93 protein-coding genes and 4 pseudogenes (1 of these 97 cut by a window edge) are annotated in these 115,343 nt (G+C 68.3%); 51 read left to right on the top strand and 46 right to left on the bottom strand.

Annotated elements, in window-relative coordinates; genetic code table 11:
- Positions 1-167: 167 nt before the first annotated feature.
- Positions 168-1,460: a glycoside hydrolase family 130 protein gene (locus K8P63_RS17155; protein WP_223797217.1), complete on the top strand. Its 1,293-nt coding sequence runs from the start codon at positions 168-170 to the stop codon at positions 1,458-1,460.
- Between the two features lie 70 nt (positions 1,461-1,530).
- On the opposite strand, the gene K8P63_RS17150 is transcribed toward K8P63_RS17155, so the two are convergent.
- Both K8P63_RS17150 and K8P63_RS17145 read right to left on the bottom strand, forming a co-directional pair.
- On the bottom strand, positions 1,531-2,433 hold the full coding sequence (locus K8P63_RS17150) for a fructose bisphosphate aldolase (protein ID WP_223797216.1): 903 nt from the start codon (positions 2,431-2,433) through the stop codon (positions 1,531-1,533).
- 145 nt (positions 2,434-2,578) lie between these two features.
- Complete coding sequence (locus K8P63_RS17145) at positions 2,579-4,807, bottom strand: beta-glucosidase family protein (RefSeq protein ID WP_223797215.1); 2,229 nt, start codon at positions 4,805-4,807, stop codon at positions 2,579-2,581.
- Between the two features lie 149 nt (positions 4,808-4,956).
- Here K8P63_RS17145 and K8P63_RS17140 point away from each other — a divergent pair, with 149 nt between their 5' ends.
- Entirely contained in the window at positions 4,957-6,054 is a 1,098-nt protein-coding gene (locus K8P63_RS17140; protein WP_223797214.1) for an N-acetylmuramoyl-L-alanine amidase, read from the top strand.
- A 54-nt stretch (positions 6,055-6,108) separates the two neighbouring features.
- On the opposite strand, the gene K8P63_RS17135 is transcribed toward K8P63_RS17140, so the two are convergent.
- Positions 6,109-6,687 (bottom strand): PEPxxWA-CTERM sorting domain-containing protein, encoded by a 579-nt coding sequence (locus K8P63_RS17135; RefSeq protein ID WP_223797213.1) that lies wholly within the window; start codon positions 6,685-6,687, stop codon positions 6,109-6,111.
- A 180-nt stretch (positions 6,688-6,867) separates the two neighbouring features.
- Complete coding sequence (locus K8P63_RS17130) at positions 6,868-8,796, bottom strand: mechanosensitive ion channel family protein (protein ID WP_223797212.1); 1,929 nt, start codon at positions 8,794-8,796, stop codon at positions 6,868-6,870.
- A 344-nt stretch (positions 8,797-9,140) separates the two neighbouring features.
- On the opposite strand from K8P63_RS17130, the gene K8P63_RS17125 reads away from it, so the two are divergent.
- Positions 9,141-11,933 carry a PAS domain-containing protein gene (locus K8P63_RS17125; protein WP_223797211.1) on the top strand — a complete coding sequence of 931 codons (2,793 nt, stop codon included), beginning with the start codon at positions 9,141-9,143 and terminating at the stop codon, positions 11,931-11,933.
- A gap of 129 nt (positions 11,934-12,062) precedes the next feature.
- Entirely contained in the window at positions 12,063-13,259 is a 1,197-nt protein-coding gene (locus tag K8P63_RS17120) for a GGDEF domain-containing protein (protein ID WP_223797210.1), read from the top strand.
- Between the two features lie 40 nt (positions 13,260-13,299).
- Here K8P63_RS17120 and K8P63_RS17115 read toward each other — a convergent pair whose 3' ends face one another.
- Positions 13,300-13,962: a TetR/AcrR family transcriptional regulator gene (locus K8P63_RS17115; protein WP_223797209.1), complete on the bottom strand. Its 663-nt coding sequence runs from the start codon at positions 13,960-13,962 to the stop codon at positions 13,300-13,302.
- A 76-nt stretch (positions 13,963-14,038) separates the two neighbouring features.
- On the opposite strand from K8P63_RS17115, the gene K8P63_RS17110 reads away from it, so the two are divergent.
- The 6 genes from K8P63_RS17110 (at position 14,039) to K8P63_RS17085 (ending at position 26,655) form a co-directional block, all read left to right on the top strand.
- Positions 14,039-15,199 carry an efflux RND transporter periplasmic adaptor subunit gene (locus K8P63_RS17110; RefSeq protein WP_223797208.1) on the top strand — a complete coding sequence of 387 codons (1,161 nt, stop codon included), beginning with the start codon at positions 14,039-14,041 and terminating at the stop codon, positions 15,197-15,199.
- Between the two features lie 15 nt (positions 15,200-15,214).
- Positions 15,215-18,379, top strand: a complete 3,165-nt coding sequence (locus tag K8P63_RS17105; RefSeq protein WP_223797207.1) for an efflux RND transporter permease subunit — start codon at positions 15,215-15,217, stop codon at positions 18,377-18,379.
- Positions 18,376-19,875, top strand: a complete 1,500-nt coding sequence (locus K8P63_RS17100; RefSeq protein ID WP_223797206.1) for an efflux transporter outer membrane subunit — start codon at positions 18,376-18,378, stop codon at positions 19,873-19,875. Before K8P63_RS17105 ends, K8P63_RS17100 begins: the two co-directional genes overlap by 4 nt.
- A gap of 97 nt (positions 19,876-19,972) precedes the next feature.
- Complete coding sequence (locus tag K8P63_RS17095; RefSeq protein ID WP_223797205.1) at positions 19,973-20,281, top strand: hypothetical protein; 309 nt, start codon at positions 19,973-19,975, stop codon at positions 20,279-20,281.
- A 443-nt stretch (positions 20,282-20,724) separates the two neighbouring features.
- Positions 20,725-26,250, top strand: a complete 5,526-nt coding sequence (locus K8P63_RS17090; RefSeq protein WP_223797204.1) for a beta strand repeat-containing protein — start codon at positions 20,725-20,727, stop codon at positions 26,248-26,250.
- Positions 26,251-26,319: 69 nt separating this feature from the next.
- Positions 26,320-26,655, top strand: coding sequence for an SDR family NAD(P)-dependent oxidoreductase (locus K8P63_RS17085; RefSeq protein ID WP_223797203.1), 336 nt, complete (start codon positions 26,320-26,322; stop codon positions 26,653-26,655).
- A gap of 28 nt (positions 26,656-26,683) precedes the next feature.
- Here the strand turns inward: K8P63_RS17085 and K8P63_RS17080 are convergent, their stop codons facing one another.
- Entirely contained in the window at positions 26,684-27,454 is a 771-nt protein-coding gene (locus tag K8P63_RS17080) for a LysR substrate-binding domain-containing protein (RefSeq protein WP_263282654.1), read from the bottom strand.
- A gap of 12 nt (positions 27,455-27,466) precedes the next feature.
- Positions 27,467-27,604, bottom strand: a pseudogene (locus K8P63_RS21060) (LysR family transcriptional regulator); the annotation flags it as partial.
- A gap of 127 nt (positions 27,605-27,731) precedes the next feature.
- On the opposite strand from K8P63_RS21060, the gene K8P63_RS17075 reads away from it, so the two are divergent.
- From K8P63_RS17075 to K8P63_RS17065, 3 genes are all read left to right on the top strand, one after another.
- Positions 27,732-28,850 carry an alkene reductase gene (locus K8P63_RS17075; RefSeq protein ID WP_223797201.1) on the top strand — a complete coding sequence of 373 codons (1,119 nt, stop codon included), beginning with the start codon at positions 27,732-27,734 and terminating at the stop codon, positions 28,848-28,850.
- Positions 28,843-29,295, top strand: coding sequence for a nuclear transport factor 2 family protein (locus K8P63_RS17070; RefSeq protein ID WP_223797200.1), 453 nt, complete (start codon positions 28,843-28,845; stop codon positions 29,293-29,295). The genes K8P63_RS17075 and K8P63_RS17070 overlap by 8 nt, the downstream gene beginning before the upstream one ends.
- A 100-nt stretch (positions 29,296-29,395) precedes the next feature.
- Complete coding sequence (locus K8P63_RS17065; protein ID WP_223797199.1) at positions 29,396-30,397, top strand: MsnO8 family LLM class oxidoreductase; 1,002 nt, start codon at positions 29,396-29,398, stop codon at positions 30,395-30,397.
- 157 nt (positions 30,398-30,554) lie between these two features.
- Here K8P63_RS17065 and K8P63_RS17060 read toward each other — a convergent pair.
- From K8P63_RS17060 to K8P63_RS17045, 4 genes and pseudogenes are all read right to left on the bottom strand, one after another.
- Positions 30,555-30,674: pseudogene (locus K8P63_RS17060) on the bottom strand (S-adenosylmethionine:tRNA ribosyltransferase-isomerase); the annotation flags it as partial.
- A 418-nt stretch (positions 30,675-31,092) separates the two neighbouring features.
- The gene (locus K8P63_RS17055) at positions 31,093-32,550 is read right to left on the bottom strand and encodes an RES family NAD+ phosphorylase (RefSeq protein ID WP_223797198.1); all 1,458 of its coding nucleotides are present in this window, start codon (positions 32,548-32,550) and stop codon (positions 31,093-31,095) included.
- 3 nt (positions 32,551-32,553) lie between these two features.
- Positions 32,554-33,798 carry a toll/interleukin-1 receptor domain-containing protein gene (locus K8P63_RS17050; protein WP_223797197.1) on the bottom strand — a complete coding sequence of 415 codons (1,245 nt, stop codon included), beginning with the start codon at positions 33,796-33,798 and terminating at the stop codon, positions 32,554-32,556.
- Positions 33,795-34,316: a hypothetical protein gene (locus K8P63_RS17045; RefSeq protein ID WP_223797196.1), complete on the bottom strand. Its 522-nt coding sequence runs from the start codon at positions 34,314-34,316 to the stop codon at positions 33,795-33,797. The genes K8P63_RS17050 and K8P63_RS17045 overlap by 4 nt, the downstream gene beginning before the upstream one ends.
- A 116-nt stretch (positions 34,317-34,432) precedes the next feature.
- Here K8P63_RS17045 and K8P63_RS17040 point away from each other — a divergent pair.
- Positions 34,433-35,559, top strand: a protein-coding gene (locus K8P63_RS17040; RefSeq protein WP_223796261.1) for an IS3 family transposase whose coding sequence is annotated in 2 segments (ribosomal slippage) — positions 34,433-34,685 and positions 34,685-35,559 — 1,128 coding nt in all. Because the reading frame shifts where the segments join, the coding sequence is not laid out codon by codon here.
- 233 nt (positions 35,560-35,792) lie between these two features.
- On the opposite strand, the gene queA is transcribed toward K8P63_RS17040, so the two are convergent.
- From queA to uvrC, 8 genes are all read right to left on the bottom strand, one after another.
- Positions 35,793-36,818, bottom strand: a complete 1,026-nt coding sequence (gene queA / locus K8P63_RS17035; RefSeq protein WP_223797194.1) for a tRNA preQ1(34) S-adenosylmethionine ribosyltransferase-isomerase QueA — start codon at positions 36,816-36,818, stop codon at positions 35,793-35,795.
- 12 nt (positions 36,819-36,830) lie between these two features.
- Positions 36,831-37,679 carry a peptidylprolyl isomerase gene (locus K8P63_RS17030; protein WP_223797193.1) on the bottom strand — a complete coding sequence of 283 codons (849 nt, stop codon included), beginning with the start codon at positions 37,677-37,679 and terminating at the stop codon, positions 36,831-36,833.
- Between the two features lie 18 nt (positions 37,680-37,697).
- The gene (gene coaD / locus K8P63_RS17025; RefSeq protein ID WP_223797192.1) at positions 37,698-38,177 is read right to left on the bottom strand and encodes a pantetheine-phosphate adenylyltransferase; all 480 of its coding nucleotides are present in this window, start codon (positions 38,175-38,177) and stop codon (positions 37,698-37,700) included.
- Entirely contained in the window at positions 38,174-39,082 is a 909-nt protein-coding gene (locus K8P63_RS17020) for a polyprenyl synthetase family protein (RefSeq protein WP_223797191.1), read from the bottom strand. The genes coaD and K8P63_RS17020 overlap by 4 nt, the downstream gene beginning before the upstream one ends.
- A 3-nt stretch (positions 39,083-39,085) precedes the next feature.
- Positions 39,086-39,331, bottom strand: coding sequence for an exodeoxyribonuclease VII small subunit (locus K8P63_RS17015; RefSeq protein ID WP_223797190.1), 246 nt, complete (start codon positions 39,329-39,331; stop codon positions 39,086-39,088).
- An 85-nt stretch (positions 39,332-39,416) separates the two neighbouring features.
- On the bottom strand, positions 39,417-40,076 hold the full coding sequence (locus tag K8P63_RS17010) for a DUF1013 domain-containing protein (RefSeq protein ID WP_223797189.1): 660 nt from the start codon (positions 40,074-40,076) through the stop codon (positions 39,417-39,419).
- A 111-nt stretch (positions 40,077-40,187) separates the two neighbouring features.
- The gene (gene recO / locus K8P63_RS17005; protein ID WP_223797188.1) at positions 40,188-40,919 is read right to left on the bottom strand and encodes a DNA repair protein RecO; all 732 of its coding nucleotides are present in this window, start codon (positions 40,917-40,919) and stop codon (positions 40,188-40,190) included.
- Between the two features lie 300 nt (positions 40,920-41,219).
- Positions 41,220-43,136: an excinuclease ABC subunit UvrC gene (gene uvrC, locus K8P63_RS17000; protein ID WP_223797187.1), complete on the bottom strand. Its 1,917-nt coding sequence runs from the start codon at positions 43,134-43,136 to the stop codon at positions 41,220-41,222.
- 92 nt (positions 43,137-43,228) lie between these two features.
- Here uvrC and K8P63_RS16995 point away from each other — a divergent pair, with 92 nt between their 5' ends.
- From K8P63_RS16995 to K8P63_RS16985, 3 genes are all read left to right on the top strand, one after another.
- Positions 43,229-44,323, top strand: a complete 1,095-nt coding sequence (locus tag K8P63_RS16995; protein WP_223797186.1) for a catalase family protein — start codon at positions 43,229-43,231, stop codon at positions 44,321-44,323.
- A 407-nt stretch (positions 44,324-44,730) separates the two neighbouring features.
- The gene (locus K8P63_RS16990) at positions 44,731-45,258 is read left to right on the top strand and encodes a sigma-70 family RNA polymerase sigma factor (protein ID WP_223797185.1); all 528 of its coding nucleotides are present in this window, start codon (positions 44,731-44,733) and stop codon (positions 45,256-45,258) included.
- On the top strand, positions 45,255-46,061 hold the full coding sequence (locus K8P63_RS16985) for an anti-sigma factor family protein (protein ID WP_223797184.1): 807 nt from the start codon (positions 45,255-45,257) through the stop codon (positions 46,059-46,061). Before K8P63_RS16990 ends, K8P63_RS16985 begins: the two co-directional genes overlap by 4 nt.
- Position 46,062: 1 nt before the next feature.
- Here K8P63_RS16985 and K8P63_RS16980 read toward each other — a convergent pair whose 3' ends face one another.
- On the bottom strand, positions 46,063-47,403 hold the full coding sequence (locus tag K8P63_RS16980) for an FAD/NAD(P)-binding protein (protein WP_223799863.1): 1,341 nt from the start codon (positions 47,401-47,403) through the stop codon (positions 46,063-46,065).
- A gap of 120 nt (positions 47,404-47,523) precedes the next feature.
- On the opposite strand from K8P63_RS16980, the gene K8P63_RS16975 reads away from it, so the two are divergent.
- On the top strand, positions 47,524-47,772 hold the full coding sequence (locus K8P63_RS16975; protein ID WP_223797183.1) for a hypothetical protein: 249 nt from the start codon (positions 47,524-47,526) through the stop codon (positions 47,770-47,772).
- A 128-nt stretch (positions 47,773-47,900) separates the two neighbouring features.
- Here K8P63_RS16975 and mgrA read toward each other — a convergent pair whose 3' ends face one another.
- On the bottom strand, positions 47,901-48,953 hold the full coding sequence (mgrA, locus tag K8P63_RS16970; RefSeq protein WP_223797182.1) for an L-glyceraldehyde 3-phosphate reductase: 1,053 nt from the start codon (positions 48,951-48,953) through the stop codon (positions 47,901-47,903).
- 208 nt (positions 48,954-49,161) lie between these two features.
- On the opposite strand from mgrA, the gene K8P63_RS16965 reads away from it, so the two are divergent.
- From K8P63_RS16965 to K8P63_RS16940, 6 genes are all read left to right on the top strand, one after another.
- Positions 49,162-50,697, top strand: coding sequence for a cryptochrome/photolyase family protein (locus tag K8P63_RS16965; protein ID WP_223797181.1), 1,536 nt, complete (start codon positions 49,162-49,164; stop codon positions 50,695-50,697).
- Between the two features lie 173 nt (positions 50,698-50,870).
- Positions 50,871-52,049 (top strand): cystathionine beta-lyase, encoded by a 1,179-nt coding sequence (metC, locus tag K8P63_RS16960; protein WP_223797180.1) that lies wholly within the window; start codon positions 50,871-50,873, stop codon positions 52,047-52,049.
- A 249-nt stretch (positions 52,050-52,298) separates the two neighbouring features.
- The gene (locus K8P63_RS16955) at positions 52,299-53,051 is read left to right on the top strand and encodes a TorF family putative porin (protein WP_223797179.1); all 753 of its coding nucleotides are present in this window, start codon (positions 52,299-52,301) and stop codon (positions 53,049-53,051) included.
- Between the two features lie 192 nt (positions 53,052-53,243).
- Positions 53,244-53,831, top strand: coding sequence for a hypothetical protein (locus tag K8P63_RS16950; protein WP_223797178.1), 588 nt, complete (start codon positions 53,244-53,246; stop codon positions 53,829-53,831).
- 81 nt (positions 53,832-53,912) lie between these two features.
- The gene (locus K8P63_RS16945; RefSeq protein WP_223797177.1) at positions 53,913-54,413 is read left to right on the top strand and encodes a DUF2793 domain-containing protein; all 501 of its coding nucleotides are present in this window, start codon (positions 53,913-53,915) and stop codon (positions 54,411-54,413) included.
- Positions 54,414-54,615: 202 nt separating this feature from the next.
- Complete coding sequence (locus tag K8P63_RS16940; protein WP_223799862.1) at positions 54,616-55,740, top strand: OmpA family protein; 1,125 nt, start codon at positions 54,616-54,618, stop codon at positions 55,738-55,740.
- A 98-nt stretch (positions 55,741-55,838) separates the two neighbouring features.
- On the opposite strand, the pseudogene thpR reads toward K8P63_RS16940, so the two are convergent.
- A pseudogene (gene thpR, locus K8P63_RS16935) lies at positions 55,839-56,371 on the bottom strand (RNA 2',3'-cyclic phosphodiesterase).
- 312 nt (positions 56,372-56,683) lie between these two features.
- On the opposite strand from thpR, the gene K8P63_RS16930 reads away from it, so the two are divergent.
- Positions 56,684-57,424 carry a Bax inhibitor-1/YccA family protein gene (locus K8P63_RS16930; RefSeq protein WP_223797176.1) on the top strand — a complete coding sequence of 247 codons (741 nt, stop codon included), beginning with the start codon at positions 56,684-56,686 and terminating at the stop codon, positions 57,422-57,424.
- Positions 57,425-57,585: 161 nt separating this feature from the next.
- On the opposite strand, the gene K8P63_RS16925 is transcribed toward K8P63_RS16930, so the two are convergent.
- From K8P63_RS16925 to K8P63_RS16905, 5 genes are all read right to left on the bottom strand, one after another.
- Positions 57,586-58,209 (bottom strand): glutathione S-transferase family protein, encoded by a 624-nt coding sequence (locus K8P63_RS16925; protein WP_223797175.1) that lies wholly within the window; start codon positions 58,207-58,209, stop codon positions 57,586-57,588.
- Complete coding sequence (locus K8P63_RS16920; protein ID WP_223797174.1) at positions 58,206-59,084, bottom strand: dienelactone hydrolase family protein; 879 nt, start codon at positions 59,082-59,084, stop codon at positions 58,206-58,208. The genes K8P63_RS16925 and K8P63_RS16920 overlap by 4 nt, the downstream gene beginning before the upstream one ends.
- 22 nt (positions 59,085-59,106) lie before the next feature.
- A complete protein-coding gene (locus K8P63_RS16915) occupies positions 59,107-61,173 on the bottom strand; it encodes an alpha/beta hydrolase family protein (RefSeq protein ID WP_223797173.1) in 2,067 nt (688 codons plus the stop codon).
- A gap of 151 nt (positions 61,174-61,324) precedes the next feature.
- Positions 61,325-62,698, bottom strand: a complete 1,374-nt coding sequence (locus K8P63_RS16910; protein ID WP_223797172.1) for a glutamate--cysteine ligase — start codon at positions 62,696-62,698, stop codon at positions 61,325-61,327.
- Between the two features lie 54 nt (positions 62,699-62,752).
- A complete protein-coding gene (locus K8P63_RS16905) occupies positions 62,753-63,493 on the bottom strand; it encodes a 16S rRNA (uracil(1498)-N(3))-methyltransferase (protein WP_223797171.1) in 741 nt (246 codons plus the stop codon).
- Positions 63,494-63,615: 122 nt separating this feature from the next.
- On the opposite strand from K8P63_RS16905, the gene ubiA reads away from it, so the two are divergent.
- From ubiA to K8P63_RS16885, 4 genes are read left to right on the top strand one after another with little or no spacing between them, the layout of a single operon-like run.
- Positions 63,616-64,539: a 4-hydroxybenzoate octaprenyltransferase gene (gene ubiA, locus K8P63_RS16900; protein WP_223797170.1), complete on the top strand. Its 924-nt coding sequence runs from the start codon at positions 63,616-63,618 to the stop codon at positions 64,537-64,539.
- A gap of 39 nt (positions 64,540-64,578) precedes the next feature.
- Complete coding sequence (locus K8P63_RS16895; RefSeq protein WP_223797169.1) at positions 64,579-65,922, top strand: TldD/PmbA family protein; 1,344 nt, start codon at positions 64,579-64,581, stop codon at positions 65,920-65,922.
- Complete coding sequence (locus K8P63_RS16890) at positions 65,915-66,694, top strand: 3'(2'),5'-bisphosphate nucleotidase CysQ (protein ID WP_223797168.1); 780 nt, start codon at positions 65,915-65,917, stop codon at positions 66,692-66,694. Before K8P63_RS16895 ends, K8P63_RS16890 begins: the two co-directional genes overlap by 8 nt.
- Positions 66,675-67,052, top strand: a complete 378-nt coding sequence (locus tag K8P63_RS16885) for a hypothetical protein (RefSeq protein ID WP_223797167.1) — start codon at positions 66,675-66,677, stop codon at positions 67,050-67,052. Before K8P63_RS16890 ends, K8P63_RS16885 begins: the two co-directional genes overlap by 20 nt.
- On the opposite strand, the gene K8P63_RS16880 is transcribed toward K8P63_RS16885, so the two are convergent.
- Positions 66,985-67,413, bottom strand: coding sequence for a CoA-binding protein (locus tag K8P63_RS16880; protein ID WP_223797166.1), 429 nt, complete (start codon positions 67,411-67,413; stop codon positions 66,985-66,987). The two genes, K8P63_RS16885 and K8P63_RS16880, sit on opposite strands and share 68 nt — an antisense overlap.
- Positions 67,414-67,433: 20 nt before the next feature.
- Positions 67,434-68,441: an Mrp/NBP35 family ATP-binding protein gene (locus tag K8P63_RS16875; RefSeq protein ID WP_223797165.1), complete on the bottom strand. Its 1,008-nt coding sequence runs from the start codon at positions 68,439-68,441 to the stop codon at positions 67,434-67,436.
- A 71-nt stretch (positions 68,442-68,512) separates the two neighbouring features.
- Between K8P63_RS16875 and hflK the strand changes: the two genes are divergently transcribed.
- From hflK to K8P63_RS16860, 3 genes are all read left to right on the top strand, one after another.
- Positions 68,513-69,574, top strand: coding sequence for an FtsH protease activity modulator HflK (gene hflK, locus K8P63_RS16870; protein WP_223797164.1), 1,062 nt, complete (start codon positions 68,513-68,515; stop codon positions 69,572-69,574).
- Positions 69,575-69,584: 10 nt separating this feature from the next.
- Complete coding sequence (gene hflC, locus K8P63_RS16865; RefSeq protein WP_398288919.1) at positions 69,585-70,439, top strand: protease modulator HflC; 855 nt, start codon at positions 69,585-69,587, stop codon at positions 70,437-70,439.
- Positions 70,440-70,552: 113 nt separating this feature from the next.
- A complete protein-coding gene (locus K8P63_RS16860; protein WP_223797162.1) occupies positions 70,553-72,142 on the top strand; it encodes a Do family serine endopeptidase in 1,590 nt (529 codons plus the stop codon).
- A gap of 76 nt (positions 72,143-72,218) precedes the next feature.
- Here the strand turns inward: K8P63_RS16860 and K8P63_RS16855 are convergent, their stop codons facing one another.
- From K8P63_RS16855 to K8P63_RS16835, 5 genes and pseudogenes are all read right to left on the bottom strand, one after another.
- Entirely contained in the window at positions 72,219-72,926 is a 708-nt protein-coding gene (locus tag K8P63_RS16855) for a class I SAM-dependent methyltransferase (protein ID WP_223797161.1), read from the bottom strand.
- Positions 72,923-74,050, bottom strand: coding sequence for a peptide chain release factor 2 (prfB, locus tag K8P63_RS16850; RefSeq protein ID WP_223797160.1), 1,128 nt, complete (start codon positions 74,048-74,050; stop codon positions 72,923-72,925). Before prfB ends, K8P63_RS16855 begins: the two co-directional genes overlap by 4 nt.
- Positions 74,051-74,195: 145 nt before the next feature.
- Positions 74,196-76,667, bottom strand: coding sequence for a penicillin-binding protein 1A (locus K8P63_RS16845; RefSeq protein ID WP_398287846.1), 2,472 nt, complete (start codon positions 76,665-76,667; stop codon positions 74,196-74,198).
- 63 nt (positions 76,668-76,730) lie between these two features.
- Positions 76,731-77,471, bottom strand: a complete 741-nt coding sequence (locus K8P63_RS16840; protein ID WP_223797159.1) for a class I SAM-dependent methyltransferase — start codon at positions 77,469-77,471, stop codon at positions 76,731-76,733.
- A pseudogene (locus K8P63_RS16835) lies at positions 77,468-78,286 on the bottom strand (N-acetylmuramoyl-L-alanine amidase family protein); the annotation flags it as partial. The pseudogene K8P63_RS16835 and the gene K8P63_RS16840, both read right to left, overlap by 4 nt.
- A gap of 494 nt (positions 78,287-78,780) precedes the next feature.
- On the opposite strand from K8P63_RS16835, the gene K8P63_RS16830 reads away from it, so the two are divergent.
- The 8 genes from K8P63_RS16830 to K8P63_RS16795 all read left to right on the top strand — a co-directional run bounded on the left by K8P63_RS16830 (position 78,781) and on the right by K8P63_RS16795 (position 86,974).
- Positions 78,781-81,408: an Rne/Rng family ribonuclease gene (locus K8P63_RS16830; protein ID WP_223797157.1), complete on the top strand. Its 2,628-nt coding sequence runs from the start codon at positions 78,781-78,783 to the stop codon at positions 81,406-81,408.
- 86 nt (positions 81,409-81,494) lie between these two features.
- Entirely contained in the window at positions 81,495-82,856 is a 1,362-nt protein-coding gene (locus K8P63_RS16825; protein WP_223797156.1) for a M48 family metalloprotease, read from the top strand.
- Positions 82,853-83,590 carry a DsbA family protein gene (locus K8P63_RS16820; protein ID WP_223797155.1) on the top strand — a complete coding sequence of 246 codons (738 nt, stop codon included), beginning with the start codon at positions 82,853-82,855 and terminating at the stop codon, positions 83,588-83,590. The genes K8P63_RS16825 and K8P63_RS16820 overlap by 4 nt, the downstream gene beginning before the upstream one ends.
- 109 nt (positions 83,591-83,699) lie before the next feature.
- On the top strand, positions 83,700-83,870 hold the full coding sequence (locus K8P63_RS16815) for a hypothetical protein (protein WP_223797154.1): 171 nt from the start codon (positions 83,700-83,702) through the stop codon (positions 83,868-83,870).
- Positions 83,867-84,040, top strand: coding sequence for a hypothetical protein (locus K8P63_RS16810; RefSeq protein WP_223797153.1), 174 nt, complete (start codon positions 83,867-83,869; stop codon positions 84,038-84,040). The genes K8P63_RS16815 and K8P63_RS16810 overlap by 4 nt, the downstream gene beginning before the upstream one ends.
- A 78-nt stretch (positions 84,041-84,118) precedes the next feature.
- Positions 84,119-84,628 (top strand): rRNA maturation RNase YbeY, encoded by a 510-nt coding sequence (gene ybeY, locus K8P63_RS16805; RefSeq protein ID WP_223797152.1) that lies wholly within the window; start codon positions 84,119-84,121, stop codon positions 84,626-84,628.
- Positions 84,629-84,702: 74 nt separating this feature from the next.
- Positions 84,703-85,596, top strand: a complete 894-nt coding sequence (locus K8P63_RS16800) for a hemolysin family protein (RefSeq protein ID WP_223797151.1) — start codon at positions 84,703-84,705, stop codon at positions 85,594-85,596.
- A 34-nt stretch (positions 85,597-85,630) separates the two neighbouring features.
- The gene (locus K8P63_RS16795; protein ID WP_223797150.1) at positions 85,631-86,974 is read left to right on the top strand and encodes a PQQ-dependent sugar dehydrogenase; all 1,344 of its coding nucleotides are present in this window, start codon (positions 85,631-85,633) and stop codon (positions 86,972-86,974) included.
- A 9-nt stretch (positions 86,975-86,983) separates the two neighbouring features.
- On the opposite strand, the gene K8P63_RS16790 is transcribed toward K8P63_RS16795, so the two are convergent.
- Positions 86,984-87,616 carry an RBBP9/YdeN family alpha/beta hydrolase gene (locus K8P63_RS16790; protein ID WP_223797149.1) on the bottom strand — a complete coding sequence of 211 codons (633 nt, stop codon included), beginning with the start codon at positions 87,614-87,616 and terminating at the stop codon, positions 86,984-86,986.
- 209 nt (positions 87,617-87,825) lie between these two features.
- Between K8P63_RS16790 and putA the strand changes: the two genes are divergently transcribed.
- From putA to K8P63_RS16770, 4 genes are all read left to right on the top strand, one after another.
- Positions 87,826-90,927: a bifunctional proline dehydrogenase/L-glutamate gamma-semialdehyde dehydrogenase PutA gene (gene putA, locus K8P63_RS16785; RefSeq protein WP_223797148.1), complete on the top strand. Its 3,102-nt coding sequence runs from the start codon at positions 87,826-87,828 to the stop codon at positions 90,925-90,927.
- Between the two features lie 159 nt (positions 90,928-91,086).
- Entirely contained in the window at positions 91,087-92,712 is a 1,626-nt protein-coding gene (locus K8P63_RS16780) for an NAD(P)/FAD-dependent oxidoreductase (protein WP_223797147.1), read from the top strand.
- A gap of 8 nt (positions 92,713-92,720) precedes the next feature.
- A complete protein-coding gene (locus tag K8P63_RS16775; RefSeq protein ID WP_223797146.1) occupies positions 92,721-92,900 on the top strand; it encodes a hypothetical protein in 180 nt (59 codons plus the stop codon).
- Positions 92,901-93,067: 167 nt separating this feature from the next.
- On the top strand, positions 93,068-94,186 hold the full coding sequence (locus tag K8P63_RS16770; protein ID WP_263282734.1) for a BaiN/RdsA family NAD(P)/FAD-dependent oxidoreductase: 1,119 nt from the start codon (positions 93,068-93,070) through the stop codon (positions 94,184-94,186).
- 43 nt (positions 94,187-94,229) lie between these two features.
- Here K8P63_RS16770 and K8P63_RS16765 read toward each other — a convergent pair whose 3' ends face one another.
- The 4 genes from K8P63_RS16765 to K8P63_RS16750 all read right to left on the bottom strand — a co-directional run bounded on the left by K8P63_RS16765 (position 94,230) and on the right by K8P63_RS16750 (position 104,064).
- Complete coding sequence (locus K8P63_RS16765; RefSeq protein ID WP_223797144.1) at positions 94,230-96,638, bottom strand: GH92 family glycosyl hydrolase; 2,409 nt, start codon at positions 96,636-96,638, stop codon at positions 94,230-94,232.
- Between the two features lie 5 nt (positions 96,639-96,643).
- Positions 96,644-100,804: a translocation/assembly module TamB domain-containing protein gene (locus tag K8P63_RS16760; RefSeq protein ID WP_223797143.1), complete on the bottom strand. Its 4,161-nt coding sequence runs from the start codon at positions 100,802-100,804 to the stop codon at positions 96,644-96,646.
- Entirely contained in the window at positions 100,804-102,792 is a 1,989-nt protein-coding gene (locus K8P63_RS16755; protein WP_223797142.1) for an autotransporter assembly complex protein TamA, read from the bottom strand. The genes K8P63_RS16760 and K8P63_RS16755 overlap by 1 nt, the downstream gene beginning before the upstream one ends.
- Before the next feature lie 141 nt (positions 102,793-102,933).
- Complete coding sequence (locus K8P63_RS16750; protein ID WP_223797141.1) at positions 102,934-104,064, bottom strand: aminotransferase class I/II-fold pyridoxal phosphate-dependent enzyme; 1,131 nt, start codon at positions 104,062-104,064, stop codon at positions 102,934-102,936.
- A gap of 85 nt (positions 104,065-104,149) precedes the next feature.
- Here K8P63_RS16750 and K8P63_RS16745 point away from each other — a divergent pair, with 85 nt between their 5' ends.
- The gene (locus K8P63_RS16745; RefSeq protein WP_223797140.1) at positions 104,150-104,860 is read left to right on the top strand and encodes a CoA transferase subunit A; all 711 of its coding nucleotides are present in this window, start codon (positions 104,150-104,152) and stop codon (positions 104,858-104,860) included.
- Positions 104,860-105,525: a CoA transferase subunit B gene (locus K8P63_RS16740; RefSeq protein ID WP_223797139.1), complete on the top strand. Its 666-nt coding sequence runs from the start codon at positions 104,860-104,862 to the stop codon at positions 105,523-105,525. The genes K8P63_RS16745 and K8P63_RS16740 overlap by 1 nt, the downstream gene beginning before the upstream one ends.
- Before the next feature lie 26 nt (positions 105,526-105,551).
- Here K8P63_RS16740 and K8P63_RS16735 read toward each other — a convergent pair whose 3' ends face one another.
- Positions 105,552-106,190, bottom strand: a complete 639-nt coding sequence (locus K8P63_RS16735) for a PEPxxWA-CTERM sorting domain-containing protein (protein WP_223797138.1) — start codon at positions 106,188-106,190, stop codon at positions 105,552-105,554.
- A 377-nt stretch (positions 106,191-106,567) separates the two neighbouring features.
- On the opposite strand from K8P63_RS16735, the gene K8P63_RS16730 reads away from it, so the two are divergent.
- On the top strand, positions 106,568-107,137 hold the full coding sequence (locus K8P63_RS16730; protein WP_223797137.1) for a hypothetical protein: 570 nt from the start codon (positions 106,568-106,570) through the stop codon (positions 107,135-107,137).
- A gap of 9 nt (positions 107,138-107,146) precedes the next feature.
- On the opposite strand, the gene phoB is transcribed toward K8P63_RS16730, so the two are convergent.
- From phoB to gph, 4 genes are all read right to left on the bottom strand, one after another.
- Entirely contained in the window at positions 107,147-107,845 is a 699-nt protein-coding gene (gene phoB, locus K8P63_RS16725) for a phosphate regulon transcriptional regulator PhoB (protein ID WP_223797136.1), read from the bottom strand.
- Positions 107,845-108,546, bottom strand: a complete 702-nt coding sequence (gene phoU, locus K8P63_RS16720; protein WP_223797135.1) for a phosphate signaling complex protein PhoU — start codon at positions 108,544-108,546, stop codon at positions 107,845-107,847. The genes phoB and phoU overlap by 1 nt, the downstream gene beginning before the upstream one ends.
- A gap of 63 nt (positions 108,547-108,609) precedes the next feature.
- Positions 108,610-109,659, bottom strand: coding sequence for a sensor histidine kinase (locus tag K8P63_RS16715; protein ID WP_223797134.1), 1,050 nt, complete (start codon positions 109,657-109,659; stop codon positions 108,610-108,612).
- Between the two features lies 1 nt (position 109,660).
- On the bottom strand, positions 109,661-110,332 hold the full coding sequence (gene gph, locus K8P63_RS16710) for a phosphoglycolate phosphatase (protein WP_223799860.1): 672 nt from the start codon (positions 110,330-110,332) through the stop codon (positions 109,661-109,663).
- A gap of 58 nt (positions 110,333-110,390) precedes the next feature.
- Here gph and glmU point away from each other — a divergent pair, with 58 nt between their 5' ends.
- Positions 110,391-111,737, top strand: a complete 1,347-nt coding sequence (gene glmU / locus K8P63_RS16705) for a bifunctional UDP-N-acetylglucosamine diphosphorylase/glucosamine-1-phosphate N-acetyltransferase GlmU (RefSeq protein WP_223797133.1) — start codon at positions 110,391-110,393, stop codon at positions 111,735-111,737.
- On the opposite strand, the gene K8P63_RS16700 is transcribed toward glmU, so the two are convergent.
- Positions 111,734-112,657, bottom strand: a complete 924-nt coding sequence (locus tag K8P63_RS16700; protein ID WP_223797132.1) for an arginase family protein — start codon at positions 112,655-112,657, stop codon at positions 111,734-111,736. The genes glmU and K8P63_RS16700 overlap by 4 nt on opposite strands.
- 131 nt (positions 112,658-112,788) lie before the next feature.
- Here K8P63_RS16700 and K8P63_RS16695 point away from each other — a divergent pair, with 131 nt between their 5' ends.
- A complete protein-coding gene (locus K8P63_RS16695) occupies positions 112,789-113,496 on the top strand; it encodes a glycoside hydrolase family 19 protein (RefSeq protein WP_223797131.1) in 708 nt (235 codons plus the stop codon).
- Between the two features lie 3 nt (positions 113,497-113,499).
- Here the strand turns inward: K8P63_RS16695 and K8P63_RS16690 are convergent, their stop codons facing one another.
- A complete protein-coding gene (locus K8P63_RS16690; RefSeq protein WP_223797130.1) occupies positions 113,500-114,498 on the bottom strand; it encodes a ligase-associated DNA damage response exonuclease in 999 nt (332 codons plus the stop codon).
- Positions 114,499-114,581: 83 nt separating this feature from the next.
- Between K8P63_RS16690 and K8P63_RS16685 the strand changes: the two genes are divergently transcribed.
- Together K8P63_RS16685 and K8P63_RS16680 are read left to right on the top strand one after the other, a co-directional pair.
- A complete protein-coding gene (locus K8P63_RS16685; protein ID WP_223797129.1) occupies positions 114,582-114,770 on the top strand; it encodes a hypothetical protein in 189 nt (62 codons plus the stop codon).
- 276 nt (positions 114,771-115,046) lie between these two features.
- A protein-coding gene (locus K8P63_RS16680) for a hypothetical protein (RefSeq protein WP_223797128.1) crosses the window boundary here: on the top strand, positions 115,047-115,343 show its 5' portion. Its footprint extends 153 nt past the window's final position; only the first 297 of its 450 coding nucleotides appear in the window; it begins with the start codon at positions 115,047-115,049; the stop codon falls past the right edge of the window.

The raw sequence follows: 115,343 nt of genomic DNA, 5'->3' as shown, positions 1-115,343 counted from the left end.
GCGCGCCAGCCAGACGTTTCCGCCCATGATATGCGCATCGAAGGCCATGCGGATCGCTCCGGATCGATGAACATCGCGGCGACGGAACATGTGCCGCGCTCGAGACCTTTGCGTGTGTGGGGCCCGCGAACCGAAACGTGGCCGGCCGTCACGAGGAGCCGGCATATATGAGCGATTCCCTGTTCGATTTCTCCGGGCTGCACCTGCGGCCCGATCCCGCGCGAACCGTCATCAAGCCGTTCGGCGTCGATTATCCCGAAAAGTTTCGCGATGCGGCCCACCCGAGGGTGCGTACCGTCATCGACCGCGTGCTTTCGCTCGACGTGGCGACCCGCCACGAGGAGTGCGAAACCGCACTCGCCGCGCTGTCCGAGCGGCATCGCAACGTCGAGACGATGCTCAACCGTCGCTTCGACGAGGTCTGCGGCACGCTCGACGAGGCGTTCGATCCCGCGCCCGAGGAGAAGCTGCTGATCGGCGCCTATCTCAGCGCCGAATATTCCTTCGAGGCGGCTGCTCTTTTCAACCCCAGCATCGTGATGCGGATGAACCAGGACAATGCGCCGGCCGAAGGGATCAACTTCATCCTGTCGCTGCGCGGGATCGGCGAGGGGCACGTCTCCTCGGTGACGTTCCGCACCGGATCATGGTGCGCGACGGGCGGCTTCGTGATCGACGATCCGAGCCCCTGGGTGACCTCGCCGCGCATCGAAGGCCCGGACGAGAGCGGCAAGGAAGGGACGACGCGGATCATCTGCGAGGGCAGCGAGGATCCGTCGGAAAGCGTCCTTTTCCCGGTCATCGCCAGCCAGCGGCAGGGGATCGAGGACATGCGGATGGTCCGGTTCACCGAGGAGGACGGCACGCCCAGCTTCCTCGGCACCTATACCGCCTTCGACGGCCGCGATGCGCGCTGCGAGCTGTTCCGCGGCACCGGCATCAACACGTTCGAGATGACCATCCTCAAGGGCTCGGTGCCCGAGAGCAAGGGCATGGCGCTGTTTCCCCGCCGCGTGGACGGCCGCTATGCGATGATCGGGCGGCAGGACAGCGAGAACCTCTGGCTCATCCTGTCGGACGACATCACCACCTGGAATGGCGGCACCAAGATCGTCGAGCCCAAATATCCATGGGAGTTCATCCAGCTCGGCAATTGCGGATCGCCGATCGAGATCGACGAGGGCTGGCTCCTGCTGACCCACGGCGTGGGCATGATGCGCAATTATTGCATGGGCGCCTGCCTGCTCGACAAGGACGATCCGAGCAAATTGCTGGCGCGCACCGCCGAACCGATCCTGCGGCCCAGCCCGGAGGAGCGCAACGGCTACGTCCCCAACGTGGTCTACAGCTGCGGCGCGATCGTGCATGACCGCACGCTGCTCTTGCCCTTCGGCATCGCCGACAATTTCGCGAGCTTCGCGAGTTGCAGCGTGGACGACCTGCTCAAGCGGATGAGCTGACCGGTTCTCGCGGGCATATAAGGCAGATGTCGCCGCGGCGGTCGAACCGCCGCGGCGACCACCCCGCGCGTCAGGCCTTCTTGGTCGACGCTTCGTAGATTTCGTCGATCGCCGCGCTTAGCGTCTGGTCGAACTCGGTGTCGTTCATGTCGTGGCGCAGTTCGTCGAGCAAGGCGCGCGAGAAGCTCGCGATCATGCCGTGATTCTGCGCCAGCAAGGTGCACGCCTCGGTGCGCGCGAAACCGCCCGACAGCGCCACCACCCGCACCACGCGCGGATCGTCCATCAACGGACGGTAGAGGTCCGCCTCGGTCGGGATGGTGAGCTTGATCATCACCCGCCGATCCTCCGGCATCGCCTTCAGCCCCTTGGCGAGTTCGTCGCGCAGCAGCGCCTCGGCCTCGCCGCGCGCAGGGCTGGTGATGAGCACCTCGGGCTCGAGGATCGGGACCAGCCCCTTGGCGCAGACCTGCTCGGCGATCTCGAACTGCTGCGCGGCGATCGCCGCGATGCCGCTGGGCGAGGCGAGGTTGATGACCGAGCGCTCCTTGGTGCCGAAAATGCCCTTGGCGACCGCACGGTCGAGCAAATCGTCGAGCCCCTTGATCGGCTTCATCATCCGCACGCCGTCGGCCTCGGCCTCCAGCCCCTGGTCGATCTTGAGGAAGGGCACGACGCCGCGCTTCTCCCACAGATAGGTCGGCACCGGCACGCCGTCGGCGTCGCCGTCCATCGTCCGCTCGAACAGGATCGCGCCGATCACCTTGCTGCCGGTGAAGGCAGGGGCGGTGACGACGCGCACGCGCATCGCGTGGATCGCCGCGAACATCGCGGCTTCGTCGGCATAGGCGCTCTCGGGCACGCCATAGGCCTTGAGCGCGCCGGGGGTGGAGCCGCCGCTCTGGTCGAGCGCGGCGATGAAGCCGGGATTGCTGGCCATCTGCGTCATCATGCGGGGATCGGAACCGGCCATCGCAATTATCTTCCTTGAAGGATCGGTGCGGCTGTCACGTGCGTCGGACGACGCGAGGGTGGAAAGGGGTAGGCGCCACGGCCATTTCGCGGAACGGCGCGCCCGTCAATCCGATCCCGCCGAACGGCGCGACATGCGCGACCGCTCAGCGGCTCGCCAGCGCCGCGCCGCGGCCGGCAGGGAGCCAGCGTTCGGGCAGCGTCACCGTTACGCTGCTGCCCGCATCGACGGCCGAGCTTGCCAGCGTCACGCGATACTGGCCCGCGGTGACGTGCCAGCCGTGGCGGCCTTCGTCCCACGTGGCGAGCAGGCGTGGGTCGATCGTGAGCGTCACGGTCTGCTCTGCGCCGGCTGCGAGCATCGCCTTGCCATAACCGCCCAGTCGCTTCGGCCCTTCCCAGCCGCCCGGCACCGGCGCGACATAGATCTGGCCGACCTCCGCGCCGGCGACGCGCCCGGTGTTGCGGATGCGGAAGCTGACGCGCAGATCCTGACCGGCGACATTCGCGGTCAGCCCGGTCTTGGCGAAGCTCGTGTAGCTGAGGCCGTGGCCGAAGGCGAAGAGCGGCGCGGTATTGTTCTTGCCGAGCCACTTATAGCCGACGCTCGCGCCCTCGGTCAGCGTCACCGGGAAGCCCTGACCCTCGGGCAGGCCGAGCCCCGCCGGCTTTGCGCGCGGATAATCTTCGGGCTTCTGCGGGAAGCTGATCGGCAGGTGGCCCGACGGATTGACCGCGCCGGTCAGCACGCGCGCGATCGCCTGGCCGCCATTCGTGCCGGGATACCATGCCTCGACGATGCCCTTGACCTTGCCCGCCCACGGCATCGTCACGGCGGCGCCGGTCTCCAGCACGACGATCGTGTTGGGATTGGCGGCGGCCACCGCCGCGACCAGGCTGTCCTGATCGTCGGGCAAGGTCAGCGGGAAGTCGCGCGATTCCGCGGTCCACTGCGTCACGAACACGATCGCGACGTCGGCTTTCTTCGCGGCCGCGGCCGCGGCGGCGCGGTCGGCTCCGTCCGAATAATGGATCGCCGCGTCGGGCAGGCCGGCCTTGAGGCCGTCGACCGGCGAGGATTTGTAATAGACGATCGGGTGGGGGAAACCCTGCGCCGCATCGGGATCGGGCACGGCGGTGCCGCCCGGCGAATAGACCTGCGCCGATCCGCCGCCCGACAGCACGCCGACGTCGGCATGGCCACCGAACACCGCGATCGTCTTGGCGCGGCCGGCGAGCGGCAGGATGTCGCCCTGATTCTTCAGCAGTACGATGCCCGCCTCGGCGGCGTGCTGGCTGGCGAGTGCGTGCGCGGCGAAATCGATCGGGCCGGGCGCGACCGGGCTGTCGACCGCGCCGCTGGCGATCAGCGCACGCGCGATGCGGCGCACCTTGTCGTCCAGCACCGCCTTCGGCACGCGACCGTCCGCGATCGCCGCCTTCAGTTTCTCCAGCCAGACATGGTAATCGGTCTTGCCGAGCCCGACGCCGGTCTCCTGATCGAGCCCGCCCAGCGCGTCGGCGACGGTATCGTGCTGCGCGCCCCAATCGGACATGACGAAGCCCTGATAGCCCCAGTCGCCCTTCAGCACCTTGTTGAGCAGCCAGTCATTCTGGCAGGCATGCTGGCCGTTGACGAGATTGTACGAGCACATCACCGACCAGGGATTGCCCTGCTCGATCGCGATCTGGAAGGCGAGCAGGTCGGAGGTGCGCGCCGCCGCCTGATCGACCTTCACGTCGACGAAATTCCGGCCGGTCTCCTGATCGTTCATCGCATAATGCTTGATCGTGGTGATGATCGCGTTCGACTGGATGCCCTTGATGAATGCGCCGACCATCGTGCCGGCGAGCCACGGATCCTCGCCGCCATATTCGAAATTGCGGCCGTTGCCGGGATCGCGATCGAGATCGACGCCGCCGGCGAGCTGTTCGTTGAAGCCCGATGCGCGCGCCTCGGCACCGACGACCGCGCCCGCGGCGGTGGCGGCGGCCGGATCCCAGGTCGATGCGGTGAGGATGCCCGACGGCAGAGCGGTACGCTCGAGCGCGGGCGGGGCCGCACCCTGCGTCGCCACGCCGCTGCCCGCATCCGACTGCCATTGCGGGGTGAAGCCGAGCCGCGGAATGCCGGGGACATAGCCCGCCGACTGCGGCCGCGCCTCGGCCCGGCGATAGGCCGGCAGCGCGAATTGCGAGCCGAACAGGCCGGTGACGACCGTGATCTTCTCATCCTCGGTCATCGCCTGGACGAGCAGATCGGCGCGCTGATCAGCGGTGAGCGCGCGATTCTGCCACGCGGTCGGCGCGGGCGCGGCCATCGCGGCGCTCCCCATCGTCGCCAGCGCCACGCTCGTCATCAGCCAGCCGCGCATCACCCATCCTCCTCGATCCAATTCTGGCGGCGTGCATAATGGATCGATCCGGCGAGCGCCATGGCTGGGGGAGTGCCGTGGATCGCGGTTCCGCCGCAGCCCGTCATGCGGTAGTCATGACGTCCGTATCGGTGCTTTTGGGGGAAGGCATGGCGACGCAAAGTCCCGACGACCGAAAGCTTCTGCTCGACGAGCGAAAGCTCGCGCTGGAAGAACAGAAATTCGCCTTCGACAAGACGCGCGAGCGTGGCACCGCATGGAAGAGCCCGCTGCTGATCACCATCCTGACCGCGGCGGCGGCGGCCGGCGGCAATGCGGTCGTGTCGCGTCTGAACGCGGATGGCCAGATGCGCGTCGAGCGGCTCAAGGGCGAGCAGGCGCTCATCACCGAGATGATCAAGACCGGCGGCGACGATGCCAAGACGGCAGCGAACCTGAGCTTCCTGGTCGAGACCGGTCTGATCGAGGATGCGACGCGCCGCGCCCAGCTGAAGGCCTATCTCGATCGCCTCAAGACGCGTCCGGACCTGCTGCCGACGCTGCCCTCGGCCAGCCCGTTGCCGGCATCGACCGCGCAGCGCGCGGCGTTGGTGACCCCGACCGGGGCCTGCCAGTCGCGCGGTGCGAAGGGCGAGCTGTGCGTCGAGCAGGGCATCCTGCTCCAGCCGAACGGCAAGCCGTTCGATGTGGTGGACGCGACGCGCCGTACCGATGCGCTGAAGGAGCCGCCGATCGCGGTGGTGTTGCATTTCAGCGCCGCGGCCGATGGGGGCGGCAAGCGCTTCTTCACCAATCCGATGTCGCCGGGCAGCGCGCACGTCGAGATCAATCGCGACGGCAGCATCACGCAATTGGTGCCGTTCGACATCGCCGCCAATCATGCCGGCGCCAGTGCCTGGAACGGCCACAGCAACCTCAACGGCTCGACCATCGGCATCAGCTTTGCCAATTACGGCCCGCTCTCCGGCGGGCCGGGCAAATGGCGCACCATGACCGGCCAGATTCTGCCCGACGATCGGGTCGTCCTGATCGCGCCGGCCGCAGGCGGTCCCCCGGCAGGGTGGGAGCGCTATACCGAGGCGCAGTTGCGCGCCGGCGAGGAGGTGCTGCGCGCGCTGGTCGCGGCCTATCCGAGCATTCACGCGGTGCTGCCGCATAGCGGCGTGACCGTCCCGGCCGGTCGCAAGGTCGATCCGGGGCCGGCTTTGCCGCTGGCGCGCTTCGCGGCGCTGGTGCCGTCGCAATAAAGAAAGGAACGCCGCCGGCCCGCAGGCCGACGGCGCGTCGGTATCGGGATCGTATCAGGCGAAGCTGACGGCGAGCTTCCTGCGGCTGCGCATCGCCGTGCCGGCGGCACCGAAGCCGACGAGCATCAGCGCCCACGAGGCGGGCTCGGGCACCGCGGCGGTGGTGATCGTGACCGCCGACTTGACCAGCGACGTGCCGTCGCCCGGGACGACGTGGTCGACGGTCGACAGTGTATAGGTGCCCGCGACGGCGAGGCCCTTGAACGCCGACAGAGGCGAGCCCGGCAGGACGATGCCGCTCACCGATCCCGTGGTGGGCGCCGCGACAGTCGCGTCGTCGGAGAAGGTCGCGTTGATACTGCTGCCCGACGTGTCGCCTTTCCCTGCGAAGAAGGTGACGGTCGTCCCCAGATGCGACAGCGACAAAGTGAGATCGTCGGCATAGGGGCCGCCGGTCTGGATGAAGATCGACAGGCTGTCGATCAGGCCGTCATCGGTGACGTCGAAATTGAAGTTCTGCGTCGATGCGCCGTCGATATTGGCGGCCCGTGGGCCGTCATACACGGTGGTCGAAGCCTGAGCGGCTACGGGCGCGGCTAGAAGTGCCAGAACGGCGGCATTAAACTTACGCATACATACCCCTTTGCTCAGAAAGAGAAGCGCGTCTGCTTCCCGTCTCTTCGACAAGGGTGTGGTTGCCAGACTGTTAGTCCTGCTGTCAAATTAATAGAGCGTTAATATAACTACGCAAAATTCATCGATAACTCTGGTTTATACTGAATAGCCAATTACGATTTACTATCGGGCTTGGGGTCAGGAGATGGCAACCTTCATCGCGTGGCCCGCGAAGCCGTCGACCAGCGCGTGGATCAGGTCGCTCCGGATCTCGGCGATCGGATGCCGGGGCTCGGCATAAGCGTGGAGGGTGAAGCCGAAACCCGCGTCGGACGCGTCGGTCAGCAGCAGGCGCGGTGCCGGATGCTCCCGGATGCCGGGCTGATCGTGAAGCATGCCGAGGATGGCGTCGCGCGCCGCGCCGGGGGATGCGCTTCCCACCACCTTGATCGTCAACTCGACCCGGTCGCCGACGCCGGCACCCGAACGGTTCTGGACGTTGGCCGAGATGAACAACGAGTTCGGCACGATCGTGACGCTGCCGTCCGCCGCCGCAAGTTCGGTGGCGCGCACGTTGATCCGCCGCACGCTGCCCTCGGCGCCCGATGCCAGCACCCAGTCGCCGATCTTGATCGGCCGCTCGATCAGCAGGATGACGCCCGAGACGAAATTCTGGATGATCGACTGCAGGCCGAAGCCGATGCCGACCGAAAGCGCGCTGGCGATCAGCGTGATCTTGTCGAGATTGATGCCGAGCGCGTTGGTCGCCGCCAGCAATGCCAGCACGATGCCGGCATAGCTCAGCCCGGTGACGATCGAGCTGCGCACGCCGATGTCGAGCGCGGTCGCGGGCAGGAAGCGCTGTTCGAGCCAGCGCCGCACGATCCGGGTGAGCGTGATGCCCACCACCAGCACCGCGATCGCGGTGGCGACCGCCTTGGGCGCGAAGTGCAGCGTGCGCAGCTCGCCCAGCAGCAGCCCCGGCTGCACCTGATCGACCAGCGACACGCCTTCGCCGCCCAGCGGCGCCACGATCAGCCCGATCGCGAGCAGCCAGATCAGCAAGGTCGCGGCGCCGGTGGCGAGGATGTTGGCCTGGGCGATCCGCTCGGCCCGCAGGCCGACGATGTGCGCCGCGAAATGACCGGCGGCATGGTCGGTGCCGAGCAGCCAGCCGATCAGGCCGGTCGCCAGCCGAATGCACAGGATCGCGACGACCACCACCAACGCCGTCCAGATCAGCTCCTGGAACAGCAGCACGGCGAAATGCGTGTAGCCGAGGACGAAGCCGATCAGCCCGATCAGGATCGCGCTCCACGCCAGAGCGGTCAGGGTCAGCCCGGCCTGGCGCGGCGGCGCGGCCCCGTCGCCGGCCCCGTCGCCGGCGCTGTCGCGACTGCGCCCGACTGCGACGAGGAAGCCGGCGATGAGGATCGCCTCGAAGATGATAAGCAGCCCCTGCGCAATCAGCCACGACGCCGCCGATGCGTGCAGGATAACCGACGTGCGCTCGACGAAACCGGCGAGGCCCAGCGCGACGCCGCCCAGCAGGGGATAGAAACCGAGCGCGTAATCGAGCCCGTCGGGCGCCGGCAGCGGGCGCTTCGCCGGCTCGTCGGGCGATCGGAGCGCGCGACCGATGCCAAGCCCGATCCCGGCCATCACGAGCCCGGCGGCGATCGTGTCGGCCAGCTCGCGCGTGGCCGGCAGCAGGTAAAGCGCGAGATCGAGCGCGCTGCGGACGAGATGGACGGCAAGGCCGATCAGCACCGCCGTCACCACGATCGTGAGCACCGCCTTGGCCGGCGCGTGACAGTGACCGCGCTGATCGAAGCGATGCACCAGCCGCCTGAGCAGGCCGAGCAGCCAGAGGCGCAGCGGCCAGACGATCAGCACCGCGACCACGATCGTCACCAGCAGCGTCAGCAGCGCACCCTGCGAGCGGATCGGTTCGGCCAGCTGCGCCTGAGCCAGCCGATAGGCCGAATGGAGATCGCGGGTGGTCGAGGCCCAGAGCGACAGCTCCGCCGTCGGCGGCGAAGGCAGCGGGGCGGCGGCGATGAGGGTCGCCGCACCGGGCAGCAGGAGCCAGCGGCGTGACGGCGGGATGGGTTGGAACCTTAGCATAGGTTACCGAACGGCAGTCGCCCCGTGATCGATCCCATCGGCAGGGCAGATTGGTGCGATCGGGGGGTGACGGGATGCAGCAGCTTGTAAACGGGGGATTTCCGGCGTGGGCTTTTGCGCCGGCGTCGACTATCCAACTCTCTTCCGGCATCCGCTAGAGAGGGCGTCTTCTGGTTTCCGAGCCCGATCACCTGCCGCCTGCCCTGCGATTCCTCGCCGGCGGCGGCGAGGCGACGCGCCTGATCCGCGCGCGGAACTGGACCGGGCACCCGCTGGGCGCACCAGAGGGCTGGCCCGAGACGCTCAAGATATCGCTCAGCACGATCCTCAACTCGCCCGAATCGATGATCCTGGCGTGGGGCGAGCACGACCTGACCTTCTTCTTCAACGAGACCTATTTTCCGCTGCTGGGGCCGCGCCTGTCGTGGGCGATGGGCGCGCCGTTCGTCGAGGTGTGGGCGGATGCGTGGGATCAGGCCAAGCCGATCATCGACGACGCCTTCGCCGGCCGCAGCACGCGCTTCATCGACCTTCCGTGGACGCTCGCGACCGATCGCGGCGCGGCCGAAACCTGGTGGACCTTTTCCTACTCGCGCATCCTCGCATCCGACGGCGCGGTCGCCGGGCTGTTCATCCTCACCAACGAGACCACCGCCAAGGTGCTGGGCGACCGCAAGCGGGCGGAGGCCGAGGAATTGCTGCACCGGGCGCAGGAGGCCGGCGGCATCGGCCTGTTCGCGGTGACGCCCGACGGCGTCATCCGGCCGACCCCGTCATTCTGCGCTTTGTACGGCGTTCCCGCAGCCGACGAGATGCCGGCGGCGGTGTTCGAGAATCTCGTGCTCGCACCGGATCGCGCCAAGGTTTCGGATCTTGCGTCGCGCGCGGCCGGGCGTGCCCCGCTTGACGTCGAATACCGGATCCGCCGCGTGGATACGGGCGAGACGCGGTGGATCGCGCGCAAGGGGCGGATCGAGCGTGACGCGGACGGCGTCTTCCGCCGCTTCACCGGCTCGGCGCGCGACATCACGGACGAGGTGACGGCGCGCGTCGCGCTCGAGGATCGCGATCGCTTCCAGTCCGCTTTGCTTCGCCTCACCGATCTGACGCGCGATCTGCTGGATCCGCAGGATATCGCGTTCGAGGCGGCCAAACTCCTCGGCACCACGCTGCACGTCGATCTGGTCGGCTATGGCGAGGTCGACGCCGAGCGCGAGACGCTGACCGTGGCGCGCGACTGGACCATGCCGGGAACCGACAGCCTCGTCGGCATGGTGCGGTTCCGCGATTTCGGTTCCTATATCGAAGACCTCAAGCACGGCGCGACGGTGATCGTGGACGATGCCGAGACGGATGGACGCACCGCGTCCTACGCCGCGGCGCTGATCGAACGCTCGGCGCGATCCTTCGTGAACATGCCGCTGTTCGAGCAGGGGCGGTTCGTCGCGCTCCAGTTCGTCAGCCAGCGCGCGCCGCGCGCGTGGACCACGCCCGAACTGGTCTTCATTCGCGAAGTCGCCGAGCGGGTGCGCGTGGCGACCGAACGCGCGCGGCTCGAACGGGCGCGCCAGGATCATGTGCGCGAACTCGCCGCGATCAACGCGTCGCTGGAGGAGGAGGTCGCCCGGCGGACCGAGGATCGGAACCGCCTGTGGCAGCTCTCGACCGACCTCATGCTGGTGGCCGCGTTCGACGGCGGCATCATCGCGACCAACCCGGCGTGGGCCCGCATTCTCGGCTGGCACGAAACGGAACTGGTCGGACGGAGCCTGTTCGACCTGATCCACCCCGACGACCTGGATCACACCGTCGCGGGTGCGCATGGCGTCTCGCGTGGGACGAGCTTTGCGCGGTTCGAGAATCGCTACCGCCATCGCGACGGCAGCTACCGCAATATCGTGTGGACGGCCGGCCCCGGCGAGGGCTTCATCGTCGCGGTCGGCCGCGACGCGACCGAGGACAATGCCCGCGCCGCCGCATTGGCGCTTGCGGAGGAACAGCTTCGCCAGGCGCAGAAGATGGAGGCGGTCGGCCAGCTCACCGGCGGCATCGCGCACGACTTCAACAATATGCTCACCGGCGTGATCGGTTCGCTCGAACTGCTCAAGCGCCATGTCGCGGAGGGGCGTCACGATCGCGTCGATCGCTACATCGATGCGGCATCGACCTCGGCCCTGCGCGCCGCCGGGCTGACCCAGCGGCTGCTCGCCTTTTCGCGCCGGCAGTCGCTCGACGTCGGGCCGGTCGACGTCAACCTGCTGGTGGTCGGCATGGAGGAACTGCTCGCCCGGACGCTGGGCGATCATGTCGAGCTTGAGGTGCATCTGCATGCCGACACATGGGCGGCGCGGACCGACCAGAACCAGCTGGAGAGCGCGCTTCTGAACCTGGCGATCAACGCGCGCGACGCGATGCCGGACGGCGGCCGCCTGACGATCGAGACGGCGAACACGCGGTTGGACGCGAGCTTCACGGCGACGGTGCGCGACCTAGCACCGGGCGACTATGTCGTGATCGGCGTCTCCGACACGGGCACCGGCATGACGCCCGGCGTGATCGACAAGGCGTTCGACCCGTTCTTCACGACCAAGCCGATCGGCGCCGGGACCGGGCTCGGCCTGTCGATGATCTACGGCTTCACCAAGCAGTCCGGCGGCCACGTCCAGATCTATTCGGAGGTCGGCCGGGGCACCACGGTCAAGCTGTACCTTCCCCGCATCATGCGCGCGCCCGATGCCGCCGCGCCGCGCGAGCGGACGAGCATTCCGGCCACGCCCGGTGAACAGGTGCTGCTGGTCGAGGACGATCCGGCGGTCCGCATGCTGGTGCGCGACGTGCTGGCCGAGCTGGGCTACGGCGTCGAGGAGGCCGGCGACGCGGACGCAGCGATTCCGCAATTGCGGGCGATGCCGCGGATCGACCTGCTCGTCACCGATGTCGGCCTGCCCGGCATGAACGGGCGCCAGCTGGCCGAGGTCGCGCGCGATCTCCGCCCCGGGCTCAAGGTGCTCTTCATCACCGGCTATGCCGAGCGCGCGGCGGTACGCGCCGATTTTCTGGCCGAGGGCATGGACATGATCACCAAGCCGTTCGTCATCGACGTCCTGTCGAAGAAGATCCGCGCGATGATCGGCTAGACCCCGGACCACGGATCAAGCGCCGGCCGTTGCGCCGCCCGCCGCCGGGTCGACGACGGTCGGCTGGCCCGCGCGTTAACCTTTGATTAAAACATTTCGGGCTAGCTCCGCACGCGAACGACAGCCCGAATGCACATCGATCTCCCCACGCTCTATCTGCTCGCCGTGGGCACGCTGCTCGTCAGCGCAGGGCTGACGCTGTGGGAGCTTCATGGGCACCCCGAGCGCCGCCAGACATTGGGCGGTTTAGCGGCGGCCTACATCTGTATTGCCGTCGGCTGCCTGCTCGCGACCAGTCATGACCTTGTGCTCGGTGCGTTCAATCGGCCGTGCAGCAACCTGATCATCCTGTCGGGCTATCTGCTCATTCTGGACGCGGTCGCCTCGTTGAGCGGCCGTCATTATCGTCGCCCGTCCATCGCGACCGTCGCCGCGATGGCGGCGCTTTGGGCGTTCGGCGGCGTGCGCGCGCAGAATGCGATCTGGGATTATGCCTCTGCATTCCCGATCGCCGTCGCGTGCGGCGCCACGGCGATCGAGGTTGGCCTGGCCAGGCAGCTGCGCGACATGCGATCGCGTCACGTCGTCGTGGTGGTGAGCGGCTGCCACGCATTGCTTTATGCGGCCAGGGCGCTGATCCTGCCGATCCTGTTCGAGGTCTACGGGCTACCCGCGCTGAAGATCGCGGCGGCGGTGACGATGTATGGCGGTGTCCTGTACTCGGTCGTGCTGCCGATGGCGCTGCTCGCGATGATCCGCGAGGAAGCGCACAACCGGCTCCTGACGCGGTCGCGCACCGATTATCTGACCGGGCTCGGCAATCGCGAATGGTTTTTCGAACAGGGCGCGCGCCTGGTCGATCGCACCGACCGGCCTTTGTCGCTGCTGGCCTTCGACCTGGATCATTTCAAGGCGATCAACGATCGCCACGGCCACGCGATCGGCGACGAGGTGCTCAAGTCGTTCGCGACGGCCGCGCACGGCATCGTGGGTTCCGATACCATCCTGGCGCGCATCGGGGGCGAGGAGTTCGCGGCGCTGCTGCCGGGCTGCGACGGCGGGCAGGCACGAAGGATCGCGCAGGCCATTGCCGAGCGGTTCGCCGCGACGGTGACGCTGACCGGGCACGGCATGCCCGTGCGCACCACCGTCAGCATCGGCGTGGCCGAGCAGGACGGCCGGCGGCCGAGCCTCGCGGCGTTGCTGGCGAACGCGGATATGGCGCTTTATGCGGCGAAGGCGCGCGGACGTAACCGGATCGCGTCGGCGGGCGAAGATCCGCAGGCGGCCCGGATGTCGCACTGCGAGTCGCAGGCGGCGGCCTGAATTGCGCCGCCGCTCAGGCCCCAACGAGGCCTTGGCGAGACTAGGCCGCGAGGTGATCCAGTTCGCGCATCACCATCTCTGAAAAACGCTGCCCGGTCTCGGCAGTGTCGAGCCCGCCGACGGCCAGCAGATGCAGCGGCAGGCCGATCATGAGCGTGAGGATCAGTTCGGCGACGGCGCGGCGCTGATCGGCCTTCGCGTCGCCGGGCGCCAGCGCCATCAACGCGGTATCGAGCCCTTCGCGGATGCAGCGACCGACGCTGCCGACCAAAGCTGCGACCCGATTGTTGCGACCCGCCTCGACGATGATTTCGGGGAGCAGGTAGCGATCCTGCGGATTGAGTTCGTGCCCGACGAAGCCGGCGATCCATGCCCGGATGGCGCCCGGATCGGCGGCGGCGATGGCCAGCGCGAGCGCATCCTGACCGGGAAGGTTCGCGAGATTGCCACGCACGATTTCGGCGACGATCGCGTCCTTGCCATCGAAATCGCGGTAAATTTGCCCGACCTTGATGCCGGACACCTCCGCGATCTGGGCGATGGCGGTGTTGTGAAAGCCATGTTCGCAAAACAGGGTGCGCGCGGCGTCCGTCACGCGACGGCGGCGCTCGATCGCGCGCGACGAAAGCCCGCAGATCAGGTCGGGCGCGGACGCCCCGGCGTCTTCCTGGTCGCTCGCGACGATCGAGCCGAATGACCGCACTGCAACAATTCCACTGGCGATATGAACTGTGAACGACTATTCACACCTTCTGCCGCGATTCAACCGGAAATCCCAGATGCAGTCTCGTCTCGTCCTACTTTCGCTCGTTTTCGCGCTCGGCGCCTGTGCGAAGAAGGCGCCACCGCCGCCTCCGCCGCCGCAGGCGGGCTATGTGACGGTCAAGGAGGCGACGGTGTCGCTGACCACCGAATTGCCCGGCCGCGTCGCCGCATTCGAGACGTCGGACGTGCGTCCGCAGGTCAATGGCCTCATCCTGCGCCGTCTGTTCCGCGAAGGCGACGAGGTCCGGCAGGGGCAGGCGCTCTATCAGATCGATCCGGCGCCCTATGAGGCGGCCGTCGCCAATGCGCGCGCGGCACTCGTCAGGGCGCGGGCGGCGATCAACTCCAGCCGGAACCTGGCGCAACGCTACGGCCAGCTGGTTGCGATCAACGCGATCTCGAAGCAGGATTACGAGAATGCGCAGACCAGCGCCGGCCAGGCCGAGGCCGACGTCGCGGCGCAGACGGCGGCGCTCCGCACCGCGACGATCGATCTCGAACGCACCAAGATCAAGGCGCCGATTTCCGGGCGGATCGGCCGGTCGACCTATACGCCGGGCGCGCTCGTCACCACCGGACAGGCCGACGCGCTGACGACGATCCAGCGGATCGACACCGTCTATGTCGACGTCAACCAGGCGAGCGCCGCGGTGCTGGCGCTCCGCCAGAAGATCCTCGCCGGCAACGTCGCGCGTAACGGCAAGAGCGGCGCGCGCGTCCAGCTGAAGCTGGAAGACGGCAGCACCTACCCGTTTGCCGGCACGCTCCAGTTCGCCGACGTGACCGTCGACGCGACGACCGGATCGCAGACCATTCGTGCGACCTTCCCCAACCCGCAGCGGCTGCTGCTGCCGGGCATGTATGCGCGCGCCGAGCTGGTCGAGGGCACGCAGGCACAGGCACTGCTCGTGCCGCAGCGTGCGGTCTCCCGCGACGAAAAGGGCAATCCCACCGTCATGGTGATCGGCGCCGGCAACAAGGTCGAGCTTCGCCAGCTCACGACGAGCCGGACGTCCGGTGACGACTGGATCGTCAGCGACGGCGTGAAGGCCGGCGACAAGGTGATCGTGGAGGGCGGCATGATGCTGCGCCCCGGCGCGCCCGTGACGCCCGCGCCCTATACGGGCAAGCCGGCCGATGCGCCCGCCGCCGGCCAGCCGGCAGCGGCCAAGTAAGCGAACGGATCGACCATGTCGCGCTTCTTCATCAATCGGCCGATCTTCGCCTTCGTCATCGCCATCGTGCTGATGCTGCTCGGCACGATCGCGATCACGCAGCTGCCGATCTCGCAATATCCGGCGATCGCGCCGCCGACGATCGCGATCAACGCGACCTATCCGGGCGCCGACGCGCAGACGCTTGAAAACACGACGACCCAGATCATCGAGCAGCAGCTGAAGGGCATCGATAACCTTCGCTACTTCTCGTCGAATTCCAGCTCGGCCGGAACGGTCACGATCACGCTGACGTTTGAGCAGGGCACGAATGCCGACATCGCCCAGGTGCAGGTGCAGAACAAGCTGCAGGCGGCGACCCCGCTCCTGCCGCAGGAGGTGCAGCAGCAGGGCATCCGCGTCGTCAAGGCGACGCAGAACTTCCTGATCTTCGTCGGCCTCTATTCCGACAATCCGAAGCTGCACGACAGTGACGACCTGAGCGACTTCGTCGTCTCGAAGATCCAGGATCCGGTCAGCCGCATCAACGGCGTGGGCGATACCCAGGTCTTCGGCAGCCAATATGCGATGCGCATCTGGGTCGATCCCCTGAAGCTGCAGACCTACGGCCTGACGATGACCGACGTGTCATCGGCGGTGACCGCGCAGAACGCCCAGGTCTCCGCCGGGCAGTTGGGCCAGGCGCCGGCGCCGGCCACGCAGATGCTGAACGCGACCGTGACCGTCGCGTCGCGACTGCAGACCGCCGACGAGTTCGGCGCGATCCGGCTCAAGTCCAATGCCGACGGATCGGTGGTGCGCATCCGCGACGTGGCGCGCGTCCATATCGGCGCGGAGACGTTCGGCTTCGAGGGCAAGTGGAACGGCCTGCCGGCCTCCGGCATCGCGATCAAGCCCGCCGCCGGCGCCAACGCGCTCGATACCGTCGCGCTCGTGAAGGCGCGCGTCAACGAGATCGCCAAGCAGTTTCCGCCCGACGTCCACGTAATCTACCCGTACGACACGACGCCGTTCGTGCGGCTGTCGATCCGTCAGGTCGTGGAGACGCTGCTCGAGGCGGTCGTGCTGGTCTTCCTCGTCATGTTCCTGTTCCTGCAGAACTGGCGGGCGACCCTGATCCCGACGATCGCGGTGCCGGTGGTGCTGCTCGGCACCTTCGCGGTGCTCAAGATCGCCGGCTATTCGATCAACGTGCTGACCTTGTTCGGCATGGTGCTGGCGATCGGCCTGCTCGTCGACGACGCCATCGTCGTCGTCGAGAATGTCGAGCGACTGATCGTCACCGAACATCTCTCGCCGCGCGAGGCGGCGCGAAAATCGATGGACGAGATTACCGGCGCGCTCGTCGGTATCGCGCTCGTCCTGTCGGCGGTGTTCCTGCCGATGGCCTTCTTCGGCGGATCGACCGGCGTCATCTATCGACAATTCTCGATCACCATCGTCTCCGCGATGGCGCTGTCGGTGATGGTCGCGCTGATCCTGACGCCCGCGCTGTGCGCGACCATCCTGAAGCCGCACGACCCGACGAAGCACGAGGGCAACGGGCTGCTCGCGCGCTTCTTCAACGGCTTCAATTATTATTTCGACCGCGGCCAGGAGAAGTATGAGCGCGGCGTGCGCTCGACCGCCTCGCGCTGGGGGCGCTCGCTGCTCGCTTATGCGCTGATCGTCGCCGGCATGGTCTTCCTGTTCACGCGCTTGCCGACCGGCTTCCTGCCCGACGAGGATCAGGGCGTCGCGATCGCGCTCGCCCAGCTGCCCGCGGGCGCCACCAAGGCGCGCACCGATGCGGCGCTGGCCACGGCCCGCGACCATTTCCTGAAGACCGAAGCCGGCAACATCCAGGGCGTCTACACGATCAGCGGCTTCTCCTTTTCCGGCCAGGGCCAGAATGCCGGCATCATCTTCATCCCGCTCAAGCGGTGGGAGGAGCGCCCCGGCGCCAAGAACCGCGCGCAGGCGATCGTCGGCCGCGCGATGGGCGTGTTCAGCCAGTGGCATGACGGCATGATCTTCGCGCTGATCCCGCCGGCCGTCCAGGAACTGGGCAACGCGACCGGCTTCGACATGCAGCTCGTCGACGAGACCGGGATCGGCCACCAGAAGCTGCGCGCCGCGCGCAATCAGTTGCTCGGCATGGCCGCGTCCGATCCGCGCGTCGCGGGCGTGCGGCCCAACGATCTCGACGATGCGCCGCAGCTGAAGATCGATGTCGACCAGGACAAGGCCTCCGCGCTCGGCCTGTCGATCGCCGACGTGCACAGCACGATCTCGACCGCGTGGGGCGGCAGCTACATCAACGACTTCATCGATCGCGGCCGCGTGAAGCGCGTCTACGTCCAGGCCGACGAACCCTATCGCATGAAGCCCGAAGACCTCGCCGACTTCTACGTGCGCGGCACGAACGGAAAGATGGCGCCGTATTCGGCCTTTTCGAGCCTGAGCTGGTCGAACGCGCCGGTCGCGCTGACCCGCTATAACGGCCAGCCCGCGATGGAGATTCTCGGCACGCCTGCGCCCGGCCAGAGCTCGGGCACGGCGCTCCGGGCGATGGAGGAGATGCAGGCCAAGCTGCCGGCGGGGACCAGCCTGAGCTGGACCGGCCTGTCGTACGAAGAGCAGTTGTCGGGCGGTCAGGCGCCGTCGCTCTACGCGCTGTCGCTGGTCATCGTGTTCCTGTGTCTCGCGGCGCTCTACGAGAGCTGGTCGGTGCCGATCGCGGTCATGCTCGTCGTGCCGCTGGGTGTCGTCGGCGCCTTGTTCGCGGCGTGGATCACCGGGCTCAACAACGACATCTACCTGCAGGTGGGCCTCATCACGACCATCGGCGTCTCGGCCAAGAATGCCATCCTGATCGTCGAGTTCGCCGAGGAGCGGATGCAGGAGGACGGCATGACGACCTTCGATGCGGCGATCCAGGCGGCCAAGCTGCGCCTGCGCCCGATCCTGATGACCAGCCTCGCCTTCGTGTTCGGCGTCTTTCCGCTCGCGATCGCCACCGGGGCGGGCGCGGGCGGCCAGAATGCGATCGGTCGCGCGGTGGTCGGCGGCATGCTCTCGGCGACGATGTTCGCGATCTTCTTCGTGCCGATGTTCTTCGTGGTGGTCGGCCGCCTGTTCGGCCACGACAAGAAGCGGGCTGCGACGCCGGACGGCCAGATGGCGGAGCAGGGCGCATGAGCGCGCGGCCGACCCGCCTCGCGCTTGCCGCGCTCGCGCCGCTCCTGCTGGCGGGCTGCGATTTCGCGCCCAAGCATGTTCGATCGGCCAATGCCGCGCCGGCGACCCTGCCGAGCGGCGGCACCTATCCGGTCGCCGATGCGGCCGCGCCCGACCCGACCCACATCGGCTGGCAAGATTTCTTCACCGACGATCGCCTCCGCCAGGTGATCGCGCTGGGGCTGGCCAACAACCGCGATCTGCGCGTCGCCGCCGGCAACGTGCTGCAGGCGCGCGCCCAATATCATGTCCAGCGCGCGGACCTTCTGCCGTCGGTGAGCGGGCAGGCCTCGGCCACCTTCACCAACAGCCCCTACGGCATCTCCGGCGTGACCGGCACCGGCACGACCGGCGCGGGCGCGGGCACCACGACCGGCACGGGCACCGGCGTCACCACCGGCACGACCACGGGCAGTGCGACGACCACGTCCGACACGATCAAGATCTATCAGGTCGGGCTGGGTGTCAGCGCGTTCGAGCTCGATCTGTGGGGCCGGGTGCGCAACCTGACGAAGGCCGCGCTCGACCAGTATCTCGCGACCGAAGAGGGGTCGCGCGCCACGCGGATCATGCTGATCGGCGAGATCGCCACCGCTTATGCGACGATGGCGGCCGATCAGGATCAGCTCAAGATCTCCGAGCAGACGCTGAAGACCTATGCCGACACGCTCGAGCTGACCCGTGCGCAGTTCCGCATCGGCACCAGCTCCGAGCTGGAATCGCGGCAGGCCGAAACCAATTACGAAAATGCGCGCAACGATACCGCCGTGCTCCGCTCGCAGATCGCGCAGGATCAGAATGCGCTGAACCTGCTGGTCGGCACCACCGTGCCGACCGAGCTGCTGCCCGCCACGCTGGGCGCGTTCACGATCTCGGATCTGCCCGCCGGTATCTCTTCGACCTTGCTGCAGCAGCGGCCGGACGTGCTGCAGGCCGAGGATCAGCTGAAGGCCCAGAACGCAAATATCGGCGCGGCGCGCGCGGCCTTCTTCCCCACCATCTCGCTCACCGCCTCGATCGGCACGATCGCGCCGCAACTGTCGAGCCTGTTCGACAGCGGGACGAAGGCGTGGACGGTCGCACCCTCGGCCGTTCTGCCGATCTTCGATTACGGGCGTAACCTGGGCAATCTGGCTTACGCCAAGGCCAGCCGCGACGTGGCGGTGGCGACCTACGAGAAGACGCTCCAGACTGCGTTTCGCGAGGTGGCCGATGCGCTCGCGACGCGCGGGACGATCCATGAGCAGATCGACGCGCAGCAGCGCAAGGCGGCGGCAGCGGAGATCGCGGCCAAGCTCGCCACGGCGCGCTATCGCGCGGGGGTCGACTCGTTTCTGACCACGCTCGACACGCAGCGCACCTCATATGCCGCGCAGCAGACCCTGGTCTCGACCCGGCTGGCCGAGGCGAGCAACCTCATCACGCTCTATCGAACGCTCGGCGGCGGCCTGAAATAGCAGGGCAGGCGCCGCCGCGACGCCCGCATGACATATCAAAGACTCCGCTTGCAGCGGACGCGGAGAGGCATATCCTTCCCCCCGGAAGGAGAGGTCCATGTCCATCGTCCACTTTGAGAGCAGCCCCGCCGAAGCGGGCATCGCAAGCCTGACGGACAACGCTGTCGGCACCACCGACAAGAGCATCGTGATCCTGCAGAGCCTGCTCTGCCTGCTGCGGGAGCGTAACATCCTCTCGCGTGCGGATATCGAGGAATTGTGCGTCAAGGTGAAGGCGCGCGCCGCCGATCCGAGCCACGACCCCCTGCCATGCTGCGATCGGGAAGCCAGCGAGGCGGCGACGATCATGACCGGCCTCAGCGACTATATCGGCCATCGCTACGGCGGAAAGCATCGACGGCGTTAAGGCCGACGTCTGCCCGGCCGGGCCGCAATTGCAGGCGCGTTGCGGCATGCAAGCAGCCTTCGATTGGCCGAGGCTTTTCCTTGTCGCCCGCGCCGAGGTGCGGAAAACCGTCGGCGTGGGCAAATCTGTTCCGCATTATCGCCGGCTTGCCGGGCCCGGAAAATGAGCTTGGCATCAGAATCGTAAAGGGCAGGCCGCCTTACAGCTGGTCGGGCGCCGACTGGCAGTGACCGATCCAAGACGTTCCGCGATAAGCGAGCAAGCGTCTGTTGCTCTCGATCGAGCACGGGCACCTCGCCGGAGACGGCTTTTCCTAGCACATAGTTAAGACTGGGAACCTTCGGAGGTGGCGCCGAAGCAATTCGACGCCGGATCGAAGGCGGTAAATCGCTTCATCAAGCCTCGACTATACTTTCATGGCGGCTTCCTGACGGAGTGTCGACATGAAGCGACTAGATGGCGCCTTAGCCATCCGTGGCGCGACCAATGCTGCGCATTTGACAAATAGTATCCGACCGAAGTCGTCGCTCGATGTCGGCAGCAGCAGCCTCCCATGCCAGATCTCGCCTTTGCTGATCATCTGCAAGGCAGCCAGACGGAGCGTAGACAACGAAGAGACACCCCGTATATCCGTTCATCGGCTATTCAGCGCGTGTGGGGGCACAATGACGATTAACGGGCTTTGTAAGCGGCAGCGCATCCGCGCGCTCGCCGGAGCCAGCATCTTTCCGCTTTCGATCGTTCTGGCCGCGCCAGCCTTCGCGCAGTGTGCGCCCAATCCCACAGTTGCCGGCGGCGTGACCACCTGCTCGGGCGTGACGACAAACGGGCTGGCGGTCACGACGATCAACAGCACCGTCAACGTCGCCGCGGGGGCCTTGGTCGGCGCATCAACGACGTCCGCGCTGACGATCAACGCGCCGGTCGCCTACACCAACTATGAGTCGGTCATCGTCTCCGGGCAGGTCGCCGGCAACGGCACGAGCGGAATCGCCCTGTACAATGGCGTCCCGGGCGGATCGTCGTTCGGCACGGCCAATCTCGCGCTGACGGTCGCGGCGGGCGCCAGCGTCGGCGGCACCAATGCCGTGGTGCTGATGCAGAGCAGCGGCAACAGCAGCGGCGAAGCGGTTGCCACGATCGTCAATAGCGGGTCGCTCACGGGCACGAGCGGCGTCGCGCTTCGCGTGGACAATCCGCGGTTCGGCGCGTTCGCGTCCATTACCAATCGCGCCGGTGGCACGATCGGTGCGATCGTGGGGCCGGTCGGTGTAATCAACAATGCCGGCGTCATCGATGGCGGAGCCAACAGCGCGGTCGATGTCGGCACGACCTACAACTCCTATGCAAGCTACGGCACGTGGACCAACACCGGTACGATCACGTCCGGTGCGTCGACGGCCACGGTGCGCATCCCCATCTCGCAGAACATGCTGATCACGAACGGCGGCACGATCAGCAATAGCGGCAGCGGCACCGCGATCAGCGGCGACACGCTGTCGATCACCAATCAGGCGGGCGGCCGGATCCTGGCAGCCAGCGGCACAGCCCTGTCCGTGACGAGCCAACTCACACTCACCAATGCCGGCTCGATCGTCGGTGACGTCATCGTGGCGTCCGGTGCGAGCGGCACCTCGTCGGTCGTCGACTCCACGGCCGGCACGATCAGCGGCAACGTGATGTTCGGCGCGGGCAACGATGTCCTCGTCGCACGTTACACCGGCACGCCCGCGTTGGTGACCGGGATCGGCGGCACCATCGACGGAGGGGGCGGCACCAACAGCGTCCGCATCAAGACGACACAGGACACGGTGATCGCCACCGCGCTGCAATTGCCGAGCGGCTTCCAGAACCTCCAGCTTCAAGCCGGCGCCGGGACGACGGTGACGCTGGCCAACGGCTTCGTGGCCCCGGGCACCATCGCGCTGGTCGCCGACACGTTCGCGGGTGCCGGTTCGATCGTCAACAATACCGCGCTGACGTTCACCGGACAGGCATTCACCAGCCAGATCTATTCCGGGGCTGCCGCCTTCACCAACAACGGATCGATCCGGGCGAGCGGGGGAGCTTACGGAATCGCCGCGCTCGCGCTGGATGGCGTCGCGACCGTTTCAAACAGCGGGCTTATCGACGTCGTCGGCAACGGCATTCAGACATCCATCAACGGGACGACCACCAATACCGGCACGATCGTCGCGACGGGCACGGCTGTCTCCGCGTTCGACAATTATTTCGTCAACCGGGGGCTCGTGCGATCAACGGGCGGCATCGCGGTGGCGGTGAGCGGCAACAGCGGCAATCCGGCCACGAACAGCGGCCGGATCGAGGGCGCGACGGTCGGCGTCGCGACCAGCATCGACCTGACCAATACCGGCACGATCATCGCGACCGCGCCGACGGGCACGGCGGTCGCGCTCGATGCCTATGGTTCGCTCATCAACGCCGCCGGCGGGGTCGTCGGAAACGGCAGTGGCAACGCCGTCACCGCATCGGTCTTCAACTCGACGGTGGTCAACGCAGGCACGATCAACGGATCGGTGACGCTGACCGGCGTGTTCAGCGGCGCCAACCAGCGATATATCGCGCTGCCGGGCGGCATCCTGAATGGCAACCTGACGCTGGGCGCCGGTTCGCTGCTCGTGACCGATATCAACAATAGCGGGCCGGGAAGCTTTGCGGGGATCACCGGCACGGTGACGGCGGGCGCCGGCTCCGCGCTGCGCTATCGCGTCTCGGCGGACGCGGCGGCGGTGCTGGGGCCGGTCGGCTCGTTCCAGGACGTGAGCTACGAAGTGAACAGCGGGGCCACTTTGTCGCTGACCGCGGCGGCGACGCGGACGCAGACGCTGCAACTGGCCGGGTCGGGCACGGTCAATCTGAACGCGGCAATATCGACCACGTCGACGCCGGCGATCCAGGCCACGACGCCGATCGGCTATCCCGGAGCGTACAACCAGACCTCGCAACTCACCATCAACAGCGCGGGTGCCATCAGTCTGGTGCGGGCGGCGAGCAGCTATGCGGCAGGCGCCGTCTCGCTCGGGACGGGCGACAGCTTCAACAACAGCGGCACGATCACGGTCGTCGATCGGCAATCCAGCAGCCCCAGCCTGGCGGCCGTCGCCGGCGGGATGCTCGTCACCAACAGCGGCGCGATCCAGCTCGACGGGGCGATCGGCATTTCCGGGGCTGCGGCGGTGGTCAATACCGGCGCGATCACCCAATCCGCGGGCGGCGCGACGGCGCAGGGCATGGCCAACGTCGCGCAGGTGCTCAACCAGGGGACGATCAACGTCGCCGGCACGGCGGTGCAGCTCGGTTATTCCTACAATAACAATGCCACGTCGCTGAGCCTGACCAACAGCGGCACGCTCGTCAGCACATCAGCGGCGGCGGTCACGAGCTATTTCGCGGCCAGTCTGGACAATAGCGGCACGATCTCCGGCGGCGCTGGCACCGCCGTTCAATTGAGTTATGGCGACGACAATGTCACGCTTCGTACCGGATCGATCGTCAGCGGCGTGATCGACGGCGGCGGGGGTAACAATACCGCCACGCTCGCCGGCACGATCGCGACGGCGACGCCGAGCCAGACGATCGCGAGCTTCAGCAAGTTCAACGCGCTGACGGTCGCGAGCGGCTATTGGACCGCGCCCGCCACCGGCGGCAGCAGCTTCGCGAACAATGTGACGATCGCCAGCGGTGCGACGCTGGAGGATGCCGACGGGGCGACCGGGCTCGCCGGTGCGACCGCGCCGTCGATCGTCGACAACGGCACGTTGGTCGTGCGCAGCAGCGCGACCTCCGCTGGTTCGACCTTCGGCACGACGCGGATCTCGGGCACCGGCGACGTGCTGCTGACGGGCGCGGGAACAGTCCTGCTCGACGGCGCGAACAGCCTTGGCCAGAGTGGCGGCACGACGATCGACGGCGGCACCACGGTGATGCTGACCGGGACGCAGGGGGGCAATTTCACGACGCGAAGCGGCGGCACGCTGCAGATCGGCACCGGCGGCACGGCAGGAACCTTTGCCGGCAATCTCACCGACAACGGCACGCTCCTTCTCAACCGCTCGGACGACTATGCGCTGGTCGGCGCCGTCGGCGGATCGGGCCTGATCACCAAGCTCGGTGCCGGCACCGTCACCTTCGCGGGCGCCTATACCTTCACCGGCACCACCGACATCGAGGGCGGCGCGATCAAGCTGTCGGCGCCGGCGGCGGCGAGCAGCCAGCTCATCCTCGCCGGGTCCGGCCGGCTCGATCTGTCCGGCCTGACCCAGACCGTCGCTGCGCTCTCGGGAACCAATGCCGCGGCGAGCATCACGATCGCCAACGGCGCGCTGACGGTGAACCAGGCGAGCGACACGGCCTTCGCCGGCACGATCACCGGCAGCGGCAGTTTTACCAAGAGCGGGGCAGGCCGTCTCGTCCTGACCGGCAATGAAAGCTATTCCGGCGGCACGACCGTCGCGGGGGGCATCTTGTCGGTCAATGGCAGCCTGGCCTCGCCGGTGACCGTCACCAGTGGCGGCACGCTTGGCGGCACCGGCACGGTCGGTGCCGTCACCATCGCGGCGGGGGGCACCTATGCGCCCGGCAATTCGATCGGCACGCAGACGGTGGCCGGCAATCTCACCTTCGCGCCGGGCTCGACCTATCTGGTCGAGGCCAATGCCGCGGGGCAGGCCGACCGGATCAACGCGAGCGGCAGCGCCGCGCTCGCCGGCAAGGTCGCGGTGCGCGCCGACGCGTCGGGCACCTATGCGAACCTGACATCCTATCGGATCCTGACGGCGGCCGGCGGCGTGACGGGCACGTTCGACGGCGTGTCGAGCAATCTCGCCTTCCTGACGCCCGATCTCGTCTACGGCGCCAACGGCGTCACGTTGCTGCTCGCCCGCAACGACGTGAGCTTCGCGTCGATCGCGACCGATCGCAATCAGGCGAGCGTCGCCGGCGTCATTCAGCCGCTGGGGCTCGGCAACCCGATCTACGACGTCGTGCTGGGCCTGTCGGCGCCGGGCGCGCGGGCTGCATTCTCGGCGCTGTCCGGCGAGATCCATGCCAGCCTGCCGACGACGCTGCTGCTGCAAAGCCAGCAGGCGATGCACGTCGCCCTGCAGCATGCGGCGGACGGCGGCGACGGGATCGGCGTGTGGGGGCAGGCGCTCTACGACCGGATCGAAGGCCGGGCCGGGGACGGCGTCGCGCAATCGCTCAACGATCAGCAAGGCGGCATCGCCGGGATCGACATCGGGCGCGACGGGCTGCGCGCCGGCGTCGCGGGCGGCTATGTCGACGGCGATCTCGGGCTGGTCGGGCGGGCCAGCCATGCCGACATCCGCTCGAAGCTGGCGATCGGCTATGTCGGCTGGGGCCGCGATGCGCTGCAGCTCTATGGCGGTGCAAGCTACAGCTGGCACGATGTGCGGTCGCGCCGCTCGGTCGATCTCGGCAGCCTCGGCGGCGCGGAGAGCGCGCATTACAAGGCGAACGTCGTGCAACTCGACGGCAAGGTCTCCTATGCCGTGACGTTCGGCGGCGCGTCGATCGCGCCGTTCGTCGGGGCCTCGTACCTGCGGGTCCATCGCGACGGCTTCACCGAGAGCGGCACGGCGGTGGCGCTCGCGGTCGCCCGATCGAACCGGAGCGTGGAGACCGCGACTGCTGGCGTGCAGCTGTCCGGCGACATCGCGCTCGGCGGTACGAGCCTGCTGCCCCGCCTATCCATGTCCTATCAGCGCAACTGGGGCAATGTTGCCGGCATCGAGCATGCCGCGCTCGTCGGGACGACCCCATCGTTCGGCATCGTCGGCACGGGGCTCGGCCGGAACGCGCTCCGCGTCGAGGGCGGCGCTGAGTGGAAGCTGAGCAACGCGCTGCGCATTGGCGCCGATCTTTTCGGAGAGGCCGGCGGCGGTTATGGCCAGTTCGGTGCGCGGGGGTCGATCGCGTATCGATTTTAGACAATCTGCCCGCTTCCGCGTCGTTGCCCGATTTCACTCAGGCTTGGCGATAAAGCCATCGGGCAACGAGTGGTCAACATCTCGTCGGTGTGCGGCCTTGTCGCCTTCCCCAACACGCATCCCGGCTATTCGGCCTCGAAGGCCGCGATCCGCCTGCTGACGAAGACGGCGGCGGTCGATTACGCCACCCGGGGCATCCGCGTGAATTCGGTCCATCCCGGCTTGATCGAAACGCCGATGACGAAGGATATCGTCAACAGTCCGGAGATCCTGGCACGGATTCCGATCGGTCGCAGCGCACGGCCGGAAGAGGTCGGTAAGGCCGTGATGTTCCTCACCAGCGACGATGCGTCCTACTTCACCGGCATCGAACTCGTCATCGATGGCGGGCAGACGTCGATCTGATTTCGTAGAGCCGCCGGCCGATCGGGCGTCACGGTGTGAACCCCGATCCGGCCTGCTGCGCTGCCTCCGCCAGAGCGTCGATCACGATCCGCAATCGGGGCTGGAGATAGCGCGACGTCGGCCATACGGCGTGGATCGGCATTTCTGCACCGGCGAATTGGTCGAGCACCGGAACCAATGCACCGGTGGCCAGGTGATCGCCGATCAGCCAGGTCGGCAATTGGCAAAGACCTTGTCCGGCAACCGCCGCCTGAACCAGCGCTTCGCCGTCGCTGAACTCGTGTCGCACCTTCACCTCTTGCGGCACGAATGCCCCCGAGGCGTCCTTCAACAGCCAGGTCGGCCGGGGAATGCGGCGCCAGCCGATGATGCAATCGCGCTCGAGAAGCTCGTCTGCGCTGGTCGGCGCACCGTGAGCTGCAATATAGCCGGGTGCTGCGCAGATCAGCAGGCGCTGCGTGCCGAGGCGTTTGGCGGTGAGATCGGAATCGTTGCCGAGCGCGCCGATCCGCACGGCAAGATCGACGCCCTCGTCGATCACGTTGGCGGTGCGTTCCGTGAACATCACCGACAGATCGAGATGCCGGTGCTGCGCCGTCAGCCCCAGCAGCACCGGCATGATGTGACGCCGTCCGAACGCGGCCGGAAGATTGAGGTGCAGCGTCCCCACCGGCGTGTCGCGCCCGGATGTGATGGCGATTTGCGCCCCGGCCAGATCGTCCATGATCCGGTGGCAGGTATCGAGAAACTCCTGTCCCTCCGGCGTCAGGGTCAGTCGCCGCGTGGTACGATGCAGCAATTTGGCGCCGATGCGCGCCTCCAGCCGTGACACGCTCTTGCCGACGGCGGAGCCCGTCACCCCCAGCGACGCGGCGGCGGCGGTGAAGCTTCCCGACTGCGCGGTCGCGACGAACTCGGTCAGCCCGGCAAATCGGTCCTGTGGTTCCATTCCGGAACCATGGGACGAAGTGGTCGTCCGCTCAAGGCGATTATCTTTCTGAAAGGCACGGCTACATCACGATCTGCGCGTATGCGGCACAGCATTTCGATCCGCGCCCCCTGTGAGGACAGTTTTGATGACCAAACTCTTCGAGCCCTTCGATCTCGCGGGCCTCACCCTTGGCAACCGCATCGTTATGGCGCCGATGACCCGCGCCCGCGCTGCCGACACCGTTCCCGACGATATGACCGTGCTCTACTACAGCCAGCGCGCGAGCGCCGGCCTGATCATCAGCGAAGGTGCGCCCGTCTCGACCGAGGGCTGCGGCTACCTGTTCAACCCCGGCCTCTACACCCAGGCACAGGCCGAGGGTTGGCGCCGCGTGACCGATGCCGTCCATGCCAAGGGAGGCCGCATCTTCGCGCAGCTCTGGCATGTCGGACGCGTCTCGCACGTCTCCCTGCAGGAGGGCGGCAAGGCGCCGGTGTCGTCCGCCGCGACGGCAGGGGCCGATGTCTGGGCGTTCGCCCGCGATGAGAATGGCCAGCCGGCCCGCGTCCACGCCAGCCCGCCGCGTGCGCTGGAAACCGGGGAGGTCGCACGCATCACCCAGGATTTCGTCCGCGCCGCGCGGCGCGCGATCGATGCCGGCTTCGACGGCGTCGAACTGCACGGTGCCAACGGCTATCTGTTCGAGCAGTTCGTGAACGGTGCCCTCAACCAGCGCACCGACCGCTATGGCGGCTCGATCGAAAACCGGCTTCGCTTCATGCTCGAGACGCTCGATGCGATCGCGGCCGAAGTCGGCAGCAACCGGCTCGGTGTGCGCATCTCGCCGTTCGGCCGGCTCTACAGCATGGCGCCTTATGCTGACGAGGCACAGACCTGGGTGACGCTTGCAGCCGAGTTCGAGAAGCGCGGCCTAGCTTACGTCCATCTCAGCGACCAGCTGACGATCGGCGCCGAAAAGATGCCGGTGGATTTCGCCGCCGCGTTCCGCACGACCTATACCGGCACGCTGATCGCCGCCGGCGGCTTCGACGCGACAAGCGCCGAACAGGCCCTGCAATCCGGCGAACTCGACCTGATCGCCTTCGGTCGCCCGTTCATCGCCAATCCCGATCTCGTCGAGCGGATGCGGCACGATCGGCCGATCGAAAGCGCGGATCGTTCGACCTGGTACGGCGCGTCCGGGGCGGTGGGCTATACCGACTATCCGACCTGGGCCGAAGCAGAGGCCAAGCAGGATGCGTGATGGCGGCACACCGATCGACAGCCGGCTTGCCGCGCTGCTCGACATCGAGGAAATCCGGCGATTGCGCATGCGATACGCGCATTGCCTCGACAGCGGCAACTTCGAGGGGTTCGACCGGGTGTTCACCCCCGACGCGGTCGTCGCGGTCTTGGGCGGCGAGATGGCCGGGCTGCCCGCCATCAAGGCCGATCTTGCCGAAGCGTACCGCCTCTATGATCGCGATGGACGGAAGCATTATCCGTTCGTGCACGCGATCACCAACCACGAGGTCACCCTGGCGGGAGACGAGGCGACCGGGCGCTGTTGCCTGATCGACTTCGAGACCGCGCCGAAGCCGGATCCGAATCCACTGCTCCTGCTGGGAATCTACGCCGATCAGTATCGCCGGATCGACGGCGCCTGGCGGATTTCCGGCAGCCAGCTCGAGGTCGTCTGGAAGAGCTGACCTCCCTTTCCGCGGGCAGGGACAGGGCGCTGGCAGACCCTGATTTCGCCCGCGCAGCCTTACCCCGAAGCCCCGTCTCCCGCACCGAAAGGCCGAAGCCGTGAGACTGAGCATCCTGGATTATTCCCCGGTGGACGAGGGCCTGACCGCCACCGATGCCTTTGCATCGACCGTGCGGCTGGCGCAGCACGCCGAAGCGTGCGGCTTTGCGCGCTACTGGGTTTCTGAACATCACGGCATCGCCGCCACGGCGAGCAACTGCCCCGAGATATTGATGGCGCGCATCGCCTCGGCGACCGCGCACATCCGTGTCGGCTCGGGTGGCGTGCTGCTGCCCAATTACAGCAGCCTCAAGATCGCCGAGAATTACCAGCTGCTCGAGGCGCTGTTCCCGGGGCGGATCGATCTCGGCTTCGGCCGTGCGCCGGGCGGCGACCAGCGCACGACGCTGGCGCTCAACGACGAGAAGCGCGAGCAGCGTCCCTATCCACAGAAGGTCGCCGATCTGTTGGGATTCCTCACCGGCCACCACCCGCCCGGCTCTGCTTACGCCGGGATGAAGGCGTTGCCCGAAACTGCCGAACCGCCGCAGCCCTTCGTCCTCGGCGCGTCGGGCGGGACCGCCGAATTTGCGGCACAGGCGGGGCTCGGCTTCACCTTCGCGCATTTCATCAACCCGACTGCACGCGGCGCACGCGCCTGCGCGGCGTATCGCGCGGCGTTCTGCCCGACCGTTTTTTCCGAGCGGGCGACGGTGATCGTCGCGGTGTTTGTGGCGGTCGGCGAGACCGAGGCCGAGGCCGCCGCTTATGCGGACGCGTTTCACCTCTGGCTGGCGCATGCCGAAAGCGCCCGGCCGTTCGACCGGGTGCCATCGATCGAGACGACGCGCGAGCATCGCTGGAGCAATGACGAAGTCGCCGTGCGCGCGCGCAATCGCGGCAGACTGATCTCGGGCACGGCCGCCTCCGTCGTCGCACAGTTGCGTGCGCTCGCCGACGCCTACGGCACCGACGAAGTGATGATCAATCTGATGATGCCGGCCGAGGCGATACGGATGAGGGCCGTCACGGCGATCGCCGACGCGGCGGCGGATGCGTAACCATCGGGGGGCCAGTTGATCGGATCCGATCTCCTGACGCTGAAATTTACCCGTTCACGGACGCAGCCAAGCGAATGATAACGCCCGTCGCTGCCGCATCGTCACCGCTTCGGTCTCCCATGAAGACGCGCTCCGTAAGGCTCCCACCGAAAGCCCTTTACGGCAAGAGCAGCGAGGCATCCCCGTAGGAGTAGAACCGGTAGCCATTCTCGATGGCATAAGCGTAAGCCGCTTTCATCCGGTCGATGCCCATCAGTGCCGAGACCAGCATGAACAGATTTAGCTGATGGCTCCGATTTTTCGTTTAAAATGAGCTGCTTATTAGTAGTTTGGGCAGCTGTGGTGGGATGGTTCCATGAGCCTCCCATCTGCGGCCATCCCACTTTCTAACGCCGTTTCGAGGCAAAGCTGCTTTGGCCCAATTCGGCAGGCAATTTTGACCTACCGTCTGCCACTAGATCGCCTTCCGATCTTACCGGATCATAGGGCGATGGTGTGCGCCAAGATCCGACACACAGACGTCGCCCGGCCGCTTTCGAACACAGTCGGTCGTTCGCTTCTGGCGGCGCGAACGTCGTAACCTGAGAAGAGCGGTCATTCGGATTGCGTCAGGCCGCTCAGGGCGCGTTGAACGAACGGCGACAGCCGGAACGACGGTCTTTAGAACGACGCAGCGCTGGTGCTTAGGTCAGACGTCAAAAATCCTGTGCGCCGCGGAGTTTCGAGGGCCGCTTCTCGGTCCGGTGGCGGCGGACATCGAACGTGTCCGTGCGAAACTTGATGGATTCGACATGATGAACCTGGAGCGCATTCATGACGACCGCCAGGGCCGGCTCGCGAACGTCGCCCGGATCGGCGAAGGGGTCGAGATAAGTGGCAGGCCAGAATTGCCCGCCTGGGGCCGGCTTTGGCGGCTCGGGCGGAGGCACGCTCTCAGACACCCAGTAATCTGGTGACGGTCCATCCTCGTCGAAGGATCCCAGCATCGCCGACACTTCCGAGCCCGGGGGGAGGTCGATGTTTCTGACCCGCGATGCGCGCCTGAACAGGACGACATTCTGGTGATCGCCCCGCTGCTGTACGGATGGATAGAGGAGGCCGTCGAGGTTGAGGTCGCGCTTTGCCGCCAGATAGTCGGCTATGACTTGGGTGATCAGATATTCGGTCGGCTCGTCATCTGGCATGACCGGCATCGTCATGCGGGCGCTAAGACTTTCCATGAACTTCGCCAGTTCCAGACGCGCCATATAGGTCGGGTCGAAGACGCTTCCCTCCACATAGACGGAGCGAAGCGCATCAATGTCGAGGAGACGCAGCGGCCGTATGACATTGAATTTTCCGACTAGCACGCGGCTGCCGACGGGCGGCCTAACCTCCGACAAGGCCGCGTCTGCATGGGTGGCGCCGTAGAACAGTGAGACGCCGCGCGCGTTCATTCGGCCGCCGAGCGCTACGGCGCTCGGCGGCGGTCCGAGCTCACGGTCAGGACGCTCGAGCGCGGCGCCGAGCCTGTTGTCCGAATGAAACACGCGGGCGCGACTGAACTGTTCGAGTTCGGTGAGCGGCCCGGCATGGCGGATCACGCGCCGCCCGTCGCGCGTGCGAAAGCCCTCGATGCCGGTGAAGATGCGATCGAGGAGGCTCTCGGCGACCTTGTTGAAGAACCGCGTCTCGCCTTTCAGCGACCGTTCCAGATTGCGCCATTCAAGCTGAAACTCGATATCGTTCGGGCCTTTGCGCTCATAATAGCTTTCGGGATCGAACTCGCATTCCTCGCCGGCCATGGCTGAATCCCAGTCGCCATGCTCATCAGCGAGGATGTCGAGGATTTCCTGCGCCACCTCCTGCTCGATCGAGGCCGCACCCTGGATCGCCTCAAGGACCGGCTCACCGTCGCGCTCCCATTCGTAGCCGCTCTCGCGGTCGCCAAGCATCGCGGATTGGAAAGCGTCCGGTTGATCGGAGGTCCGGATATAGTGCGCCTCGAAAGCGCTGCTCACCCACCCGGCCAGATCGACGACGTTGACGACCGACCCGTCAAAGCCGCAGAACGAGCATTCACGTTCCTCGCCGGTCGTTTCGATCTCGGCCTTGAGATAGGCTTCACCAACGCAGTCGGCGCAGACGACGCGCTCCTCGTTGTCGTCGGCCATTGGTCAAGCCTGGCTGCGCACGAAGCGGAGGGTTTCGTCGCCGTTGCTTAGGAACACGGCGCGCCAAGGGTCCGATGCGAGTGCGCCGACTGTCTCGATGGCACCGGCGCGCTCGAGATAAGCGATGGCGCTGTTCATCCGGCGAGGCTTCCAGTCGAGCTTCGCCGCCAATTCTTCTGTATTCGCATCTTCGACATCGTCGCTGACAAGGCGGTTAGCCAAGGTGACCGCGTCGACGGCCGGATCGAACGGCATCACGCTCGCGTCAAACTCGACGAACAGCGGTCCAAGCGGCGCGACCGACAGATCGCCATGCTCGCTCTGCCACAGCATGCCGGCATCGCGTAGATCGAGGATGCCGAGGCGAACGTCGACCGCCGAAAGCCCGGTTGCTGCCCTGATGTCTTCAGGCTGGGTGTGCGGATCGAAACTGACGGCGTGCTCGCTTGTCTGCGCGAGATGCTGCGCGATTGCTACCGCAGCGGGTGACCAGCCTTCCAGGCCCTCGGGCACGGTGATGACATGCTTGGGCTTTGCGCCGAGCGCGGGCTTGCGGCTGACGCCATGCAGCCGGTCGACGAGAGCGGCCAGTTGCACGTCGGAGGTCGGATCGATCGCTTCGCACAGAAGCGTCTGGAGAAAGGGTGATAGCTGCCCGACATCGACGTCGACCCGCAGGGGCACCATGCGGTTCTTGCCCCCGACGAGCCCAACGAGACCAACGTCGATCTCACGCGCAACCCAAGGCTTGGTGATCGATGTCGGTGTCAGGATGACCACGAAATGGGTCATGTCGCCGAGACCCTCCTCCATTTTCTGGCGAAGGCTGTCGCCGTGGTCGATCTCCCATTCGTCGAACCAGGTCTCGATACCGTTGGCCATGAGATATTCGGCGATCGGCCGGACCATCGCCTTGTCCTCGCTCGCGTGAGCCAGATACACACGCGGCTCTGCCACCATCTTATCCACTCCCATTACACTGACGTCGCCGGGGTCGACCCCGAGCCGCTTTTCCAAGAGCCGTGCGAAGGCTGGCGAGCCGCTCGTTCGGATCCCTACCCGGTGACCGGGAAGGCGGTCGACGAAGACGACCGCATGCTTGCCGGTTTCCGGATCGACGATGGAGCCTGCGGCGCCACGGGCTTTCGTCTCGATCGCGGCCATGGCGAGTTCCATGGCGTGCGCTTGCAGCTCTTGCGCGAAGCGGTCGACGTCGAAGGGTCGGCCGTTGTGGGTGATCTTGATCATCGGGTGTGGCTCTGGACGAAGCGGCGGAGCGACACGATCTCGTCGTCACCGACAATGAAGCCGAGCACGGGATAGTCGTTCTGGAGCGGCGTGCGCATCCGGTTTTGTGGAAACAGCGGCACCAGCAGCCCGACCGCAGGATTGAAACGCCGGCGCGGCCAATCCGCCGCCGCCTCCAGCTCACGAATATTTTCCAGCTTGGAGTTCTCGATCATCATCCGCGCCAGCAGGACGGCATCCTTTCTGGGATCGTGCCCAGTGATCGCGGGATCGGCCGCGACGAAAAGTGCAAACGTCGTGCGCACGGACGGCATCGCGCGATTGATTGCGCTGTTCAGCTCGACGAGTCCGTCAGCCTTCAGCTCCGCCAGAGCCAGCTTGATCTGCTTGACTTCGACATCCGGGAAAGCATTTGCGAGGCCCTCATCGACATGAGCTGGCAAGCCGTCAACGCATTGGCGCGCCATCCACGCGCCGAGCTTCTGTGCGAGCGGGCTCAAATAATCATATTTGCTCACGTCTTCCCCGCGGTCGTCGTTTAGAGTGCGGGCAGACCTGGTCCAAAAAGGCTACTGACGTGCTCCCCTGAAACTCCTCCATTTTGAGCTAGAGTCCTTCATTGAGGAGGACGGAGATGAAGCGCAGCAGGTTTAGCGAGGAGCAGATCATAGGGCTCCTGCGTGAGCAGGAAGCTGGATCGTCGACCGCGGACGTGTGCCGCAAACACGGCGTGAGCAGCGCGACCTTCTACAAATGGAAGGCGACCTATGGCGGCATGGACGTGTCGCAGGCGCGCAAGCTGAAGGTGCTGGAGGACGAGAACGCGCGGCTGAAGCGGCTGTTGGCCGATGCGATGCTCGACAATGCGGTGCTGAAGGAGGTTGCCTCAAAAAACTGGTGAGGCCTGCCGCTCGCCGGAGGGCTGTCGAAGATGTTCGGCAGGCCTTCGGTATCAGCGAGCGTCGGGCCTGCGCCATCCTCAGCGTGGATCGGTCGTCGATGCGCTATGCGCATCGGCGTGGTGATGATGGCGACCTGCGGTCGCGTCTTCGCGAGATCGCGCTCGAACGTCGGCGCTTCGGCTACCGGCGGCTGGGGATCATGCTGGCGCGCGAGGGTCTGGTCATGAACCACAAGAAGCTGCTGCGGCTGTATCGCGAGGAGAATCTACGGGTGCGCAGACGGCGTGGTCGCAAGCGAGCGATGGGCACGCGGGCACCGGTGACGCTACCGCAAGGCCCGAACCAGCGATGGAGCCTGGACTTTGTGAGCGACACGCTGGTGTGCAGCCGGCGTATCCGCATCCTCGCCGTCGTCGACGACTTCACGCGCGAGAGCCTCGCGCTGGCGGTTGACACGTCGCTGTCGGGCGCTCGGGTCGCACGGGAGCTGGACGCGATCATCGCGGTGCGCGGCAGGCCGCTAATGATCGTCAGCGATAACGGGACCGAACTGACGAGCCTGGCGATCCTGCGCTGGGCGCAGGACCGGCAGATCGAGTGGCATTACATCGCGCCGGGCAAGCCGCAGCAAAACGGCTACGTCGAGAGCTTTAATGGTCGCTTGCGCGACGAATGTCTGAACGAGACGCTGTTCGCGTCGTTGAGCCACGCCCGCTCGGTGTTGAGCAGCTGGCGCGACGACTACAACCATGTGCGACCGCATAGCGGGATAGGCGGGCTGACGCCCGCCGATGCTGCCAAGCGGGTTGTGCAACCCCGCCCACATGGGCACGATGATGACCCCGGACTCCAGTTATGACTGGAGGAGAAATGGGGAGCACGTCACTACCAAAAGCGCCCCACGCTGGACCCAAGCGCGCTTCCCACGCGAGGGGGCTTTTACCGGACGCTGCCCGGTTTTCCTGTGTTATGTGCCTCTAGGTGGATGGTGCGCCTAGGTGACTCGAACGCCTGGCCCCCGCATTACGAACGCGATGTCCTGTCGGCCGAGCCTTCCGTAAGGATCCCACCAGCCACCCACCGGAAAGCCCTTTACGGAAGTAGGAGCGACGCATCCCCGTAGGAGTAGAACCGATAGCCATTCTCGATGGCATAAGCATAAGCCGCCTTCATCCGATCGATGCCCATCAGTGCCGAGACCAGCATGAACAGGGTCGAGCGGGGGAGGTGGAAGTTGGTGAGGAGGCCGTCGATGCCGCGGAAGCGGTAGCCGGGGGTGATGAAGATCGCGGTGTCACCCTCGAACGGGTGGATCATGCCGTCGGCATCGGCGGCGCTCTCGATCAGGCGCAGGCTGGTGGTGCCGACCGCGATCAGGCGGCCGCCGCGCGCGCGGACGGCGTTCAGGCGTTCGGCGGTGGCGGGGTCGATGCGGCCCCATTCGGCGTGCATGGCGTGCGCGTCGGTGTCGTCGGCCTTGACCGGCAGGAAGGTGCCCGCGCCGACATGCAAGGTCAGCGTCGCATGCTCGACGCCGCGTGCTGCCAATGCCGCCATCAGATCGGGCGTGAAGTGCAGCGCGGCGGTCGGTGCGGCGACCGCGCCGGCCTCGCGCGCGAACATCGTCTGGTAATCGTCGGCGTCGCGCGCGTCGGTCGGGCGCTTGGCGGCGATATAAGGCGGCAGCGGCATGCGGCCGGCGCGCTCCAGCAGCAGTTCGACCGGCTCGTCGCCGGCAAATTCGAGCAGCAGCGAGCCGTCGGCGTGGCGCGCGGCGGCGATCGCGCTCACATCCGCGTCGAACTCGATCCGGTCGCCGACGCGCACGCGCTTGGCGTTGCGCACGAACGCGGTCCATGCGCGCGGCCCCTCGCGCTTGTGCAAGGTCGCGCCGATGCGCGCCTCGCCGCGCCGGCCCTCGAGCTGCGCAGGGATGACGCGCGTGTCGTTGAACACCAGCATGTCGCCGGCACGCAGCAGATCGGGCAGGTCGCGCACGACATGGTCGGCCAGCGTCGCGCCTGCGACGTGGAGCAGCCGGGCGCTGTCACGCGGGGCGGCGGGGCGGAGCGCGATGCGCTCGGGCGGAAGCGTGAAGTCGAAGAGGTCGACGCGCATGCGGAGGCGCCTTTAGCGCGGGCGCTTCCGTTTCTGCGTGGGGCCGGCCGCCTCGGCGGCGTCGCCCGCGGCCTGCGCCGCGCTTTGGGCAGCGGATTGCGCGGCATTGGCGCGCTCGCCGGCGGTGGCGGCATCGCCCGCCTGCGCGGCCTTGGCGGCATCGGACGCGGCGAGCGAGGCCTGCGCCGCCTGGTTCGCGGCGGCGCTGGCGGCGGCCGAGGTGGCGGCATCCGCCACCGGACCGGTCGCGGGATTGGCGGGCGGCGCGCCGATATAGGCGCGGATCACCTTGGACGGGTGCGCCGGCGGCTCGCCTTTCTCGAGCAGGTCGACATAGGCCATGCCGGCGATCACGCGGCCGACCACGGTATAACGGTTGTCGAGCTCCAGATTGGGCGAGAGCATGATGTAGAACTGGCTGTTGGCGCTGTCGGGCTGGCTCGCGCGCGCCATCGCCATCGCGCCGCGCACGTGCGGCAGGTCATTGAATTCGGCCTTCAGGTTGGGCAGGTCCGACCCGCCCTCGCCGGTGCCCTTGGGGTCGCCGCCCTGCGCCATGAAGCCTTCGATCACGCGATGGAAGGTCAGCCCGTCATAGAAATGGCGGTTGATCAGCATCTTCAGCCGCTCGACCGAGAGCGGCGCCTTGTCCGGCCGCAGCAGGATCGAGACCGTGCCCCCAGTCGAAAGCTGCATGTTGAGAATGTTGGCGGGGTCACGCGGCGGCGGCGCGGCTTCGCCGGTCTCGGAATGGCCGCGAAAGCGCGGCTCGGCATAGCCTTGCGGGCCGGTGGCCTGCGCCAATAAAGGGGCCGCCGCGAGGAGGCCGACGAGCCCCAGCACCATCTTCTTGAACGACACGGGGGAATGCTCCGTAGCTTAAAGGGTCAGCGCGCGAATCTCGGCGGCGACGTGCGGGGGCACGAACCGATCGATCGGGCCGCCGCCGCGGGCGACGTCCTTGACCAGCGACGAGGCGATGTGGCCGTAGCCCGGATCCGCCACCAGGAACACGGTATCGATATCGGGCGTCATCACATGATTCATCGCGGCCATCGGGCTCTCATAGTCGAGATCGCTGCCGCTGCGCAGCCCGCGCACGATGAACTGAGCGTCGCACGCCCGCGCGAAATCCACCGCCAGCCCGTCGAACGGCCGCACGCTGACATGGGCCAGGTCCGCCACCTCGCGCGCGACCATCGCGACGCGCTGGTCGAGCCCAAACAGCGGCGCCTTGCCCGACTGGGTCGAGACGCCGATCACCAGCGCGTCGGCCAGTCGCGCGGCACGATGGATGATGTCGAGATGTCCCAGCGTCAGCGGATCGAACGTGCCGGTATAGACCGCCGTCCGGCTCAATGATCGCGCTCCACGATGTAGCGGGCGATCGCGCGCAGCAGCCCGGCCTCCTCGCCATAGCCGACGAGGTGGCCGATCGCCTGATCGACCAGCATGTGCGCCTGGGCGTGCGCCCGCTCGACGCCGAGCAGCGAGACGAAGGTCGCCTTGCCGGCGGCGGCATCCTTGCCGACCGCCTTGCCGGCGACTTCGGCGGTGCTCTCCACGTCGAGCAGGTCGTCGGCGATCTGGAAGGCGAGGCCGACGTCGCGCGCATAAGCGCGCAGCGCCTTGCGCCCCTCGGGCGGGGCGTGTCCGAGGATCGCGCCCGCTTCGAGGCAGAAGCCCATCAACGCGCCGGTCTTCAATTGCTGCAGCCGGGTGATCGTGGCGAGATCGAAGTCCGAGCCCTCGGCCTCGGCTGCGAGGTCCATCATCTGCCCGCCCGCCATGCCCGACGGCCCGGCGGCGCGCGCCAGTTCGGCGAGCAGCTCGACGCGCACGAACGGATCGGGATGCGTCTCGGGATCGGCCAGCACCTCGAACGCGAGCGCGTGGAGCGAATCGCCGGCGAGCACGGCGGTCGCTTCGTCATAGGCCTTGTGGACGGTCGGCTTGCCGCGCCGCATGTCGTCATCGTCCATGCACGGCATATCGTCGTGGACGAGGCTGTAGACGTGGATGCACTCGATCGCGAGGCCGGTGCGCAGGATCGGCACGCGATCGACGTGGAACAGGTCGGATGCGGCGCGCACCAGCAGCGGGCGCAGCCGCTTGCCGCCGCCGATCGCGGCGTGGCGCATCGCCGCATAAAGCCGCGCGCGCGGATCCTCGGGGATCGCCAGTAGGTGATCGAACGCCGCGTCGATATCGGCCGAAACCTCGGCCATTGCCGCCTTCAACGCGATCGGGGTCAAAGTAGGCATGGCTCAGCCGGCATCGAAGGGTTGCACCCCGCGCGGCGCGCCGTCCGGCCCGAGCGTGATCTTCTCGATCCGCGCCTGGGCGGCCTGCAACCGCGCCTCGCACTGGGCGCGCAAACGGTCGCCCTCGGCATACAGGGTAATGGATTCGTCGAGGCTCGCGTCGCCGCTTTCCAGCCGCTGGACGATCGCCTCCAGCCGCTTCAGCGCGGCCTCGAACGACAGGTCGGAAATGGAGGCGTCATCGCTCATAAGTCGGTTCGCTTCTGGCGGGAGGCCGGCGTGCGGTCAAGCAAGCGGCGCGGGGCGCCGCTCGGCTGGTCGCACTGCCTAAGTCTCAGTTCCGCTTGCCGAATAGTGCATCGACGTCGGAGAGCACGGCGTCGCCGGCATGCGCGGCATGCTCGCGTTCGTGGCGGAGCTGCTCGATCAGGGCGGCGCGATCCTCGCCCAGCCGCGTGTCGACCGGCGCCTCGATGCCGGCCGCCTTCGCCGCCTTGGCGACGATCGCGTCGAGCTCGCGCTGCGAGGTGAGGCCGAGCGTCACCGGATCCTTCGGCGTGATGTTGGCGATGTTCCAGTGGCTGCGATCGCGGATCGCGGCGATGGTGGTGCGGGTCGTGCCGATCAGCAGGCTGATCTGACCGTCGGTCACCTCCGGATGGTTGCGGATGATCCAGGCGATGCCGTCGGGCTTGTCCTGCCGCTTGGAGACCGGCGTGTAGCGCGGGCCCTTGGTGCGGCGCACCGGCTCCGGCCCCTTGGTCATCACGAGCTTGTAGTCGGGATCCTTCTGGCCCTTCTCGATCTCGTCCATCGTCAGCTCGTGCGCGCGGACGGGATCGCGGCCGGTCAGCTTGGTCGCGGCGGTGTCGTCGGCGATCGCCTGCACCTCGAGGATGTGGAGCCCGCAGAATTCGGCGATCTGCTGGAAGGAGAGCGCGGTGTTGTCGACCAGCCACGAAGCGGTCGCATGGGGCATGAGCGGCTGGGCCACTGTTCGTCTCCGGATAAAGAAAGGGCCGCCCCATCACGGGGCGGCCGCACGTATGGCGCGAATGTAGATCGGGCGGCCCGACGGGGCAAGGGCGATGCGTTCGATCTGGCCTCAACCCGCGGCGCGGCGGATGCGGTCGACCAGCCGTTCGCGCGCGGCGAGGCTGTCGGCGGCGCGACCGACGAGCAGGTCGCGCTCGAGGAAATGGCCGGTCAGGCGCAGCCCGTCGAGGATGTCGGGCCACTCCGCCGCGCCCCCGCCGAGCAGGAAGCGCGGCAGCGGCAGCAGCCGTTCGGCATAGGGTGCGCCGGCGGCCTCGGTCACGGCATGGCCCGACTTCGGGCTGACGAAGGCGAGCCCCTCGACCGCGCCGGTGGCGACGCAGGCGGACAGATCGAGCCCGAAACCCAGCTCCGCCAGCAGCAGCAGTTCGTAGCGCACCAGCGCCGTGCCCCAGCCGCGCGCGCTGGGCGCGGCCACCACCGCCGCCAGCATCCCGTCGAGCGCGTCGTAGAGGCGCGGATAAGGCTGGCTCTCCGGCAGCGCCGTCGTGGTGAGCGCGGTCGCCCAGTCGATCGCGGCGAGCGCCAGCGGCTCGCCGAGCATCGTCGCGCGGCTCTCGACCAGTTCGACCGTCAGTGCCGGCAGCTGGTCGTCGGTGCGCGCGCGGAAATCGGCGCGGATCACGTTGCCGGGCAGCAGGATCGGGCGCAGCCGGCGCGAGCGGCCGCCGCGCACATAGCCGGCGCGCAGGCCGTCGGCGGGCGTCAGCGCGCGCGCGATGGCGCCATGCTCGCCATGGCCGCGCACCGCGCAGAGGATCGCCTGCGTCTCGATATGCATGAGCGCGTGGGCTCCCTGGACGCGTCCGGCGGGGGCGGGGGCCCTCGCCGGACAACGCCTAAGCAACGCCAACCTACTCGTACAAGCGGCATTTCTGCCACCGGACGCGGTGTAGCGGGCGGCCATGACGGTTTCGGTAAGAGTGAGGGTTAGCGGGGCGCAAACCCTTCGCGCGCCACCTATTCGTCATGCCAGCGCAGGCTGGCATCGCGTGCGGCTGGGCGCGGTGGCCGGTAGCGGGAGATCCCAGCCTGCGCTGGGATGACGGACGAGGGCGGGGATGACGGGCGGGAGTGCGCCTCACCCGCTCGGGTGGAAATGGTCGTGAATCGCCTGCGCCACCGCCGCCGACACGCCAGGCGCGCGCATCAGATCCTCCAGCCCGGCGCCGCGCACCGCCTTGGCCGTGCCGAAGTGCATCAACAAAGCCTTCTTCCGCGCCGGGCCGATGCCGGGCACGTCGTCGAGCGTCGAGCGGATGGTCGCGGCCGAGCGCTTGGCGCGATGCGCGCCGATCGCGAAGCGGTGCGCCTCGTCGCGCAGGCGCTGGAGGTAGAACAGCACCGGCGAGTTCATTGGCAGCATCGATTCACGCCCGTCGGGCAGATGGAAATGCTCGCGCCCGGCATTGCGGTCTGGGCCCTTCGAGATGCCGACCACCGGCACGTCGTGGACGCCCATCTCCTCCATCGTGCGATAGACGGCCGAAACCTGCCCCTTGCCGCCGTCGATCAGCAACAGATCGGGCCACTCGCCCGACTTGCGATCGGGATCCTCTTTCTCCAGCCGGGCGAAGCGGCGCTCGAGCACCTCGCGCATCATCGCGAAATCGTCGCCGGGCGCGGTCTCGGGCCGCTTGATGTTGAACTTCCGATACTGTCCCTTGCGGAACCCTTCCGGCCCCGCGACCACCATCGCGCCGACCATGTTGGTGCCCATGATGTGGCTGTTGTCGTAAATCTCGATGCGGTTGGGCGGCGCGTCGAGATCGAACAGATCGGCGACCTCGGCGAGCAATTTCGACTGCGTCGCGCCCTCGGCCAGCCGGCGGTCGAGCGCCTCGACCGCGTTGCGCTCGGCCTGGGCGAGGATGCGGCGCTGCTCGCCGCGCTGCGGCACCTTCAGCACCACCTTGCGCCCGGCCTTTTCGGCCAGCGCCTCGCTCACCAGCTCGGCCTCGGGCAGCACGCGATCGATCAGGACGAGGCGCGGCGGCGGCACCTCCTCGTAGAATTGCATCATGAAGGCGGTGAGCACCTCGTCCTCGGGCACCTCGGCGGTGTGGGTCGGGAAGAAGGCGCGATGCCCCCAATTCTGCCCGCCGCGGATGAAGAAGGCCTGGATGCCGATCTGGCCCGATCGCGCGGCGAGCGCGAACACGTCGGCATCCTCGACGCCCTCGGCGTTGATCGCCTGCGTGCCCTGGATGAAGGTGAGCGACTTCAGCCGGTCGCGGTAGATCGCGGCCAGCTCGTAATCCATCGCCTCCGCCGCGATCGCCATCTGCGCGCCCAGCTTCTGCTGCACCTTGGTCGACTTGCCGGCGAGGAAGTCGGCGGCGTCGCCGACCAGCTCGGCATAATCCTGCTTGCCGATCCGCTCGACGCACGGCGCCGAGCAGCGCTTGATCTGGTGGAGCAGGCACGGCCGCGTGCGATTGGCGAAGAAGCTGTCGGTGCAGGAGCGCAGCAGGAACAGTTTCTGCAGCGCGGTCAGCGTCTTGCGCACCGCGCCCGCGCCGGCGAACGGCCCGAAATATTGCCCCTTCGCGCGCCGCGCGCCGCGGTGGAGCTGGACGCGCGGATAATCATGATCCTCGCGCAACAGGATGAAGGGGAAGCTTTTGTCGTCGCGCAGCAGCACGTTGTAGGGCGGGCGGAAGCGCTTGATGAGCTGCGCCTCCAGCAGCAACGCCTCCGCCTCGGTGTTGGTGGTGACGATCGTCATGCCGCGCGTCTGGCCGATCATGCGGCGCAGCCGGTTCGAGAGGCGCGCGACCTGGGTATAATTGGTCACGCGGTTCTTCAGCGCGCGCGCCTTGCCGACATACAGCACGTCGCCGCGCGAATCGGTCATGCGATAGACGCCGGGGCGCACCGGCAGCGTCTTGAGCACGTTGCGGATTGCGGCGACGCCCGCCTCCATGTCGGGCGCGTCGGCGCCGCGCACGGCGTAGGTGGCTTTCTCTTCGTTGAAGCGGTCGATCGTGTCGGTCACGCTGGCGAATCTAGGAAGTGGCGGCCGACATCGCCAGCGGGAACGTAGCGTGATGGCCGCGGGTTAAAGGCCAATCATCACAGGAGCATATTATGGTCGCCGCGCCTATTCCCTATTCGGCCGACGCCGAGCAGCTTGATTCCGACGAGGGCGAGACCGGCGAGGGTCTGAACACTGCGCTCCACGGCATCCTCGAAACCACGTCCAAGGATTATGGCCATGCGGTACGCGCGGTCCATGCCAAAAGCCACGGCCTGCTCTCGGCCGAGCTGACCGTGCATGACGGCTTGCCGGCCGAGCTGGCGCAGGGGCTGTTCGCGACGCCGGGCACGCACCGCGCGATCATGCGCTTCTCGACCAATCCGGGCGACATCCTCGACGATTCGATCTCTGTCCCGCGCGGGCTCGGCATCAAGGTGCTGGGCGTCGACGGCGCGCGGGTCGAAGGCTCGGAGGGCGATACGACCCAGAATTTCATCATGGTCAACGGGCCGGTGTTCGGTGCGCCGAAGGGCAAGCCGTTCCTCGCCAATCTGAAGCTGCTCGCCAAGACGACCGATACCGCGGAGGGCGCGAAGAAGGCGCTGTCGGCGGTGCTGCAGGCGACCAATGCGGCTTTGTCCGCGGTCGGCATCGACAGCGCGGCGATCAAGCAGCTCGGCGGCGCGCCGCAGGTGCATCCGCTGGGCGAGACCTATTTCTCGCAGGTGCCGTTCCGCTACGGCGATTATATTGCCAAGTTCCAGCTGGTGCCGATGTCGCCGCTGCTGAAGGAGGTGAGCGGCACGACGATCGTCACCACCGGCCGCCCCGACGCGCTGCGCGAGGACATTGCCGAGACGATGATCGAGGGCGAGGGCGTGTGGGAGTTCCGCGTCCAGCTCCAGCGCGACCGCGCCAAGCAGCCGGTCGAGGATGCATCGGCCTTGTGGGACGAGGCCGAGGCGCCGTTCGTCACGGTCGCCACCCTGCGCGCCGGGCCGCAGGTGAGCTGGTCGCACGATCGCGCGGCGGTGGTCGACGACCAGATGAGTTTCAGCATCTGGCACGGGCTGGCGGCGCATCGTCCGCTCGGCCAGATCAACCGGCTGCGCAAGGACGCTTACGAAATGTCGAGCCGCTTCCGCGGGCATTTCAACGGCTGCCCGATGCACGAGCCGAAGGCGGACGAGCCGTTGCCGGCCTGACCGACCCCCACGACCCCGTCCCCGGCGACGTAAGTCGCTGGGTGCGCCAGCGGGGCGGACGGGCGGCTCATCCCCGTCGGCCCGCCTCGCGCAGACACGCAAACCTCCCCCAAGGGGCGCACCCAACGGCACCAAGACAGAGCGGGGGCAGGATTTATTCCCGCCACGCTCTGCTAAAAGGTGCTTCGGCAGTGATTTAATGCGCTCGCTGCGGTGGATCGGTCGGGGAAGCCGATAGACCGAATTGGATTATTATTTGTTAAGGTCGTTTTCGCTCGCTTCGGCCGGCGGGATTTGGCAACGCCTTGACCGTCGAGTGCCGGTGTTGTCGCGTGTCGCCGATCGTTACGGTAGCGCAACTTATGCGCTCGATGGATGTGCCAATTGGGGATTGGAACGTCACGTCGATGGACCGCGCCGAGCATTTCCGGACCACGATGCTGCCGCATCTCGATGCGGCCTACACTCTTGCGCGCTATCTGTGCCGCGATGCCACCGCTGCCGAGGATATCGTCCAGGACGCATTCCTGAAGGCGTTCCGCGGCTTCGACGGCTGGCGGGGCGAGGCCGCCAAAGCGTGGCTGCTGGCGATCGTCCGCAACTGCTTCCTGACCTCGGTCGCGCGCGACCGCGCCCGCGTGGTGGCGGGAGAGTCCGGGCATGACGAGCCATGGGGCGCCGACGAGCCGGTCGACGACCTGACGCCGGAGTTAATCCTCGCGCAACGCAACGATGCCATATTGCTGCGCGCGACGATCGAGTCGATTCCCGAGCCCTTCCGCGAGGTGCTGGTGCTGCGGGAGCTGGAAGAGCTTTCGTACAAGGAGATCGCCGTAATCACCGACGCGCCGATCGGCACCGTCATGTCGCGCCTCGCGCGCGGACGGGCGATGCTGGCGCAGGCGCTCCACGCCGTCGCGGAGGCGGCGGAATGAGCGCGTGCCCCGACAAACTGCTCGCCGTCCACGCGCTGGCCGACAATGAGCTGGACGCGGCGAACGCGCTCGCGCTCGAGGCGCATCTGGCGGAATGCGCCGGGTGCCGCGCCGAGTATGAGCGCGTCCGCGCGATCCGCGCCCTGCTGGCCGACAAGGCGGCGGCCTATGCCGCCCCGGCCGGCCTGGCCGATCGCATCGGGCTGATGCTGGACGCGGCCGCCCCGGCCGTGCCGCCGCTGCCGGCCGCGCCGCAGCCGCGCGCACGTTCGCGCGGGCCGTGGCGGCATGTGGCGAGCTGGCGCTGGGCATCGGGCGCGCTCACCGGCCTCGCCGCCGGCCTGCTCATCATGGTAGCGCTGCCGCATCCGGGCGCGAGCCCGACGGGTCTGTCGGATCAGCTCGTCGCCGGGCATGTGCGCTCCCTGCTCGCCGATCACCTGACCGACGTGCAGACCTCGGACAAACATCTTGTGAAGCCGTGGTTCAATGGCCGGATCGACTTCGCCCCGCCGGTGCCCGAGCTGGTCGACGACGGCTTCCCGCTGCTGGGCGGGCGTGTCGATTATGTCGGCGGGCGCAACGTCGCGGCGATCGTCTACGGGCGGCGGCTGCATCGCATCAACGTGTTCGTCATGCCGTCCGACGGCGCGGCGTCGGCAGCCGCGGTCACCACCCACAAGGAGGGCTATAACCTCGTCCGCTGGTCGGTGGGCGGGCTCGATTATTGGGCGGTGTCGGATCTCAACACGAAGGAACTCCAGTCCTTCCAGAGCCTGTTCGCGACCAAGGCGGCCGGCTGAGCTAAAGCCCTTCGCCGCCGACCCAGTGGGCGTTGGCGAGCTTGCGTGCGACCGACCATGTCTGGCGGCGGATGTCGGGCACCGCGACGATCTCCCAGAAGGTGCCGCGCGTCATCGGCCCCAACGCCAGCAGGCGATCATGCGCCACGCCGTCGGCACCGATCACCTCCGATTGCGCGGTGACGTCGATGCCGATGTGGAGCGGATCGGGGCGGATCAGCCCGCGTTCCAGCAGGCGGCGCAGCAAGGGCTGGTCCGATCGGAGCAGATCGCCCTGCGGCCCGGCGGCGTTGACGATGCGGTCGACCGTAATCGTCGCCAGCGCTTCCTGACCACGCGGGCGATAGCGCACCGCGACCCGACCGCCTTCGGGCTCGGCCGTGTCGAGCTTGCCCGCGACGATCTCCAGCCGACCCTCCGCGCGCAGTGCCTCGATCCGCGCGGAAACCTGCGGCGCGATGCGGTGGCGATGCACGTCCCACCACGCGCGCAGGTGGCGCAGGAAGCGGCGGCGCTCGTCGAGCCCCGCCGCCAGCCACAGGCTTTCGGTATAGGGGCGCAGTTCGTCCACCGCCGCGCGCCAGCCGACCTCACTGCCGCGCGCGCGGACGTGGCGCAGCAATGCGACCGGGTTCGGCGGCGGCCGCTCGTCGAGCGTCGAGGGCGGGGTGTCGGCATGCGCGCGTGGGGCGAGGCCGCGCCGCGACAGAGCGATCATCCGCCCGCGAAAGCCGGTCGCGTCGAGCAGCAATGCGATGTCGACCATCGTCAGCCCGCTGCCGACGATCAGCACCGTGCCGTCGGGATCGAGATCGCGCGCCACGCCTGGCCCCCACGGCTCGCCGGCGAAGCTGCCGCGTGGCAGGCCTTCGGGATCGAGGCCCGGCGGCAGCGAGGGCGGCAGGTTGCCGACCGCCAGCACCGCCGCATCCGCATCGATGCGGCCACCGCCCGCGAGCATGATCGTGGCGCCATCCTCGGACAGCGTCAGATCGCACGCCTCGTCCTGCACCAGCGCCAGCCGATGCGGCGCGGCGGCGCGCGCCTCGGCGAGCAGGTCGGCGAGATAGTCGCCATAAACGAGGCGCGGCACGAAGCCCGACAGGTTCGGCCGGTGCCGCGCCAGCCAGCGGACGAAATGATCGGGATCCTGCGGCAGCGCGCTCATGCTGGCGGCGCGGACGTTGAGCAGGTGATCGGGATGCGCGGCCGAATAAGCGACGCCACGCCCGGCGGCGGCGCGCCGCTCGATCAGGGTGGCGCGCGGACCGTCGTGGCGCAGCAGGTTGATCGCCTGCAGCGCACCCGAAAAGCCGCCGCCGATGATGGCGACATGGTCGATCGTCAACGAGGCGGCTCCGGAGGAAGGCAGGCGTGGGCGAGGGTAGAGGGTCCGGCTCGCCTGGTCCATGCCGCGTGCGGTTATTACGGCTCCAACCGACGGCTCGGTCGTTGGGCGATCATGGATTCGTCATCTGATCTTGCAGTGGAGGGCCATGGTTTCGTGGCGACGGTGCGCGAGGCGCAGCACCATCACGCGACCGCATGGCGCTCGCTGGTGCCCGATGCGGCGACGGTGAACGTCGCGTTCGAGGCCGCGGAGGAAGAGGCCTATGCCGGCCTTGCCGCCGCGAAGGCGCTGCTGCGCGAGCATATCTGTCGCACCTACGGCGTCTCCCCGCGCGAGCTGTGCCGGCTGGCGGCGCTGTAGGATTGCTCGTCACCCCGGACTTGTTCCGGGGTCCACGCCGCTGCATGCGTGCCGCTCAATTCAGAAACGTTCCACCTGCCGCCCGGTGGACCCCGGAACAAGTCCGGGGCGACGGGATCGGAAGTCGCTCAGATCGTCCGGATATCCGACGACCCGCTCCAGATGTTGATCCCCGCGGCACCGGCCTCCGCATCGATCGCGGCCAGCTCCTTGTCGGAAAAATCGAGCGTCTTGAGCGCATCGAGGCTGTCGTCGAGCTGCTCGACCGTGCGCGCGCCGATCAGCGCCGAGGTCACGCGAGGATCGCGCAGCACCCACGCGATCGCCATCTGGGCGAGGCTCTGGCCGCGCGCCTTGGCGATGCCGTCCAGTGCGCGGATGCGGGCGAGATTGTCGTCGCTCAGCATCGCGGCGGACATCGACCCCGCCTTGGCGGCGCGCGCGTCGGCGGGCACGCCGTTCAGATATTTGCTGCTCAGCATGCCCTGCGCCAGCGGCGAGAAGGCGATGCAGCCGGTGCCGAGCTCGGCGAGCGTGTCGAGCAGGCCTTCCTCGACCCAGCGGTTGAGCATCGAATAGCTCGGCTGGTGGATCAGCAGCGGCACCTTGTGCTCGGCGAGGATCGCCGCCGCCTGGCGCGTCAGCTCGGGCGAGTAGGACGAGATGCCGATATAGAGCGCCTTGCCCTGCGCGTGGAGCGTGGCGAGCGCGCCCATCGTCTCCTCGAGCGGGGTCGACGGATCGACGCGGTGCGAATAGAAGATGTCGACATAATCGAGCCCCATCCGCTGCAGGCTCTGGTCGCAGCTGGCGATCAGATATTTGCGGCTGCCGCCGATGCCGCCATAGGGGCCGGCCCACATGTCCCAGCCGGCCTTGCTGGAGATGACCAGCTCGTCGCGGTGGCTGCGAAAATCCTTCGCCAGCACGCGGCCGAAACTCTCCTCGGCCGAGCCGTAGGGCGGCCCGTAATTGTTCGCGAGATCGAAATGGGTGACGCCGCGATCGAAGGCGCGGCGCAGGATCGCCCGGCCGGTCTCGAACACGTCGTCGCCGCCGAAATTCTGCCACAGGCCGAGGCTGATCGCGGGCAGATCGAGCCCGCTCCGCCCGCAGCGGCGATAGGGCATGCGGCCGTCATAGCGATCGGCGTCGGCGATATAGGGCGGCTCGAACGGCATTCGTCTCTCCCGTCGTCTGGCGACGGCGTGCTTTAGGCCACCGGCGCGAGGGATTAAACCGTTCGTGCTGAGGAGAGGCTGAGCCCGTCGAAGCCTCGTCTCGAAGCGCTTGTCCTTCGAGACGCCACTTCGACTTCGCTCAGTGGCTCCTCAGGACGAACGGGATAGCAAGGACGGAACAAAACAGGTCCGTAGCCGTACCAGCCCGATGCTCGTGCCCGTCCTCGGCGATCAGCTCAGCCTGACTTTGCCGTCGCTCGCCGGCGCGGATCGGGCGGAGACGATCGTCCTGATGATGGAGGTCGCCGACGAGACGAGCTACGTCCGCCACCACAAGAAGAAGCTCGCTTACATCCTCTCGGCGATGCGCCATCATGCCGATGCGCTGCGTGGCGACGGGTGGACGGTCGACTATGTCCGGCTCGACGACCCCGACAATGCCGGCAGCTTCACCGGCGAGCTGGCGCGCGCGATCGGGCGGCACGACCCCGACCGGATCGTCGTCACCGAGGCGGGCGAGTGGCGGGTGCAGGCGATGCTGGAAAGCTGGCAGACCTTGTTCGGCGTGCCGGTCGAGATCCGCGCCGACGATCGCTTCGTCGCGTCGCACGCCGATTTCGCGCAATGGGCCGAAGGGCGCGCCGAGCTGACGATGGAATATTTCTATCGTCTGATGCGGCGGCGGACCGGCCTGCTGATGGATGGCGACCGGCCGGCCGGCGACCGCTGGAATTTCGACAAGGAGAATCGCAAGCCGGCCAAGGCCGATCTGCTGATGCCGCGCCCGCATGCCTTCGCGCCCGACACGATCACGCAGGAGGTGCTGGCGCTGGTCGCGGCGCGCTTTGCCGACCATCCCGGCAGCCTCGACGATTTCGATTATGCGGTGACGGCGCAGGATGCGCGCGCGCAGGCCGACGCCTTCTTCGCGCATGCGCTGGCGGAGTTCGGCCCGTACGAGGATGCGATGCTGACCGGCGAGCGCCATCTGTGGCACTCGATCCTGTCGCCCTACATCAACTCCGGGCTGCTCGATCCGCTCGATCTGTGCCGGCGGGCCGAGGCGGAATATCGCGCCGGCCGCGCGCCGCTCCAGTCGGTCGAGGGCTATGTCCGCCAGATCATCGGCTGGCGCGAGTTCATGCGCGGCATCTATTGGCGCGAGGGGCCGGATTATGTGACGCGCAACGCGCTCGGTCACACGCGCCCGCTGCCCGGTTTCTACTGGACCGGCGACACCGACCAGCATTGCCTGAAGGAGGCGATCGGCCAGACGCTCGCGACGGCGCATGCCCACCATATCCAGCGGCTGATGGTGACGGGCAATTTCGCCTTGCTGATCGGCGCCGATCCCGCCGCGGTGCACGTCTGGTATTTGGAAATCTATGTCGACGCCTATGAATGGGTCGAGCTGCCGAACACGCTGGGGATGAGCCAGTTCGGCGATGGCGGGCTGGTCGGCACCAAGCCCTATGTCTCGTCGGGCGCCTACATCAACAAGATGTCGGATTACTGCCGCCACTGCCGCTACGACGTCGCGAAACGCACCGGCGACGATGCCTGCCCGTTCAACGCGCTCTACTGGGATTTCCTCGCGCGGCACGAGGAGCGGCTGGGGCGCAACCCGCGCCTCGCCATGCCCTATCGGACGTGGGCACGGTTCGCGGCGGAGGAGCAGGCGGCGATCCGCGATCAGGCGGCGCGGTTCCTGGCGACGCTGGATGCGGCGGAGGGCGGATATTGAGCCGGTCTGTCATCCCGGACTTGTTCCGGGGTCCACCGGGCGGCGGGCGAGGGTTCGCGATCGATACGTGTCGTTCGCGGACGGGTGGACCCCGGAACAAGTCCGGGGTGACGTTGTGGGTTACCAACGCTCGTCTGATGACGAACACCCCCAAGCGCTTTAAGGCGCTGAGGATGAACGACGACGCCCCCCGCCGCCCCGCAACCCGCCTCGTGGAGGGTGGCCGGCGGCGGGAGTGGACCAACGGGGTGGTCAATCCGCCGGTATGGCGTGCATCGACCATGTTGTTCGACGACGTGGCGACGCTGCGCGCGGCCGGACGCAAGCCCGACGAGGGTTTCTATTACGGCCGGCGGGGCACGCCGACGCAATGGGCGCTGGCCGACGCGCTGACCTCGCTCGAGCCGGGCGCGGCGGGCACGGTGCTGCTGCCGTCGGGCGTCGCGGCGATCACCACGACGTTGCTCGCGCTGCTGGCGCCGGGCGACGAGTTGCTGGTGGTCGACAGCGCCTACGAGCCGACGCGGGTGTTCGCCGACACGATCCTCGCGCGCATCGGCGTGACGACGCGCTATTACGATCCGCTGGTGTCGGGCGACGCGATCGGCGCCTTGTTCTCGGATGCGACCAAGGTGATCCTGATGGAGAGCCCCGGCAGCCTGACCTTCGAGGTGCAGGACGTGCCGGCGATCGCGGCGGCGGCGCGCGCGCGCGGCATCGTCAGCGTGATCGACAATACCTGGGCGACGCCTTTGCTGTTCCCGGCGATTGGCCACGGCGTCGACGTGTCGATCCTCGCCTGCACCAAATATGTCGTCGGCCATTCGGACGTGATGATGGGATCGGTGACGGCGGTGCCGGGCCTGTTCGAGCGGATCCGCAAGACCGCGCAGGGGCTGGGCCAGTGCGTCAGCCCCGACGACGCCTTCCTCGCCAGCCGCGGGCTGCGCACGATGGGGGTGCGGCTGCGCCAGCATGGCGAGAGCGCGCTCGCCATCGCGCGCTGGCTGGCGGCGCATCCGCGGGTGGCGCGCGTGCTGCATCCGGCGCTGCCGGATGCGCTGGGGCACGATCGCTGGCAGCGCGACTTCGCCGGCGCCTCGGGCCTGTTCGCGATCGCATTGCGGGGCGACGACGCGATGCGCGTGCAGTTCGTCGACGCGCTGCACCATTTCGGGATCGGCTTTTCGTGGGGCGGCTATGAAAGCCTCGCTTTGCCGATCGAGCCCGAGCGGGCGCGCACCGCGGTGCCGTGGCCGAGCCCCGGACCGATGGTGCGGCTGCAGATCGGGCTGGAAGATACCGACGACCTGATCGCCGATCTCGCCCAGGCGCTCGATCGCGCCGGCTGAGCACCCGGCCCGCATTGCTCGACTGTTGCTGGGGTGCAACAGAGTTTGACCCATCGTCCCGTGGGCATCCCGATAGCGATTGAGGTTTGATCGGTCATCATCCAGACCAATGTTGTCGGACGCATAGTTCTCCCGCTCGTAAACCGAGGCAGAGGTTAGAACGCGGCGACACGCAGTGGAACATGACGCAATCTTCTTGAGGGATTCATCATGCGCCGCATTTTTCGTATACTATCTGTAGCCGCCGGCATGATTGCCGCCCCGGCCTTCGCGCAGGATGCCGCGCCGGCGGGGCCAGCGGCGCCACCCAGCGCGTTCACCGTCACCGGCGGCGCGACCTTGATCAGCGACTATCGCTTCCGCGGCCTCTCGCAGACCAACACGCATGCCGCGATCCAGGGCACGATCGGCGTCAGCCATTCGTCGGGCCTGTATATCGGCACGTGGGGCAGCTCGATCGACGATTATATCGCGGCGGGCAGCGATCAGGAGATCGATCTCTACGGCGGCTACAAGAAGACCGTCGCCGGCTGGGCGTTCGACGGCGGCATGCTCTATTATTTCTATTCGGGGAACGCGAAGGGGACGACGACCGACTTCTTCGAGCCGTACCTGAACGCCTCGCACACGTTCGGTCCGGTCGGCGTCAAGGTCGGCCTCAATTATTCGTGGAAGCAGCATGCGCTGCGCTGCGACTATGATCCGCGCTGCCCCGGCGCGCGTCAGGACAATCTCTACACCTATGGCGAGCTGTCCGGCGCGATCCCGCATACCGGCGTGACGATCACCGGCCATATCGGCGAGACGTGGGGTCGCTCCTACCTCACCAACGGCCTCAAGGATTATACCGACTGGAGCCTGACCGCGGCCTATACGTGGAAGTCGCTGACCTTCAGCGTCGCCTACGTCGATACCGACGTGAAGCAGGGCGAGATCGTCTCGCCGTCGGGCCGCAACATCGGCAAGGCCGGTGTGGTCGGGGGCGTCGGCATCGCCTTCTGATCGCGCGTCGATTTGAACATAGACGGAACGAGACAAGAACAAATGCTTGACATTCGGCAGCGCCTGTGGCATAAGCAAGTCACGCTGAACTGACGGGTCGAGCCAATCGACCGCGCCGTTCGACTTTGAGGGCCGGGCGATCTCCCACGGGGAGGTCGCACCGGCCCTTGGCTTGAGCGAGGGCCTTCACACATGACGGATGAGGAAAGCGCGCGGCCGGCGACGGTCGCGGCGAGAAAGCGTGCGCGTGCCCCGGCGAGGGGCCGGGCGCGCAAGGCCAAGCCGGTGCGCTGGTCGGCGAAACGCGAGACGATTTTCCTCGAGACGCTGGCCGAGACGTCGAACGTCGCGGCCTCGGCGCGGGTATCGGGCCTGTCGGAGAGCAACATCTACCGCAAGCGGCGGAAGGACGAGGACTTCCGCGCCCGCTGGGCGGCGGCGCTGCGCGAGGGCGTGGCGCGGCTGGAGACGATGCTGCTCGGCCGCGCGCTCAACGGCGTCGAGAAACCGGTGTGGCACGGCGGCAAGAAGGTCGGGACGATGATCGAATATTCGGACCGGCTGGCGCTCGCCTTGCTCAATGCGCATCGCGGTGCGTCGCTCGGCGGCGCCGAGGCATCGGAGCGCTCGGTGGAGGATGTGCGCGCCGATTTCCTGCGGCGGCTGGCGACCGCTATCGGCTGCAGCTCGGCACCCGGACGATCGAGGTCGACGGCACGCGCTGCGATTATCCAGTCGCTGACCAGGCCGCCGATGGCGTCGCGGCAGGTGCGCCGTTGACCGTGACGATCGCTGCGCTCGGCGCGCGCGGCGCCTCGCAGCCCGCCGCCACCGCAACCTTCATCCTGTGAGGAGCCGACCATGACCGGACAGACCGCACGCTTCGCTTTTCCGCTGCTGGAGCCGGGGCAGGCGCAGAAGGAGCTCTATCACAACGAGGCGCTGGCGCTGCTCGACGCGGTGGTGCAGCCCGTCGCACAGACGATCGGCGACGATGCGCCGCCCGCCGCACCCGCGCCGGACCAGAGCTGGATCGTCGGCGCGGCACCGACCGGCGACTGGGCCGGCCACGCCGACGCGTTCGCCACCTGGACCGACGGCGGGTGGCGCTTCGTCGCGGCGGTCGAGGGCATGACGGCGTGGGTCGTCGCGGGCAATCTTCCGGCGCGGTTCGTCGGCGGCGCCTGGGCGGTCGGGCGCGTCACCGCGACGGCGCTGATCGTGGACGGGCATCAGGTGGTCGGCGCGGCGCAGCCGCCGATCGAAGACCCCGTCGGCGGCGGGGTCGCGGATGAGGCCGCAAGGGCCTCAATCCGTGACATTCTTGCCGCACTGCGCAACCACGGTCTCATCGCCGCGTGATATTTTTCGCGGGTGCGGGAAACTTTCGCGAACGACGGTGTTTAGGGGCAGCGTTCAACGGGTTCGAGCGATGCAAAGGGGCGATTTGTGACCGAGACATTTCGGCAACAGTCCATGCTTTTGCGCGCTTGCGTAGAACTCAGGACGAGATTAGTTGGTTTCGTTACCTGTTAAGAACCCTAGTAAGGAAAAGGGGACCACAATGCGTAAACTAGCCCTGATCGCCGGGTTGGCGTCAACGGCGCTCGCGTCGCCTGTCCTGGCAAAGGACAAGGCATGGTATGTCGGCGTCGAAGGCGGCGGCATCATCGCCGAGACTCAGAAGGTCAACATCGGCGCGGTCGATAGCGCGGACCAGGCCAAGTCGAAGAACGGTCTGTACGACGTCGACGGTATTGTCGGCTACGACCTCGGCATCGTTCGCCTCGAAGGCGAAGTGGGCTACAAGCACACCGAGCTGAAGACGCACAACACCGGCACGACCATCAACGGTCAGGCTGCGGGCAGCTATAACAGCGACCACAGCGGCAACACGTCGGTGCTCAGCTTCATGGGCAACGCCCTGCTGAACTTCGGCGACGACAAGGGCCTGAGCGGCTTCGTCGGCGGCGGCGTCGGCGTCGGCCGCGTCCACTACGGCATCTGGCGTCTGAACGGTGGCAACACCTTCCTCGACGGCAGCGACACGCGCTTCGCGTGGCAGGCGATCGCCGGCGTGCTGTACCCCGTGACCGACCACATCGACATCGGCGCCAAGTACCGCTTCTTCAACGAGAGCGGCATCCGCGTTCCGAGCAGCACGGGCAACGCGACGGCGGCCGGCCTCTCGACGGGTCGTTACCGTTCGAGCAGCCTGCTGGCGAGCATCGTGTACAACTTCGGCGAGCCGGCAGCACCGCCGCCCCCGCCGCCGCCCCCGCCGCCCCCGCCGCCGCCTCCCCCGCCGCCGCCGCCTCCGCCTCCGCCGCCGCCCGTGGCGAACCCGGGGCCGTTCATCGTGTTCTTCGACTGGAACAAGTCGGAAATCACGCCTGAGGCAGCGTCGATCCTCGACAATGCGGCGCAGGCCTACAGCACGACCGGCCAGGCGCAGGTCATGCTGGCCGGCTACACCGACACGTCGGGCTCGGCGAGCTACAACATGGGTCTGTCGCAGCGTCGCGCGGACTCGGTGAAGGCTTACCTCGCCGGCAAGGGCGTGCCCGATGGCGTGATGCAGACGCAGGCCTTCGGCGAGACGAAGCTGCTGGTGCAGACCGCCGACGGTGTGCGCGAGCCGCAGAACCGCCGCGTGGAGATCACCTACGGACCGAACGCCGGTCAGTAAGTCGATCAAGACGATCTGAAAAGGGGTCGGCCGGAAACGGCCGGCCCTTTTTCTTTGCCCGCGCGCGGCCGGTCATGCGCCGGCCCGATTGCCGACCGTCAGGCGAGCGCGTAGCGCGCGACCGCGTCATAGCTGACGCCATCATGGCCGAGCCGGCTTTCGTACAGGATGAAGGCGTCGATCGATGCCGGCGCGCTGCGCAATGCGGCGGTCCGCAGCAGGAACGGTTCGACCGGGCCCGCCGAGCGATCAAGCCGCGCGAGCGTGATGTGCGGGCGAAAGCTGCGCGGCTCCGGCGGCAGGCCAGCCACCACCAAGCGCGCTCGATCTTGGCATGCAGCGTCGCGAGCGCCGCATCTGCCGCGACACCCGCCCACAACGTATGCGGTGCGCCCTTGCGATCGAACGTGCTCGTGCCGGCGAGCGCGAGCGTCGGGCACGGTCCGGCGACGGTATCGAGCGCTGCGGCGACATCCTCCGCGGTCCGGCTATCAACCTCGCCGATGAAGCGGAGCGTCAGGTGGAGCTGTGCGTCATCCTGCCAGCGCGCGCCCGGCACCCCGCCCATCAGCGCGAGCAATTGCCGCCGCATCGCGGGCGGGGGACGCAGGGCGACGAACAGGCGGTGCATGCCCGATCCTAGGCCATGCCGCGCCGTCGCAGAAGCGCGATCGACCGGCGGGGCGGCCTCAGTCCGTGCGGCCAACCCTGCTCTTATACTCGCACTGCCCAAGTCGATTCGCACGTTTTGGAGCTAATCGACTTGGCGCGCCCGCGGCGCGGCCCGGCAATACTTTGACACACGCCGGACAGGCCCGGTTCAGCCCGTGCTTCCTAAATGCACATGCGTGGGGCCGGCCACCGCTTCCGCTTGAAAAACGGCGGCGACAGGCCGATATTCCGCACGATGCGCCGATCATGGCGCGATAGGAGCCTATTCGAAATGGCCAATTGGTCCGACCCCTGGGCGACCGCTGCGAGGACGACCAACGTCGGCGCGCGCGAGGCCGCATATGATGCGGGTCTCCGGTCGTATATGCTTTCCGTCTACAATTACATGGCGTCGGGCGTGCTGCTGACCGGCGTCGTCGCGCTGCTGTTCGCCAACAGCCCGTATATGAGCATGCTGTTCACGCCGCAGGGCCGCCCGTCGGGCCTCGGCTGGATCGTGATGCTCGCGCCGCTGGGCGTGGTCATGTGGCTGAGCTTCGGCATCAACCGCATCACCGAGACCACTGCCAAGGCGTTGTTCTGGGCCTATGCCGTGCTGATGGGCCTGTCGCTGTCGACGGTGCTGCTGGTCTATACCGGCGCCTCGGTCGCGCAGACCTTCTTCGCCAGCGCCGCGGCGTTCGGCGCGCTCAGCCTCTACGGCTACACGACCAAGAAGGATCTGTCGGGCTTCGGCAGCTTCCTCATCATGGGCGTGATCGGCATCATGGTGGCGATGCTCATCAACATGTTCCTGCGCTCGACCGGGCTCGATCTTGCGATCAGCATCCTTGGCGTGCTGCTGTTCGCCGGCCTCACCGCCTACGACACGCAGAAGATCAAGAGCATGTACTTCGCGGTCGGCGGCACCGCCTTCGCCGGCAAGTCGGTGGTGATGGGTGCGCTGCAACTCTACCTCGACTTCATCAACATGTTCATGTTCCTGCTGCGCTTCATGGGCGATCGCCGCTGATCGCAGCGACAGGCTGAACGAAATCGGGCCCGGCGGATCGCTCCGCCGGGCCCTTTTCTTTGTATATGGCTTCCGTTCTCCTGCGCACGCAGGAGGCCAGAGCGTCACGGGGGCACTTGCGCGGCCCTGGGCTCCTGCGTGCGCAGGAGAACGGCATAAATCTATTCCCGCGCCGGCATCGCCGCGTTGTCGAGCGCGCCGGCGCGCTGGTAGGCCGGGCGCGCGGTCATCCCGGCCCAGTAATCGACGAAGGCGGGGCGCGCCTCGATCGTGCCGAATTGCAGCCCGAAGCCGATCTGCGAGCCTGCTGCGACGTCGGCCGCGCTGAACCGATCGCCCGCCAGATAGGTCTTGCCGGTGACGGCGGTTTCCAGCGTGTCGAGCATCTCCTCGTAGGTGCCAAAGCCGACGCCCTTGCTCTTGTCCGCCGGCGGCAGCACGCCGAACGCCTTGGCGGTGATCGCCGCCTCGGCCGGGCCGGCGACAAAGAACAGCCAGCGATGATAGTCCGCGCTGGCGGGTGTGCCGGGCTCCGGCATCAGCCCGGCCTCGGGAAAGGCAGCGGCGAGGTAGGCACAGATCGCCGCGACTTCGGTCACCACCGCGTCGCCGTGGCGCAGGGTCGGCACCTTGCCCATCGGGTTGAGTGCGCGATAGTCCGCGCCCTTCAGCGCCGCGAAATCGAGATATTCGACGCGATAGGGCCGGCCGACCTCCTCGAGCATCCAGCGCGTGATGCGCCCGCGCGACATCGGGTTGGAATAGAGGATCAGGTCGTCGCTCATGCCAGTCGCTCCTTGAGGAAGGCGATCGTGCGCTCCCACGCCAGCTTGGCGGCGGCGGGATCGTAGCGCTCGGCCGAGGTGTCGTTGTTGAAGGCGTGGTTGGCGCCCTCGTAGAAATAGGCCTGCGCGGGCACGCCCGCCGCCTGCAGCGCCGCCACCCACGGCCGGCCGGTGGCGTTCACCCGATCGTCGAGCGCGCCATAATGGAGCAGCATCGCCGCCTTGACCTTGATCGCCTCGGACGGATCGGGCGCGGGGCCATAATAAGGCACGGCGGCGGTGAGCGCGCTGCCGGCGGCGACCGCGGTGCGATTGACCAGCGCACCGCCCCAGCAGAAGCCGATCGCCCCCACCTTGCCGGTGGCGAAGGCGTTGCCGCCCAGCCAGCGCACCGTGCCGACCGCATCGGCGGTGGTCTGGGCGAGATCGAGCTTGCCGATCATCGCGCGCGCCTGATCCTCGTCGGCCGGCGTGCCGCCAACGCCCGACAGGAAATCGGGCGCGCAGGCGACGAAGCCGGCCAGCGCCACGCGCCGCGCGACATCGCGGATATGATCGGTGAGCCCGCGATTTTCGTGCACCACCATCACCGCCGGCTGGTGCCCGCGCGCCTTCGCGGGCAGCGCCATGTAGCCGTGCAACTCGCGCCCCGGCGCGACCGTCCAGTGGATGTTGCTGGTCTTCAGCCTCTTGTCGTCGGGCGGCACGATCGCCGCGGCGGCGGGGCTGGCGGCGATGCTGCCGGCCAGCATCTCGGCGGCGGCGACGCTGCCGGTCAGCGCCACCATGTCGCGCATGAAGGCGCGACGGTTGCCATGGTCGTGCGTGAAGCGATCGTAGAGCGCGATGGCGCGCCGGCGCAGATCCTCGTCCATATCCTCTCCTCCGCTTCTTGTATCAGGGCCGTGCCGGCTCGCCGCCATAGCGTCCGAACCAGGCGAGGATCGCCTCGGCCTTGGCGGCCGATTGCGACGGCTTCTCCGCCAGCCCCTCGTGGTTGGCGCCGGGCACCTTGACCAGTTCGGTCGGCACGCCGCGCAATTTGAGCGCGGTGTAGAATTGCTCGGCCTCGCTCACCGGCGTGCGATAATCGGCGCTGCCGACGACGACGAGCGTCGGCGTCTTGACGTTGCCGGCGAGGCTGAGCGGCGAGCGCGCCCAATAACCCTGCGGATCCTCCCACGGGAATTTGCCGAACCAATATTTGGCGAAATAATTGGTCTGGTCGGCGGTGAGCACGAAGCTCGCCCAGTCGATCACCGGCTTCTGTGCGGCGGCCGCCTTGAAGCGGTCGGTCTTGCCGACGATCCACGAGGTGAGCAGTCCGCCGCCCGAGCCGCCGGTGACGTAGAGCCGGTCGGCGTCGACATGCCCGTCCGCGATCGCGGCATCGACCGCCGACATCAGGTCGTCATAATCGTGCGCGGGATAGCTGTGGTGGATCTGGTTGGCGAACGCCTCCCCATAGGAGGTCGAGCCGCGCGGATTGGCGTAGAGCACGACATATCCCGCCGCCGCATAGAGCTGGTCGTCCGACGAGAAAGACGGGCCGTAGGCAGCGAACGGCCCGCCGTGGATCTCCAGGATCATCGGATATTTGCGCGACGGATCGAAATCGGGCGGTGTCACCATCCACGCATCGATCGGCGCGCGATCGAAGGCGGAGGTCACGGACAAATGACGCACCTGGCCCAGCGCCTTGGCCGACAGCGCTTCCTCGTTGAGCTGGGTCAGCCGCCGCGCGGCGCCGCCATGCGCGATCATCACGTCGGCCGGGCGGAGCGCGGTGCCGCCGGTGAAGGCGACCGTGCCGTCCTTCGCGACCGAGAAAGCGCCGCCGGTATAGGGCCGGTCGAACACCGACTGGACCAATCCCTCGACCTCGGTGCGGATCGCGCCGTCGAGGCCGACGCGGGCGACGCGCGTCACGCCATGATCGTCATATTTGACGTAGATCGCCTTGCCGTCGGCCGCCCATACCGGGCTGCCCACGCTGCGATCGAGCTTGGCGGTCAGTACGCGATCATGGTTGCCGTCGCGGTCCATCACCGACAGCAACACCGTCTGGCTGCCGAGCAATCGGTCCTCGAAGCCGAGATAGGCGATGTGCGCGCCGTCGGGCGAGACCACCGCATTGCCGTTCGGGCCGGCGCGGTGGGTGAGCTGGCTGGTCGCGCCGCTCGCGACGTCGACCGCGAAGATGTCGGTGCGGTTGGGGTTGCGCTCGGCATCGTCGGTGCGGTTGCTGGCGACGAGGATCGTGCGGTCGTCCTTCGTCCACGACAGCGGCCCTTCCTCGTCCTGCGACCCGAAGGTGAGCTGGCGCGGGCTGCCACCGTCGGCCGCGATCACGAACAGATGGTCGAAGCCGGGCGCGCCATAGCCGCCCTCGTCCTGCCGGTAGACGAGCTTGGTGATGACCTGCAGCGACGGCGCCCATTGCGCGCCTTCGGGCTTGGCGAGCGGGGTGCCGAGGGTTGCGGCCGTGCCGGGCACCGTCAGCAGATAGGCCAGCCGCGTACCGTCGGGCGACCATGCCACCGCGCCCGGCGTCGAGGGCAGGCTGGTGACGCGCGCGGTGCCACCGCCCGGCGTCATCCAGCGGACGTAGAGCTGCGCGCCGCCGCCGTCGGCGGTGGAGATATAAGCGAGGCGCGTGCCGTCGGGCGACCAGCGCGGATTGAGATGCGCGCCGGCGCTGGCGACCAGCGGGGTCTGCGCGCCGCTTTTCACGTCGACCAGCCACAGCGTCGAGCGCGCGCGATCGGTCATGATGTCGTTGGATTTGCGGACGTAGACAATCTTCGTCCCGTCCGGGCTGATCTGCGGATCGCTCGCCGCCTCCAGCCCGAACAGGTCGAGCGGGCCGAAGGTGCGCGCGGGCGCGATCGGTGCGGCGGCGATGGCCGCGGGCGCGGCGGCGAGGAGGAGAGCGGCGAAAGCGGTGCGGAGCGGGGTCTTCATGGCGCGCAGCATGGTCGTTTCGCGCGCCTTGGCAAGCGGGATGCGACCGGAGCGGTGCGCGCAACCGTGCTTCTGCGCAGGCAGGAGCCCAGGCGGTGGGCGCGGTCATCCGAAGCTCTGGGCTCCTGCCTGCGCAGGAGCACGCGGTCGTTCAGTAGCGCGCGGTCTCGTAGACGCGGCTGAGGTCGCCACCCCATGCGCCATGATACAGGTCGAGCAGGCGCTGCGCCGGCACCTTGCCGCTTTCGACGATCTCGTGCAGCGGCGCGAGGAAGCCGGTCTCGTCGTCGCCCGCGGCGTTGAGGCGACGGCGTGCGGCGAGGCCGCGGCGCGAGATTTCGAGGATCTGCTTGCCGAGCTGCTGGAAGGTCCGCCCGCGCGGGCCGGTGGCGGCGAGGCCGAGCTTCGGCACTTCGGCGCGGATGCGGCGATGGTCCTCGATCGTCCAGTGCTTCACTTCGTCCCACGCCGCGTCGAGCGCCTGATCGTCGTAGAGCAGCCCGACCCAGAAAGCCGGCAGCGCCGAGATCGTCTCGAGCGGGCCGCCGTCGGCGCCACGCATCTCGAGGAAGCTCTTCAGCCGCACCTCGGGGAAAGCGGTCGACAGATGATCGGACCAGTCGGCGATGCGCGGCGTCTCGCCCGGAAGCACCGACAATTTTCCGGCGAGGAAATCGCGGAAATCGAGCCCCGCCGCGTCGATATATTTGCCGTCGCGGAACACGAAATACATCGGCACGCCGAGCATGTAATCGGCGTAGCGCTCGTAACCGAAGCCGTCCTCGAACACGAACGGCAGCATGCCGGTGCGGTGCGGATCGGTGTCGGTCCAGATGTGGCTGCGATAGGAGAGGAAGCCGTTGGGCTTGCCCTCGGTGAAGGGCGAATTGGCGAACAAGGCGGTCGCGAGCGGCTGCAGCGCGAGGCTGACGCGAAACTTCTTCACCATGTCCGCCTCGCTCGCATAATCGAGGTTGGTCTGGATGGTGCAGGTGCGCAGCATCATGTCGAGCCCGAGGCTGCCGACGCGCGGCATGTGGCGCAGCATGATCTCGTAGCGGCCCTTGGGCATGATCGGCAGCTCGGCGCGGGTCTTGTCCGGCCAGAAGCCGAGGCCGAGGAAACCCATGCCAAGCTTCGCGCCGATCTCGTTCACCTGCGCGATATGGCGGGCGGTCTCTGCGCCGGTCTCGTGAAGGTTTTCGAGCGGCGCGCCCGACAATTCGAACTGGCCGGCGGGCTCGAGGCTGATCGCGCCGTCGGGGCCGGAGAGCGCGATGATATTCTCGCCCTCATAGACCGGCTCCCACCCGAATTTTGTGAGGCCGATCATCAGCGCGTGGATGCCGCCTTTCTCCTCGTAGGAGGGGGCGTGATGATCGGTGGTCGAGAAGACGAATTTCTCGTGCTCGGTGCCGATCCGCCAGCGATCCTTGGTCTTTTCGCCACGGGCGAACAGACCGATCAGGTCGGCCCGGCTCTCGATCAGGGGGTCGGGGCCGGCGTCGGCCGTACGCGTCGTCATGGGGCGGCGCCTTAGCTGCCTACCGATCGGTACGCTAGGCCCTCGTTCGGGCCGTCAGCGCCAGTCGCCGGCCGTCGCCATCCACACCGCCAGCGCCGCCGCCGCCGCCGTTTCGGCGCGCAGGATACGCGGGCCGAGCGCGATCGCGACCGCACCCGCAGTGGCGCGGATGCGGTCGCGTTCCTCCGGCGTGAAGCCGCCTTCGGGGCCGATCAGGATCGCGGCGGGCGCGGCGCCGGCGGCCTGCGCGAGCGGCGTCCCGCCGGTCTCGTCGGCGAACAGCAAGGTGCGGCGCGCATCCCAGCCGCGCAGCAGCGCGTCGAGCGTGGTCGGCTCGGCCAGTTCGGGCAATGCGGTGCGGTCGCATTGCTCGGCCGCCTCGATCGCGTGCGCGCGCAGCCGGTCGAGATTGACGCGATCGACGATGGTGCGGCGGGTGATGATCGGCTGCATCCGCGCGACGCCGAGCTCGGTTGCTTTCTCGACCAGCCAGTCGATCGGGCCTTTCTTGATCGGCGCGAACAGCAGCCAGATGTCGGGCACTGCCTCGCGCTCGCGCAGCTGCCGCGTGACGGTGAGCGCGATCGTGCGCTTGCCGGCGTCCGCAACCTCGGCCAGCCATTCGCCGGTGCGATCGTCGAACAGCCGCACCGGGTCGCCCGGCTTCAACCGCATCACCGCGCCGAGATAATTGGCCTGTGGGCCGTCCAGCGACAGATGGAGGCCGTCGCCCAATGGCTGGTCGACGAACAGGCGCGGCGTGCTGGCGGGCGGCCAGGCGGGGGTGGCGGGCATGGCTTGGTTCATAAGCGTGGCGGGCCGCCGCCGTCACCCCGAACATGTCGGATGCTCCATGCTTTCAAGGGCGTCATGATCGCGCGCTTCAACTCGTGCGTTCCGGCGTCTAGGGACATGGCGTGACATCTTCTCCCGACACGATCGTCCCCGATAGCGAGCGGCGCGGGCTCGTCGCGGCGTTGCCGGCGGCGGTGCGGCCTTTCTACTTGCTCGCGCGGTTCGACCGCCCGATCGGGGGATGGCTGCTGTTCTGGCCGGGCGCGTGGGCGATCGCGCTGGCCGGCGCGGCGGTCGCGCGCTGGGATCTGCTCGTGCTGATCGGCGTCGGGGCGGTGGCGATGCGCGGCGCGGGCTGCGTCTATAACGACATCGTCGACCGCGATCTCGACGCGCGGGTGGCGCGCACGCGCGACCGCCCGCTGGCGAGCGGGCGCATCAGCCTGAAGGCGGCGTGGGCGTTCCTGCTCGGCCTGTGCCTGATCGGGCTGGCGGTTTTGCTGTGCCTCGACCGGACGGCGCAGATCGTGGCACTGGCGAGCATCGCGCCGGTCGCCGCTTATCCCTTCATGAAGCGGATTACGTGGTGGCCGCAGGCGTGGCTAGGGATCGTCTTCTCGTGGGCGGCTCTGGTCGGCTGGCCGGCGGCGACCGGCACGCTCGCCGCGCCGATGGCATGGCTCTATGCCGGCGCGATCGCGTGGGTGGTGGGCTATGACACGATCTACGCGCTGCAGGATATCGAGGACGATGCGCTGGCGGGCGTGAAGTCTTCGGCGCGTGCGCTCGGCGCGCATGCGCGCGGCGGGATCGCTTTGTTCTATGTCGTGGCACTGGCGTTGTGGGCGCGCGCCTTGTGGCTGGTGCGGCCGGAGCCGCTGGCGCTCGCGGCATTGCTGCCGATGGCGCTCCACCTCGGCTGGCAGGTCGCGGGGCTGCGCGTCGCCGACCCCGTCGATGCGCTCCGCCGCTTCCGCTCGAACCGCTTTGCCGGCCTGCTGATGGCGCTCGCCTGCCTCGTCGTCGGCAGCGCCTCGGTTCTTTAAGGGGGTGACCTCGGGCGTCGCGCTACCTAAGTGCGCCGCATGAGCCCCGCCGAAGCCGAATCCCGTGTCGCCCATCTCGTCGCCGCTGCGCGCAAGGCCGGGGCGGATGCCGCCGATGCGGTCTACTTCCGCAACCAGTCGACCGAGGTGCAGGTGCGGCTCGGCCAGCTGGAGGATGTCGGCCGCTCCGACGGCGAGGAGATCGGCCTGCGCCTGTTCGTCGGCAAGCGTTCGGCCAGCGTCTCCTCGTCGGACCTGTCGACCGACGCGCTGACCGCTCTGGTCGAGCGTGCGGCGGCGATGGCGCGCGAGGCGCCCGAAGACGATTATGCCGGCCTCGCGCCCGCCGACCGGCTGCTGACCGGCGATGCGGTGCCGATCGACGGCGACGATGGCGAGGATCCCTCGCCGGCCGCGTTGCGCGAACGGGCGCAGGCGGCGGAAGAAGCTGCGCGCGGCATCGCCGGCGTCACCAACAGCGAGGGCGCGGGCGCGAGCGCGGGGCGCACGATCATGGCGCTCGCCACCTCGACCGGCTTCGCGCGCGCGTCGGTCACGTCGGGCTATGGCTGCTCGGCCAGCGTGATCGCGGGCACCGGCGCGACCATGCAACGCGATTATGCCTATCATTCGACCCGCCACCTGAGCGACCTGGAGGAAGCTGGCGCGATCGGTCGGCGCGCGGGCGAGCGCGCCATCGCCCGGCTCAATCCCGGCAAGCTCGCCTCCGGGCCGATGCCGGTGGTCTACGATCCGCGTGTCGGCACCAGCCTGATCGGCCATCTCGCCGGCGCGATCACCGGCGGCGCGATCGCGCGGCGCACCAGCTTCCTGCTCGGCAAGTTGGAAGAGCAGGTGTTCGCGCGCGGCGTCACCATCCGCGACGATCCGCACCGCCCGCGCGGCCTGCGCAGCCGCGCCTTCGACGGCGAGGGCCTGCCGACCGCGCCGCTCGATCTGGTCGCCGACGGTGTGCTCACGACGTGGCTGCTCGACAGCGCCTCGGCCCGGCAGCTCGGCCTGGCGCCGACCGGCCACGCCGCGCGCGGCGGCAGCGGCGCGCCGGGGGCGGGCACCAGCAATCTCTATCTCGCGCCCGGCACGCACACCGTGGACGAACTGATCGGCGACATCGCGCTCGGCGTCTATGTCACCGAATTGATCGGGCAGGGCGTCAACGGCATCACCGGCGATTACAGCCGTGGCGCCTCCGGTTTCGCGATCCGTGACGGCAAGCTCGCCGAACCGGTTGCCGAGATCACGATCGCGGGTAATCTGGCCGAGATGTTCCTGCACCTCACCCCCGCCGACGATCTGGAGTTCCGCCGCGCGATGGATGTGCCGACGGTGCGGATCGACGGGATGATCGTCGCCGGTGCCTGACGCGCTGGTCGATGCCGTCGCGGCGGCCGCACGCGATGCGGGCCGCCTCGCGCTCGACCGGACGGGCACGGACTATCGCCGCTGGGAAAAGGCACCCGGCCACCCGGTGTGCGAGATCGATCTCGCGGTCGACGTGATGCTGAAGCATCGCCTGCGCGCGATCGATCCCGAGGCGGGCTGGCTGTCGGAGGAGACCGCCGACGATCCCGCGCGGCTCGATCGCAGGCGGGTATGGGTGGTCGATCCGATCGACGGCACGCGCGATTATCTGCGCGGGCGCAGCGGCTGGTGCGTCTCGATCGCCTTGGTCGAGGAGGGGCGGCTGGTGCTCGGCGTGCTGGAGGCGCCGGCGCTCGGCCAGACCTATGTCGCCACCGTCGGCGGCGGGGCGTGGCGCAACGGCGCGGCGCTTCATGCGTCGGATCGGACGGCGCTGTCCGGTGCGCGCGTGCCGACCGATACGCTGCCAAAGGGCGACGACGATCTGGTGATGGTCGGGCGGCCCAATTCGATCGCGCTGCGCATGGCGATGGTCGCGGCCGACGAGGCCGACCTGTGCGCCACGATCCGCTGGGGGCATGAATGGGATATCGCCGCGGCGGCGCTGATCGTCACCGAGGCGGGCGGCTGCGCGACCGACGTGCTCGGCCGGCCGGTCCGTTACAACAGCCAGCGCGGCGAGGTGTTCGGCGTGCTGGCGAGCGCCCCCGGCCTCCATACGCTCGCTCGCGACCGATTGGAGGAGCGCGCCGATGCGGCATTTGCGCGCTAGCGCCATTCCGCTGCTGGCCGCGCTCGCGCTGGCCGGCTGTGGGCCGGAAGACGTGCGCTGGGACGGCTATGCGCTGCGCGACCGGCCGGGCGAGGATTCGACGCGCCTGATCGGCTCCTACGGCACGTTCGACGGCTGCCGCGCCGGGCTGCTGGCGACCGACAGCGATGCCTCGTCCGAAGCGCTCGTCTGCGCGCGCGGCTGCCCGCCGCCGGTGCGCGGCATGCTCGAACAATGCGCGACGGTGCAGGTGGTGCGCGCGGTGCAGACGGTCGTGCGCGACGACCTCGCTACGCCACAAGCGGCACCCGCAGCCGTGGAAGGTCGATCGCCGGACAGCGGTCCATCACGACCTTGAGCCCGGCCGCCTCGGCGCGCGCGGCCGCGTCGTGGTTGATCACGCCGATCTGCAGCCACACCGCCTTCGCGCCCACCGCGATCGCCTGATCCACCGCCTCGCCCGCGGCTTCGGGCCGACGGAAGATATCGACCAGATCGATCGGCTCGCCGATCTGCGCCAGCTCGCGCCAGATATATTCGCCGTGGACATGCTCGCCGGTGATCTGCGGATTGACCGGCAGCACGCGATAGCCCCAGTCCTGCAGCACCTTCATAACGCCGTAGCTCGGCCGGCCGGGCCGATCCGATGCGCCGACCAATGCGATGGTGCGCGTTTCCGCGAGCAGGGCGGCGATATCGGCATCGGCGGTGAGTGGCATGAAGCGGCCTCCTGTCGCGGTCAGAACGCCGGCGTGGCCGCGGGGTTCAGCCACGCCGCCACGCGTGCGGCGATGGCGCGGAACGGTTCGCCCTCGGCCGTGTCGCCCGCCGCTGGCGGCTCGCCGGCGTCGGAGGCGCGCCGCACGTCGATCGACAGCGGCACGCGGCCCAGGAAGGGCAGGTTGCGCGTCGCGGCCTCGGCCTCCGCGCCGCCGGTGCCGAACGGATCGGAGACCGCGCCGCACGACGGGCAGACATAGCCCGCCATATTCTCGACCAGGCCGATCACCGGCACGCCGGCCTTGTCGAACAGGTCGATCGCGCGCGCGGCATCGATCAGCGCCAGATCCTGCGGCGTCGACACGATCACCGCGCCGGCCGGGCGATGCTTCTGGATCATCGACAGCTGCACGTCGCCGGTGCCGGGCGGCAGATCGACGATGATGACCGCGGTATCGCCCCAATGCGCGTCGACCATCTGGCCGAGCGCGTTGCTGACCATCGGCCCGCGCCACGCGATCGCCTGGCCCGGCGCGATCAATTGCCCCATCGAGAGCATGGCGACGCCGAACGGGGTCGGCGTCGGGATCATGCGGCTGTCTTCCGCCTCGGGCCGCGTATCGGTCTGCATCAGCCGTGTCTGCGACGGCCCATAGATATCGGCGTCGATCAGCCCGGTGCGCACCCCCAACCGCGCCAGCGCGACGGCGAGGTTGGCGGCGACGGTCGATTTGCCGACGCCGCCCTTGCCGCTGGCGACGGCGATCAGGCGTGGCCCCTGCGCGCGCTCGGCGGTGAGCGCGACGCGCACGGTCGCGACGCCGGGCACCGGCGCCAGCGCGGCACGGACCTCGGCCTCTAGCGCGGCGCGCGCGGCGGGATCGAGCCCGGTCACGTCGATCAGCACGTCGACCGTCCCACCCTCGATCCGCGGCGGCGCCGCCCGTCCAGAGAGAATCAGGCCGCGTCCGCTGGTCGGATCGGCGATGCGGTCGAGGGCGGCGGCGAGGACGGCGGGGTCGGTCATCGCCGCCGCTTAGGCCCTTCGACTGACCGAGGGCACTGTTTTTCCTAAAGGCGATATCTATAAGGGCGCGCATGACAGAAAGAATGCCGGGCGTGGTGTTGAACGAGGGCGGCCCCTGGGGCGGGGGCTCCGGCGGAAACGAGTCCAACGAGCCGAAGCGCCCGTGGGGCAGCGGCGGTCCGCGCCGGCGGCCCGGCCCGACCGGCCCCTCGGCGCTGGACGCGCTGATCCGGCGCGGTCGCGCGCGGCTGAGCGGCGGCGGTGGCGGCGGTCGCCATCCGGAGATCGAGCTTGGCGGCCTGTGGCGCTGGGCGGTGCTCGGCGCGTTCCTGCTCTGGATCGCGGTGACCAGCACGCACACGATCGGCCCGCAGCAGCGCGGCGTCATCACGCGGCTCGGCAAATATGCCGGTACGCTGCAGCCGGGCCTCGGTTTCTCGCTGCCCGCGCCGATCGACATCGTCACGAAGATCGACGTCGACAACATCCACGTCATCGACATCGACACCGGCGCGGATGGCGCGCAGGGCCAGAATCTGATGCTCACCGGCGACGAGAACATAATCGATCTGGCATATTCGGTGCGCTGGGACATTCGCGATCCCGAGCTTTATCTGTTCGAGCTGGCCGATCCGGACGGCACGATCAAGGAAGTCGCCGAGAGCGCGATGCGCGAGGCGATTGCCCGCGTGACTCTGAACGAGGCGATCGGCGCGCGGCGCAGCCAGATCGAGGCGCGCGTGGCCGAGCGCGCGCAGGAGATCCTCGACCGCTATCATGCCGGCGTCCTGATCCAGGGCGTCGCGATCAAGCAGGCCGATCCGCCGAGCGGCGTGATGGACGCGTTCAAGGAAGTGTCCGCCGCGCAGCAGACCGCGCAATCCTATCTCAACCAGGCGCATGCCTATGCGACGCAGGTCACCGCCAAGGCGCAGGGCGAGGCGACCGCGTTCGACAAGGTCTACGAGCAATACAAGCTCGCGCCCGAAGTGACGCGCCAGCGTATGTATTACGAGACGATGGAGAAGGTGCTGGCCAAGACCGACAAGACGATTGTCGAGGCGCAGGGCGTGACGCCCTATCTGCCGATCCAGCCGGCGCAGCGGCCGCAACCCGCGCCGCAGGGGAAGTAACATGCCCGATATGCTCAGGCGCAATCTCCTGTGGTGGGCCGGCATCGCGCTGGTGCTGCTGGCGGCCACGGCGGCGAGCCTCGCGGTGGTGCCCGAAACGCGGCAGGCACTGGTGCTGCGCTTCGGCAAGCCGGTGCGCGTCATCAACGCCTATCATCCGGGCGAAACGTTCGGCGGCACCGGCGCGGGGCTCGTCGGGCGCGTGCCGTTCGTCGAGAATCTCGTCTGGATCGACAAGCGCGTGCTGGATTTCGACATGCAGCGCCAGGCGGTGCTCTCGACCGACCAGCTGCGGCTCGAGGTCGACGCTTATGCGCGTTACCGCATCGTCAATCCGGTGCAGATGTATGTCGCGGCCGGCACCGAGCGCCGGGTGAGCGACGCGCTGAAGCCGATCCTCGGCTCGGCGCTGCGCAACGAACTGGGCAAGCGCCCGTTCGCCGCGCTGCTGACGCCCGAACGCGACGTGGTGATGGGCAATATCCGCAACGCGCTCGCCCGCGTCGCCGCGCAATATGGCGCCGAGATCGTCGACGTGCGGATCAAGCGCGCCGATTTGCCCGACGGCACGCCGCTGGAAAGCGCGTTCAACCGCATGCGCACCGCGCGCCAGCAGGAGGCGCGCTCGATCGAGGCCGAGGGCCGGCGCGAGGCGCAGATCGTGATGGGCGAGGCCGACGCCGAGGCCGCCAAGACCTATGCCGCGAGCTTCGGCAAGGATGCCAATTTCTACGATTTCTACCGTGCGATGCAGTCATATCGGACGACATTCGGCACCGATGATGAAAATCCGCGCGGTGCCGCCTCGATCATCCTGTCGCCCGACAATGACTATCTCCGTCAATTCCGGGGTTCGCGGCGGTAAGGCGCGGGCAAACGGCCATTCAATTTCCATTCAGCCGTGGATCGACACATCTTGCCGACCGTTCCATCGGCGCGAATCTGACGCCGCTCAGCATTTCCCAGGAGAATTCCGTAGTGCGCTATGCTTATGCCCTGACCGGAGCCATGTTGGTCGGTGGTGCCGCCGCGACGGTCGTCCTGCAGCAACCACTCGGTGCGCAGGTCGCGCAGAACGCGCCGTCGCAGATGGCCGCCTCCGCCCCGCGCGGCGCGCCGATGAGCTTCGCCGATCTCGCCGCGAAGCTGCAGCCGGCAGTGGTCAACATCTCCACCACGCAGAAGGTGCAGGTTCCCCAGCAGCAGAATCCGTTCGCGGGCACGCCGTTCGGCGACTTCTTCCGCCGCTTCGGCGGGCAGGGCGACGATAATGGCGGCGGCAACGGTGGTGGCAGCAATGGCGGCGGGAGCGGCGGCACGCCGGCGACGCGCGATGCGGTGTCGCTCGGCTCGGGCTTCATCATCTCGGCCGACGGCTACATCGTCACCAACAACCACGTCATCTCGGGCATCCCCACCGAGCAGGGCAAGGTGACGGTCACGTCGATCACGGTCACGCTGCCGGATCGCAAGGAATATAAGGCGACGGTGGTCGGCAAGGACGCGACCTCCGATCTCGCCGTGCTCAAGATCGATGCGCAGAACCTGCCGTTCGTGCAGTTCGGCGATTCCACCCACACCCGCGTCGGCGACTGGGTGATCGCGATCGGCAATCCGTTCGCGCTCGGCGGCACGGTCACCGCCGGTATCGTCTCGGCGATCCACCGCAGCATCACCGCTGGCCCCTATGATCGCTACATCCAGACCGATGCGGCGATCAACCAGGGCAATTCGGGCGGCCCGATGTTCGATCTGAACGGCAACGTCGTCGGCATCAACACGGCGATCTACTCGCCCTCGGGCGGCAATGTCGGCATCGGCTTTGCCATCCCGGCCGAGCAGGCCAAGCCGGTCGTGCTGCAGCTGATGAAGGGGCAGAAGATCCGTCGCGGCTATCTCGGGGTCGCCATCCAGCCGATGGACGAGAGCATCGCCGCCGCGCTGAAGCTGCCCAAGGATCGTGGCCAGCTCGTCGCGCGCGTCGAGTCGGGCCAGCCCGCCGCCAAGGCCGGCATCCAGCAGGGCGACGTCATCACCCGCGTCAACAATGTCGAGATCACGCCGGACAACACCCTGTCCTACATCGTCGCCGGCCTGCCGGTCGGCGCGCACGTGCCGATCGACCTGATCCGCAACGGCAAGCCGATGACCTTCACTGCGGTGCTGACCGAGCGGCCGTCGGAGGACAAGATCGCCTCGGCCGAGGACGGCGACGACGATAACGGCCCGACCACGCCCGAGGGCCAGAGCGCGCCCGCATCGGTGCGCAGCGCGCTCGGCATCTCGCTGCAGACGCTGACGCCGGCGATCGCGCAGCAACTGGGCGTCACCACCGCGCGCGGCGTGGTCGTGACCAGCGTCGATCCGTCGAGCGACGCAGCGTCGAAGGGCCTGCAGCAGAAGGACATCATCCTCGCCATCGCGCAGCGCCCGGTGTCGAACGGGGCGGATGCGGCGGCGGCGGTCGATGCCGCCAAGCGCGCCGGCTTCAAGACGATCCTGCTGCTCGTCCAGCGCGGCAACCGCCCGGCCATCTACCTGGGCGTCGATCTGGTCGCGGGCAAGTAAGCAGGGGCTTCGGCCTCCCCTCTCGCCGTCACCTCGGAAAAGTCCGGGGTGACGGGAGGGGCGGCGAAGGCTCTGCTTAAGACCCAGCAGGGCAGGCGACGATCGCGCTCGGTGCGGGCCGCGGGCCTTCGGCGTGATAGAGCGCGAGATAGCCGCCGGCCTGCGGCATGCTGACCCGCTTGGTCAGCGCATAGCCGACCGCCCGGAACTCGCAGTCGAGATCGGCCGGCGGCGTGCCATGCGCCTGCGTCGGCCGATCGGCGTCGACCACCACCACCTGTCCGTCGGGGCGCAGCGCCGGGCGCAGCTTCCATAGGAACTCGTAGGGCGACGCGATCTCGTGGTACATGTGGACCATGAAAGTCCGGTCGAAGCTGCCCGCGGGCAGCTCCGGATCGGCGGGCTTGCCGAGCTTGACCGAGACGTTGTCGAGCCGATCGCGATAGACGCGGTCGGCCAGCGCATCGTGATAGGCCGGCACGATATCCTCGGCGAGGACGCGGCCGTCCTTGCCCACCTTCGCCGCCAGCCTGATGGTGTAATAGCCCTCGCCCGCGCCGAGATCGGCGACGGTCATGCCGGGGCGGATGCCGGCCGCCGCCATCACCGCGCCTGCCTCGCGCCGCCGGTCGCGTTCGCTCTCGTTCGACCATTGCGGCGACACCGTCGGGGCGACCGAGCGGTGCACGGTCGGAAAGCCGTCGCCGGTGCGGTCCGCCGTCGCGCTGCCGTGTTTGGTGCAGCCGGCCAGCAGCAGGAGCGCCGTCAGCGCGACTGCTCTCACTCGACGTCCTCGACCTCGACCGTCTCGCCGGTCACGCGCTGCGACAGCGCCGCCGCCATGAACTTGTCGAGATCGCCGTCGAGGACATCCGATGGCGCGGTCGAGGTGACGCCGGTGCGCAGATCCTTCACCAGCTGATAGGGCTGGAGCACGTAGGAGCGGATCTGGTGGCCCCAGCCGATATCGGTCTTGGTGGCGTTCTGCGCATTGGCCACCGCCTCGCGCTCGGCGAGTTCGCGCTCGTAGAGGCGCGCGCGAAGCTGGTTGTAGGCCTCGGCCTTGTTCTTGTGCTGCGAACGCTGGTTCTGGCACTGCACGACGATGCCGGTTGGAATGTGCGTGATGCGGACGGCGGAATCGGTCGTGTTGATGTGCTGGCCGCCCGCGCCCGATGCGCGATAGGTGTCGATGCGCAGGTCGCTCTCGTTGTAATTGACCTCGATATCGTCGTCGATTTCCGGATAGACCCAGACCGACGAGAAGCTGGTGTGGCGGCGCGCCGCGCTGTCATAGGGGCTGATGCGGACGAGGCGGTGGACGCCGCTTTCGGTCTTGGCATAGCCATAGGCATTTTCGCCCTTGAGCAGCAACGTGGCGGACTTGATGCCCGCCTGCTCGCCCGAATGGTGGTCGATCAACTCCACCTTCATGCCGCGCCGTTCGGCCCAGCGCGTATACATGCGCTGCAGCATCTCGGCCCAATCCTGGCTCTCGGTGCCGCCGGCGCCGGCGTTGATCTCGACATAGCTGTTATTGGCGTCGGCCTCGCCCGCGAGCAGCGCCTTGATCTTGTCGGTCTCGGCGCGCGCGGCGAGCGCCGCGAGCGACTCCACGCCCTCGTCGACCAAAGCAGTATCGCCCTCGGCCTCGGCCATCTCCATCAGCTCGACCGTATCGGTGCGCTCGCGGTCGATCGTGTTGACGGCGGCGATCGCCTCGTCCAGCCGGCGCCGCTCCTGCATCACCGCCTGCGCCGCCTTGGGATCGTCCCACAGCTTCGGATCCTCGACGCGGTTGTTCAACTCGTCGAGGCGGCGCACGGCGCGGTCCCAGTCGAGGAAGCGGCGGACCAGCGCCAGCGCGGCGTCGATCTGGTCGATATGGGCTTGCGCTTCGGCGCGCATGATCTTTGTCCTTGTTTTCGTTTGCCACCGTTCGGCCTGAGGAACCGCTGAGCCTGTCGAAGCGGCGTCTCGAAGGCCCTTCGAGACGGGTCTTCGCCTGTGCTCAGCCCCTCCTCAGGGCGAACGGCGGGGGATTGAGAGTCATCTAGTAAATACCCCCCGTCGCCTGCAAGAAGTCGCTGTCGCTGCGGATCGCGCGCTTCTCGGCCGGGCGCTGGGCGAGCTCAGCCTTGCCGATCACGCGGCGGGGCTCGCTTTCGGGCTTGAACGCCTCCCAGATGACGGGCGACAACGGATCGGGCGACGGCCACGCGCCGAAGATCTTGCGGCCCGAACGTCGGTCGATCGTCACCATGCGGATGCCCGGCGCGACCTTGAACGGCACCACCGGCATGTCCTTCATCGCCACCGTCGCGAACTGGCGGAAGATCGGCGCGGCGATCGTGCCGCCCTGCGCATAGCCGCCCATCGGGCGCGGCTTGTCGTAGCCGATATAGACGCCGCCGACGAGATCGGCCGATCCGCCGACGAACCAGACGTTGGTCGGGCCGGTGTTCGTGCCGGTCTTGCCGAACATCGGCCGGCCGAGATCGCGCAGCGCCGTGGCGGTGCCGCGCTGGACCACGCCCTCCATGATGTGGACCATCTGATAGGCGGTCATCGCGTCGATCACCTGGTGGCTGCGCGGCCGCGGCCGCGGCATCGCGCCGCCATTCCAGTCGGGCGCGTTGCAGCCCTCGCACGGCCGCTCGTCGGCGCGCCAGATCACCTTGCCGTGGCGATCCTGCACATAATCGATCAGCGAGGGGGTGAGCGACCGGCCCTGATTGGCGAGCTCCGAATAAGCGTTGACCATGCGCAGTACGGTCGTCTCGCCTGCGCCCAGCGAATAAGCGATGTAGGGCGGATAGGTGCCCACGCCGAAATCCTTGGCGACGCCGACCACCTTGTCCATGCCCGCCTGGCTGGCGGCGCGCACCGTCATCAGGTTGCGCGACTGCTCGACGCCCCAGCGCATCGTCTGCGGGCCCGCATAGCCGCCGGAGAAATTGCGGAAGCATTTGGTGCCGAGCTGCGCGGTCTGGAACACGCAGAACGGCCCGTCGACGATGATCGAGGCGGGTGTCATCCCGCTTTCCAGCGCCGCCATGTAGACGAACGGCTTGAACGACGAGCCCGGCTGGCGGAACGCCTGCGTCGCGCGGTTGAACGGATGGTGCGAATCGAACCCGCCCTGCATCGCGAGCACCTGACCGGTGTGCGGATTCTCGACCACCATGCCGCCCGACACGTCGGGGATCGAGCGCAGCGCCCAGCCCGATCCGGCGGGCGCCACGATCACCACGTCGCCCTTGTGCAGGAAGTCGAACGCGCGGCCACCGATGCCGCGCTTCGGTGCCGCCGCGCCCCATGGGAAAAGCTGCGAGGTCGTCCCGTCGGCGAAGCCGAGCTGCGCGCTGGCGGGCGATTTCTCGAGGATCAGCGCCTTGCGCCAATTGGCATAGCCGGTGCCGAGATCGAAGCTCGCAAGCTTCGCCGCCCAATCGTCGCCAATGTCGATATGGCCCGAACGGCCGCGCCAGCCGGCGGCCGCCTCGAACCGGACGAGGCCATCGCGCAGTGCCTGCTCGACCGCCTTCTGCGCGGCGGTGTCGAGCGACGAGCGCACCCACAATCCGCCGGCATAGACGCTGTTGGCGCCGTCATTGTCGTCGGTGCCGTATTTGGCGATCAGCTCGCGCCGCACCTCTTCCATATAATAACCGTCGAACGCGCGCTCGGCGTCGCGGCGTGCGTCGGAGCGCGCGACCGTGCCGAGCGGGGAGGCGTCCGCGGCCGCTTCCTGCGCCGGCGTGATATAGTTGTTCTCGCGCATCTGCCGCAGCACGTAGGAGCGGCGATCGCGCGCGCGCTCGGCGTGGCGATCGGGATCGTAATTGGCTGGCGCGCGCGGCAAAGTGGCGAGGTAAGCGGCCTCGGGCAGGGTCAGCTGGCCCACGTCCTTGCCGAAATAGGCCAAGGCGGCCGCCTGCACGCCATAAGCGTTACGGCCGAGGAAGATCTGGTTGAGGTAAAGCTCGAGGATCTGCTGCTTCGACATCGCGCCTTCGATGCGGAAGGCGAGCACGGCCTCTTTGATCTTGCGCGTCGGCGAATATTCGTTGCCGACGATCAGATTCTTCGCGACCTGCTGGGTGATGGTCGAGCCGCCATGCGCGCGCTCGCCCGACCCGTATTTGGTCACATATTCGTAGACGCCGTTGAGGAAGGTCAGCGGGTTGACGCCGGTATGATGGAAGAAGGTCTTGTCCTCGGCCGAGATGAATGCCTGGACGAGCTGCGGCGGAAATTCGTCGTAGGAAAGCTGCACGCGCCGCTCGCGCGCGAAGCTGTAGACCGGGGTGCCGTCGATCGCGCGCACGTTGGTCGGCAGCGGCGGCTCGTAGGCAAGCAGCGCCTGCGCCGAGGGCAGGTCGCGCAGGAACAGCGCCCAGAGCAGGCCATAAGCGGCGGCCAGCAGCACGAGCGCGGCGAGGCCCCACCGCACCCAGCGGCGCGCGAACAGGTGCGAAAGGCGGCCGGACCCGTGGGGCAGGCGGGGGAGAGCGAGCTTCACGCGCGTCGGACTAGATCAGGTCGGGCCGATTTGCACGCAGCAGATGGCGTGGCCGCTCGCGGCTCAGCCCGGCTTCCGGAAGCGGTAGAGGAACTTGTCGGTCTTGCCGCGGATCGCGGGATCGAACACCTTGGCGGTGTGTGGATCGTCGGGGTTCGCCAGCACCGACGACTCCCCATCGAACTTGAAGCCCGCCGATTCGATTTCCTTGCGTACCGCCGCCGGATCGACGCGGTGCAGGTCGCTGGTGTTGGCGAAGCCCGAGCCCGCGGGCGCGACATGGTCCATCACGACGAACACGCCGCCGGGGCGCAGCGCGTCGAACACGCGCTTGTCGAACGCGGCGACGTCGACCCCGCCCAGATTGTGCAGGTCGTGATAATTTTCCGACGTCCAGACGATGTCGATCGTGCCGGGCGGTGCCGGCGCCATCAGCGGATCGTGCGAGATCATCACGTTGCCGCGCCCCGGCTCGGCGATCACCGGCTGGATCGCCGGCAGCGCCTTGGCCACCTTCTGCGCGAATTCGTCGGGGACGTAGGCGATCACCTTGCCCTTCGGGCCGACCGCAGCGGAGAACAAGCGGGTGAAATAGCCGCCGCCCGGCACCAGATCCATCACCACCATGCCGGGCTTCACGCCTGCGAAGGCGAGCATCTCGGCAGGCTTGCGCTCGGCATCGCGCGCCGTGTCGGCGGCGGGGCGGCCGGGATCGGCGATGGCGGCGGCATAGCCGGCCGGCGCTGCCGAGAATGCGGGCGATGCGACGGCCAACGCCGCTGCGACGATGCAGGCACGGATCATGGTATGTCCTCCCCGTTCCTGGTCCGCTCGACCAGTTGGCGCGCGAAATGCGCCTCGACGGCATGTCGTACGCCCAGCGCGATCTTGTGGCGATAGCTTTCGGAGGTGAGCAATGCGAGATCGTCGTCGTTCGAGATATAGCCCGTCTCGAACAAGACCGAGGGCACGTCGGGCGCCTTCAGCACCATCAGCCCGGCGAATTTGTGGAAGGTCGATTTGAAGCCGATCGTCGGCGCAAGTTCGCGCTGGAGCAGGCTGGCGAAGGCGGACGAATTGTTCATGGTCTCGCGCTGGGCGAGGTCGATCAGGATCGACGAGACGTCGTTCGATTCTTCGGAAAGGTCGATGCCGTTGATGACGTCGGCCTTGTTCTCGCGCGCCGCCAGCGCAGCGGCGACGCGGTCCGACGACGTGTCCGACAATGTGTAGATGCTCGCCCCGCGCGCCAGCGGGGTCGGCGCGCTGTCGCAGTGGATCGAGATGAACAGATCGGCATGGAGCGCGCGCGCAATCTCGCGCCGCTCGGCCAGGACAAGGAAGCGATCGTCGGAGCGGGTGAGCGCGACCCGCACGCGTCCGCTGTCGACCAGCTCGTCGCGGATCGTCTTGGCGATCCGCAATGCCACGTCCTTCTCGTCGACGCGCCCGTCGGACGACGAGGAGCCGGGATCGTGACCGCCATGGCCCGCGTCGATCACCACCAGCGGCAGCGAGCGGTCGCGCGGCCCCTCGACCTTGGGCAGCGCGAGTTGCGCCGGGCGCGGCGGGATGCGCGCCGTGGCGCGATTGGGCGGCGGCGCGGCGCGCGCGGACACCACCGGCAGCGTCAGCAGGAGGAGGGCGAGGGCAAAGCGCACAATTCTTGCCTAGCGTATCGCCGGCGCGCTGTGAATCCGCCCGGATCGCCGCCACTTGCGCCGTTATCGCCGCGTCGCCACATGGGCATTTGTCGTTCGGGAGCTATGGGTTGCCGGGCGTCAGGGTAGGTGCTACGCACCCCTGTCCGGTCGGAGGCTATCAACCAGCCCATCCCGCGCCGGTCCGTGCCGGCGCGGCGTATCGCGGCCGGCGAGCCCAGGTTGAAGCTGCATGCACCATTTTTTCCCCACGTCCAGCCGATCCGCCGAGGGGCGGGGCTGGCGCGCGAGGGACGTTTGCGCGCCGATCGTCGACGCGCGTGGGCCTGCGGCAGAGGCAAAGTCCATCATCATCGGGAGCGTCGCTGGGCGTGAAGACGCCGAAGCCCCGCTTCCATTTTATCGCGCTCCGCGCCGCACGGCGGCACGGCGGAGCGCCCGGAGAACAATAAATGTCCACGCGCATGTTGATCGACGCGCGCCACCGGGAAGAAACCCGTGTGGCGGTCGTCAAGGGTAACCGCATCGAGGAATTCGATTTCGAGTCCGAAGAGCATAAGCAGCTCAAGGGGAATATCTATCTTGCCAAGGTGACGCGGGTCGAGCCGTCCTTGCAGGCCGCGTTCGTCGATTACGGCGGCAACCGCCACGGCTTCCTCGCTTTCTCGGAAATCCATCCCGATTATTATCAGATCCCCAAGGAGGATCGTGAGGCGCTGCTCCGCGAAGAAGCCGAGCATGCCGCCGAGGAAGAGGCGCTGCGCGCCCGCGAGGATGACGACGACGACGATGTCGACGCGATCGAGCGGCTCGACGACGACGGCGCGCGCGAGACGCTGGACGCCGCCGAGGATTATGAAGACGAGCATGGCGACGAGGATTCGCCGGCGCCCAAGCCCGTCTCCACCGGCGGTGGCGACGATGGCGCGGCGGAATCGCTGCGCCAGAAGCGGATGAGCCTGCGCCGCCGCTACAAGATCCAGGACGTCATCCGCCGGCGCCAGGTGCTGCTGGTGCAGGTCGTCAAGGAGGAACGCGGCAACAAGGGTGCGGCGCTCACCACCTATCTCAGCCTGGCCGGCCGCTATTGCGTGCTGATGCCGAACACCAGCCATGGCGGCGGCATCAGCCGCAAGATATCGAACGCGGCCGATCGCAAGCGGCTGAAGTCGATCCTCGCCAATCTCAACCTGCCGAACACGATGGGCTGCATCGTCCGCACCGCCGGGCTGCAGCGCACCACGCAGGAGATTCGCCGCGACTTCGATTATCTCGCCCGTTTGTGGGACGATATTCGCGAAGCGACGCTCGGCTCGACCGCCCCCGCCGAAATCTATCGCGACAGCGATCTGGTGAAGCGCGCGATCCGCGACATCTATTCGAAGGATATCGACGAGGTCATCGTCGAGGGCGAGGATGGCTATCGCGCCGCGCGCAACTTCATGAAGTTGCTGATGCCGGCGCATGCCCGCAAGATCGCGCCTTATTCGGACGCGGTGCCCTTGTTCCAGCGCTATGGCGTCGAGGATCAGCTCGCGGCGATGTACCAGCCGGTCGTGCAGCTGAAGTCGGGCGGCTATATCGTCATCAACCCGACCGAAGCGCTCGTCTCGATCGATATCAACTCGGGCCGTTCGACGCGCGAGCACAATATCGAGCAGACCGCGACCGCGACCAACCTCGAAGCCGCGCAGGAAATCGCGCGCCAGCTCCGCCTGCGCGACATGGCGGGCCTCGTCGTCATCGACTTCATCGACATGGAGAACGGTTCGAACAACCGTAAGGTCGAGAAGGCGATGAAGGAGGCGCTGAAGAACGATCGCGCCCGCATCCAGGTCGGCCGCATCTCGTCGTTCGGGCTGTTCGAGATGAGCCGGCAGCGTCTGCGCACCGGCATGCTCGAGGCGTCGACGCGGCTCTGCCCGCATTGCGAGGGCACCGGCTTCATCCGCACCGCATCCTCGTCCGGCCTGCAGGCGCTGCGCCTGCTGGAGGAAGAGGCCGCACGCGGCCGCGGTTCGCACCTCGTGCTGCGCGCGAGCCAGGAAGCGGTGCTGTACGTCCTTAACCGCAAGCGCGCGGAGCTGGCCGATATCGAGGAACGCTATGGCGTCGTGATCGAGATCATCAGCGACGGTCGCCCGGAGGGTGCGCGCATGGCGGTCGAGGCATCGGGCATGCCGCCGAGCCACGCGCCGCGCCTGCCGCAGCCGATCGTGCCCGAGCCCGACGACGACATCGTCGACGAGATCGAGGACGAGGAAGACGAAGAGGCCGCGGCACCGGAGCAGCGCGAGGAGCGCGCCGCCGAAGGAGGCGAGGATGGCGAAGGCCGTCGTCGTCGCCGCCGTCGCCGCCGTCGTGGCGGGCGCCGTGACGCGGTCGAGGGCGAGGCCTCGAACGAGGACGGCGAAGCCGCTTCGGACGATGACGGCGTCGAAGACATGGCGCCGGTCGAGGCCGACGCCGAGACCGAGGCTGGCGAGCCGGTCGAAGTCGTAACGGGCCAGGAAGAGCGTCCGCGTCGCGGTCGTCGTGGCCGGCGCGGTGGTCGTCGCGATCGCGGCGGCGCCGCCGAGGCCGTCGAGGCGGAGGCCGCCCCGGCTGCGGAGCCGGTCGAGGTCGTCGCGCCCGAGCCGGTGGCTGAAGCCGAGCCGGTGGTCGAAGCGGCCCCGGTCGCCGAGGAGGCCGCACCGACCGCGCGCCGCCGTCCCCGCGCCCGCAAGGCTGCAGCCGAGGCTCCGGTCGCCGAGCCGTTGGTCGAAGCGGCACCCGCACCGGTGGTCGAGACGCCGGTCGCGGAGCCGGCTGTGGCCGAGGAAGCGCCCAAGCCGCGTCGTGGCCGTCGTAAGGCGGCTGCTGCGCCGGTGAGCGAGGAGGCTGTCGAGCCCGCACCCGTGGCCGCCCCGGCGCCGACCCGTCGTCGCCGTGCGGCTGCTGCGGTCGCCGAGCCGGTCGTGGCTCCCGAGGCCGAGCCGGTCGAGGCGCCGGTCGAGGCCGTAGCGGCCCCGGACGCCGCCGAGGACGCATCGGGCGAGGCGCCGCGTCGCGGCTGGTGGCAGCGCACCTTCGGCGCCTGATCGATCGACCCCCGCTCCCGCGCGATGTGCGGGGGCGGGGCGTTCGTCAGACCCGGTTCAGCGGCATTGGCGAAAGGGTGAGCGGCATGCATCCTCGATTCCGCGTCCTCCATCTGCTGTTCGCGCTGGTCATGCTGCTCGTCGGCGCGCGCCCGGCGCTCGCGCAGGAAGTGTTGCGCGACGCCGAGACCGAGCAGTTCCTGCAGGACATTTCGGCGGGCATGGCCAAATCCGCCGGCCTCAGCCCCGGCGCGCTCAAGCTGGTGCTGGTGCGCGATCCGGAGATCAACGCGTTCGTCGCGGGCGGCCAGATCATCTACATCAATTCGGGCACGATCGAGCGCGCTGATGACGTCAGCGAGCTGCAGGGCGTGATCGCGCACGAGCTCGGCCATATCGAGGGCGGCGATGCGGTGCGCGGCGACGCCGCCGCGGTCACCGCGACGCGCGTAACCCTGCTCAGCCTGCTGCTCGGCGCCGCTGCGATCGCCGCCGGCGCGCCCGAGGCGGGCATGGCGGCGATGATGGCCGGTCAGTCCGCAGCCGAGGGCAAATACCTCGCCTACGGCCGCCAGATCGAGGGCAGTGCCGACGCCTCGGCGGTGCGCCATCTCAACGACGCGCATCTGTCGGGCAAGGGCATGATCAGCTTCTTCGAGAAGCTGAAGCAGGAGGAATATCGCCTCACGCCCAGCTTCACCAAGATCGATCCTTATGCGGTCGACCACCCGATGACCGACGATCGCCTTGCCGTGCTGAGCGTCGACCTCGCGAAATCGCCTTACTGGAATACGCCGATCATCCCGGCCGATCAGGCGCGTTTCCTGCGCATCAAGGCCAAGCTGGTCGGCTATCTCGAAGATCCGCCGATCGTGATCAATCGCTACCCGCTGAGCAACAACAGCGTGCCCGCGCGTTACGCGCGTGCCTATGCCTGGCATCGCGGCGGCTATCCGCAGAAGGCGCAGGAGGAAATCGACAACCTGCTCGCCCAGGCGCCGCACGATCCCTATTTCCTCGAGCTCAAGGGACAGGTTCTGCTCGAATCGGGTGATCCGAAGCGGGCGATCCCGCCGTTGCGCGAAGCGGTGGCGCAATCGCGCTCCACGCCGCTGATCGCCTCGCTGCTGGGCGACGCGCTCGTCGCGACCGAGGATCCCGCCGATTTCAAGGAAGCACAGCAGGTGTTGAAGGTCGCGGTGCAACGCGACGGCGAGAATCCGCAGGCCTGGTATAATCTCGGGCTCATCTATACCCGGCTGGGCGACGAGGGGCGCGCCAATCTGGCGAGCGCGGAGCGCTACAGTCTCGAAGGCAACCAGCAACGCGCGGCCGCCAATGCCGAGATGGCGCTGCGCGGCATCCCGGTCGGCACGCCCGATTATCTGCGGGCACAGGATATCGCGCTGACCATGCAGGACAGCGGGAAGAAGAAGAGGCGACGATGAGCGATCGAACGGTGCGGCTCCGCCGTGCAATGGCGGGCATGGGCTTCGCCGCACTGGCAGGCGCCGCATTGGGTGCGGCAGGCGCGCGCGCAGCCGAACAGGCGCCGGATCGCGCCGCGCTCGAATCGGTGATCCACGACTACATCCTCGCCCATCCGGAGATCATTCCCCAGGCGATGGAGCGGCTGCGCGCACGCGAGACGGCCGACGCCATCGCGGCCAACCGCGTCGCGATCGAGACGCCGTTCGCGGGCGCGTGGGCCGGCAATCCAAAGGGCGACGTCACGCTGGTGATGTTCACCGATTACAGCTGCGGCTATTGCCGTGCGAGCGCGCCCGATATCGATCGGCTGCTCGCCGAGGATCCCAAGCTCAGGGTGGTGTGGCGCGAGATCCCCGTGCTCGGCCCGCAGAGCGAGGTCGCCGCCCGGCTGGCGCTCGCCGCCGCCAAGCAGGATCGATACCCCGCTTTCCATCGCGCGGTCTTCGCCGGCGGTCGCGCCGACGATCCGCACCTCGCCGCGGCCGGGCGGCAGGCCGGGCTCGACACTGGCCGCGCCACGGCGGATCGCGGCGGCGCCGACATCCAGCACGAGATCGACACCAATATCGCGCTGGCCCAGCGGCTCAGCGTCTCCGGGACGCCCGCCTTCGTCATCGGCGATCACATGTTGAGCGGCGCGGTCGGCCATGATGCGCTGGCGCAAGCGATCGCCGCAGCGCGCAAAAGCTAACGCGCGTTAACGAACATTGCAGACGCGTCATGTTTGCGTCGTAGAACGACATTCGCGCGCAAACCGATGGCCTTAGCTCGATCCTCACGGGGGTTCGAGCGAGGCGAACATGCAGTCGACGAACTGGCAGATTCAAACATTACGGCGCGAGGCCGCGCGGTGCGAACGGCTATGCGCGGGCTCCTACGATCCCGCGCTGTGGACGCAATTGCTGTCGCTTGCGCGCGAATATCGCAGCCGGGCGGCGGCGATGGAAGCGGGCGGGAGGATGGCGGCATGAGCGCGTTCCAGATCTTCGGCGCGCTGGTCAGCCTCGCGGTGATCGGCTTCGCCATCACCGTGATCGAGCATGCCCGCGCCGTGCTGCGCGACGGGCGCGGCTCGAAGCACGGGCGTGTCGCGTCGCGCATTCCGACCGCGGAAGGATCGTGCGACCGCCGGCGCGACTGATACCGGCCGGGATCTCTGCGGCTCCCTTGACCGCGCTCGGGCGTTGCGCGATTCGACGTCGACACAGCCGGGGCCGCAATGATCCAAACCGAAACGTCGTTCGATGCACCTTGGCCCGACTTCGATTGGGAAGGGCTGGCCGCGCGCGCGGTCGAGGCGGCGCTGATCGCCAGCCCACACGGCCCGATCGCCGCCGCCGACTATACCGCCGAAGTGTCGGTTCGGCTGACCTCCGACGAGGAGGTGCGCACGCTCAACCGCGATTACCGGCAGAAGGACAAGCCGACCAACGTCCTCTCCTTCCCGATGGTGCAGGACGATCTGGTCGAGACGCTCGACAATTCGGACGATGGCGAGGTGCTGCTGGGCGACATCGTGCTGGCGCACGGCGTCACCGAACGCGAGGCGGCGGAAAAGGGCGTCAGCCTGCAGGATCATGCCACCCATCTCGTCGTCCACGGCATGCTCCACCTGCTCGGCTTCGATCACGAGCGCGGCGAGGACGAGGCCGAGGCGATGGAGGAGATGGAGCGCGCCGCGCTCGCCCGGCTGGGCATCGCCGATCCTTACATGGTGCGCGAGGCGTGACGCACGTTCCGGGATGACTGAAGGCTTGTGACCTTGTATCGGGCGGGACGTAAGAAGGACACGTAACGCCAACCATGCCCGACGACAGTAGAAGCGGCGCCGACAGCGGGAGCGGACGCCTTTGGGCCGGAGTCCGCGGCCTGCTGTTCGGCACCGAGGCCGAGCCCACCCTGCGCGACCAGATCGAGGAAGCGATCGAGGAGCATGAGGACGACGCCCCCGTAAAAGGCGACCTGTCCAGCCCCGAGCGCCAGATGCTGCGGAACCTGCTCGACTTTGGCGAGCGCACCGCCGGCGATGTCGGCGTGCCGCGCGCCGACATCGTCGCGGTGCCGGAGGATATCGCCTTTCACGAACTCGTCACCGCCTTTGCCGAGGCGGGGCACAGTCGCCTGCCGGTCTATCGCGACAGCCTCGACGAGGTGGTCGGCATGATCCACGTGAAGGACGTGTTCGCGATCCTCGCCAAGGGCGAAGCGCCGCCGGAGACGCTCGACAGCCTGATCCGCCAGCCGCGCTACGTGCCCGAATCGATGGGGATCATTGATCTGCTGGCCGAGATGCGAACCCACCGCACCCACCTTGCGATCGTACTCGACGAATATTCGGGCACCGAGGGGCTGGTGACGATCGAGGACATCGTCGAGGAGATCGTCGGCGAGATCGAGGACGAGCATGACGATGCGCCGCAGGCGAACCTCGTGCCGCTGATCGACGGGATCTGGGACGCCGACGCACGCACCGAGCTGGACGAGGCGGCCGATGCGGTCGACGCCCGGCTGGCGGACGTGGACGAGGATGTGGATACGCTGGGCGGTCTCGCGACCGTGCTTGCCGGCCACGTGCCTCAGGCGGGCGAGACGGTGACGCATCCCTCCGGCTGGCGGCTTGAAGTGACGGCGGCCGATCCGCGCCGGGTGACGCGGCTGCGGCTCCATCCGCCCGCCACCAGCCCCGAAGACGATTGATGCCTCCTTTTCACTCATAGGACGTTGCGCGGCCATGCTGAAGCGTATCCTGATCGCCCTCGCCGTGATCGTCCTGCTCGCCGTGGTGGCGGGCGGGGTGACCTATGTCATCTCCAACAATGCGCAGACCGCGCGGCTGGACATTTCGGCCGGGCAGGGCACCAAGCCCCAGATCGGCGAGCCGCGCACCGGGCTGATCCCGCTGGTCAAGCTCGCCAAGCCGATCGGCTGGGCGCAGGGGCAGATGCCGACGCCCGCGGCCGGCCTGAAGGTCCAGCCGTTCGCGACCGGGCTCGATCATCCGCGCTGGCTGCTGCCGCTCGCCAATGGCGACGTGCTGGTGGCGGAAACCAACGCCCCGCCCAAGCCCGAGGACAACAGCGGTTTCCAAGGCTGGATCGAGAAGAAGATCATGGGCCAGGCCGGCGCCGGCGGGCAGAGCCCCAACCGGATCGTCGTGCTGCGCGATGCCGACGGCGACGGGATTGCGGAAAGCCGCAGCGTGCTGCTGAGCGGGCTCAATTCGCCGTTCGGCATGGCGCTGGTCGGCGGCCAGCTCTACATCGCCGACACCGATGCGCTGCTGCGCGTACCCTTCACGCCGGGGCAGACCAGCGTCGCCGCGCGGCCGGAGAAGGTGCTCGATCTGCCCGGCGGCCCGATCAACCATCACTGGACCAAGAACGTCGTCGCCAGCCCCGACGGCACCAAGCTGTACGTCACGATCGGCTCCAACTCGAACGTCGGCGATCGCGGCGCGAAGGCCGAGGTCGAGCGCGCGCGGATCTGGGAAGTCGACGTCAAGACCGGCGCGCACCGCACCTATGCCTATGGCATCCGCAATCCCAACGGCATGGCGTGGGAGCCCGAGACCAAGCAGCTCTGGATGGTGGTGAACGAACGCGATGGGCTGGGCTCGGACATCGTGCCCGATTATCTCGCCCTGGTGCAGTTTGGCGGCTTCTACGGCTGGCCCTGGTATTATTGGGGCGGCGTGGTCGACAGCCGGCCCAAGGACGAGGACGGCGACAATCTGCAGGAAACGGTGATCAAGCCCGATTACGGGCTCGGCGCGCATACCGCCTCGCTGGGGCTGACCTTCGCGGAAGGCGCGAAGCTCGGGCCGGCCTTCGCCAACGGCGCCTTCATCGGCCAGCACGGATCGTGGAATCGCAAGCCGCCGTCGGGCTACAAGGTGGTGTTCGTGCCCTTCGTGAAAGGCCGCCCGACCGCCAAGCCGGTCGACGTGCTGACCGGCTTCCTCGACGACAAGGGACAGGCGCATGGCCGCCCGGTCGGCGTCGTGGTCGATCGCGCCGGCGGGCTGCTGGTGGCCGACGATGTCGGCAACGCCGTCTGGCGGGTCAGCGCGCGCTGACCCGTTCGCCTAGCGCATCAGCCGGTGCGGCCACGCCGAGGGCGGCGGCGGCAGGTCGAGCGGGCGGACCGGCGAGGGCGTGTCGATCAACCGGTCGAGCAGCGCCTGCCCGTCGCGCCATGCCGCGAGGCCCGAGGCCGCGTTGATGTGGCCGATCGCGCCCGCATCGACGAACGTGCAGCCCCAATTGCCCGCCATCTCGGCCGACCGCTCGATCGACGCATAAGGATCGTCGCGGCTGGCGACGAGCATGGCACGGAAAGGCAGCGCCATCTTCGGCGCCGGCGCGAAGCGCGCCAGACGGTGGCAGATGCCGGCCTGGTCCACGTCGGGCGGCGCCACCAGCAGTGCGCCCTTCACGCGATGCGCGGCCGCGTCGCCGACGAAGCTCGCCCACCACGCCAGCGCGAGGCAGCCGAGGCTGTGCGCCACCAGCACGACCGGGGCAGGCGCAGCGCTCACCGCCTGATCGATGCGGCTCATCCAGACATTGCGATTGGGGTCGTCCCACAGGCCGAGCTCGATACGCTCGCAATCGCCGCGCTCCGCCTCCCAGATTGTCTGCCAATGGCCGGGCCCGGAATTGCCGAGCCCCGGAATGGTCAGACACAAGGGTGAGCGGCCAAGATCCTCTTCGAACATGCGAGCCTCCGCTCCGTCTTTGAACCCAGAGTGGTGTAGTAGGGATTCGCGATCAAGCGGGGGCCGCCGATAATTCGGCCAGTTGGCGTATCTGCGCGACGGGCGCCGGGCTTTTGCAAAGATCGCAATCGATACGCCGCCGAATCGGCGCGTGCGATTTGTCCGGCAGCCGCTATATGCGCCGCAACCAACTTCAATCAGGACGCTTCATGGCCGCGATCGACTGGGACCGGATCGACGATCTCAAATATCAGGATGAGGGCGAATCGCTGCGGGCGCTGCTCGCGCATGCGCCTTTGACGCAGGACGAACGCGGCGAGATCGAACGCTCCGCCGCCACGATGGTACGCGCCGCGCGTGCCTCGGCCGACCGCCAGGGCGTGGTCGAAAGCTTCCTCCAGCAATTCTCGCTCGGCACGCGCGAGGGGCTGGCGCTGATGTGCCTTGCCGAGGCGCTGCTGCGCACGCCCGACGCCGACACGCGCGACCGGCTGATCGCCGAGAAGATAGGCTCGGCCGATTGGGCGGCGCATCTCGGCCAGTCGGACAGCCTGTTCGTCAACGCTTCCACCTGGGGCCTGATGCTGACCGGCAAGCTGATCGACGTCGACGACGAGGCGAAGAGCGACGTCGGCGGCTGGCTCAAGCGGCTGACCCAGCGCGTCGGCGAGCCGGTGATCCGTCAGGCGGTCGGGGCTGCGGTGCGGATGATGGGCGAGCAGTTCGTGCTCGGCCGCAACATCGATGCGGCGCTGAATCGTGCGCGCAAGGAAGGCTATCTCTGTTCGTTCGACATGCTGGGCGAAGGCGCGCGCACGACGCACGACGCCGAGCGATACGAGCAGATCTACGCGAATGCGATTCGCTCGGTCGGCAAGGCGCGTGTCTCCGGCACCGCGCCCGAGGACGGCCACGGCGTGTCGGTCAAGCTCTCCGCACTCAGCCCGCGCTACGAGGCGGTGCAGGAGGCGCGCGTCTGGGCGGAGCTTTATCCGCGCATCAAGCGGCTGGCGCTGATCGCCGCCGAGCACGACCTCAACTTCGCGATCGACGCGGAGGAGGCGGATCGCCTCGTCTTGTCGCTCAAGTTGATCGACCGGCTGGCGCGCGAGCCCGAACTCGGCACCTGGACCGGGCTCGGCGTGGTCGTGCAGGCCTATCAGAAGCGCGGCCTCGCCGTGATCGAGGCGCTGAAGCGGCTGTCCGAGGATAGCGGCCGGCGCATCATGGTCCGCCTCGTCAAGGGCGCCTATTGGGACAGCGAGATCAAGCGCGCGCAGGTGGCCGGTCGCCCGGGCTATCCGGTGTTCACCACCAAGCCCGGCACCGATTTGTCCTACCTCGTCTGCGCCGACGCGCTGATCAAGGCGGCGCCCGCGCTCTACCCGCAATTCGCGACGCACAACGCCCACACGCTGGCGGCGGTGCGGCTGATGGGCGCGCGCGCCGCCACGCGGATCGAGCATCAGCGCCTGCACGGCATGGGCGAGGCGCTCTACAAGGCGGCAGGCTCGAACAACGCCGTGCTGCGCGCTTATGCGCCGGTGGGCGGGCATGAGGAATTGCTGCCCTATCTGGTGCGTCGCCTGCTCGAGAATGGCGCCAACACCAGCTTCGTCCACGCGCTGCTGAACGATCGCGTCCCGGCCGAGGATGTGGTGCGCGATCCGATCGCCGAGATCGAGGCGCGGCCGTTCGCGCATCCGCGCATCCCGCTGCCGGCGGAGATTTACGGGCCGCAGCGGCGCAATCCGCTCGGCCGCGATTATTCGGTGCGCGCCGCGCGCGAAGTGGCGCAGCGCGCCACGAGCGGCATCGCCGCCGAGACGCTGACCGCCGGGCCGATCGTCGGCGGGCGCCTGCTCAAGGGCGTCGGCGCCAAGCCGCTGATGAGCCCGGTCGACAAGACGATCCTGATCGGCGGGGTGTCCGAAGCGTCGCCGGCCGATATCGACGAGGCCGCCGCGCGCGCCGCGCGCGCCCAGCCCGCATGGGATGCCAAGGGTGGCGTCGGCCGCGCCGTCGTGCTGCGCGCGATGGGCGATGCGCTGGAAGCCGACATGGACCGGCTGGTCGCCCTGCTGTCGCGCGAGGCCGGCAAGACGCTCAATGACGGCGTCGCCGAGGTGCGCGAGGCGGTCGATTTCTGCCGTTATTATGCGGCGCTGGCGGAAAAGCAGTTCGCCGGGCTGGAGACGCTGCAGGGCCCGGTCGGTGAGACCAACCAGCTCGAGCTGCGCGGGCGCGGTACCTTCGCCTGCATCAGCCCGTGGAATTTCCCGCTGGCGATCTTCACCGGCCAGGTGGCGGCGGCGCTGGCGGCGGGCAATGCCGTGCTCGCCAAACCCGCCGAACAGACGCCGTTCGTCGCGGCGGAGGCGGTGCGCCAGTTCCACAAGGCCGGGCTCGATCCCGACCTGCTCGCGCTGCTGCCCGGCGACGGCGCGACCGTCGGCGCGGCCCTGACGGCGCATGACGGCATCGACGGCGTCGCCTTCACCGGCGGCACCGATACGGCGCGTGCGATCAACCGCACATTGGCCAATCGCGACGGACCGATCCTGCCGTTCATCGCCGAAACCGGCGGCCTCAACGGGCTGTTCGTCGACACGACCGCGCTGCGGGAACAGGTCGTCGACGACGTCATAGTATCGGCGATCGGTTCGGCGGGGCAGCGTTGTTCCGCGCTCAGGGTCCTCTTCTTGCCCCAGGATTCTGCGGACGAACTGATCGCCACCCTCGCGGGCGCGCTCGACGTGCTGGTGGTGGGCGACCCCGCCGATCCCGCGACCGATGTCGGCCCGGTGATCGACGCCGATGCGCGCGCCTTGCTGGACGCGCATGTCGCGCGGCTGGAGCGCGAGGCCAAGATCGTGGCGCGGCTCGACCCCGGTCGCTGGGGTGAGAAGGGCAGTTATTTCGGCCCCATCATCGCCGAGGTGCCGCGCCCCGACTTCCTCGAACGCGAGGTGTTCGGCCCGATCCTGCACATCTACCGCTACGATCCGGCCGATCTGGAGAAGGTCGCCGGCACGCTCGCCGCGCGCCGCTACGGCCTGACGCTGGGGGTCCACACCCGCATCGAACGCTTCGCGCGCGAGGTGCGCGATCTCGTTCCGGCCGGCAACGTCTACGTCAACCGCTCGATCATCGGCGCGGTGGTCGGCGTGCAGCCGTTCGGCGGTGAGGGCCTGTCGGGCACCGGCCCGAAGGCGGGCGGCCCGCACTCGCTGCTGCGCTTCGCGACCGAGCGCGCGCTGTCGGTCAACATCACCGCGCAGGGCGGCGATCCGGCGTTGCTCAACCTGTAGGCGTCCAACTCATCTGCCGTCACCCCGGCGCAGGCCGGGGTCCAGGGCTGCAAATGCCCTCGCCCGCCGCCCTGGATCCCGGCCTGCGCCGGGATGACGATGACGCGGCCTCGTCGCGCGAGGTTCCCTGAGCGCGGGCGACCGTCTAGATGCACCCCGATGCTCCGCCTGTCCGAACTGAAGCTGCCGCTCGATCATGCGGCGGGCGCGATCCCGCAGGCGATCGTCGCGCGGCTGGGCATCGCGCCCGGCGATCTGCTCGCGTGGGAGATCGCGCGGCGCGCCAATGATGCGCGCAAGAAGAGCGCGATCCTGCTCGTCTATTCGATCGACGTGACATTGCGCGACGAGGCGGCGGTCCTCGCCCGGCTGGCCGGCGACCCGCACGTGCGGCCGACGCCCGACACCGACTACCGCTTCGTCGCCCGTGCTCCCGAAGGGGCGCCGCGCCCGGTGGTGATCGGCGCCGGGCCGTGCGGGCTGCTCGCCGGGCTCGTCCTCGCGCAGATGGGGTTTCGCCCGATCATCCTCGATCGCGGTACGATGGTGCGCCAGCGCACGAAGGATACGTGGGGGCTGTGGCGCCGCTCCGAGCTGGCGCCCGAAAGCAACGTCCAGTTTGGCGAGGGCGGCGCGGGCACCTTCTCCGACGGCAAATTGTGGAGCCAGATCAAGGATCCGCGCCATCTCGGCCGCAAGGTGCTGACCGAGTTCGTCAAGGCCGGCGCCCCGCCCGAGATCCTGACCGAGGCGCATCCGCACATCGGCACCTTCCGGCTGGTCACGATGGTCGAGCGCATGCGCGCGACGATCGAGAGCCTCGGCGGCGAATATCGGTTCGGGACGCGGGTGGTCGATCTGGATTTCGACGCGGATCACGCCGTGCGCGGCCTGCACCTGCACGATGGCGGCTATCTGGCGGCGGACCGGGTGGTCCTCGCCATCGGCCATAGCGCGCGCGACACCTTCGCCATGCTCCACGCGCGCGGGGTGCATGTCGAGGCCAAGCCCTTCTCGATCGGCGTGCGGATCGAGCATCCGCAATCGTGGATCGATCGCGCGCGCTTCGGCCCGTGCGCGGGCCACCCCGATCTGGGCGCGGCGGCCTATACGTTGTCGCACCACTGCGCCGATGCGCGCACCGTCTACAGCTTCTGCATGTGCCCCGGCGGGCGCGTCGTCGCCGCGACATCGGAGGAGGGGCGCGTTGTCACCAACGGCATGAGCCAATATTCGCGCGCCGAGTTCAACGCCAATTCGGGCCTCGTCGTCGGCATCGATCCGGCGCGCGATTTTCCGGGCCACCCGCTGGCGGGCATCGAGCTCCAGCGCAAGCTGGAGAGCGCGGCTTTTGCGGCCGGCGGCGGCGGCTATTTCGCGCCGGGTCAGCGCGTCGGCGATTTCCTCGCCGGCCGGCCGTCGACCGCGTTCGAGGTGGTGCAGCCCTCCTACAAGCCCGGCGTCACGCCGACCGATCTCGCCGCGATCCTGCCGCCGTTCGCGGTGGCGGCGTTGCGCGAGGCGCTGCCGGTGTTCGGCCGCCAGATCGCGCGCTACGACGATCCCGACGCGGTGATGACCGGCGTGGAGACGCGCACCTCCTCGCCGGTGCGGATCACGCGCGGCAGCGATTTCCAGAGCCTCAACACCGCCAACCTGTTCCCGGCGGGCGAGGGCGCGGGCTATGCCGGCGGCATCCTCTCGGCCGCGATCGACGGCATCAAGGTGGCCGAGGCGGTCGCGCGCAGCATCATCGGCGGTGACGCCACCGCCGCGGCGGCGTAGGAGCGGGCATGGCCGAACGCTTCGAACGACACCGCCAGCCGTGGCGGCAGGACGAGATCCAGAAACTGCACACGCTCGCCAAGAAGGGCATGGCGCTGAAGGCGATCGCCAAGGCGCTCACCCGGAGCGAGGAATCGGTCAAGGAGCGCGCCAAGCTCGACGGCCTGTCGATCGCCAAGCTGCACTGAGCGGATTGCGCGAGGTCTGCCGTCACCCCGGCGCAGGCCGGGGTCCAGGCCCGAGCTGCCGGACTGGATCCCGGCCTGCGCCGGGATGACCAATGGGTTGAGAGATGCCGTTGCCTGCTTCATCGACCTTTGACGCGATCATCCTCGGCGCGGGCGCGGCCGGGCTGATGTGCGCGGCGCAGGCCGGGCAGCGCGGCCGGCGCGTGCTGCTGGTCGATCATGCCGATCGGCCGGGCAAGAAGATCCTGATCTCCGGCGGCGGGCGGTGCAACTTCACCAACCTCCATACCGCGCCCGATCGCTACCTCTCGGCCAATCCGCATTTCGCCAAGTCGGCGCTCGGCCGCTACCAAGCGGAGGATTTCATCGCTTTGGTCGATCGTCACGGCATCGCCTGGCACGAAAAGACGCTCGGCCAGCTCTTCTGCGACGGATCGGCGGCGCAGATCGTCGACATGCTGCTGGACGAATGCGCCGCCGGCCAGGTCGAGCTGGCGCTGGGCTCCGCGCCGGGCGCGATCGAGCATCGCGACGCGCGCTTCGTCATGACGCTCGGCGCGCGTACTGTCGTGGCGCCGGCTCTGGTGATCGCGACCGGCGGCCCGTCGATCCCCAAGCTCGGCGCAACCGGCTTCGCCTACGATCTCGCGCGCCGCTTCGGGCTCAAGGTGGTCGAGCCGCGCCCGGCGTTGGTGCCGCTGACGCTCGGCGGCGCGGACCTGTTGTTCCGCGAGTTGTCGGGGGTCGCCGCCGAGGTGGTGGCGCATTGCGGCAAGGCGGCGTTCCGCGAGGCGGCCTTGTTCACCCATCGTGGCCTATCCGGCCCGGCGATCCTGCAGATCTCGTCCTACTGGCGGAACGGCGCGGGGATCGCGATCGACTTCCAGCCCGGCCGCGACGAGGGCTGGCTGCGCGCCGCCAAGCGCGCCAACCCGCGCACGACCTTGCGCCGCGCGCTGGACCTACCCGAGCGGCTCGCGGTCGCGCTCGCCGAGCGGATCGGGCTCGACGGCGAGCTCGCCAACCTGCCCGACGCGAAGCTGGCCGAGGCCGAGCATCGCCTCGCCCGCTGGCCGTTCACGCCCAACGGCAGCGAGGGCTTCGCCAAGGCGGAGGTGACGGTCGGCGGCATCGCCACCGCCGGCCTGTCGTCGCAGACGATGGAGGCGCGGAGCGTGCCCGGCCTCTACGCGATCGGAGAAGCGGTGGACGTCACCGGCTGGCTTGGCGGCTATAATTTCCAGTGGGCATGGGCGAGCGGCTGGGCCTGCGCGCAGGCGTTGTGACGCGCGCCGCGGTGCTCCTGCGTTCGCAGGAGCACGGAGTGGGCTACAGCTTCGGCCCGAACGAGGGTGGCAGGTCGCGCACGCCCCAGCTCTTGTTCGGCGTCGCGCCTAGCGTGAAGTCGAGCGTCCCGCCCTTGGCGATGAAGTCCGGCCCCAGCCACGATGCGGCGTGCGGCCGGCCGTTCACCGTCAGCCCCTGCACATAGGGTGCGTCGGTCGCGGCGCCCGCGGCGCGGATGGTGATCGTCTTGCCGCCCGCGCGCGTAACCACCGCCTCGTCGAACAGCGGCCCCGCCAGCATCAGTTCGGCGCGACCCGGATAGAGCGGATACAGGCCGAGCGCGCTCCACACATACCAGGCCGACATCGTGCCGAGATCGTCATTGCCCGGCAGGCCGTCGGGCCTGGTGTCCCACAATTTCACCAACGTCTCGCGCAAGGCCGCCTGCGCCTGCCACGGCTGTCCGAGGAAATTGTAGAGCCACGGCGCGCCGATCGAGGGCTCGTTCGCCATCTCGGCGTGCAGGTCGCCCGCGCGCGTGACGGCGAGCGCACCCGTCTCGTCGTGGAACAGCCCGTCGAGCCGCTTCAGCGCAGCGTCGCGCCCGCCCATCGCCGCGAACAGCCCGGCCGGATCGAACGGCACCATCCACAGATATTGCGCGCCGCTGCCCTCGACGAAGCCGTCGTCGTCGGCGGGATCGAACTTCGGCCAGCTGCCGTCGGCGTTGCGCGGCTGGATATAGCCCGCCTCGGGCGTCGCCCGGGGATTGTAGAGGTTGCGCCACCAGCCCGAGCGCGCGCGCATCCGTGCGGCGTTGGCGCGGTCGCCGGCCTGCAGCGCCAGTTCGCTCAGCCCGAAATCGGCGGCGGTCATCTCCAGCGTGTCGGCGGCACCACCCCAGCCGGGCGCGCCGACCGGCATGTAATGGAGCGACAGCCAGCGATCGAGGCCGGGTCGCTGACCGACGCACAGCACCGGGCAGCCGGTCTTGGACAGGTCGCCCGGCGTCGGCACCGTCGCCGCCTTGAGCAGCGAGGCGTAAGCGCGCTTGAGATCGAAGCGGACGCCGCCGAACGCGCGGATCGCCGCCAGCGTCTGCGGCGAGGGGTCGCCGTTCATCACCCCGGTCGCGCCGGTGATGTGCGTCCAGCGATCCCACACGCCACCATTCTGGTCGGCCTGGTTGAGCAGCGACTGCGCGAAATCGGAGCCGAGCTGCGGATCGAGCAGGGTGAGCAACTGCACCTGCCCGCGATAGACGTCCCATCCGGAATAATTGACGTACTGGGCGTGCTGGCCGGGGCTGAGCGGATGCGCCTGCTTGTCGAAGCCGCGATAGCGTCCGTCGACGTCGCTGTTGAGGTTCGGCGCGGAGAGCGCGTGGTAGAGCGCGGTGTAGAACACCGCCTGCTGCTCGTCGGTGCCGCCGGCGACGCGGATGCGGCCGAGCCAGTCGTTCCACGCGGCCTTGGCCGAGGCGCGCACCGTCTCCAGCGTCGTGCCGTCGGGCGCTTCGGCGGCGAGATTGGCGCGCGCACCGGCCTCGTCGACATAGGAGATGCCGATGCGCACGGTGACGGGCGCGCCGTCCTTCGCGTCGAACGTGATCCAGCCGCCCGAACCCTTGTCGCCGGGAGGCGCGCCCTCGCTGCCATAGGTGGTGCCGCCGTGCGCGCTGGTCGCACCCTTGGTGACGACGCGGTCGGTCCACGTGCCGCCGACCGTGAACGGCCGGTCGAACATCGCGACGAAGTGCAACGTATAATAGCTCTGGCGCCGATCGGGGGCGAGCGTGCCGCAGAAATTGCCGCTGGAAACCGAGCCCGCGACGGTGCGATGCGCGGCGTCGATCGTGATGGCCGCATCGTTGCTGCCGACCGCGCTGTCCGACGTGCGGATCAGCAGGGCGGCGCGCTTGTCCTTCGGCCAGGTCAAGCGGCCGACCGAGGTGCGCAATGTCGCGCCCAATTCCACCTTCACGCCATTGTCGAGCGCGACGTCATAGGCGCCGGGCGAGGCATGTTCGTCGGCATGCGCGAACAGGCTGGCATAGCGCGTCGCCGCCTCGACCGCGGCGGGCGACATGCTAACGCCGCCGGTGATCGGCATGAACGGGATATCGCCGTTGGTGCCGGCGCAGCCCGTGCCCGAGACGTGGGTCAGGCTGAAGCCCTGGATGCCGTTCGCCCGCCATTCGTAGCCGCCCGCGCCCGGCACCGGCATCGCCTTGCCCGGCAGCGGCGTCTCGACCGGCGAGAAGGACGCCATGCCGAACGGCAGCACCGCGCCGGGGAAGACGTTGCCGCCATTGACGACGCCCGGCCCGCGATTGGTGGTGCCGACGAACACGTTGACGCGTGCGGCCGGATCCGCGACCGGCGGCGGGGCGGCGATGAGCGAGGGGGCGAGGAGGGCGAACCCGGCGGCGGCGACGATCCTCTTGCTCACCCTCGTCAATAATCCTTCTTGTAGCGCAGCGCGACGTTCGATCCGCCGAACGATCCGGTCTGGCTGAGTACGCTTAGCGCCTTTGACAGGGAGATTTCCAGCTGCGTCGCGGTGAAGCCGCGCGCATCGGTGACGATCTCCACATAGACGTTGTTCGAGATATACTTGCCGGCTGCCAGCGACGTGCCCTGCCCGGTCGACTTGTCCGCGCCCAGCACGCGCAGCCGGTCGATCCCCGCCACGCTGCGCAACTTGCCGAGCGGGTTCAGCCCGCCGCCGCCCGAGCCGCGCAGCGAGTTGAGCGCGGCGGCGAGCTGGATCGCCTGCGTCGGCGACAGCGAGGTCACCGAACTGCCGAACAGCAGTCGCGACAGCACCTCGTCCTGCGGCAAGGTCGGCGTCGAGGTGAAGCTGATCTGCGGCGCCTGCGCATAACCGCCAATGTTGATCGTCGCGGTGACGCCCTCCACCGTGGTCGATGCGGCGATGTCGAGCGCGGGATTGGTGAACTGCGCGCCCTGGAAGGTGATGACGCCGTGATCGAGATCGAACCGGCGGCTGGCGAAGCTGAACGTGCCGCGCACCACCTCCAGCTTGCCGGTGATCTGCGGCGCGGTGCTGGTGCCGGTGACGTGCATGTCGGTGCGCCACTCCGCCTCCAGCCCCATGCCCGAGACGAAGATGCGATTGTCGGCGCGCAGGCGGATGTCGAGCTTCCAGTTGCTCGGCAGCGCGTCGGCCTCACCGGCGGCGGGCGGCTGCACGCCCTTGCGGCGCACGCCGGTCAGCACCGGCACCGCGGCGGCCCCCTGCTTGACGATCGCGTAGCGCGCCTCGGGGATCGTGAGGTCGCCTTGCACCAGCCCGCCATTGGCCTTGCTGTTGGTGACGTGGAGCGAGCCCGACACGGTCGCGTCGATATCGTCGCCATGCGCGAGCTGGGCATTGTCGAGCTTCGCCGTCACGTCGATCGGGAAGCCGCTGGCCGCGGCGATGCCGACATTGCCGCTGGCCGAGAGCGTGCCCTTGCCGGCGCGCGCGGTGAGGCTGTTGAGCTGGAACTGCGCCTGGGTGAAGCGGCCGTCGATCGCGATATTGGTCAGCAACGTGCCGTAGGTGCCGTTCTCGTAGCGGAGCGTGCTCGCGCGGATGATGCCGGTGACGGTCGGCTGGCTGACGCGCCCGCCGAAATCGGCGCCGATCGCGATCGGGCCGGACAATTGCTGCTTGGCGATGCCGGTCAGCGTCCACAGCACCTCGGCCGGCCCGTTATAGCGGATGCCGCCCGACAGCGGCGCACCCATCAGTCGTTCGGTCAGGCTCGCGCCCGCGCCGAGCGGCGCGAGGCGCGCCTGCAGCCGCCCGACCGTCGCGCCCTGCCGGCGGATGATCGCGCGCGCGTCGCCGCCATTCTGGTTGAGCGTGGCGAGCAGCGCGATGTCGACCGGATCGGAGACGGTGAGCGCGGCGGTTCGGCTGAAGCCGTTGACGTCGATGCGCGCGCGCACGTCGGGCACCGTGCCGCCGCCGACATAATCCACCGTGCCCGATGCCGCGCCGCCGAGGCCGAGCGCGGGCATGAACGCCTCGCTGATCGACAGATCGAGGTTGCGGATCACGGCGTGGAGGCGCGGCGCGGTGCCGTAGCTGCCACTCAGGTCGATCTGGCCCTGCGGCAGGACGATGGTGGCGGGCTGGAGCGTCCAGGCGGCGCCGGCCTTGGTGACGATCGCCGGCTGGGCGAGGCGGATGGCGATGCCGTTGACCGTGCCGCGCAGGTTGGCGATGACGCGCGTCGGGCTCAATGTCGCCTGCGCCGCGACGTCGAACGGTGCGCCGGCCTGTCCGTTGGCGACGAGCTGGACCGAGCCGGCGCCGTTGCGATAGTCGATCTTGCCCTGCGCGCGGGCGAGCGCGGTCGTGCCGTAGCGCACGTCGCTCAGCGCGAAGCTGCCTGTGACCGACGGCGTGCCGCCCGAAGGCAGCAAGGCGGTCGCCTGGATGCGCCCGCTGCCGATCGTGACCAGCATCGGCCCGGGCAGCTTGGCCGCCTGCGCGCGCACGTCGACGATCGCCTGCTGCGCCTTGCCGACCGCCGCCAGCCGCACCGTGCCGTTGAGCCCCGACCCGTTGAGCGTCAGCAGCCCGGCGAACGGCCCCGCCGCGGTCTGCACGACGCTGCCGCCGAAGCGGATCCCGGCAAAGGTCGCCTGCGCGATGTCGAACGCCATCGGCCCCTTGCCGGTGCGGATCGTCACGTCGGCGGCGAACGGCCCATAGGCCGATTGGCCACGCGCCTGCACGCGATAGCCCGCCGCGGTGCCTTGCAGCGTCGCCTCGAGCCCGGTGACGCTTGCGCCGAGCCCCGGCCGGGCGGCAACAAGCCGCGCGACCGGCTTGGCGATCGTGCCGCCCGCGTCGAGCGTGAACGGCCCGTAGGCGGCCGACTGGCCGACCGCGTGGAAGCGGATGCGCCCGTCCGGGCGATAGCCGCCCGCGCCGCCGGTGATGCGGAGCTTGGGCGCGGTCAGGCGCAGGTTGCGCAGCGTGGCGCCGCCGGCGAGATCGTAGCCGACGTCGGCGGTGATCAGCGCGTTGCCACCGAGCTGGTCGCGCACGCTGGCATTGTCGAACCGGCGCGTGACGATCTTGACCTTGCCGGCGATGGCGAAGCCGTTGTTGATGCCAGGCACCAGCTTGGCGTCGGTCGTCAGGTCGATGCGACCGAGACCGTTCACCTCGTAATCGTTGACGCGACCCTTCAGCGCGCCGGTATATTTGCCCTTCGCCAGATCGGCGAGGATGATCGCGGTCGCGTCGACCCGGTCGGAGCGGACGCGCAGATTGTCAGTCGCGACCTTGCCATTCTCATAGGCGATGTCGCCGTCGAGCCGCAGGTGGGTGAGCAGGCTGCCCGCCGCCGCATTGACGCCGGTGACCGCGCCCGCAGTGGCGTGCACCGGCACGGTGATGCGGTTGGCGTCGATCTTCGCCTTGCCCTCGACATCGAGGCGGCTGACCCCGGTGGCGCCGAAGCCGATCGCGGCGGCGGAAACCTTATAGTCGACGGTCGGTGTCGCGAACGGTCCGTCGAGCGTGGCCGACAGCTTGACGTCGCGGCCGCGCACGTTGGGTGCGATCACGCCGGGCGTCAGCAGCGCCGCATCGACGTGGAAATTGCCGAGACGGCTGTTGGCGAGGTCGATCAGGCCCGCCGCCTTTACCGCCAGCGCATCCGAATGCGCGGCAAGCGTCGTGTCGATGCTGCGATTGGCGAGCTTGGTGCGCAGGTCGATCGTGATCGCAGGCTCGGTCAGCCGCGCCGCCGGCCCGGTCAGGATCAGGCCGGGCCGCACCGATCCGGTCGTGTGGAAGTCGCCATTGGCGCCGTCGACCGTCAGGTCGGCCAGCCGATCGGTGCCGAGCAGGCCGGTGGCCTTGCCCTGCCAGTGCGCCCAGTCGCCCTTGCCGCCGACGGTCAGGTCGATCGGGCGGCCGAGCTTCGCATAGCTGTCGAGCACGCCGCCTTTCGGCGCGGACACATGCGCGTCGAGCGCGAAGCGGTTGGCATCGGGCACCGCGTCGAGCATCAGGTGGAGCCGGTCGCCGCCGGCCACGCCGATCGCGCGGATCGCGGCGGCATCGGTGTTGATCTGCGCGCGCCCGTTGGCGATCGTCGCCGATCCGACCATGCTGACGATGTGGCGCTGGCCGGTCACCGGCGCCTCCAGCACGAAACGATCGATCTTCATCCGGCCGAGCGTCAGGTCGATGTCGGGCAAGGTCGGCGTGCCGGGCGGCGAGGGCGGGGTCGGCTTCAGCACCGGCTTGCGGATGAAGGTGACAAGCCCGGCCGACAGCTCGCGCACGTCGATCTTGGAATGGAGGTAGGCAAACGGCCGCCAGTCGACCGTCAGCGCGGGCGAGGTGAGGAACGAGCCCTGCGCGTCGCGCACGTCGAGATCGCGCAGCACCATCCGCCCATAGATCGAGCCCTCGATCCGGCTGGTGTGGACCGAGATGCCCGACGCGGTCTGGAAGCCCGCCAGCCGATCGACGAGGAAGCGCTTGCCGGCCGACGTATTAAGCCCGAGCACGACGACCACGACCAGCAGTACGAGTGCCGCCAGCGCGATGCCGATCCATTTGGCGATCCGCAGCGCCATCAGAACGCCTGCCCGATCGAGATATAGATCGCGACCTTGGATTCGCCGGGCTTGCGGCCGAGCGGCGTCGCGATGTCAAACCGCATCGGCCCGAAATTGGTGTAATAACGCGCGCCGATGCCCGCGCCGTAGCGCATCCCCGACACGCTGGGCATCGAGCTTTCGCCGACGCGGCCGGCGTCGAGGAACGGTACGATGCCGTAATTGCCGAAGCGGTAGCGCGCCTCGAACGCGAATTCGGTGAGGCTGCGGCCGCCGATCGGATTGTTGTTCTCGTCCTTCGGCCCGAGCTGCTGATAGCCGAAGCCGCGCACGGATCCGCCGCCGCCCGAATACAGCCGCCGCGACGGCGCGATATCGTGGCGGCTGGCGCCGATGATCGAGCCGACCCGTGCGCGCGCCGCCAGCACGAGGCTGCCGCCGATCGGGTAATAGCCGCTCGTGTCGGCCAGCATGTTGAGATATTTGTCGAAGCCGCCGCCATTCTGCTTCTGTGCGGTCGGCGTCACCTTGGCGCTGATGCGGAAGCCGTGGGTCGGATTGAGCAGGCTGTCCGACCGATCATAGCCGACCTGCAGCGGCAGGCTGGCGAGATAATAGGTCGCCTTGGGATGCTGAAGGTCGCTCGGGTCGAACGGGTTTTCGCGCGAGACGCTCAGGTCGACGCCCGCCGAATAGGTCCACACCTTCTGCCAGATCGGCGTCGACTGGCGCGCGAGGCTGGCGGAAAGGTCGACCGTGTCCGCGCTATAGGCGGCGAACCGTTGCCGGCTGACGGCCAGCCCGGTCTGGAAGGTGCGGTCGCGCAGGCCCGCGTCGGAGCGGCGGAAGGTGGCGGCCAGCGCCTGCTGCTGCGTGCCGGCGGTCGCGTCGAGGATCAGCGCGCCTTCGGGCGGGAAGAAATTGCGGTTCTGCCACTCGCCGACCAGCTTGATGCCTTCGCCGGTGCCGTAGCCGCCGCTGCCCGACAGGGTGCGCGACGGTCCGCGCTCCTGCCGCACCAGCACGTCGACGATCTGCGTGCCGTCGGGCGCGATGACGCCGGTCGGCACCGGCTCGACCGAGGCGGTGGAGAGCAGGCTGGTGCCGATCAGCGCCTGGCGCAGGTCGTCCGCCTTGCGGCTGTCGTATAATTGGCCGCGTTCGAAGCGCGGGAAGACCAGCAGATGGTCGATCGTGAAGACCGGATCGCCGACCGTGCGCAGCGTGCCGAAGCTTGACTTGGTGCCCGCATCGACCGGCAGGGTATAGTCGCCGACCGGCTGGACGTCGTCGAGCAGGATGTCGCGCTGGCCGACCTTGACGAACGGATAGCCCTGCTCGGGCAGATGCAGCGAGATATGCGCCTCGGCATCCTCGATGTTCTGCGCCACGATCGGGTCGCCGACATGCGCGCTGAACGCCTCGGTCGCCAGCCGGTGCGGCTCGGGCGCCAGGCCGGTCAGCGTGATCGAGCGGAGATGATATTGGTTGCCCGGTACTGCGGTGACCGTGACCGGGATCGCCTGCCCCGGCGCGGCGGCGGCGGGCACGGCTGCGCGTGCGGTGCCGTCGAAATAGCCTCCGGACGTCAGCAGCCGCTTGGCGAGTTCCTCGTCCTCGGCGGCGCGCGCGCGGATCTGCGCGGCATTGGCGGCCTTCTTGCCGTCGTGCAGCAAAGCGGACAATTCCTTGAAGCGCGGCTCGACCCCGATCGCCTTCATGCCCGAAATCTGCACCTCGTAGCGGACCGCGCTCGGCTTGGCCGAGGCGGCGGCCTGCGCGGCGGTCTGCGCCGGCGGGGTCGGATCGAAGGTCGCGAGCGGGGGGAGCGGCGTGGTCAGGTCGGCCGGCGCGGGATCGACCACCGTCGCGGGCGAAGCCGTTGCGGCGGGCGCCGGTGGCGGAGCGGTGGCCTCCAGCGGCGGCAGCGCTTCGTTGAACGCGCGGTCGTCGAGCGGCGGGCTGGCGGGGGTCGGTTTCTGAGCGGACGCGCTAGCGGCGGCCAATGCGCCGATCGCAAATACCGTGTGGATGCCTGCAACGAGGCGAGAGCGCGCGGCGCAGGGAAGAGAAATCGTGCTGCTGGTCAAATTGTTGCCCCGGCGCACTAAACGGCGGATTACGCGACGGGTTCCGCGCCGCAGCACCTATCCCTGGCGGGCGAACCACGGCTCCATCCGCGCGATGGCATCCTCGACCCGATCGGTGGAGACGGCGAAGCTGAAGCGCATGAAGCGATGGCCGTCGACCGGATCGAAATCGCGCCCGGGCGCCGTCGCGACGCCGGTTTCACGCAGCAATGTCTCACACATGGCGAGGCTGTCGTTGGTCAGGTGGCCGACGTCGGCATAGATGTAGAAGGCGCCGTCGGGCGGCGCGATCCGCTGCAGGCCGAGTGCCGGAAGCGCCGCCAGCATCAACTGGCGATTGCGCGCATAGGTCGCGACATGGCCTTCGAGTTCGTCGCGCGCGTCGAACGCGATCAGCCCGGCATGCTGGGCGAGGCTGGGCGGCGTCAGGAACAGCGCCCCCATCCGCGCCCGCGCGATGTCGATCATGGCGGGCGGCACCACCAGCCAGCCGAGCCGCCAGCCCGCCATGCTGAAATATTTGGAGAAGCTGTTGACGATCAGCGCGTTGGGCGCGTGCTCCAGCATCGAATGGACCGGGCCGACATAGCTCAGCCCATGATAGATTTCGTCGGAGACGATCCGGATGCCGCGTCGCGCGCACACGGCGGCGATCGCGGCCATCTCCTCGTCCGAGATGATCGTGCCGGTCGGGTTGGCCGGGCTGGCGAGGATCAGCCCATCGGGCGCCGGATCGAGCGCCTCCAGCGCGGCCGCGGTGATCTGAAAGCGCTCGGCCGGCCCGCACGGCAGCTCGATCGGCTCCAGATAGAGGGCCTTCACCGTGTTGCGGTAGGCGACGTAGCCGGGCCGGGCGAAGGCGATGCGCGCACCCGGCCGGAACAGGCACGACAGGGCCAGCACGAAGGCGGGCGAGGCGCCGCAGGTGAGGATCACCTGCTCGGCATCGACCGCGACGCCATAGGCCTCGGCATAATGGTGCGCGATCCGCGCCTTCAGGCCGGGGCTTTCCCAATAGCCCATGCCGTCGGTGTCGAGGATGCGGTGCGCGGCTTCGATCGCGACGGCGGGCGCGCCGGTCGAGGGCTGGCCGAATTCCATGTGGATCACCGGCTCGCCCGCCGCCGACATGCGGTGGGCGAGGCGGCTGATGGCGATGGCGTGGAAGGGTTCGATTTCGGCGACCATCCACGCTCGCTACGGTCGCGCTGCGCGATGGACAAGAGCTGCCGTCCTTGCCATGTGCACCGCACAAAATCGGAGAGCGGAACGCATGGCACGCAAGGTGTACGCGGATGCGACGGCGGCGCTGGACGGCGTGCTGTTCGACGGCATGACGATCGCCAGCGGCGGCTTCGGCCTGTGCGGCCTGCCCGAGCGGCTGATCGAGGCGATCCAGGCGGCGGGCGTGACGCGGCTCACCTTCGCCTCCAACAATGCCGGCATCGACAATGAAGGGATCGGCAAGCTGCTGCGCACGAAGCAGGTCGCCAAGATGATTTCCAGCTACGTCGGCGAGAATAAGGAGTTCGAGCGCCAATATCTGTCGGGCGAGTTGGAGGTGGAATTCTGCCCGCAGGGTACGCTCGCCGAGCGGATGCGCGCGGGCGGCGCGGGCATTCCCGGCTTCTATACCAAGACCGGCGTCGGCACCGCGGTGGCCGAGGGCAAGGAAGCACGCACGTTCGACGGCGAGGACTATATCCTCGAGCGCGGCATCGTCGCCGATCTCGCCATCATCAAGGGCTGGAAGGCGGACGAAAGCGGCAACCTGATCTTCCGCAAGACCGCGCGCAACTTCAACGCGCCCGCCGCCACCTGCGGCAAGGTGTGCGTGGCGGAGGTGGAGGAGATCGTGCCGGTCGGCAGCCTCGATCCCGATGCGATCCATCTGCCCGGCATCTACGTCAACCGGCTGATCCTCGGCGCGCCCTACGACAAGAAGATCGAGCAGCGCACCGTGCGCCAGCGGGAGACGGTGTGATGGCCGAAGATACCAAGGGCTGGACGCGCGACGACATGGCGGCCCGCGCCGCGCGCGAGCTGCGCGACGGCTTCTACGTCAATCTGGGCATCGGCATCCCGACGCTCGTCGCCAACCATGTGCCGCCGGGCGTCGAGGTGACGCTGCAGAGCGAGAACGGCATGCTCGGCATCGGCCCGTTCCCTTATGCCGGCGAGGAGGACGCCGACCTCATCAACGCCGGCAAGCAGACCGTCTCCGAGCTGCCGCAGACCAGCTATTTTTCCAGCGCCGACAGCTTTGCGATGATCCGCGGCGGCCATATCGACCTCGCCGTGCTCGGCGCGATGGAGGTGTCCGAGGGCGGCGACATCGCCAACTGGATGATCCCCGGCAAGATGGTGAAGGGCATGGGCGGGGCGATGGACCTCGTCGCCGGGGTGAAGAAGATCATCGTCGTGATGGAGCATGTCGCCAAGGACGGTAGCCCCAAGTTCATCCCCGCCTGCACGCTGCCGCTGACCGGCCGCAACGTGGTCGACATGATCGTGACCGATCTGTGCGTCTTCGCCCGCCCCGATCATGCCAGCCCGTTCGCGCTGATCGAGCTGGCGCCGGGCGTCACCGCCGACGAGGTCGCCGCCAAGACGAGCGCCCGCTACGAGGTGCGGCCCGACCAGGGCTGAGCCACGATAGCCTTGGTCGTTACGATCTAGGCGGCGGGACGGAGGATGCCCGCGCGGCGACGCATCGTCGCGCCGACCAGCCCCAGTCCGCCGATCATCATCGCCCACGTGGCGGCCTCGGGCACCGCAAGCGGCGTCGTCGGCCCGAAGGCCACATGGTAGCCGAGCTGGAGCATGTCGGGCGTGAAGATGGTCGGCGTCCCGCTGGTATAGGTCATGCTGTAGGCGATGCCGGTGAACGAGAAGGCGGTCGGGGTCAGATCGTTCAGTGCCGATGCCGCAAGGAGGCCGTTGCTCAGGTTCGTCTGGACGGGCGCGCCGGTATAGTCGCCGCCGATCCCGGTGAAGCTCAATTGCCCGGTCCCGCTGACCGTGCCCACCGTGGAGGGCCTGATATCCAGGCTGACATATTCATAGCCGCCGCCCACGCTGGCCGGATCGCTGGTCAGCGTCACCGCCGCGCCGCCGAGGAAGCTGATCGTGCCCTGCACGATATCGCCCGGATGCAAGTTGAACGTCGCGGCCGGCAGGATGATCGAGGTGATCGAACTGACCGTGGTCGCGGTCGCCGGGTCGAGGACGGGATCATAAATGAACACGTCGGCTGACGCCGCGGTGGCAACGCAGGCCAGCGCGGCGCACAGGATCGGCTTAATGGCGTTCATCGGATAGTCCCCCCGGAATATTGCAACGGCCGCTCGCCCGCCGCGTCGGCAAGCGCCCCGCGACCTGCCCGAAGGCGAGACCGGCGACCTGCGAGACTTATTCCCGTTGCGGCGATCATCAAGCGGATTCGGGCTTGTGCGAATAGAACAAATATAGTACAAAGGCGATGGCTGTACGCCAACCGCTCTTTGCATCGCGCATCGTCTATCCCCTCTCGGCCGCCGCGCGGCATCGGGAGAGGGGAGGTGGGGGTTCACGTAGCGTCACCTTTGTCACCTTCCGCGGGGGTCATGCCGCCGTCTGACGTCGACACCGATTCGGCGACCGTTGAGGGCCACGGTCGAATGCGGTAGGATCGTCGCGACGGAGAGGCGCCATGCGTGGACGGTTCTGCACCCTGCCGACCATTTTGATGTTGGCCGCGACGGTCGTGCACGCCCACCCATCCGGATATGTCACCTGGGGCAAGCCCGGCGTGACGCTCGATCAATATGCGCGCGACGCGACCGAGTGCGCCGATACCAGCTACACCACGCCGGTCTTCCTCAGGCCCGAGACGGTGCGGCAGCTGGATGCGCTCAGCACCGCGCAGATCATGCACATGATGACGTCATTCGACATGATGGGATCGCAGGGCTCGGCCACGGCATATTTCACGTCCTGGCATGAATTCGGATCGGAGAACGACATCGCCCGCCGCAGCAACACGTTCGGCGCGCATTATGTAACGACGGCGCGGTTCGACGTGGTCGGCGAGCTGCAGGCGGCGCTCGATCGCTGTCTGGCGGGTCGCGGCTACGTCCGACTGCGTCTTAGCGACGCGCAGGCCGAGCGGCTGTCGCGCCTGCATCGCCACACGGCGGAGCGGACGCGCTATCTGCATTCGCTCGGTTCGGATGCGGAGATCGTGGCGCGCCAGCGGCTGGTCCTGACGTCGGCACCGTGACCCGAACGGTCAGGCGGCCCCTTCGGAATCCAGCGCATAGCCGGCCGAACGCACCGTGCGGATCAGATCGGGCTGATCGCTCAGGTTGATCGCCTTGCGCAGGCGGCGGATGTGGACGTCCACCGTGCGCGGCTCGATGTCGCTGTCGCGGCCCCAGACCGAATCGAGCAGCCGCTCGCGCGAGAAGACGCGGCCGGGATGTTCGAGGAAGTGGCGCAGCAGCCGGAACTCGGTCGGCCCGAGCGCCAGTGCGATGCCGTTGCGCCGCACCTTGTGGTCGGCAATGTCCATCTCGATGCCCGAATAGGCCAGCCGTTCGCCGGCAAGCGCGGGACGCACCCGGCGCAGCACGGCGGCGACGCGCGCCACCAGCTCGCGCGGGGAGAAGGGCTTGGTCACATAATCGTCGGCGCCGGTCTGCAGGCCGCGAATGCGGTCCTCTTCCTCGCCGCGCGCGGTCAGCATGATGATCGGCACGTTGGCGGTCGCCGACGAGCGGCGCAGGCGGCGGCAGACCTCGATGCCCGACAGCCCCTCGATCATCCAGTCGAGCAGGACGATGTCGGGCGCCTGCTCGACGGCGAGCAGCAAAGCTTCCTCGCCGTCGGAGGTGCGCTCGACCTGATGGCCTTCGCGTTCGAGGTTCCACGCCAGCAATTCGGCCAGCGCGGCATCGTCCTCGACCAGCAATACGCGCGCACCCGACATCAGGCGGTGGGGGCGAGCGCATCCGCGCCGCGCGCGCGCTCCGCGAGCTGTTCGCCGGTCGCCGCGAAATAGATCATCTCGGCGATGTTGGTCGCATGATCGCCGATCCGCTCGATATTCTTGGCGATGAACAGCAGGTGGGTCGACGCGGCGATCGTGCCGGGATTTTCCATCATGTAGGTCAGCAGCGCGCGGAAGAGGCTGTTGTAGAGATCGTCGACCGTGCGGTCGCTCTCCGACACCAGCTTGGCCGCGGCGGCGTCGCGCGCGCCATAGGCGTCGAGCACGTCCTTGACCATGCTGCCCGCGGCGGTCGCCATCGCCGGCAGGATCGCGAGCGGCTCGATGCCGTAGGCGTCCTGCAGCAGCGGCACGCGCTTGGCGATGTTCTTGGCATAATCGCCGATCCGCTCGATCACGCCGGCGATCTTGAGCGCCGCCAGCACCTCGCGCAGATCGTCGGCGAGCGGCGCGCGCAGCGCGATCGTGCGCTGCACCCGCCGTTCGAGCTCGATCTCGAGCGCGTCGATGCGCCGATCCTCGTCGACGATTCGCGCGGCCGCCTCGAGATCCCGACGCAGCAGCGCCTGGATCGCGCCGTCTATCGCCGCTTCGGCATAGCCGCCCATCTCGGCAACGAGCGCACGCAGCTCGGCCAGATCCTCATCGAATGCCTTGATCGTATGTCCGGTGGTCGCCATTCGCGCCTCTGCTTTTCTGCCACTGTCCCATGTATGGCCAAGGCGAAACTTTTATGACAGCAACTAGGGTGCGAGCGGAAGGTGCGCGCTGACAGTCGTGCCGCGGCCAACCTCGCTCACGATCTCCAGCCGCCCCCGATGCCGCTCGACGATATGCTTGACGATGGCGAGGCCGAGCCCCGTGCCGCCGATCGCGCGGCTGCGGCTGGGGTCGGCGCGATAGAAACGCTCGGTCAGTCGCGGCAGGTGCGCCGGTGCGATTCCGTCGCCCTGATCGGTCACCGAAAAATGTGCCTGAAGCCCGTTCACGCGAAGCGCGGCGACGATCGGCGTGCCGTCGCGTCCATATTTGAACGAATTGCTGATGACGTTGTGGATCAGCTGGTGAAGCTGCGCGCGATCGCCGATCACGGTCGCGTGATCGGCGGCGTCGATCTCCAGCCGCTCGCCGTCGCGGCGCGTGCTGCGGAACTCGTCCGCCAGCTCGCGCAGCAGCGGGCCGATGTCGATCCGGTCGCGCGGCGCATAATAACGGTCGGCCTCGATCCGCGACAGCGACATCAGGTCGTCGATCAACCGCTGCATCCGCCGCGCCTCGCCCTCCATGATCGACAGGAAACGCAGGCGCGTCGTGGCGTCTTCCTGGCCGTTGGCATCCTCCAGCGTCTCGATGAAGCCGATCAGCGAGGCGAGCGGGGTGCGCAATTCGTGGCTGGCATTGGCGACGAAATCGACGCGCATCTGCTCGGCGGCGCGCTGGGCGCTGCGGTCGGTCAGGCGCAGCAGGCGGCGGCCGGGGCGGATCGTGCCGGCGGTGAGCTCCCACAGGCGATCCTGACCGCCGAGCCCGCTCAGCGCCACCGGGCCCTCCTCGTCGCCGCTCAGCACCGGGCCGGCGGCCGGGTGGCGTAGCGCGAGCCGGACATAGTCGCCGACGATATGCTCGCCCAGCAAGGCGCGCGCGGCGGCATTGGCATGGGCGACGTGATATCCGTCGAGCACGATCAGCGGCTCGCCGATCGCCTCGATCAGTTCGTCGGTCGGGTCGTTCGGCGGCGGGCGATGCTCGCGATGCGGCCCGGCGCCGAGTCGGGAGAAACGGCGCAGGACCATGTCAGGCGCCGATCCGCTCCAGCGCGGGCACCAGCGCGTCGAAATGGTCGATCAGCAAAGTCGCGCCGAGAGTTTCGGGTGGCCGGTCGGTGAAGCCGAACGTCACCGCCACGCAGGGAATGCCGGCGGCGCGCGCCGCATCGGTGTCGCTGATCGAATCGCCGACGAAGGCGGCGGTGCCGCCGCCGGCCTGCGCGATCGCGGCATGGACGGGCGCGGGGTCGGGCTTGCGCTGCGGCAGCGTGTCGCCGCCGACGATCGCGGCGAAGCGACCGTCCCAGCCGATCGCGCTTACGAACATGCGCGCCAGATCCTCGAGCTTGTTGGTGCAGATGGCGAGTCGCACGCCACGCGCCGACAATGCGTCGAGCGCGGCCTCCACCCCCGGATAGGGCCGGCTGCCGTCGGCGATATGCGCGCGATAATGATCGAGGAAGATCGGGAAACCGCGCTCGACCAGATCCTCGTTCACTTCGCCGGTCGCGGCGAGCCCGCGCTCCAGCAGGGCCCGCGCGCCGTGGCCGACCATCGCGCGCACCGATTCGGGTGGTACCGGCGCGCGGCCCAGCGCCTCCAGCGCGTGGTTGAGCGCTGCGGTGAGATCGGGGGCGGTGTCGGCCAGCGTCCCGTCCAGATCGAACACGACGACGGCGAAGGGGAAAGCGGCGGCCATGCGCGCGCCCTTAGCGGGGGTGGTGGCCTGTGCAAGCGGAACATGGCAAAGCGCGGCGATGACGACCACGCCGCTTGCCGCCATCATCCTCGCCGCCGGAAAGGGCACGCGGATGAAGTCCGATCTGCACAAGGTGCTGCATCCCATCGCCGGGCGGCCGATGCTCGGCCATCTGGTCGACGCGGTCGCGGCGCTGGGCGCCGCGCGGACGGTGGTGGTGACGGGCGCCGGCCGCGAACAGGTCGAGGCGTTCGCCGCGCCGCTCGGCCTCGCCGTCGCGACGCAGGCGGAGCAGCTCGGCACGGCGCATGCGGTGGCGCAGGCCGAGACGGCGCTGGCCGGGTTCGAGGGCGATGTACTGATCCTCTATGGCGACGTGCCGCTCGTTTCGACCGAGACGATGGCGCGGATGGTGGCGCGGCTGCACGCGGACGACGCGCCCGCCGTGGTGGTGCTCGGTTTCCGCCCACCCGATCCGCTATCCTATGGCCGCATCATCGCCGAGAATGGCCGCATCCTGAAGATGGTCGAGCATAAGGATGCGAGCCCGGCCGAGCGCGCCGAGACCTTGTGCAATTCGGGGCTGATGGCGGTGCGTTCGGCTGAGCTGTGGCCGTTGCTGGCCAAAGTCGGCAACGAGAATGCCGCCGGCGAATATTATCTGCCCGACATCGTCATGCTGGCCGCCGCGGCGGGGCGCGCCTCGGCGGTGATCGAGACCGATCCGGCCGAGGTGGCGGGCGTCAACAGCCGCGCCGAACTCGCCGAGGTCGAGGCGGCCTGGCAGGCGAAGCGCCGGCTGCGCGCGATGGCCGACGGCGCCACTCTGATAGCGCCGGAGACGGTGTGGTTTGCGTGGGACACGGCGATCGGTCGCGACGTCACGATCGGGCCGAACGTGATGTTCGGCCCCGGCGTCCGCATCGCCGATCGGGTGACGATCCACGCCTTCAGCCATATCGAGGGCGCGCAGGTGGCGGCCGGCGCGATCGTCGGTCCGTTCGCGCGGCTGCGCCCCGGCGCCGACATCGGCGAGGACGCGCATGTCGGCAATTTCGTCGAGGTGAAGAAGGCGCGGCTCGGGCGCGGCGCCAAGGCCAACCACCTGACCTATCTGGGCGATGCCGACATCGGCGCGGGCAGCAATATCGGTGCGGGCACGATCACCTGCAATTATGACGGCTTCGACAAGACCCTGACCAAGGTGGGCGAGGGCGCCTTCATCGGCTCGAACAGCGCGCTGGTGGCGCCGGTGACGATCGGTGCGGGCGCGATCGTCGCTGCAGGATCGGTGATCGTGCGCGACGTTCCCGCCGATGCGCTGGCGGTCGCGCGCGGCCGGCAGGAGGATCGCCCCGGCTGGGCGGCGCAGTTCCGCGCGTTCAAGCGCGGCCGGAAGGGCTAGTCGCTTCCCAGCACCAGCCCCATCGTCACCGCTGCGATCCGCGCGGCGACCAGCCCTGACATCATGTGGCGGTCGTCGCGCGACGGCACATATTCCACCAGCGCGAGGCCGGCGATGCGCGCCTTGGCCGCGACGCCCTTCAGCAGGCGGATCATGTCCTCGTAGCTGAGGCCGCCGGGCGTCGGCATGTTCACCGCCGGCAGCACCGCCGGATCGATGCCGTCGCAGTCGATCGAGATGAACACGTCCGCGCCCGGCGCGATATGGTCGAGTGCCGCCGCGCAGCCCTGCTCGTGCAGCGCGTAGGACGAGATGAGGTGCGAGCCCCAGGCGCGGGCGTCGTCATGCTGCCACGCCTCGCCCGAGCCGAGCCCGCGTATGCCGACCTGCACCATGTGCGCGACCCACGGATATTCGGCGACGCGCCGCATCGTCGAGCCATAACCGACCGGATTGCCCTGTAGCACGTCGGCCCAGTCGACATGCGCGTCGATCTGCAGGATCGTCAGCGGTGGCCGGCCTTGAAACGCGGCGAGCGCAGGGATCGGCACCGAATCGTCGCCGCCCAGCAGGATCGGCACCGCGCCCGCATCCAGCACCGCACGCACCGTCGCCGTGATCCGCGCGCGATTGCCGGCGGCGTCCCACGAATTGGTCGGCACGTCGCCGGCATCGACGCAGCCGCGCTTGTCGTCCTTGTTCGGAAACATCGTCGCGTCGAGATCGAAATCATATTGGCCCAGCGACGCGCCGAACTGCGCGGACGCTTTTCGCAGCGCGGCCGGGGCGTCGCCGGAATGGCTGCGTTCACCCACCGTATAAGGCGATGCTTCGGACGCGCCGAGGACGACGATGCGTGGATGTTCCAGCCGATCGAGCGTGGCGGCGGGCAGGCCGATAAAGGTCTTGGGTGCTGGCATGCCGGTCGAGACGCGCCGCGAACCTTCCGGTTCCGCCGTCCCGATCTTGAGAGTTTGAGCCCGATTTGGTACTATTCACTTGGACCGGGGGGACCATCATGACGATAGATTTAGCAAAGCTTCACGCACGTTTGGCGAAGGTTGGGTTCACCGTTCCCGACGACGCGCACCCTGACGCGGCGACCTATATTGCACTGTTCGCCTTTGCGGCCGACCGCCAGCCCGATGCCGTAATCCGCGCGATCGGCACCGAGGCGGTGACCGCCTTTCCGCTCTACCAGATGGATATGCCGAATCGCGTCGCCGAATTCGTCGCGCAGACCGCGCACGAGACCGGCGGCTACACGCACTTCACCGAGAATCTGAATTATAGCGCGCAGGGGCTGGCCAATACTTGGCCGAACCGCTTCGCGACCGATCCGCACGCCAAGGCGAAGCAGCCGAACGCGCGCGCGGTCGCGGTGGCGCATCAGCCGGAGTCGATCGCCAATATCGTCTATGCGCGGCCGAAGGAGGGCAACGTCAATCCGGGCGACGGCTGGCGCTATCGCGGGCGCGGCATGCTTCAGCTCACCTTCCGCAACAATTACAAGGCGTCGGGCGACCGGATCGGGCAGGATCTGGTCAACCATCCCGATCTCGCCGCCGATCCGGCCGTGTCGCTGCACATCGCGCTGGATTTCTGGAAGCGCTGCGCCTGCAACGACTGCTGCGATGCGGGCGACTTCTACGGCGCGCGCGGACTCACCAATTGCGGATCGAAGACGCCGCCCGCCCCGCCGATCGGTCTGGAGGACGTGGCGGTGCGACGGGCGCGGCTGCTGCCTTTGTTTGCCTGACACTCACTCGTCCTCGTCTTCATAATGGGCGAGCGCCAGCGCGCGTGCCTTGATCTGGCGCGTCATGCACCAGTGGACCAGCGCATCGTCGCGGCCGTGCGTCACCCACACCTCGGCCGGCGCGATTTCGGCGATGGTGGTGGTCAGTTCGTCCCAGTCGGCATGGTCCGAGACGACCAGCGGCAGTTCGACATTCTTCTGCCGCGCGCGCTGGCGCGTCCGCATCCAGCCCGAGGCCATCGCCGTGATCGGATCGGGCAGGCGGCGCGACCAGCGGTCGTTCAGCGCGCCGGGCGGGCTCAGCACGATCGCGCCCTTCATTTCGGCGGCCTTGAGCCCGGTCGCGGGGCGCAGCTCGCCCAGCGGTATGCCCCAGTCGCGATACAGGTCGCACAGCCGCTGCAGCGCGCCGTGGATGAAGATCGGCGCGTCGTGACCACGCCCGCGCAGCTCCATGATCAGCCGCTGCGCCTTGCCGAGCGCATAGGCGCCGACCAGCACGCACCGCTCGGGATTGGCATGGAGCGCGTGCAGCAGCCGGTCGATTTCCGATCCGGTGTCGGGGTGGCGGAAGACCGGCAGGCCGAACGTCGCCTCGGTGATGAACACGTCGCAGGGGACGGGCTCGAACGGCGGGCAGGTCGGATCGGGGCGGCGCTTGTAATCGCCCGAAACGACGATCCGCTCGCCGCGATAGTCGAGCACGATCTGCGCCGAGCCGAGAACGTGGCCGGCGGGTACGAACCGCGCTTCGACCTCGCCGATCCGCACCGTCTCGCCATAGCCGACCGGCTGGCCCGATTGCGGGCCGTAGCGGCATTCCATGATCGCCAGCGTCTCGGGCGTCGCCAGCACCGCGCCATGCCCACCGCGCGCGTGATCGGCATGGCCGTGGGTGACGAGCGCGCGCTGTTGCGGCGTCGACGGGTCGATCCACGCATCGGCCGCGGGCAGATAGAGGCCCTCGGGCTTCGGTTCGATCCAGGCGCCGGGGCGGAGCATGGACGCTATATGGTTCGGCCCCGCGCCGGTTCCATCGGGATATTGTTCGGTCGCGATCCGTTTGATTTGAAAGGAGACGGATCATGGACGGTATCGGCGCGATCGCCGCGATCGGGGGCATCCTGCTGGCGTTGGTGCTGGGTTATGCGGTGCTGACGAACCGCCGGCGCAGCCACGCCGACCGCCGGCGCACCGAGGAGGCGACGCGCGATCTCTACACGCGTATCGACCGGCAGGATAAGGTCAGCGATCCCGATCCGCACAGCTTCTGATCGCGCAGCGACACGTCTTCGCCCGATAAAAAACGGGGCAGCACCGGATTGGTACTGCCCCATAGTTCGGGGAGGATGACGCTGAAAGCGTCGGTGCCGGACACATACGGGGGAAGAATGTGCCGACGCTTTTGTCTGTGGCGGCCGCAGTTTGCCCGCGTGTGTCGTCATGTTGCGGCCGCTTGTCGCCTCGGTCATCCATCGGCACGCGATCGTTACGGAACCGCATGGGCACGCGCTGGTTAGAGCGACAATCGAACGAGGGAGATGTTCCGAATGGCCGACACCCCAGCCGCGGACGCCGCCGCTACCCCGGAAAAGCGCGCCCGCAAGCCGCGCACCGCCAAGGCTGCCGCGACGCCCGCCAGCGAGACCAAATCCGCCGAAACTTCGGCAAAGGCGCCGCGCGCGCGCCGCGCGGCTGCGGCGAAATCGGGCGCCACGCCCACGACGCGCAAGGCGAGCACGCGCAAGCCGCGCGCTGCGGCGACCACGACGACGGTGAAGCGAGCCGTGCGCGCGGTCGAGGACAAGGCCGCCGACGCGACGGCCGGCGTGACCCGCAAGCGGGTG

Origin of the sequence: Sphingomonas nostoxanthinifaciens, assembly GCF_019930585.1 — a bacterium.
GTDB lineage: Bacteria > Pseudomonadota > Alphaproteobacteria > Sphingomonadales > Sphingomonadaceae > Sphingomonas_I > Sphingomonas_I nostoxanthinifaciens.
Note: the sequence above shows the minus strand (reverse complement) of the source record. Positions and strands in the feature narration are given on the sequence as shown.

Excerpts from the sequence above, each read along its gene's own strand:
- phoB (WP_223797136.1), bottom strand. The coding sequence starts at position 107,845 with ATGTCGGGTGCGCGCGTATTGCTGGTCGAGGACGATGCCGCGCTGGCC.
- K8P63_RS16885 (WP_223797167.1), top strand. The coding sequence starts at position 66,675 with ATGCGGCATTTGCGCGCTAGCGCCATTCCGCTGCTGGCCGCGCTCGCG.
- K8P63_RS16945 (WP_223797177.1), top strand. The coding sequence starts at position 53,913 with ATGACCGGACAGACCGCACGCTTCGCTTTTCCGCTGCTGGAGCCGGGG.
- K8P63_RS16880 (WP_223797166.1), bottom strand. The coding sequence starts at position 67,413 with ATGCCACTCACCGCCGATGCCGATATCGCCGCCCTGCTCGCGGAAACG.
- K8P63_RS16995 (WP_223797186.1), top strand. The coding sequence starts at position 43,229 with ATGGTCGCCGCGCCTATTCCCTATTCGGCCGACGCCGAGCAGCTTGAT.
- K8P63_RS16905 (WP_223797171.1), bottom strand. The coding sequence starts at position 63,493 with ATGCCCGCCACCCCCGCCTGGCCGCCCGCCAGCACGCCGCGCCTGTTC.
- K8P63_RS16930 (WP_223797176.1), top strand. The coding sequence starts at position 56,684 with ATGGCCAATTGGTCCGACCCCTGGGCGACCGCTGCGAGGACGACCAAC.
- K8P63_RS16750 (WP_223797141.1), bottom strand. The coding sequence starts at position 104,064 with ATGGTCGCCGAAATCGAACCCTTCCACGCCATCGCCATCAGCCGCCTC.
- queA (WP_223797194.1), bottom strand. The coding sequence starts at position 36,818 with ATGCGCGTCGACCTCTTCGACTTCACGCTTCCGCCCGAGCGCATCGCG.
- K8P63_RS17145 (WP_223797215.1), bottom strand. The coding sequence starts at position 4,807 with ATGCGCGGCTGGCTGATGACGAGCGTGGCGCTGGCGACGATGGGGAGC.
- K8P63_RS16990 (WP_223797185.1), top strand. The coding sequence starts at position 44,731 with ATGGACCGCGCCGAGCATTTCCGGACCACGATGCTGCCGCATCTCGAT.
- ybeY (WP_223797152.1), top strand. The coding sequence starts at position 84,119 with ATGATCCAAACCGAAACGTCGTTCGATGCACCTTGGCCCGACTTCGAT.
- K8P63_RS17135 (WP_223797213.1), bottom strand. The coding sequence starts at position 6,687 with ATGCGTAAGTTTAATGCCGCCGTTCTGGCACTTCTAGCCGCGCCCGTA.
- K8P63_RS17140 (WP_223797214.1), top strand. The coding sequence starts at position 4,957 with ATGGCGACGCAAAGTCCCGACGACCGAAAGCTTCTGCTCGACGAGCGA.
- K8P63_RS16780 (WP_223797147.1), top strand. The coding sequence starts at position 91,087 with ATGCTCCGCCTGTCCGAACTGAAGCTGCCGCTCGATCATGCGGCGGGC.
- K8P63_RS16875 (WP_223797165.1), bottom strand. The coding sequence starts at position 68,441 with ATGACCGACCCCGCCGTCCTCGCCGCCGCCCTCGACCGCATCGCCGAT.
- K8P63_RS17070 (WP_223797200.1), top strand. The coding sequence starts at position 28,843 with ATGCGTGATGGCGGCACACCGATCGACAGCCGGCTTGCCGCGCTGCTC.
- K8P63_RS16895 (WP_223797169.1), top strand. The coding sequence starts at position 64,579 with ATGAGCCCCGCCGAAGCCGAATCCCGTGTCGCCCATCTCGTCGCCGCT.
- K8P63_RS17075 (WP_223797201.1), top strand. The coding sequence starts at position 27,732 with ATGACCAAACTCTTCGAGCCCTTCGATCTCGCGGGCCTCACCCTTGGC.
- K8P63_RS16775 (WP_223797146.1), top strand. The coding sequence starts at position 92,721 with ATGGCCGAACGCTTCGAACGACACCGCCAGCCGTGGCGGCAGGACGAG.
- K8P63_RS17150 (WP_223797216.1), bottom strand. The coding sequence starts at position 2,433 with ATGGCCGGTTCCGATCCCCGCATGATGACGCAGATGGCCAGCAATCCC.
- K8P63_RS16915 (WP_223797173.1), bottom strand. The coding sequence starts at position 61,173 with ATGAAGACCCCGCTCCGCACCGCTTTCGCCGCTCTCCTCCTCGCCGCC.
- K8P63_RS17090 (WP_223797204.1), top strand. The coding sequence starts at position 20,725 with ATGAAGCGACTAGATGGCGCCTTAGCCATCCGTGGCGCGACCAATGCT.
- K8P63_RS17020 (WP_223797191.1), bottom strand. The coding sequence starts at position 39,082 with ATGCCTACTTTGACCCCGATCGCGTTGAAGGCGGCAATGGCCGAGGTT.
- K8P63_RS16715 (WP_223797134.1), bottom strand. The coding sequence starts at position 109,659 with ATGGTCCTGCGCCGTTTCTCCCGACTCGGCGCCGGGCCGCATCGCGAG.
- glmU (WP_223797133.1), top strand. The coding sequence starts at position 110,391 with ATGACGACCACGCCGCTTGCCGCCATCATCCTCGCCGCCGGAAAGGGC.
- hflK (WP_223797164.1), top strand. The coding sequence starts at position 68,513 with ATGACAGAAAGAATGCCGGGCGTGGTGTTGAACGAGGGCGGCCCCTGG.
- K8P63_RS16800 (WP_223797151.1), top strand. The coding sequence starts at position 84,703 with ATGCCCGACGACAGTAGAAGCGGCGCCGACAGCGGGAGCGGACGCCTT.
- K8P63_RS16820 (WP_223797155.1), top strand. The coding sequence starts at position 82,853 with ATGAGCGATCGAACGGTGCGGCTCCGCCGTGCAATGGCGGGCATGGGC.
- recO (WP_223797188.1), bottom strand. The coding sequence starts at position 40,919 with ATGCATATCGAGACGCAGGCGATCCTCTGCGCGGTGCGCGGCCATGGC.
- K8P63_RS16685 (WP_223797129.1), top strand. The coding sequence starts at position 114,582 with ATGGACGGTATCGGCGCGATCGCCGCGATCGGGGGCATCCTGCTGGCG.
- K8P63_RS17130 (WP_223797212.1), bottom strand. The coding sequence starts at position 8,796 with ATGCTAAGGTTCCAACCCATCCCGCCGTCACGCCGCTGGCTCCTGCTG.
- metC (WP_223797180.1), top strand. The coding sequence starts at position 50,871 with ATGAACGACGACGCCCCCCGCCGCCCCGCAACCCGCCTCGTGGAGGGT.
- K8P63_RS17125 (WP_223797211.1), top strand. The coding sequence starts at position 9,141 with ATGATCCTGGCGTGGGGCGAGCACGACCTGACCTTCTTCTTCAACGAG.
- K8P63_RS17155 (WP_223797217.1), top strand. The coding sequence starts at position 168 with ATGAGCGATTCCCTGTTCGATTTCTCCGGGCTGCACCTGCGGCCCGAT.
- hflC (WP_398288919.1), top strand. The coding sequence starts at position 69,585 with ATGCTCAGGCGCAATCTCCTGTGGTGGGCCGGCATCGCGCTGGTGCTG.
- K8P63_RS17100 (WP_223797206.1), top strand. The coding sequence starts at position 18,376 with ATGAGCGCGCGGCCGACCCGCCTCGCGCTTGCCGCGCTCGCGCCGCTC.
- K8P63_RS16940 (WP_223799862.1), top strand. The coding sequence starts at position 54,616 with ATGCGTAAACTAGCCCTGATCGCCGGGTTGGCGTCAACGGCGCTCGCG.
- prfB (WP_223797160.1), bottom strand. The coding sequence starts at position 74,050 with ATGCGCGCCGAAGCGCAAGCCCATATCGACCAGATCGACGCCGCGCTG.
- K8P63_RS16745 (WP_223797140.1), top strand. The coding sequence starts at position 104,150 with ATGGCACGCAAGGTGTACGCGGATGCGACGGCGGCGCTGGACGGCGTG.
- K8P63_RS16925 (WP_223797175.1), bottom strand. The coding sequence starts at position 58,209 with ATGAGCGACGACCTGATCCTCTATTCCAACCCGATGTCGCGCGGGCGC.
- K8P63_RS16985 (WP_223797184.1), top strand. The coding sequence starts at position 45,255 with ATGAGCGCGTGCCCCGACAAACTGCTCGCCGTCCACGCGCTGGCCGAC.
- K8P63_RS16920 (WP_223797174.1), bottom strand. The coding sequence starts at position 59,084 with ATGGACGAGGATCTGCGCCGGCGCGCCATCGCGCTCTACGATCGCTTC.
- K8P63_RS16795 (WP_223797150.1), top strand. The coding sequence starts at position 85,631 with ATGCTGAAGCGTATCCTGATCGCCCTCGCCGTGATCGTCCTGCTCGCC.
- K8P63_RS16840 (WP_223797159.1), bottom strand. The coding sequence starts at position 77,471 with ATGATCCGTGCCTGCATCGTCGCAGCGGCGTTGGCCGTCGCATCGCCC.
- K8P63_RS16690 (WP_223797130.1), bottom strand. The coding sequence starts at position 114,498 with ATGCTCCGCCCCGGCGCCTGGATCGAACCGAAGCCCGAGGGCCTCTAT.
- mgrA (WP_223797182.1), bottom strand. The coding sequence starts at position 48,953 with ATGCCGTTCGAGCCGCCCTATATCGCCGACGCCGATCGCTATGACGGC.
- K8P63_RS16810 (WP_223797153.1), top strand. The coding sequence starts at position 83,867 with ATGAGCGCGTTCCAGATCTTCGGCGCGCTGGTCAGCCTCGCGGTGATC.
- K8P63_RS16760 (WP_223797143.1), bottom strand. The coding sequence starts at position 100,804 with ATGGCGCTGCGGATCGCCAAATGGATCGGCATCGCGCTGGCGGCACTC.
- K8P63_RS16740 (WP_223797139.1), top strand. The coding sequence starts at position 104,860 with ATGGCCGAAGATACCAAGGGCTGGACGCGCGACGACATGGCGGCCCGC.
- K8P63_RS16975 (WP_223797183.1), top strand. The coding sequence starts at position 47,524 with ATGGATTCGTCATCTGATCTTGCAGTGGAGGGCCATGGTTTCGTGGCG.
- K8P63_RS16790 (WP_223797149.1), bottom strand. The coding sequence starts at position 87,616 with ATGTTCGAAGAGGATCTTGGCCGCTCACCCTTGTGTCTGACCATTCCG.
- K8P63_RS16910 (WP_223797172.1), bottom strand. The coding sequence starts at position 62,698 with ATGACGACGCGTACGGCCGACGCCGGCCCCGACCCCCTGATCGAGAGC.
- K8P63_RS16815 (WP_223797154.1), top strand. The coding sequence starts at position 83,700 with ATGCAGTCGACGAACTGGCAGATTCAAACATTACGGCGCGAGGCCGCG.
- K8P63_RS16965 (WP_223797181.1), top strand. The coding sequence starts at position 49,162 with ATGCTCGTGCCCGTCCTCGGCGATCAGCTCAGCCTGACTTTGCCGTCG.
- K8P63_RS16955 (WP_223797179.1), top strand. The coding sequence starts at position 52,299 with ATGATTGCCGCCCCGGCCTTCGCGCAGGATGCCGCGCCGGCGGGGCCA.
- putA (WP_223797148.1), top strand. The coding sequence starts at position 87,826 with ATGGCCGCGATCGACTGGGACCGGATCGACGATCTCAAATATCAGGAT.
- K8P63_RS16700 (WP_223797132.1), bottom strand. The coding sequence starts at position 112,657 with ATGCCAGCACCCAAGACCTTTATCGGCCTGCCCGCCGCCACGCTCGAT.
- K8P63_RS17120 (WP_223797210.1), top strand. The coding sequence starts at position 12,063 with ATGCACATCGATCTCCCCACGCTCTATCTGCTCGCCGTGGGCACGCTG.
- K8P63_RS17015 (WP_223797190.1), bottom strand. The coding sequence starts at position 39,331 with ATGAGCGATGACGCCTCCATTTCCGACCTGTCGTTCGAGGCCGCGCTG.
- K8P63_RS16735 (WP_223797138.1), bottom strand. The coding sequence starts at position 106,190 with ATGAACGCCATTAAGCCGATCCTGTGCGCCGCGCTGGCCTGCGTTGCC.
- K8P63_RS16950 (WP_223797178.1), top strand. The coding sequence starts at position 53,244 with ATGACGGATGAGGAAAGCGCGCGGCCGGCGACGGTCGCGGCGAGAAAG.
- gph (WP_223799860.1), bottom strand. The coding sequence starts at position 110,332 with ATGGCCGCCGCTTTCCCCTTCGCCGTCGTCGTGTTCGATCTGGACGGG.
- K8P63_RS17095 (WP_223797205.1), top strand. The coding sequence starts at position 19,973 with ATGTCCATCGTCCACTTTGAGAGCAGCCCCGCCGAAGCGGGCATCGCA.
- K8P63_RS16830 (WP_223797157.1), top strand. The coding sequence starts at position 78,781 with ATGTCCACGCGCATGTTGATCGACGCGCGCCACCGGGAAGAAACCCGT.
- K8P63_RS17110 (WP_223797208.1), top strand. The coding sequence starts at position 14,039 with ATGCAGTCTCGTCTCGTCCTACTTTCGCTCGTTTTCGCGCTCGGCGCC.
- K8P63_RS17055 (WP_223797198.1), bottom strand. The coding sequence starts at position 32,550 with ATGGCCGACGACAACGAGGAGCGCGTCGTCTGCGCCGACTGCGTTGGT.
- phoU (WP_223797135.1), bottom strand. The coding sequence starts at position 108,546 with ATGGCGACCACCGGACATACGATCAAGGCATTCGATGAGGATCTGGCC.
- K8P63_RS16770 (WP_263282734.1), top strand. The coding sequence starts at position 93,068 with ATGTGCGCGGCGCAGGCCGGGCAGCGCGGCCGGCGCGTGCTGCTGGTC.
- K8P63_RS16730 (WP_223797137.1), top strand. The coding sequence starts at position 106,568 with ATGCGTGGACGGTTCTGCACCCTGCCGACCATTTTGATGTTGGCCGCG.
- K8P63_RS17050 (WP_223797197.1), bottom strand. The coding sequence starts at position 33,798 with ATGATCAAGATCACCCACAACGGCCGACCCTTCGACGTCGACCGCTTC.
- K8P63_RS17105 (WP_223797207.1), top strand. The coding sequence starts at position 15,215 with ATGTCGCGCTTCTTCATCAATCGGCCGATCTTCGCCTTCGTCATCGCC.
- K8P63_RS16825 (WP_223797156.1), top strand. The coding sequence starts at position 81,495 with ATGCATCCTCGATTCCGCGTCCTCCATCTGCTGTTCGCGCTGGTCATG.